Source organism: Streptomyces sp. NPDC086023, assembly GCF_044540325.1.
Taxonomy (GTDB): Bacteria; Actinomycetota; Actinomycetes; order Streptomycetales; family Streptomycetaceae; genus Streptomyces.
Genome location: NZ_JBITRX010000015.1, coordinates 109,017 through 207,632 on the forward strand (window position 1 = coordinate 109,017; position 98,616 = coordinate 207,632).

The 98,616-nt window shown below is 73.6% G+C and carries 103 protein-coding genes, 1 other RNA gene and 1 riboswitch (1 of these 105 cut by a window edge); of the genes, 48 read left to right on the forward strand and 56 right to left on the reverse strand.

Translation table 11 applies throughout. The features are described 5' to 3' along the window. The 4 genes in view from ACIF6F_RS26990 to ACIF6F_RS27005 are tightly spaced (at most 2 nt apart) and all read right to left on the reverse strand, a layout consistent with a single transcriptional unit that may run on beyond the window. Positions 1 to 64: the 5' end (the start) of a hypothetical protein gene (locus ACIF6F_RS26990; RefSeq protein ID WP_399951735.1), read on the reverse strand. It extends 200 nt beyond the left edge of the window; only the first 64 of its 264 coding nucleotides appear in the window; it begins with the start codon at positions 62 to 64; its stop codon lies beyond the left edge, outside the window. Between the two features lie 2 nt (positions 65 to 66). Further along, positions 67 to 435 carry a hypothetical protein gene (locus ACIF6F_RS26995; RefSeq protein ID WP_399951738.1) on the reverse strand — a complete coding sequence of 123 codons (369 nt, stop codon included), beginning with the start codon at positions 433 to 435 and terminating at the stop codon, positions 67 to 69. Next, positions 432 to 557, reverse strand: a complete 126-nt coding sequence (locus ACIF6F_RS27000; protein WP_399951741.1) for a hypothetical protein — start codon at positions 555 to 557, stop codon at positions 432 to 434. Before ACIF6F_RS27000 ends, ACIF6F_RS26995 begins: the two co-directional genes overlap by 4 nt. Continuing rightward, entirely contained in the window at positions 554 to 1,015 is a 462-nt protein-coding gene (locus ACIF6F_RS27005) for a hypothetical protein (RefSeq protein ID WP_399951744.1), read from the reverse strand. Before ACIF6F_RS27005 ends, ACIF6F_RS27000 begins: the two co-directional genes overlap by 4 nt. A 183-nt stretch (positions 1,016 to 1,198) precedes the next feature. Between ACIF6F_RS27005 and ACIF6F_RS27010 the strand changes: the two genes are divergently transcribed. Beyond that, positions 1,199 to 1,396: a hypothetical protein gene (locus tag ACIF6F_RS27010; RefSeq protein WP_399951747.1), complete on the forward strand. Its 198-nt coding sequence runs from the start codon at positions 1,199 to 1,201 to the stop codon at positions 1,394 to 1,396. On the opposite strand, the gene ACIF6F_RS27015 is transcribed toward ACIF6F_RS27010, so the two are convergent. The 18 genes from ACIF6F_RS27015 to ACIF6F_RS27100 form a co-directional block, all read right to left on the reverse strand. Next, positions 1,380 to 2,888, reverse strand: coding sequence for a DnaB-like helicase N-terminal domain-containing protein (locus tag ACIF6F_RS27015; RefSeq protein WP_399951751.1), 1,509 nt, complete (start codon positions 2,886 to 2,888; stop codon positions 1,380 to 1,382). The genes ACIF6F_RS27010 and ACIF6F_RS27015 overlap by 17 nt on opposite strands. Positions 2,889 to 3,198: 310 nt before the next feature. Beyond that, positions 3,199 to 4,029 (reverse strand): DUF2303 family protein, encoded by an 831-nt coding sequence (locus tag ACIF6F_RS27020; protein ID WP_399951754.1) that lies wholly within the window; start codon positions 4,027 to 4,029, stop codon positions 3,199 to 3,201. A 2-nt stretch (positions 4,030 to 4,031) separates the two neighbouring features. Next, positions 4,032 to 4,385, reverse strand: a complete 354-nt coding sequence (locus ACIF6F_RS27025) for a hypothetical protein (RefSeq protein ID WP_399951757.1) — start codon at positions 4,383 to 4,385, stop codon at positions 4,032 to 4,034. Further along, a complete protein-coding gene (locus tag ACIF6F_RS27030; RefSeq protein WP_399951759.1) occupies positions 4,382 to 4,582 on the reverse strand; it encodes a hypothetical protein in 201 nt (66 codons plus the stop codon). Before ACIF6F_RS27030 ends, ACIF6F_RS27025 begins: the two co-directional genes overlap by 4 nt. Beyond that, positions 4,579 to 5,181 carry a WhiB family transcriptional regulator gene (locus ACIF6F_RS27035; RefSeq protein ID WP_399951761.1) on the reverse strand — a complete coding sequence of 201 codons (603 nt, stop codon included), beginning with the start codon at positions 5,179 to 5,181 and terminating at the stop codon, positions 4,579 to 4,581. The genes ACIF6F_RS27030 and ACIF6F_RS27035 overlap by 4 nt, the downstream gene beginning before the upstream one ends. After that, entirely contained in the window at positions 5,178 to 5,615 is a 438-nt protein-coding gene (locus tag ACIF6F_RS27040) for a hypothetical protein (protein ID WP_399951763.1), read from the reverse strand. Before ACIF6F_RS27040 ends, ACIF6F_RS27035 begins: the two co-directional genes overlap by 4 nt. Continuing rightward, on the reverse strand, positions 5,615 to 6,211 hold the full coding sequence (locus tag ACIF6F_RS27045; protein ID WP_399951765.1) for a hypothetical protein: 597 nt from the start codon (positions 6,209 to 6,211) through the stop codon (positions 5,615 to 5,617). The genes ACIF6F_RS27040 and ACIF6F_RS27045 overlap by 1 nt, the downstream gene beginning before the upstream one ends. Further along, a complete protein-coding gene (locus tag ACIF6F_RS27050; RefSeq protein ID WP_399951767.1) occupies positions 6,208 to 6,543 on the reverse strand; it encodes a hypothetical protein in 336 nt (111 codons plus the stop codon). Before ACIF6F_RS27050 ends, ACIF6F_RS27045 begins: the two co-directional genes overlap by 4 nt. Beyond that, complete coding sequence (locus tag ACIF6F_RS27055; RefSeq protein ID WP_399951769.1) at positions 6,543 to 7,247, reverse strand: 3'-5' exonuclease; 705 nt, start codon at positions 7,245 to 7,247, stop codon at positions 6,543 to 6,545. Before ACIF6F_RS27055 ends, ACIF6F_RS27050 begins: the two co-directional genes overlap by 1 nt. Then, positions 7,244 to 8,347 carry a hypothetical protein gene (locus ACIF6F_RS27060; RefSeq protein ID WP_399951772.1) on the reverse strand — a complete coding sequence of 368 codons (1,104 nt, stop codon included), beginning with the start codon at positions 8,345 to 8,347 and terminating at the stop codon, positions 7,244 to 7,246. Before ACIF6F_RS27060 ends, ACIF6F_RS27055 begins: the two co-directional genes overlap by 4 nt. Beyond that, on the reverse strand, positions 8,347 to 9,219 hold the full coding sequence (locus ACIF6F_RS27065) for a hypothetical protein (RefSeq protein WP_399951775.1): 873 nt from the start codon (positions 9,217 to 9,219) through the stop codon (positions 8,347 to 8,349). The genes ACIF6F_RS27060 and ACIF6F_RS27065 overlap by 1 nt, the downstream gene beginning before the upstream one ends. Next, positions 9,219 to 9,467, reverse strand: a complete 249-nt coding sequence (locus ACIF6F_RS27070) for a hypothetical protein (protein WP_399951778.1) — start codon at positions 9,465 to 9,467, stop codon at positions 9,219 to 9,221. Before ACIF6F_RS27070 ends, ACIF6F_RS27065 begins: the two co-directional genes overlap by 1 nt. Further along, positions 9,464 to 9,694, reverse strand: a complete 231-nt coding sequence (locus ACIF6F_RS27075) for a hypothetical protein (protein ID WP_399951781.1) — start codon at positions 9,692 to 9,694, stop codon at positions 9,464 to 9,466. The genes ACIF6F_RS27070 and ACIF6F_RS27075 overlap by 4 nt, the downstream gene beginning before the upstream one ends. After that, positions 9,694 to 10,026: a hypothetical protein gene (locus ACIF6F_RS27080; protein ID WP_399951784.1), complete on the reverse strand. Its 333-nt coding sequence runs from the start codon at positions 10,024 to 10,026 to the stop codon at positions 9,694 to 9,696. Before ACIF6F_RS27080 ends, ACIF6F_RS27075 begins: the two co-directional genes overlap by 1 nt. Before the next feature lie 10 nt (positions 10,027 to 10,036). Beyond that, the gene (locus ACIF6F_RS27085) at positions 10,037 to 10,723 is read right to left on the reverse strand and encodes a hypothetical protein (RefSeq protein ID WP_399951787.1); all 687 of its coding nucleotides are present in this window, start codon (positions 10,721 to 10,723) and stop codon (positions 10,037 to 10,039) included. Next, complete coding sequence (locus ACIF6F_RS27090; RefSeq protein WP_399951790.1) at positions 10,720 to 10,977, reverse strand: hypothetical protein; 258 nt, start codon at positions 10,975 to 10,977, stop codon at positions 10,720 to 10,722. Before ACIF6F_RS27090 ends, ACIF6F_RS27085 begins: the two co-directional genes overlap by 4 nt. 77 nt (positions 10,978 to 11,054) lie before the next feature. Beyond that, positions 11,055 to 11,276, reverse strand: a complete 222-nt coding sequence (locus ACIF6F_RS27095) for a hypothetical protein (RefSeq protein WP_399951793.1) — start codon at positions 11,274 to 11,276, stop codon at positions 11,055 to 11,057. Further along, positions 11,260 to 11,562 carry an XRE family transcriptional regulator gene (locus tag ACIF6F_RS27100; RefSeq protein WP_399951796.1) on the reverse strand — a complete coding sequence of 101 codons (303 nt, stop codon included), beginning with the start codon at positions 11,560 to 11,562 and terminating at the stop codon, positions 11,260 to 11,262. The genes ACIF6F_RS27095 and ACIF6F_RS27100 overlap by 17 nt, the downstream gene beginning before the upstream one ends. Before the next feature lie 272 nt (positions 11,563 to 11,834). Between ACIF6F_RS27100 and ACIF6F_RS27105 the strand changes: the two genes are divergently transcribed. From ACIF6F_RS27105 to ACIF6F_RS27125, 5 genes are all read left to right on the forward strand, one after another. Next, positions 11,835 to 12,206: an XRE family transcriptional regulator gene (locus ACIF6F_RS27105; RefSeq protein ID WP_399951799.1), complete on the forward strand. Its 372-nt coding sequence runs from the start codon at positions 11,835 to 11,837 to the stop codon at positions 12,204 to 12,206. A 447-nt stretch (positions 12,207 to 12,653) separates the two neighbouring features. Continuing rightward, the gene (locus ACIF6F_RS27110) at positions 12,654 to 13,949 is read left to right on the forward strand and encodes a tyrosine-type recombinase/integrase (RefSeq protein WP_399951802.1); all 1,296 of its coding nucleotides are present in this window, start codon (positions 12,654 to 12,656) and stop codon (positions 13,947 to 13,949) included. A 355-nt stretch (positions 13,950 to 14,304) separates the two neighbouring features. Then, the gene (locus ACIF6F_RS27115) at positions 14,305 to 14,940 is read left to right on the forward strand and encodes a VOC family protein (RefSeq protein ID WP_399951805.1); all 636 of its coding nucleotides are present in this window, start codon (positions 14,305 to 14,307) and stop codon (positions 14,938 to 14,940) included. A gap of 369 nt (positions 14,941 to 15,309) precedes the next feature. Further along, on the forward strand, positions 15,310 to 15,531 hold the full coding sequence (locus ACIF6F_RS27120; protein ID WP_399951808.1) for a hypothetical protein: 222 nt from the start codon (positions 15,310 to 15,312) through the stop codon (positions 15,529 to 15,531). 168 nt (positions 15,532 to 15,699) lie between these two features. Continuing rightward, a complete protein-coding gene (locus ACIF6F_RS27125; protein ID WP_399951811.1) occupies positions 15,700 to 15,990 on the forward strand; it encodes a DUF2277 domain-containing protein in 291 nt (96 codons plus the stop codon). Positions 15,991 to 16,067: 77 nt separating this feature from the next. Here the strand turns inward: ACIF6F_RS27125 and ACIF6F_RS27130 are convergent, their stop codons facing one another. From ACIF6F_RS27130 to ACIF6F_RS27145, 4 genes are all read right to left on the reverse strand, one after another. Further along, positions 16,068 to 16,580: a hypothetical protein gene (locus ACIF6F_RS27130; RefSeq protein ID WP_399951814.1), complete on the reverse strand. Its 513-nt coding sequence runs from the start codon at positions 16,578 to 16,580 to the stop codon at positions 16,068 to 16,070. A 259-nt stretch (positions 16,581 to 16,839) separates the two neighbouring features. Beyond that, the gene (locus tag ACIF6F_RS27135; protein ID WP_399951817.1) at positions 16,840 to 17,466 is read right to left on the reverse strand and encodes a DedA family protein; all 627 of its coding nucleotides are present in this window, start codon (positions 17,464 to 17,466) and stop codon (positions 16,840 to 16,842) included. Positions 17,467 to 17,765: 299 nt separating this feature from the next. Then, positions 17,766 to 19,427, reverse strand: a complete 1,662-nt coding sequence (locus ACIF6F_RS27140; protein WP_399951820.1) for an alkaline phosphatase D family protein — start codon at positions 19,425 to 19,427, stop codon at positions 17,766 to 17,768. A 104-nt stretch (positions 19,428 to 19,531) separates the two neighbouring features. Continuing rightward, positions 19,532 to 20,173: an HNH endonuclease family protein gene (locus ACIF6F_RS27145; RefSeq protein WP_399951823.1), complete on the reverse strand. Its 642-nt coding sequence runs from the start codon at positions 20,171 to 20,173 to the stop codon at positions 19,532 to 19,534. Between the two features lie 625 nt (positions 20,174 to 20,798). Here ACIF6F_RS27145 and ACIF6F_RS27150 point away from each other — a divergent pair. The 4 genes from ACIF6F_RS27150 (at position 20,799) to ACIF6F_RS27165 (ending at position 24,590) form a co-directional block, all read left to right on the forward strand. Further along, entirely contained in the window at positions 20,799 to 21,380 is a 582-nt protein-coding gene (locus ACIF6F_RS27150) for a TMEM165/GDT1 family protein (RefSeq protein WP_399951826.1), read from the forward strand. Positions 21,381 to 21,486: 106 nt separating this feature from the next. Beyond that, positions 21,487 to 21,909 carry a helix-turn-helix domain-containing protein gene (locus tag ACIF6F_RS27155; protein WP_399951829.1) on the forward strand — a complete coding sequence of 141 codons (423 nt, stop codon included), beginning with the start codon at positions 21,487 to 21,489 and terminating at the stop codon, positions 21,907 to 21,909. A 10-nt stretch (positions 21,910 to 21,919) separates the two neighbouring features. Next, entirely contained in the window at positions 21,920 to 22,114 is a 195-nt protein-coding gene (locus tag ACIF6F_RS27160; RefSeq protein WP_399951832.1) for a VOC family protein, read from the forward strand. Positions 22,115 to 22,169: 55 nt separating this feature from the next. Then, the gene (locus ACIF6F_RS27165) at positions 22,170 to 24,590 is read left to right on the forward strand and encodes an ATP-binding cassette domain-containing protein (RefSeq protein ID WP_399951836.1); all 2,421 of its coding nucleotides are present in this window, start codon (positions 22,170 to 22,172) and stop codon (positions 24,588 to 24,590) included. A gap of 130 nt (positions 24,591 to 24,720) precedes the next feature. Here ACIF6F_RS27165 and ACIF6F_RS27170 read toward each other — a convergent pair whose 3' ends face one another. Together ACIF6F_RS27170 and ACIF6F_RS27175 are read right to left on the reverse strand one after the other, a co-directional pair. Beyond that, on the reverse strand, positions 24,721 to 25,428 hold the full coding sequence (locus tag ACIF6F_RS27170; protein WP_399951839.1) for an HAD-IA family hydrolase: 708 nt from the start codon (positions 25,426 to 25,428) through the stop codon (positions 24,721 to 24,723). A 942-nt stretch (positions 25,429 to 26,370) separates the two neighbouring features. After that, positions 26,371 to 27,402 (reverse strand): peptidoglycan-binding protein, encoded by a 1,032-nt coding sequence (locus ACIF6F_RS27175; RefSeq protein ID WP_399951842.1) that lies wholly within the window; start codon positions 27,400 to 27,402, stop codon positions 26,371 to 26,373. Between the two features lie 906 nt (positions 27,403 to 28,308). Between ACIF6F_RS27175 and ACIF6F_RS27180 the strand changes: the two genes are divergently transcribed. Further along, the gene (locus ACIF6F_RS27180) at positions 28,309 to 30,360 is read left to right on the forward strand and encodes a DHA2 family efflux MFS transporter permease subunit (RefSeq protein WP_399951845.1); all 2,052 of its coding nucleotides are present in this window, start codon (positions 28,309 to 28,311) and stop codon (positions 30,358 to 30,360) included. A 37-nt stretch (positions 30,361 to 30,397) separates the two neighbouring features. Here the strand turns inward: ACIF6F_RS27180 and ACIF6F_RS27185 are convergent, their stop codons facing one another. After that, entirely contained in the window at positions 30,398 to 30,877 is a 480-nt protein-coding gene (locus ACIF6F_RS27185) for a GNAT family N-acetyltransferase (RefSeq protein WP_399952062.1), read from the reverse strand. Between the two features lie 116 nt (positions 30,878 to 30,993). Between ACIF6F_RS27185 and ACIF6F_RS27190 the strand changes: the two genes are divergently transcribed. Next, entirely contained in the window at positions 30,994 to 31,407 is a 414-nt protein-coding gene (locus tag ACIF6F_RS27190) for a nuclear transport factor 2 family protein (RefSeq protein ID WP_399951848.1), read from the forward strand. An 83-nt stretch (positions 31,408 to 31,490) separates the two neighbouring features. Here ACIF6F_RS27190 and ACIF6F_RS27195 read toward each other — a convergent pair whose 3' ends face one another. Next, positions 31,491 to 31,868: an antibiotic biosynthesis monooxygenase family protein gene (locus ACIF6F_RS27195; RefSeq protein ID WP_399951851.1), complete on the reverse strand. Its 378-nt coding sequence runs from the start codon at positions 31,866 to 31,868 to the stop codon at positions 31,491 to 31,493. A gap of 354 nt (positions 31,869 to 32,222) precedes the next feature. Here ACIF6F_RS27195 and ACIF6F_RS27200 point away from each other — a divergent pair, with 354 nt between their 5' ends. The 4 genes from ACIF6F_RS27200 to ACIF6F_RS27215 are packed head-to-tail and all read left to right on the forward strand — an operon-like array spanning position 32,223 to position 35,811. Beyond that, positions 32,223 to 34,289 (forward strand): bifunctional glycosyltransferase 87/phosphatase PAP2 family protein, encoded by a 2,067-nt coding sequence (locus tag ACIF6F_RS27200; RefSeq protein WP_399951854.1) that lies wholly within the window; start codon positions 32,223 to 32,225, stop codon positions 34,287 to 34,289. Beyond that, positions 34,286 to 34,801 carry a hypothetical protein gene (locus ACIF6F_RS27205; RefSeq protein WP_399951856.1) on the forward strand — a complete coding sequence of 172 codons (516 nt, stop codon included), beginning with the start codon at positions 34,286 to 34,288 and terminating at the stop codon, positions 34,799 to 34,801. The genes ACIF6F_RS27200 and ACIF6F_RS27205 overlap by 4 nt, the downstream gene beginning before the upstream one ends. 45 nt (positions 34,802 to 34,846) lie before the next feature. Continuing rightward, a complete protein-coding gene (locus tag ACIF6F_RS27210; protein ID WP_399951860.1) occupies positions 34,847 to 35,434 on the forward strand; it encodes a TetR/AcrR family transcriptional regulator in 588 nt (195 codons plus the stop codon). Further along, on the forward strand, positions 35,431 to 35,811 hold the full coding sequence (locus ACIF6F_RS27215; protein ID WP_399951863.1) for a hypothetical protein: 381 nt from the start codon (positions 35,431 to 35,433) through the stop codon (positions 35,809 to 35,811). The genes ACIF6F_RS27210 and ACIF6F_RS27215 overlap by 4 nt, the downstream gene beginning before the upstream one ends. 24 nt (positions 35,812 to 35,835) lie before the next feature. Here ACIF6F_RS27215 and ACIF6F_RS27220 read toward each other — a convergent pair whose 3' ends face one another. Together ACIF6F_RS27220 and ACIF6F_RS27225 are read right to left on the reverse strand one after the other, a co-directional pair. After that, on the reverse strand, positions 35,836 to 36,537 hold the full coding sequence (locus ACIF6F_RS27220; protein ID WP_399951866.1) for a hypothetical protein: 702 nt from the start codon (positions 36,535 to 36,537) through the stop codon (positions 35,836 to 35,838). A gap of 442 nt (positions 36,538 to 36,979) precedes the next feature. Further along, entirely contained in the window at positions 36,980 to 38,221 is a 1,242-nt protein-coding gene (locus ACIF6F_RS27225) for a cytochrome P450 (RefSeq protein ID WP_399951869.1), read from the reverse strand. Between the two features lie 312 nt (positions 38,222 to 38,533). Between ACIF6F_RS27225 and ACIF6F_RS27230 the strand changes: the two genes are divergently transcribed. After that, entirely contained in the window at positions 38,534 to 39,703 is a 1,170-nt protein-coding gene (locus tag ACIF6F_RS27230) for a steroid 3-ketoacyl-CoA thiolase (protein ID WP_399951872.1), read from the forward strand. Between the two features lie 198 nt (positions 39,704 to 39,901). Here the strand turns inward: ACIF6F_RS27230 and ACIF6F_RS27235 are convergent, their stop codons facing one another. The 5 genes from ACIF6F_RS27235 to ACIF6F_RS27255 form a co-directional block, all read right to left on the reverse strand. Next, positions 39,902 to 40,306, reverse strand: coding sequence for a transglycosylase SLT domain-containing protein (locus tag ACIF6F_RS27235; protein ID WP_399951875.1), 405 nt, complete (start codon positions 40,304 to 40,306; stop codon positions 39,902 to 39,904). Positions 40,307 to 40,695: 389 nt separating this feature from the next. After that, on the reverse strand, positions 40,696 to 41,595 hold the full coding sequence (locus ACIF6F_RS27240; RefSeq protein WP_399951878.1) for an ECF transporter S component: 900 nt from the start codon (positions 41,593 to 41,595) through the stop codon (positions 40,696 to 40,698). Further along, positions 41,592 to 43,592 (reverse strand): ABC transporter ATP-binding protein, encoded by a 2,001-nt coding sequence (locus tag ACIF6F_RS27245; protein ID WP_399951884.1) that lies wholly within the window; start codon positions 43,590 to 43,592, stop codon positions 41,592 to 41,594. The genes ACIF6F_RS27240 and ACIF6F_RS27245 overlap by 4 nt, the downstream gene beginning before the upstream one ends. Continuing rightward, complete coding sequence (locus tag ACIF6F_RS27250) at positions 43,589 to 44,677, reverse strand: energy-coupling factor transporter transmembrane protein EcfT (protein WP_399951887.1); 1,089 nt, start codon at positions 44,675 to 44,677, stop codon at positions 43,589 to 43,591. The genes ACIF6F_RS27245 and ACIF6F_RS27250 overlap by 4 nt, the downstream gene beginning before the upstream one ends. A 386-nt stretch (positions 44,678 to 45,063) precedes the next feature. After that, positions 45,064 to 45,843, reverse strand: coding sequence for an SCO2322 family protein (locus tag ACIF6F_RS27255; protein ID WP_399951890.1), 780 nt, complete (start codon positions 45,841 to 45,843; stop codon positions 45,064 to 45,066). On the opposite strand from ACIF6F_RS27255, the gene ACIF6F_RS27260 reads away from it, so the two are divergent. Further along, entirely contained in the window at positions 45,842 to 47,125 is a 1,284-nt protein-coding gene (locus ACIF6F_RS27260) for an RNA-guided endonuclease InsQ/TnpB family protein (RefSeq protein WP_399951893.1), read from the forward strand. The genes ACIF6F_RS27255 and ACIF6F_RS27260 overlap by 2 nt on opposite strands. 29 nt (positions 47,126 to 47,154) lie before the next feature. Here the strand turns inward: ACIF6F_RS27260 and ACIF6F_RS27265 are convergent, their stop codons facing one another. After that, positions 47,155 to 48,402 (reverse strand): prenyltransferase/squalene oxidase repeat-containing protein, encoded by a 1,248-nt coding sequence (locus ACIF6F_RS27265; RefSeq protein WP_399951895.1) that lies wholly within the window; start codon positions 48,400 to 48,402, stop codon positions 47,155 to 47,157. 125 nt (positions 48,403 to 48,527) lie between these two features. Next, positions 48,528 to 48,599, reverse strand: a riboswitch (cobalamin riboswitch). Between the two features lie 215 nt (positions 48,600 to 48,814). Beyond that, positions 48,815 to 49,861, reverse strand: a complete 1,047-nt coding sequence (locus tag ACIF6F_RS27270; RefSeq protein WP_399951898.1) for an MBL fold metallo-hydrolase — start codon at positions 49,859 to 49,861, stop codon at positions 48,815 to 48,817. 241 nt (positions 49,862 to 50,102) lie between these two features. Between ACIF6F_RS27270 and ACIF6F_RS27275 the strand changes: the two genes are divergently transcribed. Beyond that, positions 50,103 to 51,584, forward strand: coding sequence for an aldehyde dehydrogenase (locus tag ACIF6F_RS27275; RefSeq protein ID WP_399951901.1), 1,482 nt, complete (start codon positions 50,103 to 50,105; stop codon positions 51,582 to 51,584). Continuing rightward, complete coding sequence (locus tag ACIF6F_RS27280; RefSeq protein ID WP_399951904.1) at positions 51,584 to 51,817, forward strand: ferredoxin; 234 nt, start codon at positions 51,584 to 51,586, stop codon at positions 51,815 to 51,817. Before ACIF6F_RS27275 ends, ACIF6F_RS27280 begins: the two co-directional genes overlap by 1 nt. 94 nt (positions 51,818 to 51,911) lie before the next feature. Here the strand turns inward: ACIF6F_RS27280 and ACIF6F_RS27285 are convergent, their stop codons facing one another. Continuing rightward, positions 51,912 to 52,460: a flavoprotein gene (locus ACIF6F_RS27285; protein WP_399951908.1), complete on the reverse strand. Its 549-nt coding sequence runs from the start codon at positions 52,458 to 52,460 to the stop codon at positions 51,912 to 51,914. 189 nt (positions 52,461 to 52,649) lie between these two features. Continuing rightward, on the reverse strand, positions 52,650 to 53,276 hold the full coding sequence (locus ACIF6F_RS27290; RefSeq protein ID WP_399951911.1) for a TetR family transcriptional regulator: 627 nt from the start codon (positions 53,274 to 53,276) through the stop codon (positions 52,650 to 52,652). Positions 53,277 to 53,495: 219 nt separating this feature from the next. Here ACIF6F_RS27290 and ACIF6F_RS27295 point away from each other — a divergent pair, with 219 nt between their 5' ends. From ACIF6F_RS27295 to ACIF6F_RS27305, 3 genes are read left to right on the forward strand one after another with little or no spacing between them, the layout of a single operon-like run. Continuing rightward, positions 53,496 to 54,821: a glycosyltransferase family 4 protein gene (locus ACIF6F_RS27295; protein WP_399951914.1), complete on the forward strand. Its 1,326-nt coding sequence runs from the start codon at positions 53,496 to 53,498 to the stop codon at positions 54,819 to 54,821. 43 nt (positions 54,822 to 54,864) lie between these two features. Next, the gene (locus ACIF6F_RS27300; protein WP_399951917.1) at positions 54,865 to 55,608 is read left to right on the forward strand and encodes a class I SAM-dependent methyltransferase; all 744 of its coding nucleotides are present in this window, start codon (positions 54,865 to 54,867) and stop codon (positions 55,606 to 55,608) included. Continuing rightward, on the forward strand, positions 55,605 to 56,687 hold the full coding sequence (locus ACIF6F_RS27305) for a prenyltransferase/squalene oxidase repeat-containing protein (protein WP_399951920.1): 1,083 nt from the start codon (positions 55,605 to 55,607) through the stop codon (positions 56,685 to 56,687). The genes ACIF6F_RS27300 and ACIF6F_RS27305 overlap by 4 nt, the downstream gene beginning before the upstream one ends. Before the next feature lie 67 nt (positions 56,688 to 56,754). Here the strand turns inward: ACIF6F_RS27305 and ACIF6F_RS27310 are convergent, their stop codons facing one another. Then, a complete protein-coding gene (locus ACIF6F_RS27310; protein WP_399951923.1) occupies positions 56,755 to 57,426 on the reverse strand; it encodes a response regulator in 672 nt (223 codons plus the stop codon). Beyond that, entirely contained in the window at positions 57,423 to 58,550 is a 1,128-nt protein-coding gene (locus tag ACIF6F_RS27315; protein ID WP_399951929.1) for a sensor histidine kinase, read from the reverse strand. Before ACIF6F_RS27315 ends, ACIF6F_RS27310 begins: the two co-directional genes overlap by 4 nt. Before the next feature lie 213 nt (positions 58,551 to 58,763). Here ACIF6F_RS27315 and ACIF6F_RS27320 point away from each other — a divergent pair, with 213 nt between their 5' ends. Together ACIF6F_RS27320 and ACIF6F_RS27325 are read left to right on the forward strand one after the other, a co-directional pair. Then, positions 58,764 to 59,123 carry a DUF6223 family protein gene (locus ACIF6F_RS27320; RefSeq protein WP_399951932.1) on the forward strand — a complete coding sequence of 120 codons (360 nt, stop codon included), beginning with the start codon at positions 58,764 to 58,766 and terminating at the stop codon, positions 59,121 to 59,123. Positions 59,124 to 59,169: 46 nt separating this feature from the next. Further along, a complete protein-coding gene (locus ACIF6F_RS27325; RefSeq protein ID WP_399951935.1) occupies positions 59,170 to 61,551 on the forward strand; it encodes an FUSC family protein in 2,382 nt (793 codons plus the stop codon). Positions 61,552 to 61,566: 15 nt separating this feature from the next. Here the strand turns inward: ACIF6F_RS27325 and ACIF6F_RS27330 are convergent, their stop codons facing one another. Further along, complete coding sequence (locus tag ACIF6F_RS27330; RefSeq protein WP_399951938.1) at positions 61,567 to 61,869, reverse strand: hypothetical protein; 303 nt, start codon at positions 61,867 to 61,869, stop codon at positions 61,567 to 61,569. A 227-nt stretch (positions 61,870 to 62,096) separates the two neighbouring features. Between ACIF6F_RS27330 and ACIF6F_RS27335 the strand changes: the two genes are divergently transcribed. Then, on the forward strand, positions 62,097 to 62,573 hold the full coding sequence (locus ACIF6F_RS27335; protein WP_399952065.1) for a hypothetical protein: 477 nt from the start codon (positions 62,097 to 62,099) through the stop codon (positions 62,571 to 62,573). A 21-nt stretch (positions 62,574 to 62,594) separates the two neighbouring features. On the opposite strand, the gene ACIF6F_RS27340 is transcribed toward ACIF6F_RS27335, so the two are convergent. The 4 genes from ACIF6F_RS27340 to ACIF6F_RS27355 form a co-directional block, all read right to left on the reverse strand. Further along, positions 62,595 to 63,605, reverse strand: a complete 1,011-nt coding sequence (locus ACIF6F_RS27340) for an LLM class F420-dependent oxidoreductase (protein ID WP_399951941.1) — start codon at positions 63,603 to 63,605, stop codon at positions 62,595 to 62,597. Between the two features lie 139 nt (positions 63,606 to 63,744). Beyond that, a complete protein-coding gene (locus ACIF6F_RS27345; protein ID WP_399951944.1) occupies positions 63,745 to 64,623 on the reverse strand; it encodes a hypothetical protein in 879 nt (292 codons plus the stop codon). Between the two features lie 158 nt (positions 64,624 to 64,781). Next, on the reverse strand, positions 64,782 to 65,810 hold the full coding sequence (locus tag ACIF6F_RS27350; protein WP_399951949.1) for an N-acetylmuramoyl-L-alanine amidase: 1,029 nt from the start codon (positions 65,808 to 65,810) through the stop codon (positions 64,782 to 64,784). A 108-nt stretch (positions 65,811 to 65,918) separates the two neighbouring features. Then, positions 65,919 to 66,563 carry a class I SAM-dependent methyltransferase gene (locus ACIF6F_RS27355; protein ID WP_399951952.1) on the reverse strand — a complete coding sequence of 215 codons (645 nt, stop codon included), beginning with the start codon at positions 66,561 to 66,563 and terminating at the stop codon, positions 65,919 to 65,921. 237 nt (positions 66,564 to 66,800) lie between these two features. On the opposite strand from ACIF6F_RS27355, the gene ACIF6F_RS27360 reads away from it, so the two are divergent. Together ACIF6F_RS27360 and ACIF6F_RS27365 are read left to right on the forward strand one after the other, a co-directional pair. Beyond that, complete coding sequence (locus ACIF6F_RS27360; protein WP_399951955.1) at positions 66,801 to 67,472, forward strand: DUF2461 domain-containing protein; 672 nt, start codon at positions 66,801 to 66,803, stop codon at positions 67,470 to 67,472. Between the two features lie 64 nt (positions 67,473 to 67,536). After that, the gene (locus tag ACIF6F_RS27365) at positions 67,537 to 68,220 is read left to right on the forward strand and encodes a phosphotransferase (protein WP_399951958.1); all 684 of its coding nucleotides are present in this window, start codon (positions 67,537 to 67,539) and stop codon (positions 68,218 to 68,220) included. An 18-nt stretch (positions 68,221 to 68,238) separates the two neighbouring features. Here ACIF6F_RS27365 and ACIF6F_RS27370 read toward each other — a convergent pair whose 3' ends face one another. After that, positions 68,239 to 68,667, reverse strand: coding sequence for an ATP-binding protein (locus ACIF6F_RS27370; RefSeq protein WP_399951961.1), 429 nt, complete (start codon positions 68,665 to 68,667; stop codon positions 68,239 to 68,241). A gap of 84 nt (positions 68,668 to 68,751) precedes the next feature. Here ACIF6F_RS27370 and ACIF6F_RS27375 point away from each other — a divergent pair, with 84 nt between their 5' ends. The 7 genes from ACIF6F_RS27375 to ACIF6F_RS27405 all read left to right on the forward strand — a co-directional run bounded on the left by ACIF6F_RS27375 (position 68,752) and on the right by ACIF6F_RS27405 (position 78,211). Next, entirely contained in the window at positions 68,752 to 69,591 is an 840-nt protein-coding gene (locus ACIF6F_RS27375; protein WP_399951964.1) for a Scr1 family TA system antitoxin-like transcriptional regulator, read from the forward strand. Continuing rightward, positions 69,560 to 69,820 (forward strand): DUF397 domain-containing protein, encoded by a 261-nt coding sequence (locus ACIF6F_RS27380; protein ID WP_399951967.1) that lies wholly within the window; start codon positions 69,560 to 69,562, stop codon positions 69,818 to 69,820. Before ACIF6F_RS27375 ends, ACIF6F_RS27380 begins: the two co-directional genes overlap by 32 nt. A gap of 25 nt (positions 69,821 to 69,845) precedes the next feature. After that, positions 69,846 to 71,372: a serine/threonine-protein kinase gene (locus ACIF6F_RS27385; RefSeq protein ID WP_399951972.1), complete on the forward strand. Its 1,527-nt coding sequence runs from the start codon at positions 69,846 to 69,848 to the stop codon at positions 71,370 to 71,372. After that, entirely contained in the window at positions 71,369 to 72,979 is a 1,611-nt protein-coding gene (locus ACIF6F_RS27390) for a serine/threonine-protein kinase (protein ID WP_399951975.1), read from the forward strand. Before ACIF6F_RS27385 ends, ACIF6F_RS27390 begins: the two co-directional genes overlap by 4 nt. 202 nt (positions 72,980 to 73,181) lie before the next feature. Continuing rightward, positions 73,182 to 73,685 (forward strand): hypothetical protein, encoded by a 504-nt coding sequence (locus ACIF6F_RS27395; RefSeq protein WP_399951978.1) that lies wholly within the window; start codon positions 73,182 to 73,184, stop codon positions 73,683 to 73,685. 1,175 nt (positions 73,686 to 74,860) lie between these two features. Next, positions 74,861 to 77,008, forward strand: a complete 2,148-nt coding sequence (locus ACIF6F_RS27400) for an acyl-CoA dehydrogenase (RefSeq protein WP_399951981.1) — start codon at positions 74,861 to 74,863, stop codon at positions 77,006 to 77,008. 12 nt (positions 77,009 to 77,020) lie between these two features. Then, entirely contained in the window at positions 77,021 to 78,211 is a 1,191-nt protein-coding gene (locus tag ACIF6F_RS27405) for a lipid-transfer protein (RefSeq protein WP_399951983.1), read from the forward strand. A 129-nt stretch (positions 78,212 to 78,340) separates the two neighbouring features. On the opposite strand, the gene ACIF6F_RS27410 is transcribed toward ACIF6F_RS27405, so the two are convergent. After that, positions 78,341 to 78,751 carry a DNA-binding response regulator gene (locus tag ACIF6F_RS27410; RefSeq protein ID WP_399951985.1) on the reverse strand — a complete coding sequence of 137 codons (411 nt, stop codon included), beginning with the start codon at positions 78,749 to 78,751 and terminating at the stop codon, positions 78,341 to 78,343. A 243-nt stretch (positions 78,752 to 78,994) separates the two neighbouring features. On the opposite strand from ACIF6F_RS27410, the gene ACIF6F_RS27415 reads away from it, so the two are divergent. The 3 genes from ACIF6F_RS27415 (at position 78,995) to ACIF6F_RS27425 (ending at position 81,967) form a co-directional block, all read left to right on the forward strand. Continuing rightward, positions 78,995 to 79,849 (forward strand): MaoC/PaaZ C-terminal domain-containing protein, encoded by an 855-nt coding sequence (locus ACIF6F_RS27415; RefSeq protein ID WP_399951987.1) that lies wholly within the window; start codon positions 78,995 to 78,997, stop codon positions 79,847 to 79,849. Between the two features lie 88 nt (positions 79,850 to 79,937). After that, on the forward strand, positions 79,938 to 81,014 hold the full coding sequence (locus ACIF6F_RS27420; protein ID WP_399951990.1) for a Zn-dependent alcohol dehydrogenase: 1,077 nt from the start codon (positions 79,938 to 79,940) through the stop codon (positions 81,012 to 81,014). An 11-nt stretch (positions 81,015 to 81,025) separates the two neighbouring features. Further along, positions 81,026 to 81,967 carry a 3-oxoacyl-ACP reductase gene (locus ACIF6F_RS27425; protein WP_399951993.1) on the forward strand — a complete coding sequence of 314 codons (942 nt, stop codon included), beginning with the start codon at positions 81,026 to 81,028 and terminating at the stop codon, positions 81,965 to 81,967. Positions 81,968 to 82,069: 102 nt separating this feature from the next. On the opposite strand, the gene ACIF6F_RS27430 is transcribed toward ACIF6F_RS27425, so the two are convergent. Then, positions 82,070 to 82,225 carry a hypothetical protein gene (locus ACIF6F_RS27430; protein ID WP_399951996.1) on the reverse strand — a complete coding sequence of 52 codons (156 nt, stop codon included), beginning with the start codon at positions 82,223 to 82,225 and terminating at the stop codon, positions 82,070 to 82,072. A gap of 134 nt (positions 82,226 to 82,359) precedes the next feature. Further along, positions 82,360 to 83,568, reverse strand: a complete 1,209-nt coding sequence (locus ACIF6F_RS27435) for a hypothetical protein (RefSeq protein ID WP_399951999.1) — start codon at positions 83,566 to 83,568, stop codon at positions 82,360 to 82,362. A gap of 286 nt (positions 83,569 to 83,854) precedes the next feature. On the opposite strand from ACIF6F_RS27435, the gene ACIF6F_RS27440 reads away from it, so the two are divergent. The 6 genes from ACIF6F_RS27440 (at position 83,855) to ACIF6F_RS27465 (ending at position 89,978) form a co-directional block, all read left to right on the forward strand. After that, a complete protein-coding gene (locus ACIF6F_RS27440) occupies positions 83,855 to 84,709 on the forward strand; it encodes a Nif3-like dinuclear metal center hexameric protein (RefSeq protein ID WP_399952003.1) in 855 nt (284 codons plus the stop codon). Beyond that, on the forward strand, positions 84,706 to 85,449 hold the full coding sequence (locus ACIF6F_RS27445; protein ID WP_399952068.1) for a zinc ribbon domain-containing protein: 744 nt from the start codon (positions 84,706 to 84,708) through the stop codon (positions 85,447 to 85,449). Before ACIF6F_RS27440 ends, ACIF6F_RS27445 begins: the two co-directional genes overlap by 4 nt. Then, positions 85,449 to 86,789: a bifunctional RNase H/acid phosphatase gene (locus tag ACIF6F_RS27450; RefSeq protein WP_399952006.1), complete on the forward strand. Its 1,341-nt coding sequence runs from the start codon at positions 85,449 to 85,451 to the stop codon at positions 86,787 to 86,789. Before ACIF6F_RS27445 ends, ACIF6F_RS27450 begins: the two co-directional genes overlap by 1 nt. 117 nt (positions 86,790 to 86,906) lie before the next feature. Continuing rightward, the gene (locus ACIF6F_RS27455; RefSeq protein WP_399952009.1) at positions 86,907 to 87,452 is read left to right on the forward strand and encodes a hypothetical protein; all 546 of its coding nucleotides are present in this window, start codon (positions 86,907 to 86,909) and stop codon (positions 87,450 to 87,452) included. Positions 87,453 to 87,591: 139 nt separating this feature from the next. Continuing rightward, positions 87,592 to 88,062 (forward strand): excalibur calcium-binding domain-containing protein, encoded by a 471-nt coding sequence (locus tag ACIF6F_RS27460; RefSeq protein WP_399952012.1) that lies wholly within the window; start codon positions 87,592 to 87,594, stop codon positions 88,060 to 88,062. A 167-nt stretch (positions 88,063 to 88,229) separates the two neighbouring features. Then, complete coding sequence (locus ACIF6F_RS27465) at positions 88,230 to 89,978, forward strand: hypothetical protein (RefSeq protein WP_399952015.1); 1,749 nt, start codon at positions 88,230 to 88,232, stop codon at positions 89,976 to 89,978. Positions 89,979 to 90,127: 149 nt separating this feature from the next. Here the strand turns inward: ACIF6F_RS27465 and rnpB are convergent. Beyond that, positions 90,128 to 90,531: RNase P RNA component class A (gene rnpB, locus ACIF6F_RS27470), an RNA gene on the reverse strand. Between the two features lie 77 nt (positions 90,532 to 90,608). On the opposite strand from rnpB, the gene ACIF6F_RS27475 reads away from it, so the two are divergent. Both ACIF6F_RS27475 and ACIF6F_RS27480 read left to right on the forward strand, forming a co-directional pair. Continuing rightward, positions 90,609 to 91,340, forward strand: coding sequence for a MerR family transcriptional regulator (locus tag ACIF6F_RS27475; protein WP_399952020.1), 732 nt, complete (start codon positions 90,609 to 90,611; stop codon positions 91,338 to 91,340). After that, a complete protein-coding gene (locus ACIF6F_RS27480) occupies positions 91,337 to 91,963 on the forward strand; it encodes a hypothetical protein (protein WP_399952023.1) in 627 nt (208 codons plus the stop codon). Before ACIF6F_RS27475 ends, ACIF6F_RS27480 begins: the two co-directional genes overlap by 4 nt. Positions 91,964 to 92,085: 122 nt before the next feature. Here the strand turns inward: ACIF6F_RS27480 and ACIF6F_RS27485 are convergent, their stop codons facing one another. Together ACIF6F_RS27485 and ACIF6F_RS27490 are read right to left on the reverse strand one after the other, a co-directional pair. Beyond that, positions 92,086 to 93,369 (reverse strand): serine hydrolase domain-containing protein, encoded by a 1,284-nt coding sequence (locus ACIF6F_RS27485; protein WP_399952026.1) that lies wholly within the window; start codon positions 93,367 to 93,369, stop codon positions 92,086 to 92,088. Positions 93,370 to 93,681: 312 nt separating this feature from the next. Beyond that, a complete protein-coding gene (locus ACIF6F_RS27490) occupies positions 93,682 to 95,124 on the reverse strand; it encodes an RNB domain-containing ribonuclease (protein WP_399952029.1) in 1,443 nt (480 codons plus the stop codon). Positions 95,125 to 95,386: 262 nt separating this feature from the next. On the opposite strand from ACIF6F_RS27490, the gene yaaA reads away from it, so the two are divergent. After that, positions 95,387 to 96,187 (forward strand): peroxide stress protein YaaA, encoded by an 801-nt coding sequence (gene yaaA / locus ACIF6F_RS27495; RefSeq protein WP_399952032.1) that lies wholly within the window; start codon positions 95,387 to 95,389, stop codon positions 96,185 to 96,187. A gap of 158 nt (positions 96,188 to 96,345) precedes the next feature. Then, on the forward strand, positions 96,346 to 96,972 hold the full coding sequence (eda, locus tag ACIF6F_RS27500) for a bifunctional 4-hydroxy-2-oxoglutarate aldolase/2-dehydro-3-deoxy-phosphogluconate aldolase (RefSeq protein ID WP_399952035.1): 627 nt from the start codon (positions 96,346 to 96,348) through the stop codon (positions 96,970 to 96,972). Between the two features lie 151 nt (positions 96,973 to 97,123). Here eda and ACIF6F_RS27505 read toward each other — a convergent pair whose 3' ends face one another. Continuing rightward, positions 97,124 to 97,879 (reverse strand): bifunctional DNA primase/polymerase, encoded by a 756-nt coding sequence (locus ACIF6F_RS27505; RefSeq protein WP_399952040.1) that lies wholly within the window; start codon positions 97,877 to 97,879, stop codon positions 97,124 to 97,126. Between the last annotated feature and the right edge of the window lie 737 nt (positions 97,880 to 98,616).

Genomic DNA, 98,616 nt, shown 5'->3' on the forward strand with positions numbered 1-98,616 from the left:
CCCCGACCTGCTTGAGCGTGTAGGTGACGCTGACGAGGCTCGGGGCGTCGGGCGGCTGGCTCACGGTCAGGACTCCTCGGGCGGGTTGAGGGACGTGCGGACGCACGTGGCGGCGCGGTCGACGCCCCTCTCGTAGTCGGTGACGGGTTCACCGAAGGAGGCGCGCGCGAGGGCCTCCATGGCGTCGCACATGGCGTGGACGCGTTCGATGGTGGCCTCGGCCTGCTCGGCGCGGGCGACGGCCGTCTTCCAGTCGCGGGCGTACATGTCGCGTTCGTCGTAGAGCCGGTGGAGCGCGGGGTCGGTGATCGTGTCGACGGTGTGCCGGCCGGGGGCGGAGGGCTGGAGGTACTTGCCGTCCGTCCAGTCGAGGGGGCAGAAGTGTCCGCCCGAGTGTCCGCAGGGGCATTGGAGGTTGACGATGTTCCCGGTCATCGGCGGTGCTTTCCGTGAGGGCGCCGGGCGCGGGCGCCGAGGTGGGCGAGGAGGGCGGTCACGCCGAGGCTGAGGAGGAACCAGCCGGCGGCGGCGAGGGCGGCGATGCGGAGGACGGTCACGCCGGGTCCAGCCAGACGATTTCGGTGGCTCCTCCGTGGCCGTGTACGGCCTCGGCGTCGGAGATCCGGTCCCAGGTGACGGTGGAGGGGCGTTCGCCCGTCCAGCGGACGGACGCGGTGCCGTCGGGCCAGAGGACGCCGTGGGCGACGATGCCGGTGCCGGAGACGCCGGAGACGTCGTGGTGGCGGAGGAGGTGGAAGCGGCGCGGTACGTCGGGCGGCTGCTCAGCGGCGGCGCGGGGGGCGGGGAAGGCGACGGAGCCGGGCGCGCGGGCGGCGCTTCGCTGGCCTGCGATGACCTCCTCCAGCATGGCCAACGGCACGAACACGGCGAGGTCGAGGGGTTCGCCGTTGCGCTGGCCGTGGATCCGGTGGACGACGACGGGGCCGTGGTCCGTGTCTGCGGGGTGGACGGTGAGGCGGTCGCCGTCGGGGTCGGTGAACTCGAAGCGGGACATGATCGTTCTCCTTGTGCGCGGGGCGCCGGGATCCGGATTCGCGGCGGCCGTCGGGGTGGGTGTGTTGGTGGTGTCTGGTGGTGCGACCCCCTCCCTCTACGTAGTAGAGGGGGGTCGCGTGAAGCTGTGCGTGAAGCGGGCGTGAAGCTGTGACCTGCGGTTTCTTGTTTTGCGTGAAGCTGCGTGAAGTTCGGCGTGAAGTGGTGCGTGAAGCTGGGTCGCGTGAAGCTGCGTGAAGTGCGCCGTGAAGCTGTGACCTGGGCGGTTCTTGATCGTCGTGAAGTGCGTGAAGCGTGCGTGAAGCGGAATTTCCTTGATCAACGTGAAGCGCGTGAAGCTTCGCGTGAAGCCCGGGATGTCCGTTTCAGTCGTCATCGCTGAGGACTCCCTGCTCGTTGTAGGTGGGGAAGTAGGCGACTGGGGATGTCCGGCTTGTGCCGGTCTTGCGGGCGACGGCGAGGCCTTGCTCGACGTACTGGTCGAGGCGCCGGCGGGCCTTCTCGATCTCCGAGGTGGTGGGTTTCGACTTCGGGTTGGGGTAGAGGTTCACGGCCAGGGCGGCGGGGGCGAGCCCGGAGGCCCCGGCGGCGCGCAGCAGGGCGAGTACGTCGACCTGGTGCCAGACCTCGGTACGCCCGGCGGGGTGGTCGTGGCGCAGCTTCCACGGCCCGCACTCGCCCGCGGGCTGCTTGAGGTGCCGCAGCGCGACGATGGGCTCTCCGGCGGCTCCCCAGAGGCTGACGACGGACCCGGCGCCCGCGGTGATCCAGGTGGAGCCGTACAGCTCGTCGAGGCTGGTGGGTTCCTTCCCGGAGTCCTTGCCGCCGCCCTGCTTGCGGTGGTGGTGCAGGCCGATGACCTCGACGCCCTCGACGAGGGTGCGCTGGATGGCGGTGTTGATGGCCTGCCCGCCTTCCTCGGAGGCCAGTTCGCCGGCCATGTCCTTGAGGGAGTCCAGGCACACGGCGTCGGCTCCTGCGGCCTGGCACAGGCGCAGCAGGATGCCGGGGTCCTTGATGAAGTCGGCCGGCGGCGGGCCGGGCCAGAACACAAGCCGCTCGTCGAGGAGGGCCCGGTCGTCGGGGCCGACCATGCGGCCCATGGAGCGGGCGGCCTGCTGCGGGCGGTCGGAGGCGAGGTACAGGAACTTGTTGAAGCGGCGGACGGGCAGGCCGAGGACGGGCCCGGGGTGGACGCCGACGCTGGCCAGGATGACCTGCTGGGCCACGGTGGTCTTCCCGACGCCGGACGGTCCGGCGATGAGGAGCGCCTCACCTTCGGCCCACAGCACCTGGTCGCCGTGGCCCCACAGGGCGGGGACGGTGTCGGGCCGGTCGAGGATGAAGCTGCCGCCAGGGGTGAGGCGGTCCGCGAAGGGGTTGGAGGCCGGGGCGGCGGCCTGCTTGAGGAACCCGGTGATCTGGGCGTGGAGTTCCTCGTCGTCGGCGCCGGTGAGGACCTGGGCGCGGAGGCTGATGGCGAGTTCCTCGACGCGGCGGACGCGGGCCTTGGCGCGGACGATCTCGGCGAAGTAGGTGGCGTGGCCGCCGCCGTTCTCGTTGGCGACGGTCCACAGGTAGTCGCCGTTGCCGACGAGGCGGAGCTGGCCGAGCTTCTCGATCTCGGCGCGCAGCGCGATGGGGCTGGTGGGGGCGTCGTTCTTGACCTGGTGGCCGAGGACTTCCCAGATGAGCCGGTTGGCGGGCTGTGAGAAGTCGCTGGTGGTGATGATGTCGGCGGCGTCTTCGTACTGCTTGGGGAAGAGCATGCACTGTGCGAGGAGTGCGCGTTCGGATGCGGGGTCGCCGATGGGAGCCCGGTTCAGGCCGTCGCCGTCCACCGTGGGGCGGGGGATGTGGTGGACGTTCTCCACGGGCGTGCTCCTCAGAAGAGAGTGGTGGGCTCGGCGGGCGGACAGCGGTGTTCGGTGACGTGGGGGTGTGGGCAGTTGGGCGGGTGGTGGCGGCCGGTCCACGTGAGGCGCGGTGTGGTGTGGGGGCTGGACCTAAGGCACCAGATGAGCCGGTTCGGTTCGCGTACGGCCGTCTGCTCGGCTCGGGTGAGGGGTGTGAGGTCGGCGGTGATGGTGAGGGCTGCGACGTGGCCGACGAGCTGGCGGAGGATGGGGGACCTGCAGCGCGGGCATCGGGAGTCGGCGGCGCCCGCGCTGCTGGCCCTGCTCATCAGGCCGGGGTGCCGTTCATGATCGGCTGCTCGATCTCCTCGCCGATCGCCGTCACCACGTCGGCGAACGCCTGGCGGAGGATGTCGCCGGGTCGCTCCAGCTTGTAGCCGATGCGCAGCTGCGTGTCCTGGAGCCGGTAGCGCAGGCGGGCGGTGAGCTTGTAGCCCTCGCTGCCCTCGAACGGGATCAGGCCGATGACGAACGTCTCGGGGATCGTCAGCTCCCCGCGCTGGCCGGCCTTCGCGGTCGTGGTCTCCACGAACTTGAACTGCCGCTCACCGGTGGAGAGGCGGGTGCCCGACTGGAAGTCGACCTTCGTGGCGGCCTGGATGGACTGGGCGATCTCCAGCATGTCGGCGGCCGACGGCTGCAGCAGTTCGGGGAGGTGGTCCTCCAGGAACTCGGCGAACTGCTCCTGGCCCATCAGCTTGCCGTCGTGCTGCAGCCACTGCGCCCACGCGTCGGTCTGGCGCAGGGACAGCATCAGCCGGTGCTCGGACCAGCGTGCGGCGTCGGTGGTGTGGGCGTCGAGGACGGCGGTGACGGTGAGCCGGTCGGCGTCGGCGTAGACCTCGGTGTCCATGTCGGCGTGCTTGGCGTGGTAGGTGGTGAAGCTTGCGGCGTCCCGCACGACGGTGGTGCCGGTCTTCCGGCCGGGCTGGCCGGTGTGCTCGGGCCCGGTCAGGTCCACCTTGTGGACGCCGTTGCGCGTGTTGAAGGCGTAGACCTTGCCGGGCTCCAGGGTCGCGGGTTCGGCGGCGAGGAGCGCGGTGTCGACGATGGTCTGTGCCTCGTTGGTGGTGGAGGCGAGTTCGGCGGTGTAGGCCATGGTCAGGCGTCCTTGAAGTCGCGGGCGGCGGGGGCGGTGCGGAACTCGATGGCGAGCTGGCGGGGGTCCTCGCGGACGGGGTTGCCCTCGTCGTCGAGGAAGTAGAGGGACTTGACCGGGGTGGGCTTGGGGGCCTTGAGCGCGGACTCGACGCCGATGGGCATGGGGGCGGAGTCGACGCCGTTGGCGGGCGGGTCGACGACGATGGTGATGGTGAGCTGGCCCTTCTTGCCGTGGGCGCGGACGGCGTCGAGCAGCTGGTGGAACTCGGTGGAGAGTTCCTCGGCGGTGCGGCCGTTGAGGTGGCCGGCGAGCCAGGCGGCGATGTCCGCGGTCTCCGTGCTGGGGCTGGTCATGCGGCGTGTGCTCCTTGGGTGGTGGCCGCGCAGGCGGCTCGGTGGGTGGTGCGGATGTGGGAGACGAGGCCCTTCACGCGGTCGCGGCCCTCGACGACCTCGCGGAACCCGCAGATCAGGCACTCGTACCGGGCGCGCGGCGGCCGGTGGTCCATGTCGATGAACAGGGCCGCGACCACGTGTTGGGCGCGCCTCACGCTGCGGTCTCCAGGTGCTGGAGCTTCCAGCGCAGGAGGCTGTCGGCGAGGTGCTCGGGCGCGACGCAGTGCGGCCGGGAGCAGCGGGCCTTGACGTGTCCGTCGGCGGGCCGGCCGTGTCCGATCTGGAACGCCAGCTGGCCGGGGGTGAAGATGCGTCCGCGGATGGTCACGCTGGTGCGGGGCGAGGTCCAGCGGACGTGGCCGTTGGCTTCCTGCTCGGTGCGGTCGAGGTAGGCGTCGATGTAGATCTGCTCGGCGTCCGCCCACTCCTTGTGGATGCGGGCGGTGAGATAGGCGCGGTCGTCGAGCTGCTCGCGGTTGATGTTGCGGAGCAGGCGGGTGCGCTGGGACTCGTCGAGCCTGCCCCACACGCCGGCGGCCTCGCGGTTGGTCAGGGCGTGTTGGGCGCAGGCCATGGCGACCGGGCAGGTGCTGCAGAGGGCCTTGGCGTCCTCGGTGGCGCGGATCGCGGGGAGCGCGCTGCCGACGGGGAAGAAGGTCTCCTTGTCGGGGACGCGGCGGCAGAGCGCGTTGTCGCGCCAGTCCTCGGCCCGGGCCGAGGTGTTGGGGGCGCGGCGTGTGTAGAGGGCGGTCACAGAGCACCTCCGAAGATTCCGATGTAAGCGGCCTTGTTCTTCTCGCGGGCGGGCCGGTCGTCGACGTGGTCGGGCGCCACGCACTGGGACATGCCGCAGGCGGGTCGGACGTAGCCGACGGGCTCGCGGCCGGTGCGGATGGTGAACGCGACGCGGTAGGCCGAGCGGATCCGGCCGGCGTAGCGAAGGACTGGTGTGCCCCGCGGGTCGATGTAGCCGGTCCACCTCAGGTGGCCGTCCTCCGCGGGTTCGGTGCGCGAGTGGAACAGCGCCTCGATGCTGGCGGCGGGCTTGACTCCGCTCTTGACCTTGGGCAGACGAAGTGCGGCGCGCGCGGCCGCGACCTTTTTGTGGTCGGTGTGCAGCTGCTTGGCGATGACGTGGTCGGCGAGTCCGGCGCGGAGCAGCTCGGCGACGTCGGCGCGGATCTGCATCACGCCACCTCCGCCATGGGGTGCTCGGGCCACGCGCACTTGGCCAGCGCGGCCCGGTTGCGCTCGGGCACCGGGGCGAGGGGCTGGCCGAGCCAGTCGTAGGCGGCGGCGAGCGCGGCGTAGGCGTCGGCCTGGTCGTAGCGGGCGGAGCCCTCGGTGTGGACGCCGTATCGGTCGGCCACGGCCGACCTCACCTCGCCCTTGGTCGCGTTGCCGCGGCCTGCGACGTACAACTTCAGCGAGGAGGGCGGGATGACGGCGTACGGGATGTGGTGCCGGTAGCAGTACCGGCGGACCAGGACGCGTAGGCCGGCGAGGTCTTCGGGGTTGCGCGGCCCCGCGTGCCCGAAGGAGGGGCCTTCCATGACGACCAGCTCGGCGGACCGGATGAACGAGACGACGGCATCCTCCAGGTAGGCCAGCCGGGCGTCCCCGCGGCTCTTCGTGCGGATGCGGTCGGTCCAGCCCTGCCCGGCCACGCCGGTGGAGGTGAGGGACAGGTCCAGGCCGATGACGAGGGGCCGGGGGCTGGCCCCGGCCGCGGCCGGGCGGGCGGTCAGCCCGGCCGCGGGGGTCTCGGTGACAGGGGCGGTCATCGGACGGCCCCCTTGATGACGTCGCGGCGGCGGTCCTGCCACTTGGCGCCGGCGTCGATGTCCGGGTGGTCGAGGCCGACGGCGTTGTCGGGGCGGGCCTCCAGGGATGCGGCGTACCGGCGGGCTGCGGCCAGTTCGGCCCGGTAGCCGGCGCAGGCCCGCAGCGCGCGGGCGAGGCGCTCGGCGGTGTCCTGCGCGGCGTAGAGGCGGGCGGCCTTGCGGGCGGCGTACGCGGCGGCGCGGGCGTCGGCCTTGGCCGCGTCGCGCTCGGCGGTGCGGAGTCGCAGGGCCCGGGTGAGGTCGGTGATCTTGCGGGACTTGGAGCCGAACATCAGGCGTCTCCGTTCTGCTGGTGCGGGATTACGGGCCACTCGCCGCGGACGACCGCGTTCGGGTCCTTGCGGCGGAAGTAGTCCTGGAGGCTGGCGGCCTGCTCGGCGGCCCACCGGGTCTGCTCCTCATGCAGCTCGGCCAAGGGCAGGGCGGCCACGGCCGGGTAGCAGGTGCCGATCCGCCAGGCGACCCGGCACGCGGCGATGGCGTCGGCGTCCGCCGTGTGCGCGTCGCCGAGCTTCACGTCGTAGTGCTCGCACAGGGCGGTGAGCTTGCGGGAGCCCTTGCGGTAGCGGTCGACCTGCTTGTCGAGGACGTACGGGTCGATGACGGGCCCGGCCGGGAGCGGGGTGTAGCCGTACCGGCGGGCCTCCCGGTCCAGGACGGTCAGGTCGTAGCGGGCGTTCATCGCCACGATGGGGACGCCGGCCGTCACGGCCTGCCCGAGGGCGCCGAGGAGTTCGTCTACGACCTCGACGAGCGGGGTGCCCTGTGTGTGGGCGATGCCGGTGGTGACGCCGTGGATGGCGGCGGCCTCGTCGGGGATCGTCTCGCCGTCGACGTCGGACAGCCACGTCGCGGAGGCGGTGGGCTGGCCGCCGCCGCACTGGACGATGCAGGCGGTGACGATGCGGGCGGTTTCGGGGTCGGGGCCGGTGGTCTCCAGGTCGAACCCGGTCAGGCGGCCGAGGTGCCAGGTCACGAGCGCACCGCCTTCAGCTTCCCGAGGAACTCCCGGAGCCGGGCCGCGCTCGCGGTCGACGGGTGCAGGCCCGAGTTCTGCTCGGCGAACTGCGCCTCCACCTGCTCGGTGGTCAGCCCCACCGCGCCAGCGGCCGCGATGATCTGGAACCACAGGTCGTCCACGTCGTCCTCGTCGACGAACTCGGCGTCGTGGACCTCCTCCGCGGCCGGCGCCGCAACCGTGGCGGTGGGCGTCGCCGCGGGGGTTTCCTTCAGCGCCTCGCCGCGGGCCGTGAGCGCCCCGGCCAACTGCTTGTCCATGTGGCCTGCGGCCACGGCCTGGCGGTACAGCTCGGCGACGGCCTCCGAGGACGTGGCGACGTTGGCGAGGGCGACATAGTCCGGGCGGCCACCGGTAATGGCCACCCGCTCCGGCCCGGCGGCGACGGCGGGGGCCGCGGTGATGTCCCCGGCCATGAGCGCGGCCGGCGTGATCTCCACGTCCAGCGTGGGCACCATGAACCGGGCCGGGCCCTCGTCGAGCTGGACGAGCTTCTCCTCCATGCCGAGCCAGCCCGGCACGTACCCGCCGGCCTGCGCCAGCAGTTCCGCCGCGGGCGGCAGGGTTACGGCGGCGTAGTAGCCCTTGGAGATCAGCAGCCACTGGCCGAGCGCGGGCACGTCCCGCAGCATGACGTTGACCCGGGTGGTGATCTTGCACTCGCGGTCGTCCGGGTTGCACATGCACGGCCGGTCCCGCTTGTGCTCGGTCACCCCGTCGCACCGGCGCTGGCACTTCGACCCGGCATACAGCTCGTACCACTGCGACACCGCGTTGGTGGGCGGGATCAGCACCGGCAGGCGGTTGGACGTGGAGTACACCTCGAACTCGGAGGGCCCGCCGTTCGCCGGCGTCCAAGGCTTCACCTCGCCGCCGTACAGCTTGGCGACCTCGGCGAGGATCTCCCGGGACGGGCTGGTGAAGCGGAAGCGGTTGAGCTTCTCCGGCCGCAGGATCGGGTTGCCGGTCTTCTTCGACACGCGGCCGGTGTTGACGGCGTGGCCGAGGCGGATCTCGCCGAGCTGCCGCATGCGGCGCTGGAGGTCGATGATGGGCATCAGGCGGCCCTCTCTTCGGGCAGGGTGAGGGCAGCGCCCACAACGGACTTGGACAGGACCCGCTTGAACTCGGCGACCTGCTGGACGTGCCGGAAGGCCGCGTACACGTCGTCGCCGCACAGCAGGGGGAGAGGCCGATAGCCCTCCGGCCGCAGGTGCAGCACGATCCCGGTGGAGTGCACGGACGGCATGGGGATCTGTGTGCCGTCCCGGAGCCAGGCGACCTCGGCGCGCCGGTAGGCGGACATCTGGAGTCCGGCCTCCGGGTACACGCCCTTCTCGTCCAGCTCGCCGCCGGTCTTGGTGTCACCGATGAACAGCGTGTCGGCGGCTACCTTCAGCAGGGCGGCGATGCGGTGGGACCGGAACAGGTAGTCGAGCTTCCCCGCCCACCCATCGGTGAAGTTCCCGACCGTCATCTCGGAGGCCTCGAACACGACCTCCCACTCGGCGACGAACTGGAGGAAGCCCTCCAGGTACGGCGCCATTTCCTGATCGGTGAGGAGCGCCTCGGGGAGTGGCTTGCCGAGGACGTGGGCCTCGATCAGGTCATGGACGGCACCGCCGATGTCGCCGCGCTCGTCCTTCTTGCGGATGTGGCCCTTGCGGAGGTGGTCGTACGCCATCTCCTTCTCGGCCGGCCGCAGGGAGGCGCGGACGAGCGCGGGAAGGGTGGCGAACGCGTCCGCGGCGGTGAGGTTCGCGGCCCAGAAGACCAGTTCGGGCTTGGGGTAGCCCTGGGACAGGATGGTGGTGACGCGGCGGAGCTTGGTGCCGGTGGCCGGGTCGCGGTACCAGCCCTGGGAGGGCTGGGGGATGCGGTCGGGCCCGGCGGCCGGGGCGGTGGCCCCGGCCGTCACGGTCTCGGTCATCAGGCGTCGCCCTCCGCCCGCTTGGGCTTCACACCGGCGGCCTGGTACCACTCGTGGAACTCGCCCGAGCCCATGCCGGGCTCGGAGCCGTCCACGGCGGCCTGCATGGCGGTGGCGGCGGTGAGGGCGAGGGTGGCGTGTACCTGCGCGGCGTGCAGGATGTCGCCCGGGTCGCCGCCGTTCTCGCGGAGGTGCTCGTCGAGGGCGAGCAGCTGCTCGGCCTCGCGGTAGTGCTCAGGGCCGGTCATGCCGCGCTCCTCTCGCTGTTGGTGGTCGGCAGGTAGGCGCGGCGGCCGCCGGTCTCGATCGGCACGAGCGCCCCGTCGGCGACCAGCGATCGCAGCGTCTTGCGGGCGCTGTTGCGGTGGCAGGAGAAAGGGCTCGCGGACAACTCCGTCTCGGCCCAGTGGGTGGTGTACGGACCGTCGCTGTGCTCGATGCGGTCGAGCAGCCAGGCCCGGCGGGTCTGCTCCATTAGGCGGCCCTCCGCTGCTTCGGCAGGACCACGCCGGCCACCGCGAGGAGCCGCTCGACCAACCGCGCCACGGCCGGTCCGTACAGCGGCACCCGGGACGACGCGCGGGCGACGAGCGCGGTCTCCAGCCGCTCCCGGTCGAGCTGGTCGGTGTCCCCCTCGGCGCGGGCGGGCGGGTTGGCCACGGCCTGGAGCAGGTCCCACAGCTCCGTGGACTCCGGGTCGATCAGGGCGTCGATCACGTCGGAGACCACGTGCGCGGTGAGGGCGCTCATGTCCAGCTCGGCCCCCGCGGGGATCCGGCGGACGTAGACGGGGATGGGCCCGGTCACGGGCGGCTGCTCAGACACTGGGCTTCTCCGCGGTCTCGTTGGTGATGGCGCTGCACTCGTCGTCGTGTCCGACGGGCCTGTTGCAGCCGGTGATGTGGCCGCTGGGGTGGCCGATCTCGCGGTTGCACCAGTAGTCGGGGAGGTCGCGGCCGAGGCGGTACGCGTGGGGCTCCGGGCCCTCGTGCGGCAGCTCGGCCGCCGGGGTCAGGGAGTACGCGATCGGGTCCTCGTCGACCGGCCGGTCCTCGACCCGCTCGGCCTCCAGCTCGGCCACCCGGGCCCGCAGCCGGACCAGCTCGGCGACCATGGCCGGCGCCCGCATCGACTCCCACAGGCCGATCACAGCCGCCATGCCGATCTCGAACGCGCCCGTGTCCCAGCGCCCGGGGGCGTAGCTGCTGGTCACGCAGCTCTCCGGCCACGCGGAGCAGTGGCACAACTCGTCGTGGTAGTGGTCGTTCAGCGCCCGGTTACCAGCGTCGGCCAGAGCCTCGACCTGCGCCTCGGTCAGATGCGCGGGCTGTACGTTGGTCAGCAGCCGCAGCCGCTCCAACTCGGCGGCCCCGCCCTCCGGGACGAGCATCCCGAGACCGTGCAGCGTCGCCGCGGCCTCCGATCCCATGTCCTCGCTGGACGCGGTCCACGCCCGCCACAGCAGGGACGCGGTGTGCGCGATCAGGGACTCACGGGCGCTCATGCCGCACGCTCCACCGGGTGCAGCTCGCCGACGACGCCCACGAGCTCGTTCTCGCGGGCCCAGGCCAGGCGCGGCACGGTGGTCGGGTCCATCTCGGCCGGGACGAACCGGCGGGAGCCGACCTCACCGTCCTCGGCCAGCCGCCACAGGCCGCCGCGGGCGTCCAGGAACAGCTGGGCCGGCTGGGCCAGGGGCACGGGGATCGTCTTGTCGAACATCGGTCGACCGGGGAGGTCGGTAGGCTGGGTGGTCATGGTGTTCCTCGATTCGTTGGGTTGAGGAATGCCGGGGTCGTTCCGGATGGCCGTCCGGGCGGCCCCTTCTGCGTTGGTCAGGCGGCGGCCGGCTGACGATCGGCCATCCAGCGGCGGACGGCCTCCAGGTCGAAGCGGCGGCCGCGCATCGCGGTCGGCTCGACCGGGCACCCGGCCTTGACCCACTCGTTGACCGTCCAGTTGGAGACCCCGTAGCGGGCCTGGAGCTGGGCGGTGGTCAGGAGCGGGGTGACGCCGACCGAGCGGAGGGTCTCGGCGCGTTCAGCGAGGGTCGCCATCAGGGCTGGACCTTTCTACTGTGTCGGTTGAAACTGAGGGCATGGAGAAGAGCCCCTGGAGCGGCTCGTCGAGGGCGGTGGCGATGAGCCAGGCGGTACGCAGGCGGCACTTGTCCGCTGCGAACTCGCCGCGGCCGGCCAGCTTGTGGACCGTCGCGGTGCTGATGCCCTGGCCCGCCACATCGACCGCCCTGGTGGCCTCCGCGAGCGTCGGGCCGGTCAGTCCGCGGCGCTTCATGGCGTCGCGGATTGGCTGGCCGTGGCCCTTGCGGAGCAGGTGGGTCATGTTCGCCTCATGCGGTTCGAGAGCTGTGCGGCGCGGTGAGCGCTGCCGTTGACACATTTCTACTGTGTCAGTGTCAGTGAGGTCAAGCATGTTGGCGTGAGTTTCAGTGAGGTTTAGGGCGCCCGCGCTTGGGTATCGCATGCTTGTTCTAATCGGTAGGCATATGCCAAACGCTCCGGCGCGTGACGGGGAGGTCACGCGCCGCGCTCGAACGCGCCATTGCTTCCACTTTCACTTGCAAAAGTAGAAGATCCGCATGCACTCTGTACTCCGTGGTGGAGTACGAGGGGCAGACCGGCGAGGATCTCGCGCAGTTGATCCAGAGGCTCAAAGACGCGTACGGCGTCAACGAGTCCGAGATCGCGCGCGCGATCGACGCTGCCCCGGCCACCGTCAACGCGTGGGTTCACCGCAAGCGCGGCGGCACCAAGGGCCCCCGGCGCGCGCTCCTGGAGCGCCTCGCCGCGGCCTACCCCCGCTTCACCCGTGAAGAGATCTTTGCAGCCGCCGGCCGTCGCACTCCGGGCAACCTGTCGGATGACACCGAGCGCGAGCTGACCGAGCTTTTCGCCGAACTCACTGCGGAGCAGCAGGAGTTGACGCTGATCCAGATGCGCGCCCTGCGGAACGCCAACCAGCAGTAAAAGATCTTCTTGGGGGCGTACAACCGTGCCCCATCTTCACGAGTCCAACATGAATGGACTTCTTCACTCCCTGTGAAGAAGCGGCCACTTTTTGCACGCAGAGTGGTCGCATATTCACCTAACTCGCGGTACCGTCGTTGCCTCAAAGCCACGTCCTCCCCCGCGGCTGACATCCCGTACTCCTGCCCACGGGGGGATTCAGCATGTGCATCCGCGTCCGCTTCACCTCGGCGCCCGCGAGTACCTACCGCCACTACGACGCAGCCACCCACACCATCACGCTCCCGGCAGCCCTGCCGGATCAACAGCGCCTGTGGGCCCTCCGGTTGGTCCTCTCCAAGTTGGCCGTGCAGCAGCCCGAGAAGGGTGCACGATGCCACTGCGGGGCGCGTATCCGACTCATGCCCCGCGTACCCGAACAGCGGAGGAGTGGGCAGGTGATGCGCCGTGGCGCGTAGAGCAACGAACAACCCGAGGCAGCTCCGGGAGAAGGGATGCGGCTGCAAGCTGTGCCTGGAGAAGTACCCGGCCGAGAAGTACGGCGAGCGCAAGTCGCGCCGTGACTGCCTCGGCTCGTGGCAGGCCCGCTACCGGGACCCGTCCGGCAAGCAGTGCGGCCCCGTGTTCCCGACCCAGAAGGAGGCCAGCGCACACCTGGACAAGGTCCGGACGCAGGTCCGCGAGGGCACGTACCAGGACCCGAAGCGCGGGGCCATCACGGTGGACGAGTGGTACGAGGTGTGGTGGCCCACGGTCAAGATCAAGTCGGTGACCACGAAGAACCGCAAGCTGTCCGCCTGGACCGTCCACGTGCAGCCCAAGTGGGGCAAGCGGAAGCTGAACAGCATCACGTGGATCCAGGTCCAGGACTGGATCACCAACGAGGTCAAGGGCCACGCCACCCAGAAGAAGGTTCTGGAGCTGCTGCGGCACATGATGGTGGCCGCTCTCCGGGACCGGCGCATCACCGTGAATCCCACCCTCGACATCGAGGTCGCACCGGCTCCGGCCAGGCACCCGGACGACATGATCCCGCCCACGGCCGAACAGTGCGCGCTCATCAGGCAGCACCTCACGGCCTACTACCGTCCTCTGGTCGTGTTCGCCGAGGAGACCGGCATGCGCTGGGGAGAGTACACGGGCCTGCGAGCCTGCAACGTCGACCTGGAGCGTTGCACGGTGAAGGTGAAGGAAGTTCTCGTGGACGACCGCGGCAAGATCCGCCGCAAGATGGCGCCCAAGAGCCGCGCCGGTTTCCGCACTGTTCCGCTCACCCCGGCGGCCGTCGAGGCCGTCAAGGCCATGATGGACAAGCACAAGCCGGCCATGACCGAGTCGTCCATCGAGGACGGCATGCATCCCGAGGAGCTGGTGTTCCGCGGGCCGCTCGCCGGCCGCACGCGGAAGGACAAGGAGGGCGTGCCCGTCGACCTGGACGCGGTGCTGACGCGGCCGAACTTCCGCCGGCATTGGATCCCCGCTATCAAGGCCGCTGGCCTGGCTCGCGTCGTGAAGAACGCAGAGACCGGGCGGAATGAGTTCTGGCCTCGGGTGCACGACCTTCGGCACACATTCGCGACGCGCCTCAAGGACGCGGGCGTGCCGGAGAAGGACGTGCAGGTGATCATGGGCCACGAGAGGGGCGGCAAGGTGACGTGGCTGTACCAGCACGCCGGCGCCGACCTCGTCGACGAGGTGCGCGCAGCGCTGGTCAGCGGCCGGCACCTGCGGGCGGTGTCGTAGCGGTGGATGCCACGGCGATGCCACATCGCTGCCACAAAACCCCCTCACTGACACTCGCGACGCCTCACCGAGACTCACTCTCACGGTGTTCGAGGCTCTACGCGGGGGCTCACCGAGCCTCACTGAGACTCATTGAGCCTGGTCAGGGCCTTACGGGTTCTTACAAAGCAGATGTCGGCGGTTCGAAACCGTCCGCGCCCACCAGTGCAGAGGCCCCCAGCCGAGATCGGCCGGGGGCCTCTGGCCGTGGTTCTCGACGGCCGGCGGCGTAGCGCGAACGCGTTCACGGCGGACGCGGCCGGGTGGCGGGCGTGGCGTCGGGATTTGTGCGGGGTCGTCGGGTGATGATGGCGCCGTGCGACTTGATCACGTGTCCTATGCGGTGGCCCGCGACAGCTTCGTCTCGACTGTCCAGTGGATCGGATCGGCTCTCGGCGCAGGGTTCGTGGACGGGGGCGTGCACCCGCGGTTCGGCACCCGCAATTTCATCCTCCCGCTGAGCGGCGGCACGTACGTCGAGGTCGTCACCACGCTCGACCACCCCGCCGCCGACCGCGCGCCCTTCGGCCAGGCGGTCGCGCGCCGCGCCGCCGAGGGCGGCGGCTGGCTCGGTTGGGTGGTCGGCGTCGACGACATCGCCCCGGTCGAGGCCCGCCTCGGCCGCACCGCGGCCGAGGGCCACCGTGTCCGCCCCGACGGGTTCGACCTGCGGTGGAAGCAGATCGGCCTGCTGGAGCTGATGGAGGACCCGCAACTGCCGTACTTCCTCCAGTGGCTGGTCCCCCTTGAGGAGCGCCCGAGCGCCGGACCGCGCACCTCCACCGCCATCCACGGGCTCTCCATCGCCGGCGACGCCGCCTCCATCGCCGAATTCCTCGGCGAGCCGGCCGACCACCCCCTCGACCAGATCGACGTCACCTGGGTCGAGGACGAGGAACCGGGCCTGGTCGCGGTCGAGTTCGCCACCGCCCACGGCCCGGTCACGATCTGACCAGGGCCGGGGTGCCCTCTGCTCCCCGGGTCACGTCCGTGGGGGCGGGTGCGGAAACTTCGGAGGAAGTGCTGAACGTGGTCGTCCGGCCGCGATTCCGGCATCCGGAACCGGCGGCGACGGGGTGGAGGCAGACGGCTGCGGGCGGTGACCTGCGGCCGTCGCGTTCGAGGTCAGAGCCGGGGTGCCGGAGATCCGGGCGGGGGCGCACGGCAGGTGTCGGCGGTTCGAGAGCGGCCGCGCTCACCCCGTGGGAGGCCTCCGGACAAGATCGGCTGTGGGCCTTTCGGGGTTCTGCGGGTCGCTTCCGGTGCGAGGTGACGAACGAGACTCTCCTGCGGACGCGCGCGGGGGCACATACTGGGCTGGATGACAAAGCCGGTTGTACCCAAGCGCCATTTGCCCACCAGCCCCTTCAAGGCTCCCGTCACGTCGCCGCCGGAGCAGTTCGCCGTGGGCGACCAGGTCACGCACGACGTCTACGGTCTCGGACGCGTGATCGGGATCGAGGCCGGAATCGCCGCCCTGGTCGATTTCGGCTCGGTCCGGGAGCGGATCCTGAGCCCCTACGCCAAGATGAGCAAGCTGTAGGACCGAGGTGCCGGGGCGCGGCACGTCAGCCCCTCGACGGGGTCCTACAGGAGGCGGCCGGGTTCCTCGCCGTCCGCACCTCCGCGTGCAGAGTCCCCTTGCCCGGTGCGGCGAGGGGACTTTCTGCTGGTCCGGGCGTATGTCGGTGGGGGTGGGGATACTCGGGGTATGTGTCGGAGTATCAAGACGTTGCGGCCGCCGGCCATCCCGCACGAGGCGACCGAGGACGAGATGCGGGCCGCTGCGCTCCAGTACGTGCGGAAGGTGTCGGGGTTCCGGGTGCCTGCGGCACACAACCGGGAGGTTTTCGATCGGGCCGTCGAGGCCGTGGCCGAAGCCACCCGGGAGCTGCTCGGCGGGATCGAGGTGCGGGGGAGCAAGGGTCATGCCCATGCCCAGGATCCTGACCATGCTCATGCCGCCGTCCCTGCTCATGCCCCCGCGGCTGCCGAGGGGTAGGCCCCGTTCGGGCGGGTGAGGTGCCGGGCGGGCGCGGGCCGGTGGTGCGGGTGTGGCCCGCGCGCCCCGGGGCGGCGTCAGGTGGCGGCTTCGGTGCGGCGGCGGAGGTACCAGACGCCCGCCCCCAGGGCGCCGGCCACGAGCGCGCCGCCGATGGCGATCTCGCCCGGGCTGACCCGGTCCATGCTGCCGCCCAGGCCGCCGCGGGCCGCGCCCGGCGTGACGTTCAGGGAGACCGTGGTGGTACGGCCGCCCAGGCCGTCGCACTGGAAGGTGACCGTGTGCGTGCCGGGGTTGGCGTCGCGGTGCACGGTGGCGCTGCCGAAGAGGTTCGTGGCCTCCAGGTTGCCCGGGGTGAGGTTCACCGTGCCGAAGGCGCTGGAGCGTGCGGTGCCGGTGCGGGTGCCGCAGCCCTCGACGTTGAGGCCGACGCGGCCGCCGGGTGCGACCGTGGTCGGCGACACGGAGGCCACCAGCCGGCCGCCGCTGTTGTTCGCCACGGCGCTCGGGGCGAGGGCGAAGGTGAGGGCGGTCGGCAGGACGGTGGCGGCGGTCAGGACGGTCGCGGCCGCGACGCTTTTCAGACGCATGGTGGACTCCTCTACTCCTCGGAAACGGCGCGGCCAGGCACGGATGTGACGCGGATTCGGTCGCGCATCGTGCTTCGGACGCTAGGAGTGCGGGAGCCGCACGGCGATCGCTGCCGAGTGAACGGGTGAGGAGACTCCCCCGCCCGGGCGAGCCCCTCGGCGTGTCGCGGAAAGCGCGAACCGACGGGGAAGCGGGGTGACGGGGGCGGGTGCCGGTGCGGGGGTGCCGTTGCGGGGGGTGCCGGCCGCTCCCGTGCCGCTACGGGGTCGCCGGTGTCGGGCGGCGGACCAGGTAGGCGGCCAGCGCGCCCGCCGCGAAGAGGGCTATCACCGAGACCGCCGTGCCCAGCCAGGTCGCGCCCAGCCAGTGGGCGCCGAAATAGCCCAGTGCCGCGCTGTAGCCGGCCCAGGCCAGGCCCGCCAGGGCCGACCACGGGAGGAACTTCCCGATCTCCCGCTGCGCCGCGCCCGCGCCCAGGGAGACCACCGAGCGCCCCGCCGGGGCGAAGCGGGCGATGACGACGAGGAGGCCGCCGCCCCGGCTCAGGGCCTGGCCGAGGCGTTCCTGGGCCAGCGTCAGGCGGCGGGACCGGGCGATGGCCCGGTCAAGACGGGCACCCCCGCGCCGGGCCAGCCGGTACGCCGCCAGGTCGCCCAGTACGGACGCGGCCGCCGCGCACAGCACCAGCACCACGATGTCCGGGCCGGGTGGCGGCACCGGCGCACCCGCGCCCACGGCCGCCCCGGCGGCAGCGGCCGCGGCCGCGGCGGTGATCACCAGGACCCCGCTGGGCAGCACCGGCAGGAAGACGTCGAGCAGCACGGAGACGGCCACGAGGGCGTAGATCCAGGGGCTCGCGGTCAACGGCCCCACTGTCTCAAGCAAAACGGGACTCCCCGGCTCCGGCTCTCGGTCATCGCGCTGGGCCGCGGCGTCGCGGGGGAGCGGCAGGAGCGGCTTGACAGCCATACAGCGTACGCCGGGAGTTCGTCCCCCGTACCCGCGGGGCCGCCCGCGTGTCAGATGCGCCCGGGGCCCCGGCGGAACGGCCGGATTCCGGCCACGCCGCGGTCGCGCCCCCGGCCGTTCCGCGGTAGCGCGCCCGGCCACGCCCAGGCCGCACCCCGGGCCGTGCCTCAGCCGCCCACAGCCTTCCCCGGCCCGACCCCGGTCTCGCCGCCCGCCTACGCCAGGTCCCGCTCCAGCACCGTGACCAGCCGGCCCTCCTCCGCGCCCCCGCGGACCGGCTTGCGGGCCTGGTCGAGGCGGAGCCGGGCCGAACGGCCGGACAGCGCCAGCGTCATCAGCTGGTTGCCGAACCACGGCCCGCTCGTACGCCGCCACGTCAGCGGCGGCCGCCCCGTCCGGCCGTGCCGGGCGAGCAGCCGGCCCAGCCGCCGCCCGGCCCGGCTCCAACCGAAGCGGAAGCCCATGTTCACCAGCCGGTGCACGGAGTTGTGCACCGGAGAGCAGGTCAGCTGGTACACCGCCGCCGTCGTCGATATGGCCGGCTCGGCCACGTACGCGTGGTGGACGTCCCCGGACAGCACGCACACGGTCGCCGGCGCGCGCGGGCCCGTCGCGGCCTCCTCGATCAGGTCGGTGAGCGCCGTGAAGGAGGCGGGGAAGGCCGCCCAGTGCTCCAGGTCGCTGCGCCGCCGCAGGTCCTCGCCGATCCGGGCCCACCGCGGACCGCGCTCGCCCCGGCAGAGCGCCGCGTCCCAGGCCTCCGCGTCGTGGATCAGCGGCGGCAGCAGCCAGGGCAGCGAGGCGCCGATCAGCAGGTGGTCGTACTGGCCGTGCCCGTCGAGGGCGTTCTCGCGAACCCACCGCTCCTCGTCCGGGTCGAGCATCGCCCGCGCGTCCTCGTCCAGCACGCGGGCCGCCCTGGTGTCCACCATCAGCAGCCGGGTGCGGCCGAAGTCGCGGCGGTAGCTCCAGCGCACGGAGGCCGGGTCCGCGTCGGCCGCGGCGGCGAAGGCGCGCAGCTCCTCGGTGCCGTCGGGCGTCGCCCGCACCGCGGTGTAGAGGGGGTCGGCGGCGAGTTCGGCGGGGGAGAGGTTGCCCAGGTGCTGGTAGACCCAGTACGACATGAACCCGCTGATCACCCGCTCGCGCCACCACGGCGTCGCCTGCATCTCGGCCACCCACGAGGCGCTGGTGTTCCAGTCGTCGACGAGGTCGTGGTCGTCGAAGATCAGGCAGCTGGGGACGGTCGACAGCAGCCAGCGGATCTCCGGGTCGAGCCAGGACTCGTAGTACAGCCGCGTGAACTCCTCGTAGTCCGCCACCTGCGCCCCGGGCGCGTCCCGCAGGTCGCGCCGGGCGGCGAGCCAGGCCCTGGTCTCCCGGGAGAGCTGGTCGGCGTACACCTGGTCGCCGAGCAGGAGGAGTACGTCGGGCCGCGCCTCCAGCGGCTGCGTGGCGAGCCGGGACGCCAGCGCGTCCAGCGCGTCGGGTCCGTGGGGCCCCCGCCGGTCGGCGGGCGGGGCGGCCTGGCGGCAGGAGCCGAAGGTGAACCGGACCGGCGGCGCGGGGCGGCCGGGGGCGGCCGGTACGGGCGTGGTGATGGTGCTGGGCGGGAAGGGGCTGTCGGGCAGCGGCCACACGCGGGCGCCCTCGAACAGCACCTCGTACGCGGTGGTCGTGCCCGGCGTCAGCCCGGTGACCGGCACGAGGGCGTAGTGGTGGCCGGCGATCTGGAAGGTGTGGACGGACCCGCCCGCGCCGTCCTCGCACCGCACCTCGGCGGTGCCCGGCCGGTCGGTCTCGATCCACACGGTGGCCGTGTCGCCGGTCTCCCAGCACACGTGGCGCAGCAGTGGCCCCAGGCGCAGCTCGCCCACGTAACTCCCCCTCGTCCGTCGCCCTTTGGGTAAAGGTACGACGGGGAGGGGGAGCGCGGTTCCGGATCCGGCCGTGAGACCGGCCGGGGGTCTCGGCGGCCCGGTCAGCAGCCGCTGAGGGCGTTGGTGAGCGCGGTCTTCTCGTCCGAGTCGATGGTCAGGCCCCAGTACTGCTTCACGTGCACCCACATGCGGGCGTAGGTGCAGCGGTAGGAGGACAGCGGCGGCATCCAGTCGGCCGGGTCGAGGTCGCCCTTCGCCTGGTTCACGTTGTCCGTGACCGCGATCAGCTGGGGGCGGGTGAGGTCGTTGGCGAACTGCTGTCGCTTGGAGGTGGTCCAGGAGTTCGCGCCCGAGCGCCAGGCCTCGGAGAGTGCCACGACGTGGTCGATGTCCAGGTCGGAGCCCGCGTACCAGGTGGCGCCGTCGTATGCGGAGTACCAGGAGCCGCTGGTGGCGGCACAGTTCGCGTCGGTGACGACGTTCACGCCGTCGCGCTTGAGGACGGTCTCGCGGGTGTTGCAGGTGCCCGAGACGGTGCTCCAGTGCGGGAAGAGGTCGCGGCTGTAGCCGCTGGAGGAACCTTCCGCCCTGGGCGTCACGCCGGCCAGCCAGGTGCGGGCGGCCGAGGCGCTGATGGGGGTGGGGGGCGCCGCCTGGGCGGCGGGGGCGTTGAGGAGGGCGGTGGTTGCGAGGGTGGCGGTGGCCGCGAGCACACCGAATCGACGCGCGTAGACACCGGGCATGAGGGGCTCCTTCGGGCGGGGGGAACGGCCGGTCGGCCCCTTGCGGGGGACCGCGGCCATCGTGGTGGCGCCGGGTGGACGGGGGATGGGCGCCAGGCAACAGAGTGGCGACATGTGCACGTCACAACAAGGGGTGTAACGGCCCTCTGTTGGCGTGAACTTGACGTTCCATCGAGTGGATCGCGGTGGTTTGCATGGGTTCGGCGCTGCGCGGCGTGCGCGGCGCGGGCTGCCGTGCGGCCGGGGTGTGACCGGTGTCTCCCGGCCGCCGGGACCAAAGTCCCTGCTGGGCGGCGCCCGGCGTGCCGTACCCTGGTGCGAGCAGAAGGGGAGTAGCTCTTCGCCGGACCGTCGACATACTGCTGGCCAGTTCCAGCCGGCGCCCGGAGGCAGGCTCAGCCGTCACGACCGCGCAGGCGGTACGTACGGCCCGGTCGGCCAGCGAGACCTTCGGCCGCAGTGTCCGTGTACCTACACGTGCATGCGCACGTGCGCGCGCCCAGAGCGCGGGCGCGTGGGGATGCCCGTGTGCGCGCGGGTCGCTGTCGAGCCGAAGCGACCCCCTGAAACGGCCTGGTCTCTCGGTCCGGCGGCGCCCGCCCCGACCGATCGAGGTTTCACTCCAGTGATCAGCTTCACCATCCTGGCGATCGTCTTCGGCGTCGTCTTCCTCGCCGAGCTGCCCGACAAGACCGCCCTGGCGGGCCTCATGCTGGGCACCCGCTACCGCGCCTCGTACGTGTTCGCCGGCGTCGCCGCCGCCTTCGCCGTGCACGTCGCGCTCGCCATCGCCGCGGGCAGCGTGCTGACGCTGCTGCCGCACCGGCTGGTGCAGGCCTTCGTCGGCGTGCTGTTCCTGATCGGCGCGGCGATGCTGCTGATGAAGAAGGACGAGGGGGAGGAGTCGGTCAAGGCTCCCGAGGACCAGTCCTTCTGGAAGGTGTCCGGGGCCGGATTCATGCTGATCCTGGTGGCCGAGTTCGGTGACCTGACACAGATCATGACCGCCAACCTCGCCGCCCGCTACGACGACCCGGTCTCGGTGGGCCTGGGCGCGGTGCTGGCCCTCTGGGCGGTCGCGGGCCTGGGCATCCTGGGCGGGCGCACGCTGATGAAGCGCGTGCCGCTGCGGCTGATCACGAAGATCGCGGCCTGCGTGATGGCCGCCCTGGCCGTGTTCAGCCTCTGGGAGGCTGTGGCGGGGTAGGGCCGGTGCCGGTGCCGGTGCCGGTGCCGGTGCCGGTGCGGGTGCGGGGCCGGGCGGGGGCGGGATTCGGCCACCCTCCCCGTCCCCGCCGTGCCATGGTGGTGGGGTGAGCAACCTGGAGGACCTCGTACCGCTGCGGCGGGCCCGTGACCTGATGGACCGCGAGTACGCCGAGCCGCTGGACGTGGCCGCGCTGGCGCGCGTCGCCCTCATGTCGCCGGGCCACTTCTCCCGCAGCTTCCGGGCCGCCTTCGGCGAGACGCCGTACAGCTACCTCATGACCCGCCGCATCGAGCGGGCGAAGGCCCTGCTGCGGCGTGGCGACTTGTCGGTGACGGAGGTGTGCTTCGAGGTGGGCTGTACGTCGCTGGGCTCGTTCAGCTCCCGCTTCACCGAGCTCGTCGGCGAGACCCCCAGCGCGTACCGGGCCCGGGAGCACGGCGACGACGCGGCCATCCCGGCCTGCATCGCGAAGATCCACACGCGACCGGTCAGGAACGGAGAAGCGCGGCGAGCACCCCACCCGTAGCGTGAAACGCATGGACATCAGGTTTCCCAGTGCTTCGTCGCGGGGCGTCACCCTCCGGGCCGACGACGTCGACGCCGCCTTCGAGCGCGTCCGCGCCGCGGGCGGCGAGGTGCTCCGGGAGCCGACGGACCAGCCGTACGGCGTCCGCGACTGCGCCTTCCGCGACCCCGCCGGCAACATGATCCGGCTCAGCCCGCCCCGCTGAGCCGCCCGGCCGCCGCACCATTGAACCGAACGGACGACCGACAGATGGAGACACGATGAGCAGGGCCGGGAGCAGGGCCGCCGGCAGCGGTGCACCGAAGGCGTCCGGTGGACGGGCGGCGTCCGGCGTGCACGCCGCCGACAGCCACGACCTGATCCGGGTGCACGGCGCCCGCGTGAACAACCTCAGGGACGTGAGCATCGAGATCCCGAAGCGCAGGCTCACGGTCTTCACCGGCGTCTCCGGCTCGGGCAAGAGCTCACTGGTCTTCGACACGATCGCCGCGGAGTCGCAGCGCCTGATCAACGAGACGTACAGCGCCTTCGTCCAGGGCTTCATGCCGACGCTCGCGCGGCCCGAGGTCGACGTGCTCGACGGGCTCACCACCGCGATCATCGTCGACCAGCAGCGAATGGGCTCCGACCCCCGCTCCACCGTCGGCACGGCCACCGACGCCAACGCCATGCTGCGGATCCTCTTCAGCCGGCTCGGCGTCCCGCACATCGGCCCGCCCGGCGCGTACTCCTTCAACGTCGCCTCCGTGAAGGCGAGCGGGGCGATCACCGTCGAGAAGGGCGACAGGGCGACGGTCAAGGCGACGTACTCGCGCACCGGCGGCATGTGCACGCGCTGCGAGGGCCGCGGCACGGTCTCCGACATCGACCTCACCCAGCTCTACGACGACAGCAAGTCACTCAACGAGGGCGCGCTCACCATCCCCGGCTACACCATGGACGGCTGGTACGGGCGGATCTTCAGCGGCTCCGGCTTCTTCGACATGGACAAGCCGATCCGCAGGTTCACCAAGCGGGAGCTGCACGACCTGCTCCACCGGGAGCCGACCAAGATCAAGGTCGAAGGCATCAACCTCACCTACGAGGGCCTGATCCCGAAGATCCAGAAGTCGATGCTGTCGAAGGACGTCGACGCGCTCCAGCCGCACGTCCGCGCCTTCGTCGAGCGGGCGATGACCTTCACCGTCTGTCCCGAGTGCGACGGCACCCGGCTGAGCGAGGGCCCCCGCTCCTCGATGATCGGGGGCGTCTCCATCGCCGACGCGTGCGCGATGGAGATCCGGGACCTGGCGGAATGGGTCCGCGGGCTCAAGGACGCCTCGGTGGCCCCGCTGCTGGAGGCGCTCCAGGGGACCCTCGACTCGTTCGTGGAGATCGGCCTCGGCTACCTCGCCCTCGACCGCCCGTCGGGCACGCTCTCGGGCGGCGAGGCGCAGCGGGTCAAGATGATCCGCCACCTGGGGTCCGCGCTGACCGACGTCACGTACGTCTTCGACGAGCCCACCACCGGCCTGCACCCGCACGACATCCAGCGGATGAACGACCTGCTGCTGCGCCTGCGGGACAAGGGCAACACGGTGCTGGTGGTCGAGCACAAGCCGCAGACGATCGCGATCGCCGACCACGTGGTGGACCTGGGCCCCGGCGCCGGCACGGCGGGCGGCACCGTCTGCTTCGAGGGCACGGTGGAGGGCCTGCGGGCCGGCGACACGATCACCGGACGCCACCTCGACGACCAGACCGCGCTCAAGGAGACGGTGCGCAAGCCCACCGGCAAGCTGGGCATCCGCGGCGCGGCCGCGCACAACCTGCGGGACGTCGACGTGGACGTGCCGCTCGGCGTGCTCGTCGTCGTGACCGGCGTCGCGGGCTCCGGCAAGAGCTCGCTGGTGCACGGGTCGATCCCGGCCGAGGAGGGGGTGGTGTCGGTCGACCAGACGGCGATCCGCGGCTCGCGGCGCAGCAACCCGGCCACGTACACCGGGCTGCTGGAGCCGATCCGCAAGGCCTTCGCCAAGGCCAACGGCGTGAAGCCGGCCCTGTTCAGCGCCAACTCCGCGGGCGCCTGCCCCACCTGCAACGGCGCCGGGGTCATCTACACCGACCTGGCGATGATGGCCGGGGTCGCGACCACGTGCGACGAGTGCGAGGGCAAGCGCTTCGACGCCTCGGTGCTGGAGTACCACCTGGGCGGCCGCGACATCAGCGAGGTGCTAGCGATGTCGGTGACGGAGGCGGAGGCGTTCTTCGGCGCGGGCGAGGCGCGCATCCCGGCCGCGCACCGGATCCTGGAGCGGCTCGCGGACGTGGGCCTCGGGTACGTGAGCCTGGGCCAGCCGCTGACCACGCTCTCGGGCGGTGAGCGGCAGCGGCTGAAGCTGGCCACGCACATGGCGGACAAGGGCGGCGTCTACGTGCTGGACGAGCCCACGACCGGCCTGCACCTCGCGGACGTGGAGCAGCTGCTCGGGCTGCTGGACCGGCTCGTCGACGCGGGCAAGTCGGTGATCGTCATCGAGCACCACCCCGCGGTGATGGCGCACGCCGACTGGATCATCGACCTCGGGCCGGGCGCCGGCCACGACGGCGGCCGGGTCGTCTTCGAGGGCACCCCGGCGGACCTGGTGGCCGCCCGTTCCACGCTCACGGGCGAGCACCTCGCGGCGTACGTGGGGGCGTGACGGGCTCCGGCGGCGCCGGCGTCCCCTGCCTTTGTGGTGTCGACGCGACCGGGGCGCCGGGGGCTGGTACCCCGGCGCCCCGGTTGCGTCGTGTTGTGGTCTGCGGGTCTGCGGGTCTGCGGGCCGCGGGTCAGGCGGCGTACGGGGTGACCGTGAGGCGGATGGTGCCGTCCGCCGCGGTGTCGACGCGTACGGCCGTCAGGTCGGGTACGTGCACGGTCGGCCCGTGCTCCCCGGCGCGGGGGCCGACGCCCACCACGCGCATGCCGGCCGCGCGGCCCGCGGCGATGCCGGCGCCGGAGTCCTCGAAGACCACGCAGTCCGCAGGATCGACGCCGAGTTCGGAAGCACCCTTGAGGAACCCCTCGGGGTGCGGCTTGCTGGCCTCGACGTGTTCGGCGGTCACCCGCACCTCGGGCATGGGCAGCGCGGAGGCCGCCATACGGGCGGTCGCGAGGGCCTCGTCCGCCGAGGTGACCAGGGCGTGGGGGAGCCGGCCGATGGCGGCCATGAAGGCGGGCGCGCCGTCGACCGGGACGACGCCCTCGGTGTCGGCGGTCTCGCGGGCCAGCATCACGGCGTTGTCGGCGTGGTTCTGCTCCATCGGGCGGTCCGGGAGCAGGATCGCCATGGTGGCGTAGCCCTGGCGGCCGTGGACGATCTTCATCGCCTCGTGCGGGTCCAGACCGTGTGCCACGGCCCAGTCCCGCCAGCAGCGCTCCACCACCGCGTCCGAGTTCACGATCGTGCCGTCCATGTCCAGGAGCAGGGCCTTGGCGGTCAGGACGACCGGCTCTGCGGCGGCTTCGGCTTCGGTGGCGGTGGTGCTGGCCGTCATGGGGGCGGGCTCCAGGGGAGACGGGTCCGGAGATGCGGCGGGAAGAGTACAAGCGGCTCCGTCCGCCGGTCAGGGAATACGGACGGAACCACTTTGTTCCTCCACGATACAAAACCTGTCCCCTCAACGCCAATCGCCTCCCGGCGAGGGGGCCGACCTGGGGGTTCGCCGCGGGGCGCTTCCGGCGAGGGGGCTGCTGCCCTGGGGTTCGGCGCGGGTGCCGTGCGGGGTGGTGCGGTGGGGGCGGCCTGGAGGTGCGGGGGACGCGCGGGCCCGCTGGGCGGCGCGGGGTGGCCGGGGTCCGGCCGAGGCGGCGGCGCGTGCGCGGCCACGTGCTGTCGGCGCCCGCCCGAGGCCGGCGGCGCACGTATGCCCCAGCCGCAGGGGCCTGCCCAGGGCCGGGAGGTGTGCGCGGCCGAGCGCCGGGCGCCGGGTGCCGTGCCTCGTGGGCCCGGGCGCGGAGACGGCCCAGGGGCGGGACGCGGGGGGCGGGCGTCACCGGGGTCTTGTGCCAGGCACGCGCCGGGGATGCCGGCCGCGGCACGTGCGGGGGGGGGGGCTTACGGGGCCCGGGCCTCGCGGGCGGCCGGCCGCTGGACGGTGTCGCCCAAGGTGGCCGTCGCCCGTCGCCCGTCGGGCTTCGCCGCCCGCTGCTCGCCTTTCGGCTACCCGCCAGCCCCGAGCTGCCGGGTAGCCGTTGCGACCGTGGTCAGGGGCCACCCTCGCGACGCCTACCCGCCCGCCCCACCTGGTACCTCGGCCAGGGCGGCGACCCGGGCGCCTCGGGCGCCCGTCAGGCGTGCACCCTGAGGGCGGGCCCGGCGCCTGCCCGCCCGTGGACGTGTGGTCCGTCGGCCCGTGGCCGGCCGGCAGTTCTTGTCCGCGGCGCGGCTGCCCAGCGGAGGCCGGGAGCGAGCGGGCCGGTCGGTGCTCGGGTTCGGGCTACGGCTCGTGGGTGAGGGCCTCCAGTGCGCGGCGGGAGTTGGGGCCGTACACGCCCCAGGGGTCGCCCACGACGTTGGCGGCTCGCTGGAGGCGGGCCACCGCTTCTTCCACCTTGCGGCTGTAGCGCCCGTTCGCCGGGCCCCAGTAGTACTGCCCCTCCTTCAGGCGCTGTTGGAGTTCGACGACCTCCGGGCCCTGGTCCCCCTCGCGCAGGGTGGGGGCTGTGGTGGCGGCGGGGGTGGTGGTGCCGGTGGAGGGTTTGGTGCGGGTGGGGTTGGGCGTGGGGTCCCCGGACGCGTCGGACGGGTCCCCGGTCGGGGCGGCTTCCACCGTGGCGGTGGGGGAGGTCGACTCCTCGGCTCCGTCCTCGTCCTCGTCGGATGTGGCCGAGGGGTCGGCGGAGGGGGCTTCGGGGTCGCCCGAGGGCCCGTCCGGGGCGACGGTGACGGCGGGGGCCGACAGCTTCGGGTCCGGGAGGGCGCGGTCGGCTTCGCCGTCGTCCGAGAACAGCCCGGCGGTCAGGGCGGCGACACCGACCACCGCCACCGCGGCGGCCACCATCAGGGGCAGCCCCTTGCGCCCGCCGCGGTTGCGGCCGGCTGAGGGTGCGGCGCCGAGCGTGACCGCGCGCAGCTCCGTGGTGGAGTCGTCATAGGCCGGTGCGCCGTACGGGGATCCGTGCCCGGCGAAGCCGTCCGGGCCCGGTATCGGCGCGTGGGCGTCGTGCCCGGGGCCGGGCATGCCGGAGGGCACGGGTGGCAGGACCTGCGTGGCGTACCCGTCCGCGTCGTCGTGGCCGGGCTCGGGCGCGTGGCCGGCGACCTCCGCCGTCGTCCCGAGGCGGGTCCAGGCAGCCTCGTCCGAGGCACGGGAGCCGTCCGGCCCCTGCGGGACGGAGCCACCGGGCCGGGCCGCGTCCGGGCCGCCCGGCGTCATGGCGTGCGGTGGCCAGGGGGTGGGGTCGGCGTTCGGTGCGGTTTCCGGCCGTGCCCAGACGGTGTGGGCCGCGGGCGACGCGGCGGCGGACATGGGCGTGGTGGAGCCCCGACCCCACGCGGGATCGACCTCCGCGCCTCGGAACGAGTCCCATGTGGCTTCCGCTTCCTGGGTGCCGGAGGGCCCCCAGGCGGGTCCGCTTTCCGTGTCGGCGGGGGTCCGGGCCGGGCTGGCCGCCTGGCCGCCGGACGGGCTCCACGCAGGGTCTGCTTCCGGGGTGCCGGAAGGGCCCCAGGCGGGTCCGGTTTCCGTGTGGGCGGGGGTGCGGGCGGCGCTGCCTCCTCTGCTGCCGGACGGACCCCATGCGGCCTCCGCTTCCGGGGTGCCGGACGAGCCCCAGGGGGGTCCGGGTTGTGCGTCGGTGGGCGGGCCCCACGCGGGGCTGGTTGCACCGGCGCCGGCCCCGCCCCGGCCGGGGGCGCTTTCCGGGGTGCCGCGCCGTCCCGGGGCGGGCCCGGTGTCGGAGGAGCCTGACGGACCCCATACGGGATCGGCTTCCGGGTCGATCGACGGGGTCCACCCGGATTCCGCTTCCGGGGTTCCGGACAGGCCCCCGGCGGGTTCCGATTCCGGGCTGCCGGGCGTGGGCTGGGTCCAGGCCGGGGGTGCCGGCGGCTGGGGGGTCGGGGGCCACGTCGGCGGGGGCTGGACCACGCCGAGGAGGCGGGGTGGTGTGGTGTCCGCGTCGTGGGGCGGGCGGGCGGGCCTCGTCACGTACGGGCGGATGCGGAGGGGGTCCATGCCCTTGACCGGTGCGCATGCGCAGCCACCTCTGGCAGCATCGCAAACCGGACAGCGCTCTGCGCTCACTGACGGATCCCCTCCCTGGCAACTGCCAGCGATTATGCAGACCCGGCGGGGCCCGCCCAACCGTCCGACAGGCCATAACCGGACACACCCCCCAGGATGGAGATGTGGATCTGCGCTGAGGAGGAGTCCATGGCTCAGGAAGTGGCCCCCACCCACCTGGACCCCGGCGGCGGACCCGGCGCGGAGCACACCCGGCGCAGCGTGCTCGTCGCGATCGGAGCCCTGCTGCTGGGCCTGCTGATCGCGGCGCTCGACCAGACCATCGTCTCCACCGCGCTGCCGACGATCGTCAGCGACCTCGGCGGCATGGACCACCTCTCCTGGGTCGTCACCGCCTACATGCTGGCCTCGACGGCGGCGACCCCGCTCTGGGGCAAGCTGGGCGACCAGTACGGGCGCAAGAAGCTCTTCCAGGGGGCCATCGTCCTCTTCCTGATCGGGTCGGCGCTCTGCGGGCTCGCGCAGAACATGCCGCAGCTCATCGGCTTCCGCGCCCTGCAGGGTCTGGGCGGCGGCGGACTGATCGTGCTGTCCATGGCGATCGTCGGCGACATCGTCCCGCCCCGGGAGCGCGGCAAGTACCAGGGCCTGTTCGGCGCGGTCTTCGGTGCCACGAGTGTCCTCGGCCCGCTGCTCGGCGGCCTGTTCGTGGACCACCTCAGCTGGCGCTGGGTCTTCTACATCAACCTCCCCATCGGCATCGTCGCCCTCGTCGTGATCGCGGCGGTCCTGCACATCCCGGTGCGCGCGGAGCGCCACACCATCGACTACCTCGGCACCGTCCTCATCGCCTCGGTCGCCACCTGTCTGGTGCTGGTGGCCTCCCTCGGCGACACCTGGGGCTGGGGCTCGGCCATGATCATCGGCCTGGCCGTGCTGGGTGCCGTGCTGCTGGTGGCCTTCGTCTTCGTCGAGCGCCGGGCGGCGGAGCCGGTGCTGCCCCTGAAGCTCTTCGCCATCCGCACCTTCACCCTCTGCTCGGTGATCAGCTTCATCGTCGGCTTCGCGATGTTCGGCGCGATGGTCTACCTCCCCACGTTCCTCCAGGTCGTCCAGGGCGTGTCGCCGACCATGTCCGGCGTCCACATGCTGCCGATGGTCCTCGGCATGCTGATCGCCTCCACCGCCTCCGGGCAGATCGTCAGCCGCACCGGCCGCTGGAAGGTCTTCCCCATCGCCGGCACCGGCGTGACCGCCGTCGGCCTGCTCCTCCTGCACCAGCTGGAGCGCACCACCTCCACCTGGGAGATGAGCGTCTACTTCTTCGTCTTCGGCGTGGGACTCGGACTGGTGATGCAGGTGCTGGTGCTGGTGGTGCAGAACGCCGTCAGCTACTCCGACCTCGGGGTCGCGACCTCGGGCGCCACCTTCTTCCGCTCCATCGGCGCCTCCTTCGGCGTGGCCGTCTTCGGCACGGTCTTCACCAACGGCCTCGACGACAAGCTCAACGAGAGCCTGGCCGGCGAGCCGCTGCCCCCCGGCACCGTCGGCAGCCTCGAAGCCGACCCCCGGGCCGTCTCCGCACTCCCCGCCGACCTCCAGCCCCGGGTGCTGGACGCCTATGCCACCGCCATCACCGACGTCTTCCTCTACGCCGTGCCCGTGGTCCTGGTCGCCTTCGCGGTGGCCTGGTTCCTCAAGGAGGACAAGCTCCGGACCTCGGTCACCGCCCCGGACGTCACCGAGACGCTCGCCTCCAACCCCGTGCAGCGCAGTTCCCACGAGGAGGTGGCCCGGGCCCTGTCGGTGCTGGGCACGCGCGAGGGCCGCAAGCACGTCTACGAGAAGATCACCGCCAAGGCCGGCTATGACCTGCTGCCCGCCTCCAGCTGGCTGCTGCTGCGCATCAACAAGTACGGCTCGGCCGAGCCTGCGGTGCTCGCGGAGCGCACCTCGGTCCCGCTGCACGTCATCACGGACGCGGCGCGCGAGGTCGAGGCGCGGGGGCTGGCGGTCCGCGTGGGACTGCCGCTGGTGCTCACCGACCGGGGCCGCGAGACCGCCGCACGGCTCGCCGACGCGCGGCAGCAGTCCCTCGCCGAACTGCTCGGCGACTGGTGGGGCCCGGACCGGCCCACGGACCTGGTGAAGCTGGTCGAGCAGCTCAACGTCGAGCTGTGCGGCTCCGACGCGGAGGAGCCCTACGACAGGCTCGCGCGCCGGGACCACGCGGCCCACTGAGCCGCGACCCCAGCCGGGGCGCCCCCCTCGGGGGCCGTCAGGCCAGCCGCTTCTCGAACCAGTGCTCCGCGTAGGGGCCGGAGTTGTACGCCGGTATCTCCACGTACCCGTGCTTGGCGTAGAGGCCCCGCGCCTCCACCAGGTCGTTCCGCGTGTCCAGGCGTATGCGCTCCGCGCCAAGGGACCGCGCCGCCTCCTCCAGGGCCGCCAGCAGGGCCCCGCCGCCGCCCGTGCCGCGCAGCTCGGGGCGTACGTACACCCGCGTCAGCTCGGCCGTGCCGGCGTCCAGCATCCGCAGCCCGGCGCACGCGCCCGGCCTCCCGTCGTACCGGCCGACCACGAACTCGCCGGTGGGCCGGACGAGCCCGTCGGCGGGGTCGTCGGCGAGGCCCTGGTCGAGCTCGGCGTCGGTGACGGGTCTGCCCCAGTACCGGCCGGCCACTTCCGCCAGATAGGCCCGCCGCAGCTCGGCGGCGTCGGGGGTGGCGAAGGATTCGGGGGCAACGGTCCAGTTCATCGCGTTCATGCCGCCATCATGGGCGCCCGCCCCCAGCCGCCGCGTGGAATATCCACAGGGCCGGGCGGATGATAGGAAAAACCGCCAAATCAAGGGATGGAAGGGTGTGAACCGCCATGTCGGAGCATCCGGACGCGGCCCTGGTGCGTCGCGGCTACCTGGCGTTCGCCAACGGGGACATGGACATGCTGTCCTCGCTGCTGACGGCGGACGTCGTCCACCACGTGCCCGGCAACAACCTGATCTCGGGCCACCACAAGGGCCGCGAAGCGGTTCTGGAGCTGTACCGCACACTCGGCAGGGAGACCAACGGCACGATGCAGGTGCAGGTCGAATCGGTGCTCGCCGACGGGCGCGGGCACGTGATGGCCTTCCACACCTCCCGGGCCGACCGCGGGGACCACGGCCTGGAGATCCGGCAGGGACTGTTCTTCACCATCGTGGGAGGAAAAGTCACGGACATCGACGGGTGCACCGAGGACATCGACGAGGAGAACGCCTTCTGGGGACCCCCGAAGGCCAAGTCCTGACCCTGCCCCGGCCCTGACGCGCCCCTGCGCCCCCGCCCGTCCATCGGGCGGGGGCGCAGCGGCGTGTCGGGCCGGACCGGGACTCAGCCCTGCTTCGGCGCCGCCTGCTGGACGACCTCGAACGACCACAGCGTCGACGCGGACGCGGCCGGCCTGGGGCGCTCGCCGGCACCGGCACCGGCACCCGTGCCCGCACCGCCACCCGCGCCCTCCGCGGACCCGCCCGACCCGCCCTGGTGGGCGGCCTTCATGGGGCCCTCCATCCAGGCCTGGAAGGCCGCTTCGTCACGCCAGCGCGTGTACACGAGGTAGGTGTCCGTGCCCTCGACCGGGCGCAGCAGCTCGAACCACTCGAAGCCGTCGGAGTTCTCGACGGAACCGGCGCGCGAGGCGAAGCGCTTCTCCAGGACCTCCCGCTGCTCGTCCGGCACGGTCAGCACATTGATCTTGACGATGCTCATGCCGCCCATCTTGCCGGAGGTGGCATCGGGACGCCGTGCGGAGGGGGCCCGGGGCCCGGCCGATGCTCCGTCAGGGGGACGGTGTGCACGGTCGGGTGGTGTGTGCGGACCCGTTGACCGCCCTCCCGGGACCGGCCGGGCGAAGCCCCGAAACACCGCGCACAAGGGCCCGGCACCCCCTCTGGCCGGTGCGTTCCCGGCCGCAGCGGCACCTGGGAGCACAGCCGGCGGGCGGTGTTCCGCGGGGTGGGCGAGGTGGGCGGAACGAGAAGTTCGGTCCGGTGTGTGCGGGCCCCCGCACTATCGTCGTCCGAGCATTCCCGACAAAGCACTACGGCAGGAGGCCGATGGCGCGTGGCTGACGCGGCGGACCACAACGCTGTGAACGGGCCTGCCGCGGCCGCGGCCCTCGGCGCAGACCCCCGGCTGACGGCGGCACGCGCCGTACTCTGGCTGCTCGCCGCCCTCCTGGCGGCACGTCAGGCGGCCACGGCACTCCGGCTGCCGCCCGGCCGCCGCCTCGCCGACCCGGACACCTGGATCGGCGAGAACGGCGTCCTGCACGTCTCCGGGGGCCTCTACGACGCCGTCGACGGCCCCCGCTTCACCGGCACGCCCTTCTCCGGACTCGTCCTCAGCCCCCTGACCAGCTCCGCCCAGCAGGCCCTCGGCGTCGCCTGGACCTTCGGCACCCTGCTGCTCGTCGCCGCCGTCGGCCTGGTCGCCGCCCGCTCGCTCCCCGGCCCCGTGCCCCGCCGCACGGCCCTGCTCGCGGCGCCCGTCGCCATCGCGCTGACGATGGTCTCGCTGCCCGTCCGCGGCACCTTCACCCTCGGCCAGACCAGCATCATCCCCGTCCTGCTCGTGCTCTCCGGCTGCCTGCGGGTGCCCGGCGAGCGGACCTCCGGTCTCCTCGTGGGCCTCGGCGCTGCGCTCCAGCCCGCCCTCCTCCTCTTCGTCCCGCTGCTCTGGTCCACCGGCCGCCGCACCGCGGCCCGGTCCACTGCCGTCACCTTCGCCGCCGGCTCCGCCCTCGCCTGGGCCGCACTGCCGCGCGACTCGTGGACGTACTGGGTGCACCACCTCGCCGGAACCGGCCTCGGCGACCGGGCGGACAGCCCCGCGAACCAGTCCCTGCACGGCGCGCTTCTGCGCCTGGGCCTCTCCGGCCCCCTGGAGACCGGCCTCCTCGGCCTGCTCGCCGCCGCCGTCTGCCTCCTCGGCCTGCGCCGCGCCGTCCGGTACGCCCGTGACGGGCAGCCGCTGCTGGCCGTCGCGCTCACCGGCTGCGTCGCGGTCGCCGTCTCGCCCGGGGGCTGGCAGCACCAACTGCTCTGGGTGCTGCTCGCGGCCGCAGGCAAGGTCGGCACCCGTGCTGCCGACCGGGCCGTGTGGCCGGTGACCGTGGTCCTGGTCATGACCCTGCCCAGCGACGTCCTGCTGCCCAACCTCGCGCTGCTGGCACCCGTACGGGACAACGTGCTGCTCCTCGCGGCCCTCGCCGCCGCCTGCGCGGTCCCGTTCCTGCCGCGTACGTCGCCCCACTGGCACCACCCGGTCCCCACCGCGTACGCGCCGCCCGCCCCGGCCCGGTGGTCGCGAATACCGCTGCTGCCGTTCTGGCGCCGCGTGCTCAGCCGCCCCAACCTGCTGCTCGAACTGCTGCTGATCCGGGTCGGCTACTCGCTCTACTCGCACATCCGCGCCGCGGCCCCCGACAGCCGTGCCCTCGCCGAGGGCCACGGACGCCGGATCCACTCCCTGGAGGGGTGGCTCGGCATCGACATCGAACACGCCGTCAACCACGCGGTCGTGGGCCGACCCTTGCTGAGGGGTTTCTTCGACTTCTACTACACGTCCTTCCACTTCGTGGTGCCGCTGGCGATCCTGGCGCTGCTCTACCGGCGCAGCCCGGGCGACTACCGCTGGGCACGGGCCTCCCTCGGGCTGGCCACCGTCCTGGCCCTCGCCGGGTTCTGGCTCTACCCGCTGGCGCCGCCGCGCCTGATGCCCGGGCTCGGTTTCATCGACACCGTGCACGGACCGCAGGACCTGGCCGATCCGCAGTACGGCGCCATGACCGCGATCTCCAACCAGTACGCGGCGATGCCCTCGCTGCACTTCGGCTGGGCGCTGTGGTGCGGGCTGGTGGTCTTCGCACTGGCCCGCCGGCCCTGGCAGAAGGCCCTGGGCCTGGTGCACCCGGCGGTCACGCTCTGCGCGATCGTGGCCACGGCCAACCACTGGGTCCTGGACGCCGTCGGGGGCGCGGCCGTCGTGGCCGCCGGCTTCGCCCTGGTGTACGTGCTGTCGGGCCCCCGCGGCAGCGGGACCGCGCCCGCGCCGCCGGGCGGGGACTCCCTGGCGTCCGTACCGCCCGCGCTGCGCGGGCGGCGGTCCGGTGCCAGCATCGGATCATGAGCGCACGGCGGCAGGACACGGTGGCGCGGGGTACGGCCTCCGGGGGGCCCGACCGGCGCAGGCGGGCCCTGTTCGGTGGCGGGGCCCTGGTCGTGGTGGTCGTCGGCTACTTCGTCCTGGCCGCGACCGTCCCCCGCTGGTGGGCCCACCGCATCGGCGACGCGGTGGGCGGCAGCCTCGCCACCGGCCTCCTCCTGGGTCTGGCCTTCGGGATCCTCTGCACGCTGCTGCCCCTGCTGGTGGCCTGGACCGGGCTGCGCCGCCGCAGCTCCGCGAAGGCGACCGCGGGCTGGCTGGCCCTGGCGCTGCTGCTGGCGCTGCCGAACCTCTGGACGCTCAGCGTCGTCGTCGGCAACGGCAGCGCGGCCCACGCCGGCCAGCGGACCATGGACGTGGAGGCTCCCTGGTTCCGCGGCGGCACCCTGGTCGGAGCCGTCACCTCGGTCGTGGTCTTCGCGGCCCTCGTGATCCGCGCCCGCCGCCGGCGCCCCACCGGAAAGCGCACGCGCTGAGCGGGGGGTTGTTTCCCAAACGGGTCGACCCGTATCGTAAATCGTATGAGCTCCTCTCCGTCCTCCAGAGGACGTCCCAGGGATCCCCGCTCGCACCAGGCGATCGTCGGTGCGGCCGCAGAGCTGGTGACCGAGGTCGGCTACGCCGCGACCTCGATCGGGGCGGTGGCCGCCCGTGCCGGTGTCGGCAAGGACACCGTCTACCGGAGGTGGCGGGGCAAGCCGGAACTGGTCTTCGAGGCCGTGTTCACGACCACCGACCAGGCTCCGGTCCCGGACACCGGAACGCTGACGGGGGATCTGACCGTACTGATGCAGGGCCTGGTCGACGAGTTCCAGGCACCCGCCGCGGCAGCCGCGCTTCCGGGGCTGCTCGCCGACTTCGCTGCCGATCCGGTGCTGAAGGAGCGGATCCGCAGCGACTTCCTGGCCCCGTCGAAGGAGCGGCTGCTGATCGTCTTCGAGCGCGCCGCGGCGCGCGGGGAGATCGCGGCCGACACGCCCGTGGACCTGGTCCTTGACACCCTGGCCGGAGCCGTCTTCTTCCACGTCGGCCTGGTCGGGGAACACCCCGGCCCCCAGCTGGCCGGCCGGCTGGCCGCCGTGATGGCCAAAGGAATCGAGGTCCGGTGAACGGCTGGCTTCTCGCGGCGGGCATCACCGCGTTCGGTGTGGCCGCGGTGCACATCGTCGCCGGACACCGGGACGTGGTGCGCCCGCTGCTGTCCTGCGGGCTGGCTGACGAACCCAGGCGCGTCATGCACGCCGTGTGGCACATGGTGAGCGTCGACCTGGTGCTCTCCGCGGCCGCCCTGGTCTGGCTCGCGCTCGCGGGCGACACGTCGGCGACCGGTCTGATGGCGTGGTTCGTGGCCGCGCACTTCGCCGCGTACGCGGTCGCCTTCCTGGTCGTCACGCTGTCGGCCGGCTGGTCGAAGCCGCTGCTCCGGCTGCCGCAGTGGATCCTGCTCCTGCCGATCGCGGTCCTGACGGCGGCGGGTGCCGCGTAGCGACCCCACCGGGGGCGCGGCGTCTCAGGGGGCCAGGGTGGTCTGGGGCAGGTACGCGTACGAGTGGCGCGTGTCGTGGGCGGTGTCGATCAGCGAGACCATCAGCGGGTTCGGGCCGGGGGCGGCGCCGGTCTCGGCGCGGAGGCGGTAGCGGCGTACGGAGACCGCGTCCCGGGCGAGGGGGCTGCCGCCCGCGTACATCGAGGGCGGCATGACGTCGTTCGCGATCCGCAGGTCGGCGTGGCGCCAGCTGCCGGCGGCGCGGTCCCAGCGCTCCAGGACCCAGCCGCCCGTACCGCCCGGCATGATCTCCAGCTGGAACGCGAGCAGCAGGCTCCGGTACGACCGGGTGTTGCCGTTCTTCAGGGTGACCGTGAACTCCTGCCCCGGTCCGCCCGGCTTCAGCGAGAGCTGCCCGCCGGGCGCGGACACGGACATCGAGAGGTACGTCGGCACGGGCGGCCGGGACGGGCTCTTCGACGGTGCCGGGCTGCCCGCCGACGGACGCGCCGCGGGCGTGTGCGGGGCCGAGGTGCCCGCGGCCGGAGCGGCCGGGGCGGAGGGAGCGGCGGACGCCGTGGGGGAGGCGGTGGCCTGCGGCGACGCGGCGGCCGGGGCCGAGGGGGTACGGGCCTCCGCCCCGTCCTCGGGCGCGCACCCGGTGACGCCGGGCAGCAGGACGGCGACGGCCGCCGCGGCGGCGGTGAGGGCGCGGCTCGGGCGCATCAGGCGGTTTCCCCTCGGTGGTGGCGGCCGGAACCCGCCGGACGGGCGCGGGCGGCACGGGCGCGGGCCTTTTGTTGCTCGGGGAAACCTAACCGGGCCAGGACACGGGGAAGAGGAGAGCGGGTAACGCTTTGGGTGTGCCGGAAGGGGCACCGGGGCACAGCTGCCCCGGCGCCCCTTCCGGCTGGATCGCCGCTGACGTAAGGATCGCCCCGTTCGGTCCGGACCGCCACCCGAACGGGTGCGCCCGGGTCGCGGGCCGGCGCGTGTGCCCGTACGCCGGCCCGGGTGGGCGCGTGTGCCCGTACGCCGGCCCGGGTGGGCGCGTGCGTGCGGGCGGCCGCGCGGCCGCGTGCGTACCGGCGGCCGGTCCGGGGGCGGGACGCGCGGGCGGCAGGGGCCGGGGGCGTGGGAGTGGTGGCCCCTGCCGCCGGGACCCGGGTCAGCCGTGGCTGACCTGGAGCTCCTTGATGCCGTTCAGCCACGCGGCGCGCAGCCGCCGCGGCTCGCCCGTCAGCCTGAGGTCCGGCAGGGCGTCGGCCAGGGCGTTGAAGATCAGGTCGATCTCCAGGACGGCCAGCGACTTGCCGAGACAGAAGTGCGGTCCGCCGCCCCCGAAGCCCAGGTGGGGGTTGGGGTCGCGGGTGATGTCGAAGGCCTCGGGGTTCTCGAACACCTCCGGGTCGTGGTTGGCGGAGGAGTAGAACATCCCGACGCGGTCGCCCGCCCGGATCTTCTGGCCGCCGAGCTCGGTGACCTGGGTGGCGGTGCGCTGGAAGGAGACCACCGGCGTGGCCCAGCGGACGATCTCCTCGGCCGCGGTGGACGGCCGCTCCCGCTTGTACAGCTCCCACTGGTCGGGGTGGGTGAGGAAGGCGTGCATGCCGTGGCTGATGGCGTTGCGGGTGGTCTCGTTGCCCGCGACGGCCAGCACGAGGACGAAGAAGCCGAACTCGTCCGAGCTGAGGTTGCCCTGCCCCTCGGCCGCGACGAGCTGGGTCACGATGTCCTTGGCGGGGCACTGTTTGCGGTCGGCCGACATGTTCATCGCGTAGGCGATGAGGTCCATGGCCGACTGGGCGCCGACCTCCTCGGTGATCGCGTACTCCGGGTCGTCGTACGCGATCATCCGGTTCGACCAGTCGAAGAGCTTGGAGCGGTCCTCCTGGGGAACGCCGATGAGTTCGGCGATGGCCTGGAGCGGCAGCTCGCACGCGATCTTGGTGACGAAGTCGAAACTGCCGTCGCCCGCCCCGGCCTTGGCCTCCGCCACGATCCGCCGCGCCCGCTCGCGCAGCGTGTCCTCCAGGGCGCGGATCGAGCGCGGGGTGAAGCCGCGCTGGACGATCTGGCGGACCCGGGTGTGCTCGGGCGGGTCCATGTTCAGCATGATCAGGCGCTGGGCATCTATCTGCTCGCGCCGGATGTGCTCGTTGAAGCGGATGATCGCGGTGTTCGTGGTGGAGGAGAACAACTCCGGGTGCGTGGAGACGTACTTGACGTCCGCGTGCCGGGTGACGGCCCAGTAGCCCTCGTCGTCGAAGCCGGTGATGCCGCGCGGCTGCGGGCACCACCAGACCGGTGCGGTCTGCCGCAGCTGGGCGAACTCCGGGAAGGGGACGCGGGCTTGGAGGAGGTCGGGGTCCGTGGCGTCGAAGCCTTCGGGCAGCGCGGGGCAGGGCATCGGCAACTCCAAGGTCTGACGGCCCATCAGAAGTTGGCTTGAAGGTAGTAACGAGTTCTAGAAGTGACAAGGCCTGCGGCGCGGACTGTTACCCGCGGCCGCCCTCCCCGCGCGTGCGGAAATCGTGCAGTCCCGCGCAAGACCCTTGCGGAGCCGGGGTTCCGGTCATAAGACTGCGGGGAGAACTAGAACGCGTACTAGTTCGGGGGGTTCGGGCCGTCCGCCGATTCGGGCCCGGACAGGGACGACACGACACACAGCTGCCGCGGGCCGCCGGGACGGCCCGCCCGCTGTGGAGGAGAGGACGAGCTCATGGCCGCGGAACCCGTCATCGTCGAAGCCGTACGCACGCCCATCGGCAAACGCGGAGGCGCACTCGCGAACCTCCATCCGGCCTACCTGCTGGGCGAGACCTACCGCGAGGTGCTCGCCCGCACCGGCATCCAGCCCGACTGCGTCGAGCAGATCGTCGGCGGCACGGTCACCCACGCCGGCGAGCAGTCGATGAACCCCGCGCGCAACGCCTGGCTCGCCATGGGCCTGCCGTACGAGACCGCCGCCACCACCGTGGACTGCCAGTGCGGCAGCTCACAGCAGGCCAACCACATGGTCGCCAACATGATCTCCAGCGGCGTCATGGACATCGGCATCGCCTGCGGCGTCGAGGCCATGAGCCGCGTCCCCCTCGGCTCCGGGTCCAAGCACGGCCCCGGCAAGCCCTGGCCGGACGAGTGGAACGTCGACCTCCCCAACCAGTTCGAGGCCGCCGAGCGCATCGGCCGCCACCGTGGACTGACCCGTGAGGACGTCGACCGGCTCGGCGTGCTCTCGCAGGAGCGGGCGGCCGTGGCCTGGGCCGAGGAGCGCTTCAAGCGGGAGACCTTCGCCGTCCAGGTGCCCACCACCGAGGACGAACAGCGCGCCGGACAGGGCATGTGGCGGCTGGTCGACCGCGACGAGGGGCTGCGCGACACCTCCATGGAGGCGCTGGCCCGCCTCAAGCCCGTGATGCCGACCGCCATCCACACGGCCGGCAACTCCTCGCAGATCTCCGACGGCGCCGCGGCCGTGATGTGGGCCTCGCGCAAGATGGCCCGCGCGCTCAAGCTGAAGCCGCGCGCCCGGATCGTCGCCCAGGCGCTGGTCGGCTCCGACCCGCACTTCCACCTCGACGGGCCGATCGACGCCACCCGGGCCGTGCTGGGCAAGGCCGGGATGTCGCTCAAGGACATCGACCTGGTGGAGATCAACGAGGCCTTCGCCTCCGTGGTCCTCAGCTGGGCCAAGGTCTTCGACCAGGACCTGGAGAAGGTCAACGTCAACGGCGGCGGCATCGCCCTCGGCCACCCGGTGGGCGCCACCGGGGCCCGCCTGATCACCACCGCCCTGCACGAGCTGGAGCGGCGCGACAAGGAGTTCGCGCTGGTCACCATGTGTGCGGGCGGGGCGCTGGCCACCGGGACGATCATCCAGCGGCTCTGACCGGCGGCGGCGCCGGAGCCGGGTGTGCCGGCTCCGGTGCCGGGCCGCCGGGCCGCCCGAAGCCCCTGGGGATGGGGGAAGGCCCCGGTGGCCGGCCTGGGGAGGCCGGCCACCGGGGCCTTCGTGCGTCTGCGGTCCGCCGACGCCGTGGTCTGGTGACGCCACGCTCTGCTGGTCGCCTGCCGGCTGTGCGGCGGCTTAGTACCAGTGGTTGGCCTGCCAGAAGTTCCAGGCGCCGACCGGGGAGCCGTAGCGCTCGTTCATGTAGTCCAGGCCCCACTTGATCTGGGTGGCCGGGTTGGTCTTCCAGTCAGAGCCGGCAGAGGCCATCTTCGACCCCGGCAGGGCCTGGACCAGGCCGTAGGCACCGGAGGAGGAGTTGGTGGCGGTGTAGTCCCAGCCGCTCTCGTGCTCCACGATCTTGCTGAACGCGGCGAACTGGGCCGGGTCCTTGATCATCTGCTGGGCGATCGCCTTGGGGCTCGCGGGGGCGGCCTGGGCCGGAACCGCGGCCAGGAGGGTACCGGCGGCGGTGAGGCCGATGACGGTGCCCGCGAGGGTCTTCTTGCTGGCGGCGATGCGGCGGATGACGGCGTTGGACACGGAGAACCTTCCGTAGGGAACAGGACGGTCGCAGGCATGCCGAGGACACGCGTGAGCCACTCACGTCGGATGAGGGGGTGCGCGCAGTCCGTGGTCCGCGGGGGACCCGGCTGCCTTCCGGCGGTTGTCCCCGGGGGTGAACCACCCGGGCCGCTCGGCGACTCATCCAGTTTTAGCCGGGCTGTTGCAGGGCTGCAACGACCCCCTCCTACTACGGACGGTCGGAGCCGGGGGTCGCGGCGCCGGGCCGGTCCGATCGACGTCCGTGCAGGTGGGAGGGGGCGTGGGGTGGGGGTGGGGACCTCGCTCAGGGACTACGGTCCCGGTTCGTATGTGACCTGGGTCCTGTGGGCCGCCTCACCGGTTTCGGGCCCGGATGTCGCCATCCGTCACAGTTCATGCACATTTTTTGGGGTGTCTGAGGGGCCCCCGAGTGCGGATTCGAAGGTGACCGGGGTCTCAAAGGCAGCTTTTCGAGTGGCCCGGCGCAGCGCGCGGAGCAGCGTTCCGCCCAGCGCCATGGTCAGTACGACGGTCAGCGCGGCCCGGCCGAGGTCCCAGCCCATCGACGTGGTCAGGCAGTAGGCGAGGAAGCGGACCAGGTTCTCGGGCACCGGGTCGCCGGCCTGGAAGGAGACCCCGGTGCCCATCCCCGAGATGAGCACCCAGCCCTGGAGGTTCATGACGGTGCCGTACGCGAAGGCGCCGAGGAAGCCGTACGCGGAGAGCAGCGCCAGCTCGCCCCGGCCGCGCAGCCGGTCCGGGGCCGGAAGGAGGCCGGCACCCATGGCGAACCAGCCGAGCGCCAGCATCTGGAACGGCATCCACGGCCCGACCCCGCCGGTGAGCAGGGCGGAGGCGAACATCGTGACCGCGCCCAGCACGAAGCCGAAGCCCGGGCCGAGGACGCGGCCGCTCAGCACCATCAGGAAGAACATCGGCTCCAGGCCGGCGGTACCGGCACCGAGCGGGCGCAGGGCCGCGCCGACGGCGGCCAGCACGCCGAGCATGGCCACGGCCTTCGCGTCGATGCCGTCGTCGGCGATGGTGGCGACGACGACTCCGACCAGGAGGGGCAGCAGGGCCGCGAAGAGCCAGGGGGCGTCCTGGGCGTGCGCGATGCCGGAGGCGGGGGCGGCGAGCAGGGGCCAGCCGAAGGCGGCGATGCCGATGAGGGAGACCAGGATCAGGGCCGCGGCGGCGCGGGGGCCGATGCGGATGGGGCGGGTGGCTTTGGTGCGGTTGGTGTGGTGGGTGTGGTTGTTGCGGGGGGCGGGGGTGCCGGTCATGCGGTGGGCTCCTGGGCGAGGGCCCGGGCGACCTGGGCGACCGTGAGCCAGTGGCCGGGGGCCAGGATCTTCGCCACCTGCGGGGCGAAGGCGGGCGAGGAGACCACCACCTCGGCGGTGGGCCCGTCCGCGACGACCTCGCCGCCGGCCAGGATCACCACCCGGTGGGCCAGCTCGGCGGCCAGTTCCACGTCGTGGGTGGCCAGCAGAATCGCGTGGCCTTCCGCGGCCAGGCCCCGCAGGACCTCGACGAGCCGGGCCTTGGCGGCGTAGTCCAGGCCGCGGGTCGGCTCGTCGAGCAGCAGCAGGGCCGGCCGTCCCGTGAGCACGATCGCCAGCGCGAGCGCCAGCCGCTGGCCCTCGGAGAGGTCGCGGGGGTGCGTGTCGTCCGGGACGCCGGGGAGGAGGGCGGCGACCAGTTCCCGGCAGGTGCCGGGGGCCGCCTGCGCGTCCTGGTCCGCCGCCGTGCACTCGGCGGCGACCGTGTCGGCGTACAGGAGGTCGCGCGGCTCCTGCGGTACGAGGCCGACGTGGCGCAGCATCTGGGCCGGCGGGGTGGCGGCGGGCGCGCGGCCGCCGACGGTCACCTCGCCGGTGTGGGGTTCGAGGAGGCCGACGAGCGTGGCGAGGAGGGTGGACTTGCCGGCGCCGTTGCGGCCCATGAGGGCGGTGATCTCGCCGGGGGCGAGGGTCAGGGTGATTCCGCGGAGGATCTCGGTGCGGGTTCGGCGTACCGCCAGGTTCCGGGTACGGGCGGGCTCCGCCGGGGGTTCTGGTTGCGTGCCGGTGCCCCCGCGGCGCGTTTTGGTGCCGGTTCCCGTGCCGGTGCTGGGCGTTCTGCTGCTGGGTCCGGTGCCGGGGCCGGTAGCTTCGGGGCGCCGGAACCGCTGGAGAAGTTCCCCTACCCGCCCTCCCCCTCGCTTCGCTGGGGGGACCCCCATCCCGAAACCGGGGCTCCGCCCCGGACCCCGCTCCTCAAACGCCGGAGGGGCTGGGGTTGCTGCGGTGGGTGCGGCGGGTCCCGGGTCCCGGTCGTCGTAGGTCGGAGGGGCAGGGGTTGGCGCGGTGGGTGCGGCGGGCCCTGGGTCCCGGTCGTCGTGCGTTGGAGGGGCTGGGGTTGCTGTCGGAGGGGCTGGGACTGCTGTGCCGGGCGCGGCGGGGCCCGTTTGCGGGGTCGGGAGGGCGGTCAGGCGGGACCTGAGCGGAGCGGAGCGGCGGCGGGCGTCGCGGACGGAGAGGGGGAGGGGGGACCAGGCGGCCAGGCGGCCCAGGGAGACCACCGGGGGGTGGACCGGCGAGAGGGCCATGATGTCGGCCGGCGGGCCCATGACCGGAGCACGGCCCGGGCCCGGCAGGAGGACGACCTGGTCGGCGTACTGGACCACCCGTTCCAGTCGGTGCTCGGCCATCAGGACCGTCGTGCCCAGGTCGTGCACCAGCCGCTGGAGCACGGCCAGGACCTCCTCCGCCGCGGCCGGGTCGAGTGCCGAGGTCGGTTCGTCGAGGACCAGGACCTTCGGGTGCGGGGTCAGCACCGAGCCGATCGCCACGCGCTGCTGCTGGCCGCCGGAGAGGGAGGCGAGCGGGCGGTCGCGGAGTTCGTTCAGGCCCAGCAGGTCGAGGGTCTCCTCCACGCGCCGCCGCATCACCGCGGGGGCCAGGCCGAGGGACTCCATGCCGTACGCCAGCTCGTCCTCGACCGTGTCGGTGACGAAGTGGGCCAGGGGGTCCTGGCCGACGGTGCCGACCACGTCCGCCAGCTCGCGCGGCGGATGGGTGCGGGTGTCCCGCCCCGCGACCGTGACCCGGCCGCGCAGGGTGCCGCCGGTGAAGTGCGGGACGAGCCCGGAGACGGTGCCGAGGAGCGTCGACTTGCCGACGCCGGAGGGGCCGACCAGCAGCACCAGCTCGCCCTCGGGCACGGTCAGGTCCACCCCCTGGAGGGTCGGGACGGCCGCGTCCTCATAGGTGACGGACACCTGCTCGAAGCGGATCACCGGGACTCCTCGGGGGCTGTGGACGGTACGGGGGCCACGAAGGCCGGGAGCAGGCCGATCAGCACCGCCGCCGCGGGCCACAGCGGCAGGGCCGGCGCGGTCAGCGGCACCACGCCGGGCCGCAGCGCCTCCGGGTCCCAGGACCCGGCGAGGATCATGAGGGCGGCCACCGCGGCGCCGGAACCGGCGATCAGCCAGGACCGGGCGCCCCACCGGTCGGGCCGGTAATCGGTGCGCAGGCTGCGCCGGCCGCCGAGCCGGAGCCCGGCCAGCGCGAGGACGAGGCCGGTGAGCAGGACCGGCAGCCCGTACGAAGCGCCTTCCGCGGCCAGCAGTCCGTACGTTCCGGCGCACACCCCGAGCAGGCCGCCGAGCGTGAGGACGGCGGTCAGCCGGCGCACCGCGGCCGGCACCCGGGCGGTACGGCCGTACCCCCGCGCGTCCATCGCGGCGGCCGTCGCCACCGAGCGCTCCAGGGCGCCTTCGAGCACCGGCATCCCGATCTGGAGGACGGCCTTCACCCCGCCGGTGGGGCGGCCGCGCAGGCGGCGCGCGTGGCGGAGCCGGGCCACGTCCGCGACCAGGTTGGGCGCGAAGGTCATGGCCACGACGACGGCCACGCCGGCCTCGTACAGGGCGGCCGGCAGCGACTTCAGCAGCCGCGCCGGGTTGGCCAGGGCGTTGGCGGCGCCCACGCAGATGAGGAGAGCGGCCAGCTTGGCCCCGTCGTAGAAGGCGAAGACCAGCTGCTCGGCGGTGACGCGGCCGCCGATGCGGATGCCCTGGGCCCAGCCGGGGAGCGGCAGCTCGGGGAGGGTGAGGAGGGTGTGCGTGCCGGGGATGGGGGAGCCCAGGACCACGGAGAAGACCAGCCGGATGGCGATCACGACCAGGCCGAACTTCAGGAAGGTCGCGTACGAGCGGGACCACGGGGCGTCGGTCTTGCGGGCGGCGACGACGTAGCCGGCGGTGCCGACGACCAGGCCGAGGAGGAGGGGGTTCGTGGTGCGGCTGGCGGCCGTGGCGAGGCCGAGCGCCCACAGCCACCAGGCACCGGCGTGCACGGCGTTGCTCCGGGTGGCCACGGGAGCGGTGAGCCGTCCGGCGGTTCCGGAGGCGGTGCGGGGGCGGCGGTGCGGGTGCCGGTTCGGGGTGGCGGGGGGCCTGCCGGCCCCTCGGCTGCCGCGTCCGTCCCCGGCCCCCAGGGCGCGAAACGCCCTGACCCCGCCGTCCGGTTCGACACCGGGGGCGGGGGATGCGGGCTCCGGCGCCGAGCGCGCGCCGGACCCCGGCGCGACACCCGCCGTGTCCGGGACGGCTCCCGCGAGGCGCGCGGCCGCGTCCCGAGCCGGGCCGGGTTCCGCTCCGAGGTCTGGTGCGGCCCCTTCGGGGTGCGGCTCGGCGCTGCGGCCCGGGGCGGGCCCGGGCTGCCGCGCCGCGGCCGGGGGCGGCTGAGGGGTGTCGTGCGCGCTCATCGGTTGCGGGTGCGGGACTTCCAGACGGCGGCCGCGCCCAGGGCGAGGACCGCGGCCAGGCCGATGAGGAGGTTCACGGACGTACCGGAGCCGGTGGTGCCGGTCGTACCGGAGGACGGGGCCGCAGCCGTCGGTGCGGCCGTCGGTGCGGCGGTGCCGTTCTCCTCCGGCAGCGCGATCTGCTCGCCGCAGCCCTCCCGGGGATAGCCCGAGATGGCGCAGAGCAGCGCGGCGCTGTTGTAGCGGAGCGGCTTCGCGACCGCGGCCAGCGCCTCGGCCGTCGTGGCTTCCGGCGCCACGGACGCGCAGGCGGTACGGGGCTGCGCGCGCGGCGGGGTCTCGCCCGCGGGCGCGTCGGCGGGCACGCCGAAGTCGATGACCAGGGCCACCCGCTTCTTCCCGGCCGCCGCCGGGGTGGACCCGCAGACCGCCTGGAAGTCGGCGGCGGCGCGGGGCCGCGCGGCGTCGGGGGCGTCCTTGCTCACCGCGAAGCGGAAGCCCTGGACGGAGCCGTCGCCGGGGCGGGCCGTCGACGGGCCCTGGTTCGCGTAGCTCCAGCTCCCGCCGGTGCCCTCCCAGAAGGACCAGTAGCGGTAGCCGGCGGCCACCGCGGGCCCCGCGCCGAGCAGCGTGAGAGCGGTGCCGAGCGCGAGGACCAGAGCGAGGAGCGGCGTGCGCTGTCGGCAACCCCGCCCGGTGCCGGGGGTACCGGTCGGATCGGCGGCCTGGGGCGGGGCCGGGGGAACGGCGGAGCGGCGGCCGAGTTGTCTGCGCATGGGTTGTGACCTGCGCTCTCTTTCGTTGTCAGTGGGGGTTGTTAGGTTCCTGGTCGTGACGGCAGCATTGGCTTGCGAGGGCGTGTCCGGGCATGCCCGGTACTCGTTCCGGCTGCGTGTGTCGTCCTCCGCGCGTATCGCTCTGGAAGGCGAGTGGGCGCGGTGTCGTTGGGTGTGGAACGAGTGCGTGGCGATGTCCCGCAAGGTCCACGGCCTGAACAAGACCGCAGCCGAGAAGCTCACGTGTGGTCCGGCGCAGCTGGACAAGATGCTGACCGAAGCCCGGCACTCGATGGCCTGGCTCCGCGAGGGAGCCAGTGTTCCGCAGCAGCAGATCATCCGGGACTTCGCGAAAACCCGCGCGAAGGCGCTGAAGGACATCACGGCGAAGCTGCCGATGCGGCAGCGGGCCGGGATGCCGCGCATCAAGCGCAAGCGCGAGGCCCTGCCGTCCATGAACTACACGACCCGGGGCTTCCGACTCAAGGACGGTCGGCTGCACCTGGCCGGCGGGATCGTGCTGACGGTGGTGTGGTCCCGTGACCTTCCCTCCGCGCCGTCGTCGGTGCGGGTGTACCGCGACAGCCTCGGCCACTGGTACGCCTCGTTCGTCGTCACGGTCGAGACCGAGCCGCTGCCCACCACGGGTGCCGCGATCGGCATCGACTGGGGTGTGAAGGAGACCGCGACGACCACGTCCGACTCCCACGACCTGCCGCACCCACAACACGGACGCACAGCCGCGGCCAAGCTGGCCGGTTACCACCGGATGATGGCCCGCCGTCGGACCCCCGAGAACCGGCCCGACACCAACGGCTACCGCAAGGCCCGGAAGGCGGCAGCGAGGGCGTCGAAGAAGATCGCCCGGCAGCGGCAGGACGACGCACGCAAGTGGGCCAAGCGCGTCGTCCGCGACTTCGACCACCTCGCCGTGGAGGACTTCCGTCCCCGCTTCCTGGCGAAGTCCGCCATGGCCCGCAAAGCCGCAGACGCCGCGATCAGCGCCACCAAGGCTGCTCTGGTCGAGATGGCCCGTAAGCACGGACGGACCGTGCACCTGATCCACCCCGCGCACACCACCAGGGACTGCGCACAGTGCGGAGCGAGAACCAAGCACGCACTCCCCCTCTCCGAAAGGACGTACACCTGCACGGCGTGCGGAGCGGTCTCGCCCAGAGACAAGAATTCCGCCCGCGTCATGCTTATCCGGGCTGGTCTCAACCCGGCTGGTGCTGATCTTGTAAGTGCTGCCCCCTGCCAGGGGACAGCCGAAGTGAGCTAGGAATCCCCTCCCGTCAGGGAGAGGAGGAGTCAATGCTTCTTCTTGCGGCCGCTGAGGAGGAAGCCGATGCCGATGCCGGCGACGGCGAAGGAGCCGATGACCCACCACTTCGAGCTGTCGCCGGAGGCGGAGTCCTCGTCCTTCTCCTCTTCCTTCTTCTCCGGGGCCGCGGTCGCGGCGGCGGCCTGCGGGGCCGGGCCCGTCGCGTTCAGCGCGGCGACCAGGTCGGTGCCGCCGAAGGACTTGGGGTCCTCGCCCATGGCGTGGGCGGCCAGCACCAGCGTGCCCAGGCCCGCCGGGCTGCCCTTGGCCCACTCGCCCGCGTTCTTCTCCAGCCACGCGAACGCGCCCCGCGCGGCACCCGCGTGTCCGCCGGCCGCCAGCGCGATCACGGCGTCGGCGGTGTTGCCGACGTCCGCCACCGGCTTGTCGGAGCCGGGGGTGACGGCGGTCAGGTGGCCGTCCTTCTTGAGTGCCTCGGCCAGGTAGTACGCCGCGCCCACGGCCGCCGTCGGCGCGTCCGCCGCACCCTTCGCGCCCGCCGGGCACTCGGGGACCGTCACCGGCTCGTCGGAGCCGGCCGGCGAGACGACGGCGTTCTTGCCGAGGCCCGCCAGCGCGGCGGCGGCCGTCGCGTCGGCGTTGGCGGCCAGCTTGCCGTCCTTGTCGGGCTGGTAGGCGAACGCGCCGCGGTCGGCGCCCTTCGCGGCGCAGCCGAGCTGGAAGGGGAGGAGGCCGTCGAGGGCGGAGGTGCCGGCCTTGGACTTCACGTCGCCCGGCTTCACGCCCGCCGCGGCCAGGGCGCCGATCACCACGGAGGTGGAGTTGGCGTCGCTCGGGGAGCCCGGGCTGTAGGACCAGCCGCCGTCCGCGTTCTGTACGGACTTCAGCCAGTCCACGCCCTTCTTCACCGCGGCGTCCTGGCCGCCCAGGGCCGCCAGCGCCTGCACGGCGGCGGCCGTGGCGTTGCTGTCGAGCATGGTCTTGGCGTCGCAGGCCTTGGCGGCGTCGGCGCGGAAGGAGGCGAAGGCGCCGTTCGCGCACTGCTGGCCGGTCAGCCAGGAGACGGCCCCCGGAGCGGGCTTCAGGCCCACGGTGTCCTGGGCGAGCAGCGCGAAGGACTGGCGCCACACACCGTCGTACGTCGGGTCGGTCTTGCCGTACAGGCCCTCGGGTATCGCGGGGGCGGGGCTCGGCGCGGCCAGGGCGGCGGGGGCGGCGGCCACGCAGAGCACGGCGGTGGCGGCGAGCGCGGCGGCGCTGCGGCGGACGGTCATGGCGGCGGGTGCCTCTCCTGCTGGGGAGCGGGAGGCAGGCACACGAGGGGCCGGGCTCCGGCTCCGTATACCTCGACGGTGCCGGTCACCGGGGTTCCGGTGACGCGAGCCGCGCACGTCCAGCAGGGCATTCCGGCTCGCCGCCCGGGGCGGCTCACGGTTGCGGGTCAGCGCCGGATTCGCACCGGCTTCCCCCTGCGTGGAGTGTTGACGACCCCGACACTGTACCGGCCCGGGTACGGCCGGCCGGGGGCCAACCCCGGCCCGCGCCCCTTGCCTGCACCGGCCGCGGATCGCCCCGTACCGGGCAGCGGGATCCCCGGTACCGCCCGCAGGGCCCGTGTCGCCCGGGTCCCCGTCCGTACGCCGGCGCCGGTACGTGCGTCCGCCCCGCCCCCGGCCGTGCCGCGTCTCACACCGCCCGGTACGTCACCGGGTCGCTGCCCGGCACCGCCTCGGCCCGGCCCAGTTTCACCAGCCGCCGCAGGTGGGCCTCCGCCTCCGAGACGGCGATGTTCCGCGAGCCGTAGGGGATCTCGGCCCAGGGGCGGTTCCACTCCATCCGCTCCGCCAGCCCCCACGGGGTCACCGGCTCGCCCAGCAGCTCCCACAGCCCCTGCAGCCGCTCCTCGTGGTGGGCCAGCAGCTCGCGCACCCGGGCCGGGGCGTCGGTGAAGGCGTGCTGGTGGGCCGGGAGCACCTCGGCCGGCGCCAGGCGGCCGATGCGTTCGAGGGAGTCGAGGTAGTCGCCCAGCGGGTCGGTGGCCCGGGTGTCCTCGGGGTCCTCGTAGAGGCCGATGTGCGGGGAGATGCCCGGCAGCAGGTGGTCGCCGGAGAACAGCCGGCCGTTGCCCGGCAGGTTCGCCGGGTGGCGTTCCTCCAGGTGCAGGCAGACGTGGCCGGGGGTGTGCCCGGGCGTCCAGATGGCGCGGAGCCGGCGCCCGGGCAGGGGCAGCAGCTCACCGGGCGCGATCTCGCGGTCGGGCAGGGCCGCCCGCAGCCCGGGCAGGGTGCGCATCCGGCCTGACTCCCGGGCCGCCCGCAGCGGTGCGACGTGCTCCTCGGGGGCGCCGGCAACGGTGAGCTTCACGGCCAGGTAGTCCAGCCAGACGGCCGGTTCGGCGCTGCGGGTGCGCTGGACCACCTCCGTGTCGGCGGCGTGCATGGCGATCCAGGCCCCGGAGGCCTCCCGTACGTGGCCGGAGAGGCCGTGGTGGTCGGGGTGGTGGTGGGTGATGACCACGCCGTGGACGTCGGCGACCGCGATGCCGAGGGCGTCGAGGCCCCCGACCAGGGTGTCCCAGGAGGCCGGGTCGTCCCAGCCGGTGTCGACGAGGACGGGCCCGGCGTCGGTGTCGAGGACGTGGACGAGGGTGTGGCCGAGCGGGTTGTCGGGGATGGGCACCTTGATGCCGTGGACGCCCCCGCCGTGGTCGGTCACCTGAGTCACCTGGGTCATGCCGGGCCCCCTGTCGACGTACGTTTCGAGAACTGGTTCCAGTAGTAGCCCAAGTCGACCATCGAGGGCCACTCCTGACCAGCCGTCGGATGCCGCGGGTGTTCCTTCCCCGCCGCTTCCGTCCTCGCCGTGGACTAGTGGAACTAGAACTGGTATCAGTTCTGGGGTCGAAGCCTGAAAGAGCGTCAGGGGACGGCACGCAGGCAGTCACACCAGCGCCGGGCCGCAGGAGGCATCAGCCATGACCGAGCTCGTGGAACACGGAAAGCTGTTCATCGGCGGGGAGTGGGCCGACCCGCTGGGCAGCGGGACCATCGAGGTCGTCTCGCCCCATACCGAGCAGGTCATCGGCCGCGTCCCGCACGCCTCCACCGCCGACGTGGACCGCGCGGTCGCGGTCGCCCGCAAGGCCTTCGACGAGGGCCCCTGGCCCCGCATGAGCCTCGACGAGCGGATTGCGGTCGTCACCCGCATCAAGGACGCCATAGCCGTCCGGCACGAGGAGATCGCCCGCTCCATCAGCTCCCAGAACGGCTCCCCGTACTCCTGGAGCGTCCTCGCCCAGGCCCTCGGGCCGATGATGGTCTACGACGCCGCCATCACGGTCGCCCGCGACTACCCGTACGAGGAGCGCCGCACCGGCGTGCTCGGCCCGATCCTGGTCCGCCGCGAGCCGGTGGGCGTCGTCGCGGCCGTCATCCCCTGGAACGTGCCGCAGTTCGTGGCCGCCGCCAAGCTGGCGCCCGCGCTGCTCACCGGCTCCTGCGTGATCCTCAAGCCCTCACCCGAGGCGCCCCTGGACTCCTACATCCTGGCCGACATCGTCCGCGAGGCCGGGCTGCCGGAGGGCGTCCTGTCGATCCTGCCCGCCGACCGCGAGGTCAGCGAGTACCTCGTCGGGCACCCCGGCGTCGACAAGGTCGCCTTCACCGGCTCCGTCGCGGCCGGCAAGCGGGTCATGGAGGTCGCCGCCCGCAACCTCACCCGGGTCACCCTCGAACTCGGCGGCAAGTCGGCCGCCGTGATCCTCCCGGACGCCGACCTGGAGTCCACCGTGGCCGGGATCATCCCGGCGGCCTGGATGAACAACGGCCAGGCCTGCGTGGCCCAGACCCGGATCCTCGCCCCGCGCAGCCGGTACGACGAGATCGCCGAGGCCCTCGCGGCCGCGGCCGGCGCCCTGGTGGTCGGCGACCCGCTGGACCCGGCCACGCAGCTCGGCCCGCTCGTCGCGCAGCGCCAGCAGAAGCGGTCCCTCGACTACATCAGGATCGGCCAGGACGAAGGCGCCAAGGTCCTCGCCGGCGGCGGCGTCCCGGCCGGGCAGGAGCGGGGCTGGTACGTCGAGCCGACGCTGCTCGGCAGCGTCGACAACGGCATGCGGGTGGCCCGCGAGGAGATCTTCGGCCCGGTGGTCTGCCTGCTGCCCTACGGGGACGAGGCCGAGGCGGCGAAGATCGCCAACGACTCCGACTTCGGCCTCAGCGGCAGCGTGTGGACCGCGGACGTCGAGCACGGCATCGACTTCGCGCGCCGGGTGCGGACGGGCACGTACAACGTCAACACCTTCAGCCTCGACATGATGGGCCCCTTCGGCGGCTACAAGAACAGCGGCGTGGGCCGGGAGTTCGGCCCCGAGGGCCTGGGCGAGTACCTGGAGCACAAGATGATCCACCTGCCCGCCGGGTACGCACCGCCCGCCGGCGCGGCGGGCGGTGCGTGATGGGCGACCGCTGGCACGTCGAGGTGGACCGGGGCGTCTGCATCGGCTCCGGCATGTGCGTCAACCACGCCCCGGACGGCTTCCGGCTGGACACCGCCCGCCAGTCCCACCCGGTCGCACCGGACACGGACGCCAGCGAGCCGGTCCTCACGGCGGCGGAGGGCTGCCCCGTCGAAGCGATCATGATCACCCTCCTGGAGTCGGGCGAACCGGTGTTCCCGCCGGAGGAGTGAGCCCCTCGCGCCCGCCGGTCTCCGGTGCCGGCCCCGCCCGCCGTCACCCCTTTGGCGGCGGGCGGCCTGCCGGAGCCACCGCGGCGCCCGGGCGTCAGCCGTGGACGGGCTGGACCAGCGCGTCGGCCGCGTCCAGGGCGAGCCGCCACGGGAAGTCCGGTACGTGGTCCTCGCCGGGCGGGTTGGGGTGGAAGCCGTTCTCGCCGTACAGGACGCGCACGCCCGCGTTGTGCAGGGTGGCCAGGCTCTGCTCGAACTGCGGGTGGCGGTCCAGCGCCGTGTTCACGCACGGCATCACGGCCATGGGCGTGCCCTTGCCCATCGCCTCGGCCGCCACGCCGACCACGAAGCGGTCGGTGATCCCGAGGGCCAGGGCGTTGACCGAGTTGAAGGTGGCGGGCGCGAAGAGGACCGCGTCGGGCGCGGGCCACAGATCGGGCTCGCCGGGGCGCCGGTACCGGCTGCGTACGGGGTGGCCGGTCAGCGCGGCGAGCCCCTCGATGCCCCCGGCCACCCAGTCGGCGGCCGACGGGGTCAGCCCCAGGCAGACGTCCCAGCCCCTGGCCTGGGCCTCCTCCACGACCCGGGCCACGTCGAACAGCGGCGGGGCGGCGGAACAGAACAGATACAGGGTGCGCGTCATGAGCATCAGTTGATCACACAGATGATGCGGACCCGTCAAGAGCCGAGCGGTTCCGGCCAGGCCCCCCGGCTCGGGGCCCAGCCGGGGCCGGACCCCGTCCGCAGGGGCGGCCCGGCCGCGGGCCCCGGCGCCGCAGGGCCGGAGCGCGGCCGTCAGGCACCCGGCGCCGCAGGGCCGGGAGCGCGGCCCTCAGGCACCCGGCTGCTCCGGTGCCGTGAGGTCGATCAGCCGGCAGACCGTCTCGATGTCGATCTTCACCTGGGCGATGGACGCGCGGCCCGACAGCCAGGTGATCAGCGCCGAGTGCCAGGTGTGCTCGATGACGCGGACCGCCGACAGCTGCTCCGCCGTCGGCGGCGCGTCCAGTCCCATCGCGTCCAGGATGATCGCGGTCGTCAGCCGGGAGACGGTGTCCACCTCGGGCGAGACGCTCCGGTCGGCGAAGGTCAGCGCCCGGACCATCGCGTCCGCCAGGTGCGGCTCCCGCTGGAGGGCCCGGAAGGCCCGCATCAGGGTCTCGGCGACCCGCTCCGACGCGCTCTCGCCCGCCGGGGGCCGCTTCCGCAGCGTGGTGTGCATGTGCTGGAGCTGGTCCTGCATGGTCGCCACCAGCAGGTGCACCTTGGACGGGAAGTAGCGGTACAACGTGCCCAGCGCGACGTTCGAGGACTCCGCGACCTCGCGCATCTGCACGGCGTCGAACCCGCCCCGGCTCGCCAGCTGCGCGCTCGCGTGCAGGATCCGTCGGCGACGGGCCTCCTGGCGCTCAGTCAGGGGCGGGGACGCCGCGGTGGCGGCTCTGGCTTCCGCTGTCATATGTCCCATTCCATGGCCTTCGCCGGACACGGCCCCGTGCGGCTCCGCGCCTCAGCATGTCAGGAGCGCCGGTGGTGGCGCGAATCACCTGCTCCGCCTCTTACGGTGGGGTTTCCGGCCGGTAGATTCAATGCTCCTCGACGGATCAAGTCTGAAACTTGTTCTACATTATCCGAGCGGTTACGCTCCGGCGAAAGTGCAGTGAGAAGGGGGCCGAGAGTGTCCGCTGAGGCCATGGTGACGAGCCCTTTCGCGGGTTCCGCCACTGACGGCGACCGCCCGTTGCGCATCGCACTCCTCACGTACAAGGGGAACCCGTTCTGCGGGGGACAGGGCGTCTACGTCCGCCACCTCTCGCGCGAACTGGCCCGCCTCGGACACACCGTCGAGGTCATCGGCGCCCAGCCCTATCCGGTGCTCGATCCCGAGGACGGACAGACCCTCACCGAGCTGCCCAGCCTCGACCTCTACCGCCAGCCGGACCCGTTCCGCACGCCCAAGCGCGACGAGTACCGGGACTGGATCGACGCGCTGGAGGTCGCCACCATGTGGACCGGCGGCTTCCCCGAGCCGCTGACCTTCTCGCTCCGCGCCCGCCGGCACCTGGCCGCCCGCCGCGGCGAGTTCGACGTCATCCACGACAACCAGACCCTCGGGTACGGGCTGCTCGGCGCCCTCGGCGCCCCCCTGGTGACCACCATCCACCACCCGATCACCGTCGACCGGCAGCTGGAGCTCGACGCCGCGAAGGACCGCAAGAAGCGGGCCTCCGTGCGGCGTTGGTACGCCTTCACGCGCATGCAGAAGCGGGTCGCCCGCCGGCTGCCGTCCGTGCTCACCGTCTCCGGCTCCTCCAAGCAGGAGATCGCCGACCACCTCGGCGTCCGCGGCGACCGCATCCACGTCGTGCACATCGGCGCCGACACCGAGCTGTGGTCGCCCGACGCGTCCGTCGCCGAGGTCCCGGGCCGCATCGTCACCACCTCCAGCGCCGACGTACCGCTCAAGGGCCTCGTCCACCTGATCGAGGCCCTCGCCAAGCTGCGCACCGAACGCCCCGACGCCCACCTCGTGGTCGTCGGCAAGCGCGCCGAGCGCGGGCCCGTCGCCGGCGCCATCGAGAAGTACGGGCTCCAGGACGCCGTACGGTTCGTCAAGGGCGTCACCGACGCCGAACTCGTGGACCTCGTCCGCAGCGCCGAGGTCGCCTGCGTGCCCTCCCTCTACGAGGGCTTCTCGCTGCCCGCGGCGGAGGCCATGGCCACCGGCACCCCCCTGGTCGCCACGACCGGCGGGGCCATCCCCGAGGTGGCCGGCCCGGACGGCGAGACCTGCCTGGCCGTGCCGCCCGGCGACGCGGGAGCCCTGGCGGCGGCCCTCGGCCGGCTGCTCGGCGACCCGGAGCTGCGCGCCTCGCTCGGCACCGCGGGGCGCGAGCGGGTTCTCGCCAACTTCACGTGGGCCAAGGCCGCCGAAGGCACCGTCGCCCACTACCGTGCCGCCATCGCCGCGGCCGGCGCCCGCCGCGCCACCACGACTCGCTGACGCCCAGCCCCACCCTCACACCACGCGAAAGCAGGCCGCCCCCGTGCTGACCGTCGACTTCTCCCGGTTCCCGCTCGCCGCAGGAGACCGTGTGCTCGACCTGGGCTGCGGCGCAGGCCGGCACGCCTTCGAGTGCTACCGGCGCGGCGCCCAGGTCGTCGCCCTCGACCGCAACGGCGAGGAGATCCGCGAGGTCGCCAAGTGGTTCGCCGCGATGAAGGAGGCCGGCGAGGCCCCGGCCGGCGCGACGGCCACCGCCATGGAGGGCGACGCGCTGGCGCTGCCGTTCCCCGACGAGTCCTTCGACGTCGTGATCATCTCCGAGGTCATGGAGCACATCCCCGACGACAAGGGCGTGCTCGCCGAGATGGTCCGCGTGCTCAAGCCCGGCGGCCGGATCGCCATCACCGTGCCCCGCTACGGCCCCGAGAAGATCTGCTGGGCGCTCAGCGACGCGTACCACGAGGTCGAGGGCGGCCACATCCGCATCTACAAGGCCGACGAGCTGCTCGGCAAGATGGAGGCCGCGGGCCTCAAGCCGTACGGCACCCACCACGCCCACGGCCTGCACTCGCCGTACTGGTGGCTCAAGTGCGCGTTCGGCGTGGACAACGACAAGGCGCTGCCGGTCCGCGCGTACCACAAGCTGCTGGTCTGGGACATCATGAAGAAGCCCCTCGCCACCCGCCTCGCCGAGCAGGCCCTCAACCCGGTCATCGGCAAGAGCTTCGTGGCGTACGCGACCAAGCCCCACCTCCCCGTCGACGCCGCCGGCGCGGCCAAGTGAGCACTCCCGGGCGTACCGAACACCTGGTCCTGCCGGGTGTCCTGACGGCCGAACAGGCCGCCGAGACCGTCGCGGGCATCCTCGCCGTCCAGCGCGAGGACGGCGCCATACCCTGGTTCCGCGGCCACCACCTGGACCCGTGGGACCACACCGAGGCCGCCATGGCCCTGGACGCGGCCGGCGAGCACGAGGCCGCCGCCCGCGCCTACGAGTGGCTCGCCCGGCACCAGAACGCCGACGGCTCCTGGTACGCCGCCTACGCCGACCGCCCCGAGGGCGTGGACACCGCCGAACCCCAGGACGCGGGCAAGGAGTCCAACTTCACCGCGTACGTCGCCGTCGGCGTGTGGCACCACTACCTCGCCACCGGCGACGACGCCTTCGTCGACCGCATGTGGCCCTGCGTCTACGCGGCCGTCGAGTTCGTCCTCGGGCTCCAGCAGCCCGGCGGCGAGATCGGCTGGAAGCGCGAGGCCGACGGCACCGCCGTGAACGACGCCCTGCTCACCGGCTCCTCCTCCATCCACCAGGCCCTGCGCTGCGCCCTGGCCATCGCCGAGCACCGCGAGGAGCCCCAGCCGGACTGGGAGCTCGCCGCGGGCGCCCTCGCCCACGCGATCCGCCGCCACCCCGAGCGCTTCCTCGACAAGAGCCGCTACTCGATGGACTGGTACTACCCGGTCCTCGGCGGCGCCCTGACGGGAGCCGAGGCCAGGGAGCGGATCGACGCGCGCTGGGACGAGTTCGTGGTCCCCGGCCTCGGCGTGCGCTGCGTGCTGCCGAACCCGTGGGTCACCGGCGGCGAGAGCTGCGAACTGGCCCTCGCCCTCTGGGCGACGGGTGAGTCGGACCGCGCTCTGGAGATCCTGCGCGACATCCGCCACCTGCGCGCGGAGAACGGCATGTACTGGACGGGCTACGTCTTCGAGGACCAGGCCGTCTGGCCGGTCGAGCAGACCACCTGGACGGCCGGCTCCCTGCTGCTGGCCGTCGCCGCCCTCGGCGGCGACGAGGCCACCACCGCCGTCTTCGGCGGCACCCGTTTGCCGTCGGGCCTGGCCCCGGAGTGTTGCCGGTAGCCGTCCGGCGGGACCCCGACGCCACGGCGGAGCCCCTGCCCGGGGGCTCCGCCGACTCGGCCCCCGGTCAGCCGTCTCCCGGGCTCACCAGGCCCGACTCGTACGCGGCGATGACGAGTTGGGCGCGGTCGCGGGCGTGGAGCTTCGTCATCGCACGGTTCACGTGCGTCTTCGCCGTCATCGGGGTGATCACCATGCGGGCGGCGATCTCGTCGTTCGACAGGCCCCGCGCCACCAGCTCCACCGCCTCCCGCTCGCGGTTCGTCAGCTCCGCCAGGCCCGCCGGGCCCGCCCCGGCAGGCGGCGCCGGCGGCCGGGCCACGTAGCCGTCGATCAGCTTGCGCGTGATCGACGGGGCGAGCAGCGCGTCGCCGCGCGCCGCCACCCGCACCGCGTGCAGCAGGTCGTCCGGCACGATGTCCTTCACCAGGAACCCGGCCGCACCGGCGCGCAGCGCCTCGAAGACGTACTCGTCGAAGCCGTAGTTGGTCAGGATCACCACCCGCACCCCCGCCAGGGCCGGGTCCGCGGCGATCCGCCGGGTCGTCTCGATGCCGTCCATCACCGGCATCTGCACGTCCACCAGCGCGATGTCCGGCCGGTGCTCCGCGGCCAGGGCCAGCCCCTCGCGCCCGTCGCCCGCCTCCGCCACCACCTCGATGTCCTCCTCCAGCCCGAGGAGCGCGCGGAACCCGCTGCGGATCAGCGGCTGGTCGTCCACCAGCAGTACCCGGATCACGAGGCACGCTCCACCGGCAGCTCCGCCTCCACGGTGAAGCCTCCCCCGCCGCGCGGCTCCGCCCGGAGGCTGCCGCCGAGGGCGGTGACCCGCTCCCGCATGCCGAGCAGCCCCGTGCCGGGCACCGGGGCGGCCTCCGGGGTGGCCCTGCCGTCGTCGTCCACGCGGACCGCCAGCGCGTCCGGGCGGTGGACGATGCGCACCGAGGCCGTGCCGGCCGCCGCGTGCCGGGCCACGTTGGTGAGGGACTCCTGGACGATCCGGTAGACCGTACGCTCCACCGCCGCCGGCACGTCCCGCGGCTGCCCCTCGACCGTCAGGCGCGCCTCCAGGCCGAACGTACGGGCGCCCTCCACCAGGTCCGGCACGTGTGCGAGGCCGCGCGGCGGGGCGGTGTCGTCGTCGCGCAGCGCCTCCAGCGTGGCCCGCAGCTCCCGGTTCGCCTCGCGCCCGGCCGCCTGGATCGCCAGCAGCGCCTCCGGCACCGGCTCGCCGCGCTTGCGCGCCACGTGCACCGCCACCTCGGCCTGCAGCTTCACGATCGAGATCTGGTGGGTCAGCGAGTCGTGCAGCTCCCGCGCGATGCGCAGCCGCTCCTCGTCCGCCCGCCGGCGCGCGGTCTCCTCCCGGGTGCGCTCCGCCTCCTCGGCCCGCGCCTCCGCCTGCCGCAGCGCCTCGCCGGCGGCCGCGGCCGCGATCAGCCAGGCCAGCTCCAGCGCCCCGCGGGCCCGCGCGAAGGCCTCACCCGTGCCGTGCAGGCCGGAGGCCAGGGCGGCCAGCGGCAGCGCGGCCAGCATGGCCAGGCTCGCGACGGCCGTGGCCCGCCGGTGCCCGGCCCGGACGGCCGCGTACACCGCGACCAGGAAGCCGACCACCGCCACGTCGAAGCCTGCGGCCTGGTACCCGACCCCGCACAGACCGGTGGCCGCGAGGACCGCCACCGGTGCGCGGCGGCGGGCGGCCAGGGCCAGTCCGCCGCCCGCCAGCAGCACGTAGCCGAGCAGGCCGGGGCCGTCGGCGGCATGCCCGCCGGACATCCCGGTCACCAGCAGCGCCGCCGCCACCCCGGCCGCCACGCCCCAGTCCGCGACGACGGCCGGCACCCGCACCCCACCTGTCCTCATGGCCGCACCCTAGCCCCGGGCCGCCGGGCGGCGAGTCGTGCGCGAGGACGAGGGACGGCTACCGCGGGCGCGGTACTGCCCGGGTTCCTGCCGCCGGCGCGGCAGCGGGAAGTGACCGCGCCCGTGGGACGTGCCGGGGCAGGGGCCGGCGGCACGATCGGACCGGATGCGGACCCCGCACCGGGGCCGCGACGACGTGGAGGAGGAACCGCGATGAACGCTTCGGGAGAGCTGGTGGTCGCCGTGGCCGGCGGGGCGATCGGTGATGGGCGGACCGGGGCCGTGCTGGCGGCGGTCGTGTCGCTCGCCGCGGTGGGGCTGGGCGCCGTGGCCCGGGCCAGGGGGAAGGGCCGGCTCGGGCGCGGCCCCTGGCCGGCCGGCGGTACGGCGGCCATGGCGGCCGCCCTGCTCGGAGTCGCCCTCGGCGTGCTCCACCTGGCCACGTCCACCGGCGGCTTCGGCACGGGCAACGGCCGCGCGGGCGCCATCGTGGCCATCCTCCTGGGCCTCCTGGGCGGAGCCCTCGGCCGGCGGGCCCGCACGGCCCGGCCTGCGGCGGCCGAGAGCCGCTGACCGCCGCGCGGGTGCCGGGAGGGGCGGGGCGGCGCATGCTGGTGGGGTGCGCGACCGCCAGGGGGGCCGGGTGCCGGGGCCGTACCTGGCCGCGGGGCGGCGGGCGGTGCGGGTCACGCTGGTCGCGATCTCCGGCTTCTACCTCTTCCTGTACGGCTTCGGCTGGGCCACCGCCGCCACCTACGCGCTGTTCTCCTCGGTCGCCCTGGCCGGCCTCTCCCGCATCCCCGGCACGGGCCGGCAGCGGGCCGCCGTGGTGCTGCGGGCGGTGCCGGTGTGCTGGGCGCTGGTCGTCGTGGGCACCTACCTGTCCGTGCGGACCTGGAGCGCCGTGGCCGGGATGCTGGTCATCGGCTTCGCGCTGGCCTTCGCCGCCGTCGGCGGGCCGCGCCTCGCGGGGGCCGGGCCCGGGCTCCAGCTGCTGTACATCCTGCCGTCGTTCCCGCCGTACGACCCCGGCTCCCTCGGGGAGCGGCTCATCGGCACCACCGCCGGGCTGGCCCTGCTGGTGCTGGCCGAGGCGTTCCTCGTCCCCGAGCCGCCACCGCCCTCCTACCGCGAACTGGCCGCGCGGGCCGCGGAGACCGCCGCCCGGCTCGCCCGCGAGGCTGCCGGGCCGACGGGCACGGTCCCGGCCGGCGAGGTGGCTGCCGCGCACCGGGTGACCAGGGCGCTGCGGCCCCTGGGAGTGCCGGAGGCGGATCGCCCCGCCGGGCCGGGCGTACGGGAGCGGGGCCTCGCGCACACCGGGCTCGCGGCCCGCACGCTGCTCAACCGGCTGCTCGCCCTGCCGGGCGGGGCACAGGCGCCCGGCGACGCGGAGGTGCTGGGGGCGGTGGCCCGGCTGGCCGAGCGGACCGCCGGGCTCCTGCGGGAGCCGGGGACGGACACGACCGAGGCGTACGGGGCGCTGGCCGCCGCCCGTGCCCGGCTGGCCGGGGCCGCGCCGGGCCACGCGCGGCCCGCCGTGCTGCGCCGCCAGGCCGCCGTACTGGAGGTGGCCGACGCCGCGCTGGCCGTGGGCACGGCCGCCGGGCTGGCCGTCGGGGGGCGGGCCGAGGTGCCGCAGGGGGCGGCGGGCCGGTTCTGGTACGCCGGACTGCGGGCGCCCGTGCTGTGGTGGCACCGGGTCCAGGGGCACGCCGGGCGGCGCTCGGTGTTCTTCCAGAACGCGGTGCGGCTCTCCCTCGCGCTCGCCGCGGCCCGGCTGGTCGCCGGCCTGGACACGCTGCCGCACGGCTTCTGGGCGATGCTGGCCACCCTGAGCCTGACCCGCACCACCGTGGGCGAGACCTGGAGCACGATCCGGGTGGCGCTGGCCGGCACCTTCGCCGGGGCGCTGTTCACGGCCGGGCTGCTGGTGCTGGGCGGCTCGCACACCGTCGTGTACGCGGTGGTGCTGCCGCTGTGGATGCTGTTCGCCTTCACCGTGGGGCCGGTGAAGGGCGTGGGGTGGGCGCAGGGGCTGTTCACCGTGCTGGTGGCGGTGGTCTTCGCCCAGCTGGATCCGGCGACCTGGCAGCTGGCCGAGTTCCGGGTGCTGGACGTGCTCATCGGCAGCACGATCGGTGCCGTGTTCGGCCTGCTGGCCTGGCCCCGGGGCGCGCAGACCGAGCTGCGGCTCGCGGGGGCCGGGCTGCTGCGGAGGGCGGCCGAGACCGTGGTCGCGACCAGCGCGACGGTCTCGACGGGCGGCGCCCCGCCGCCGGCGGGCGGCACCGCCACGTACCCCTCGCTGCGGCACGCCCTGGTCCTGGCCGAGTCGGCGTACGCCCAGTTCCAGAGCGAGCCGGTCCGCTTCGGCGGCGAGGCGGCCGCGGCCCGGGGGGCGGGAGCCGCCACCGCCACCGGGCCCGGTGACGGCGGGGCGGATGACGGCGGATCGGGTGACGGCGGGTCGGGTGACGGCCGGGCAGCCACTGGCGCAACGGCCGGCGGCACGGAGTCCGGCGGGTCCGCCACCGAGGGCACGGAGTCCGGCGGCGCGACGCCCGGCGGCCCCGCGACCGACGGCACGGCGGTGGGCCGGCACGACGGCCGGGGTGACGGTTCACGACGGCCGCCGACGGACTGGCAGGCCGTTCTGATGGCGGGTCACCACACCCTCTGGGGCGCGGACCGCCTCGCGCTGCCGCCCGCACCGGTGGCGCCGCTCGGTCCCGAGGCCGCCGCCGCGCTGTCCCGTCTGGGGGACCGGGTCGCCGGGCGGATGCTGCTCGTGTCGGCCCGGCTGGACCCGGACGGCGACCCGGCGGGGCCGCCCGGACCGCTCCGGGACCCGGGTTTCGCCGGGTTCTCGGCGGAGCCGCCGGACGCGGCCCGCCCGTACTACGCCACCGCCTCGTGGCTGTACGCCCTGATGGAGGACCTGGAGCGGATCACGGCTCCGGCGGGGAAGTCCGCGCCGCCGGAGCCGGAGACCTCGTGAGCGCTGAGCCGCTGGTCAGTAACGGCGGCCCAGCCAGCGGGCCAGGGTGTGGCCGACCAGGACGTACACGACGGCGGCGAGACCGTACCCCGCGACCACCCGGGCCCACTCGCGGTCGAAGGTGAACAGGTCGTACGACCAGCCGGCGAGCCAGGTGGCGGTGTCGTGCGTCCACTGCACCAGGCCGTTGGCCCGGTTGGCGCCGAGCAGGTAGAAGACGATCCACAGGACGATGACGAAGGCGAAGACGTCGGCGACGACGGCGACGATCCGTGCGGCCGTCGTGCCGGCTCCGCGGTGCGCGGTGTGTGCTGGCATGGGCCGCGTATTGCCGCAACCGCCGGGCCGAAACCCCCTCTTACGGCCGTACGCCGGGCCCGCCGGGTGGCGGGGGTGGGCCGGGCGGGTGACGCTGCCGGTGGTGCGGCACCCCCGTGCGGCGCCGGTGAGCACCGTGTGATCCCGGAGGTTGCGACGTGCCCGAATCCAGAACCGCCTCGATCCGCCGCGGTTTCGTGGCGCTGCTCCTGTCCTGCACGCTCCTGATGGGGGCGACCGCGTGCGGCGGCGACGACGAGGCGGCACCGGGGGCCTCGCCGTCGAGCTCCGTGGAGGAGCAGAAGTTCGCCAAGACCCGGTTCGTCGCGAACGCGGGTCTGGCGGCCGGGGCGACCTACCAGTGGATCATCAAGCCGTACCGCGAGGGCAAGTTCAAGGAGGGCGCGGAGGGGCGCAGGTTCGCCCTGGTCAAGGCGGGCCTGGCGGGGGCGTTCACGTACAACCGCCTCAAGGCGGCCGTGAACAACGCCAAGGCCGACCCGCTGCTGTCGAAGGCCGTCGCACCGCTCACGGCCGGCATCGAATCGCTGAAGGACCTCGGCACGAAGCTCCGCAAGGGCGAGGCCGGCGAGGCCGACATCGCCGGCTTCCAGCAGGTCATCGACGATGTGAAGTCGGCCGGCGCGAGCGCCGGCGCCGAGGTGAAGGACAAGGTCCCGAGCGCCTCGGAGCTCGGCGGCTGACGCCCGCGCCCCGCCGAGGGGTCAGGTGTTCAGGTCCGCCAGGACGCGGAGGGTGTGCGGGTCCGGGGCCGTGACGAGGAGGTCGGTGACCGGGCCCTTGCGCCACAGGTCCAGGCGCTCGGCGATCCGCTCGCGCGGGCCGACCAGCGAGATCTCGTCGGCGAAGGCGTCCGGTACGGCCAGCACCGCCTCCTCCCTGCGGCCGGCCAGGAACAGCTCCTGGATGTGCCGGGCCTCCGCCTCGTACCCCATGCGGGCCATCAGGTCGGCGTGGAAGTTGCGCGCCGCGTGGCCCATGCCCCCGATGTAGAAGCCCAGCATGGCCTTCACCGGCAGCAGCCCCTCCGCCACGTCGTCGCACACCCTGGCCCGGGCCATCGGGGCGATCATGAAGCCCTCGGGCAGGTCGGTGAGGGACGCCTGGTAGACGTCCGTGCGGGTGGGCGACCAGTAGAGCGGCAGCCAGCCGTCCGCGATGCGGGTGGTCTGGGCGATGTTCTTCGGCCCCTCCGCTCCCAGCAGGACCGGCAGGTCCGCCCGCAGCGGGTGGGTGATGGGCTTCAGGGGCTTGCCGAGGCCGGTGCCGTCCTGTCCCGTGTACGGGTGGGTGTGGAAGCGGCCGTCCAGGGCGACCGGCGCCTCCCTGCGCAGCACCTGCCGGATCACGTCCACGTACTCGCGGGTGGCGGTCAGCGGGCTGCGCGGGAAGGGCCGCCCGTACCAGCCCTCCACCACCTGCGGCCCGGACAGACCGAGCCCGAGCATCATCCGGCCCCCGGAGAGGTGGTCCAGGGTCAGGGCGTGCATCGCGGTGGCCGTGGGGGTGCGGGCCGCCATCTGCGCGATGGCCGTGCCCAGCCTGATCCGGGAGGTGTGGGCGGCGATCCAGGTCAGCGGGGTGAAGGCGTCCGACCCCCACGCCTCGGCGGTCCAGACCGAGTCGTAGCCGAGCCGCTCGGCCTCGACGGCCAGGTCGAGGTGGGCGGGGCTGGGGCCGCGCCCCCAGTAGCCGAGTGCGAGTCCGAGGCGCATGAGCTGTCCGTCCCCTCCGCGTAGCCGGTTCCGGCCCGTCCCGGTCATCTTCCTGACGGGTCGTCAGCGGACTGTAGGGCAACGGCCCCCCGCCCGGAAGGGCGGGGGGCCGTCGGCCGTAGGGGCTGCGCGCCGCGGATCAGCCGCGCTGGATGCCCGAGGTGTCCTGGAGGACGCCGCGGCGGCCGTCCTGCGTCTGCGCCACGAGCGCGGCGCCGCGCTGGTCCACGGCCAGGTACCAGGTGCCGGGGGCGAGTTCGGCGATCGGCGTCGGCGAGCCGTCCTCCGCGAACAGCGGCCGCGCGACCGGCACCGCGAACCAGAAGGCCGCGAACTCGGCCGCCGGCGCCTGCTGCTGGCCGGAACCCTGCCCCTGCCCCAGGTCCTGGGGGGCGCCGTGCTGCGCGCCGCCGTGCGGGTCGCCGGCCGGGCCCGCCTGGTGCTGCTCCGGGCCGGGCTGGCCGCCGTACGGAGCGCCCTGGCCGCCGTACGAGGGCTGGCCCGGGTATCCGTACCCGCCCTGCTGCCCCGGCTGGCCGCCGAACGGCTGGGCCGGCTGCGCCGAAGGGGCCGGCAGCAGCGCGCCCTTGAGCGCCGGGACCTGCGCGCCGAAGACGGCGACACCGGCGAGCGCCAGGTTGCCGACGAACGCGATCACCGCACCCGCACCGAGGTCCGCGTTGCCGACCAGCAGCGCCCACAGCGAGGACCACAGCGCGGCCACGGCCAGCACCGTGCCCCAGTTCTCCAGCGAGAGTCCCGCGAACTTCGGCGCGTTCGGCACCGCACGGCCCGCGACGATCAGGCCCGCTCCGATCAGCCCGGTCAGGAAGACGGCCGGGAGGACGATCCCGAGCCGGTCGGTGTCCCATGCGCTCGGCAGGTCGACCGCGGCACAGAAGCGGTCGGAAACCGCCCCGCAGTCGACGGAGTAGAAGTCGAGGAACGAGGCGATGAACAGCAGCACCGCTGCTCCGATCACCACGCCGTCGCCTCGAGTGAGGGAGCGGATGTTCACTTGGATGTCCTTCTCGGTCTCGGTCGTCTCGTGGTGCCACGGCCGCGTGTGAGCGTGCGGTCAGGTCCGGGGCGGGCGGGCACCATCGTACGGATGCCGCCCGGGCCCGGTGGCTCCCGGGTCGAGAAGGCCGGGGCTCGGACGGCTCCGTCCCAGCCCTACCCGCCGAGGAAGCCGACGATGCCGTCCGAGATGCCCTGCGCCGCCTTCTGCCGCCAGTCCTGGCTCGTCAGCAGCGCCGCGTCCTTGGCGTCACGCATGTTGCCGCATTCGATGAACACCTTGGGCCGCTTCGACAGGTTGAGGCCGCCGAGGTCGTCGCGGACCACCAGACCGGTGCCGCCGCCGACGTAGTTGGAGGGGCCGAGACCGGTGGTCCGGGCGAAGTTGCCCGCGATGCGGGTGCCGAGGTCGCGGGAGGGCCCGACGATCGCCGAGGTGTCCGCGGCCCCGCCGCTCACCCGGGCCGGCAGGATCACGTGGAAGCCGCGGTTGCCGGCCGAGACGCCGTCCGCGTGGATCGACACCACGGCGTCGGCCGCCGCCTCGTTGCCGATCCGCGCCCGCTCGTCGATGCAGGGGCCGAAGGGCCGGTCGGCGGTGTGGGTGAGGACGACCGTGGCGCCCTGGTCCTCCAGCACCTTGCGCAGCCGCTTGGCCACGTCGAGGGTGAACTCGGCTTCTTTGTAGCCGGAGTTCGTGGTGGTGCCGGTGGTGTCGCACTCCTTGCGGCCCGTGCCGATGTCGACCTTCTGGTTGATCTCGCGGGAGTGCTGGAAGTTGCCGGTGTTGTGCCCCGGGTCCACGACCACCGTCTTCCCGGCGAGCGGCCCGCGCGGGCGGGGGCTGGGGGCCCCGGTCGGCTCGCCGGGGGGCGGGGTGGGGCTGCCGGTCTCCTGCGCCGGGGTTTCGGCGGGACCGCCGGCCGCCGTCGACGGGGGCGGGGCGCTGTGCGCGTTCGGCTTGGCGTCGTTCGCGTGCGGCTGCTGCCCGGCGAGCGGGGCGGGCGTCCGCGGGGCGCCGCCGTTCCCGGCGAGTACGTTCACCAGCACCCAGCCCGCGAGGCAGGCCGGCGCCAGCGCGGCGGCGGCCACGACCAGGGTGGCGCGGCGTGCGAAGAAGGGGCGGCGGTCCGGGTCGACGGAGGACGCGGACTCCGGGGGCGGGGGGCTGTCGTCGTACGGCACGGGGCGCAGCCTAGTGCGGGGCGGGGCGGGCGCCCCCGGTCCTGCCGGGGGACGCGCCGTCAATAAGTCCGATTGTGTGACTTCTGGTCTGCTTGGTGGCGGTTCGGGTCAGATCCCCGGGCCGGTGCGGCGCAGGACGCGCAGCGAGTCCGTCACGGAGACCTCGGTGAAGGCGCCGGACTCCAGGGCCCGCAGGTAGATCCGGTACGGCGCCTGGCCGCCGTCCGCCGGGTCCGGGAACACGTCGTGGATGACGAGGGTGCCGCCCTCGGTCACGTGCGGGGCCCAGCCCTCGTAGTCGCCGGTCGCGTGCTCGTCGGTGTGTCCGCCGTCGATGAACACGAACCCGAGCGGGGTGCCCCAGACCTTCGCGATCTGCGGGGAGCGGCCCACGAGCGCGACCACGTGGTCCTCCAGGCCCGCCCGGTGCAGGGTGCGGCGGAAGGTCGGCAGCGTGTCCATGACCCCCAGCTCCGGGTCCACGACGGTCGGGTCGTGGTACTCCCAGCCCGGCTGCTGCTCCTCGCTGCCGCGGTGGTGGTCGACGGTGAGCGCGGTCAGGCCGTGCTCCCGGGCCACGTCGGCCAGCAGGATGGTCGAGCGTCCGCAGTACGTACCGACCTCAAGGAGCGGGAGGCCCAGCGTCGCGGCCTCGGCGGCCGCCTCGTACAGGGCCAGGCCCTCCCCGGCCGGCATGAAGCCCTTGGCCGCCTCGAAGGCGGCGAGGATCTCGGGCTTGGGGGCCGTGGCCATGGTGCCTCCTGGCGGGGTTCGGGGGTGCGGCTGGGCCGGGCGGGTACGGCCCCGCCCGGCCGGTGCCGCCGCGTGTGCCGTCGTGGCGGCCCATGCTGCCCTACCGCCCGGTAGGGCAGGTAGGGCGGGGTCCCGGTCGGGCTGGGTCGGCCCGGGTCGGGCCGGGGCTGCGGCGCTGGTTGCCGCGGGGCCGCGGGGCGGGCTGCGGGCCGGGCGCCGCCGGTGTGTACTGGCGGCATGGCTTCCACGGGTTCCAGGGCCCCCACGGGCAGCACGGGCACCACGCGCTTCAGCGGCTTCCCGCCGGAGGCGTTCGCCTTCTACGAAGGGCTGGCCGCCGACAACTCCAAGGAGTTCTGGGCGGCGCACAAGGAGACGTACGAGACGGCCGTCCGCGAGCCGATGCTCGCGCTCGCTGCCGAGCTCGAAGCGGAGTTCGGCCCGGCGAAGATCTTCCGCCCGTACCGCGACGTCCGCTTCTCACACGACAAGTCCCCCTACAAGACCCAGCAGGGCGCCCACACCTCCCAGGGCTTCTACGTCGCCGTCGACGCTGACGGCCTGCTCGTCGCCGCCGGACTGCACAGCCCGACCGGCGAGCAGCTCACGCGCTACCGCGCCGCCGTGGACGCCGACGCCCCGGGTAAGGAGCTGGAGGCCGTCCTCGCGAAGCTGGTGAAGGGCGGGTTCGAACTGGCGGGCGAGCGGCTCAAGACCCGGCCGCGCGGCGTCGCCGCCGACCACCCCCGCCTCGACCTCCTCCGCTACCGCAGCCTCTACGCCCACCGCGGCTGGCCCCCGGACCCGTGGGTCGGGAGCAGGGAAGCCCTCAAGCGGGTGCGCACGTCGTGGCGGGCCCTGCGGCCCTTCACCGAGTGGTGCCGGACGCACGCGGGGGCGGGGGAGTAGGCCCGCCCCCACTCGACGCAGCTCCGGCGACGCAGCTCCGGCGGCGCTCGGTTACGGTGCGCGGATGGAGACCGGGGAGTTGATCGGGACGGGGCGGACGGCGGATGTCTTCGCCCTCGGCAAGGACCGGGTGGTACGGCGCTACCGCGACGGAGAGGACGCCACCGCCGAAGCGGCCGTGATGACCTACCTGGCCGAGCACGGGTACCCGGTGCCGGCGGTGTGGCCGGGCGCGGCGGCCGGTGAGCTGGTGATGGAGCGGCTGTCGGGGCCGACGATGCGTGAGGCGCTGGTCGCGGGCACGCTCAGCGGCGAGCAGGCGGGCGGGTTGCTGGCCGATCTGCTGCTGCGGCTGCACGCCGTCCCGCCCCGGGTCGGGGCCGACCCCGCCCACCGCATCGTGCACCTGGACCTGCACCCGGAGAACGTCTTCCTCACCCCCGACGGCCCCGTGGTGATCGACTGGGCCACCGCCCAGGAGGGCCCTCCCGGCCTCGACACCGCGATGGCCGCGCTGATCCTCGCGCAGGCGGCACTCACCATGCCGGCCGCCGCCGAGGTCGCCCGGACCGTCCTCCCGGCCCTGGTGCGCCGACTCGGCGGCACCGACGGCATGCTGCTGCCCGAGGCCCGGGCCCGGCGGGCCGCCAATCCGACCCTCACCCGGGAGGAGACCGCCGCCCTCGACGAGGCGGTCGCGCTGACCCTGGCGGCCGGAGCCGACGCCCCGGCGAGCGTCCTCCGCTAGGAGACGACCCGGCCGTCTCTACTGGCGGACGCGCTTGCCGTCGCACTCGAACCACACCGTCTTGCCGGTGGGGCCGGGCTCCGACCCCCACCGGTCGGTGACGGCGTCCACGAGGCGGAGGCCGCGACCGTGCTCGGCCACCGCCTCGTCGTACGGGACGAGGGGGCGGGCGGGGCGGGGGTCCCCGTCGGAGACCTCGATGCGCAGCCCCTGCGGCCGCCGCAGGATCAGTACGGCGCAGTTCCGGTCCGGCACGTGCCGGACGACGTTGGCGACCAGCTCGGTCAGCGCCAGCTCGGCGGAGTCGGCCAGCTCGGGCAGCTCCCACCGCGTGAGGAACAGGCGCAGGATGCGGCGCATGTGACCGGCCGAGTGCTCACCGACGGTGAAGTCCATGCGGTAGTTGCCGCCGGATTCCGTCGGTGGGGCGTCAGTTGCGTGATTCATGCCACCAGCGTGTGGAGAGGTGGTTACGCTCGGCTACGGCCTGAACCGAACGCCACGCGGCGTGAGCTTGGGGGTGACCGCCTCATGGTCAACATCCGCGACCTCGATCCCAGCGCTTCGCCGCTGGACTACTACGGGTCGGAACTGCGGCGCCTGAGGGAGGACGCGGGCCTGAAGCAGGGGCAGTTGGGCTCCATCGTGTTCTGCACGGCGTCGCTGATCGGCCAGATCGAGACGGCGAAGAAGGTACCGACGCGCGACTTCTCGGAGCGGGTGGATGCCGCCTTGGGGACGGGTGGGTTCTTCTCGCGGCTGGTGGGGCTGGTGCTGCGGAGCCAGTTGCCTACTTGGTTCCAGGCGTATGCGGCGATGGAAGCGAAGGCGTCGTACATCTCCACGTTCCAGGCTCAGTTGGTTCACGGCCTGCTCCAGACCGAAGGCTACGCGCGAGCTGTGCTGGGGGCGCGAGGTGATGACGGTTTGGACGGGAACGTGGCTGCCCGCCTGGAACGCCAGCGCATCCTGGACCGCGCGAATCCGCCACTGGTCTGGATCGTGCTGAGTGAGGCGGTGCTCCATCAGGAGATCGGAGGCCGCGAAGTCATGCGATCCCAACTTGCCCACCTGTTGGCACTTCAGGGGCGAGAGTGGCTGAAGGTTCAGGTGCTGCCCTATCAAGCTGGCGCACATGCGGGACTGCCTGGTTCGTTCACGGTCCTGCGGTTCGAGGACGACCCTGATCTTGTCTACACGGAGGACTTTGTCCAGGGCCACATGACGGCTAATCCAGGGGCTATTCGCGAAGGGCATCTCCGTTACGATCACTTGCGGGCCGCCGGGCTCTCCGTGGAGGCGTCGGCGGAACTGATCGCCCGTGTAATGGAGGAGCGTTATGGGCACCAACCTGAGCCTGACGGGCGCTAGGTGGCGCAAGTCTTCGTACAGCTCCGACACCGGCGGCGAATGCGTCGAGTGCGCACCCCTCGGCGCCACCGCTTGGCGGAAGTCCACGTACAGCGGCAGCACCGGTGGCGAATGCGTAGAGGTCGCCGCGCACAGCGAACTGGTCGCCATCCGGGACTCCAAGAACCCCGAAGGCCCCGCCTTCACCGTGGGAACCGCCGCCTTCGCCGCCTTCGTCTCCAGCCTCTGACAGAGGCTGGGGGTAAAACGGGGGCATGCGACCGATAACAGGGCCCGGCCCGGCGGCAGTTGGTGCCTACCGACTGCTCGCCGAGCTGGGGCAAGGGGGGATGGGGCGGGTCCTGCTCGGGGCCGCCCCCGACGGCCGACTCGTCGCCGTCAAGCAGATCCACGCCGAGTACGCCGACGAGGACGGCTTTCGGGCCCGGTTCCGGCGGGAGGTCGACGCCTCCCGGAAGGTGTCCGGCGCCTGTACCGCGCCCGTACTCGACGCCGATCCGGACGCCGAAACGCCCTGGCTGGCCTCCGTCTTCGTGCCCGGGCCCCCGCTGAGCGACGCCCTGGACGCCTGCGGCGGGACCCTGCCCGAGGACGCCGTACGGCGACTCGCGGCCGGGCTGGCCACCGCACTCGCCGACATCCACCGCGCGGGCCTGGTGCACCGGGACCTCAAGCCGTCCAACGTGCTGCTCGCGGAGGACGGCGTACGCGTCATCGACTTCGGCATCGCGCGGGCCGTGGAGGGCGCCACGCGGATCACGCACACCGGTTCGCTCATCGGCTCGCCGTCGTTCATGGCCCCCGAGCAGGCCCTGGGGCAGGAGGTCACGCCGGCCGCCGACGTGTTCGCGCTCGGGTCCACGCTGGTTGCGGCCGCGACCGGGCGGCCGCCGTTCGCCGCCGAGTCCGTACCGCGCCTGCTGCACGAGATCGTGCACGCGGAGCCCGACCTGACCGGCGTACCGGACGGGCTGCGCGCCGTCGTCGAGCCGTGCCTCGCCAAGGACCCGGCAGCCCGGCCCACCCCGGAGGAGCTGCTCGCCCTGATCGGTCCGGTCGAGCCGACGGCCCGGCCCTGGCCCGGGGTCGTGGCGGGGCTGATCGCCGGCCAGCGGACCGAGGTGGAGCAGCTGACCGCCACCCTGCCGCTCGCCGTGGCTCCCGGAACGCCCCCGCCCCGGCGGAAGCGGATGTGGCCCCGGGCGGTGGCGGTGGCCACGGTCCTGCTCGCCCTGCACTTCGCCACCCTGGGCAGGTCGCAGGCGGAGTGGCTGTTCTACTCCGTCTTCCCGGGCGGCAAGCCGCTGTCGCGCGTCGACGACGTGTACAAGGCGCGGGCGAGGACGTGTTACGACATCCGCGAGGAGGTCAAGCTGCCGTCCGGGTACGAGGTCAAGGACTTCGACAACGTCATCCTGAACGCGGCGGAGATCGTGCACCCGGGGGAGTGCAGGTGGGAGAGGCCCAACGGCGACCTGATCTCCGTCACCTGGCAGGTGCACGAGACCTCCCCGGCCTTCGGGACGGGTGCGGAGAAGGCCGACCGGGACCACGAGGCGGACCTGGCGGAGGAGGACGGCCGGCGAAAGGCCGACCTCGACTTCGTCGACGAGGCGCAGTGGTTCTCCCCGATGGTCGACGGCTGTCGCCTGTCGCTGCGGGACGCGAACCTTCGGATGACCGTGGGGGCGAGCGGTACTGCGTACGCCGCGAAGGACGCCTGCGAGGCGGAGGTCGTGAAGGCGGCCCGGGCGGCTATCAAGATCGTGGAGAAAAGGTGAGAGAGCTCAGGGCGGCCGATCCGGTCGCTGTCGGTCCGTACCGGCTGCTCGCCGAGCTCGGGCGCGGCGGCATGGGGCGGGTGCTGCTGGGGGCAGGGCCTGACGGCCGACTGGCCGCGGTGAAGCAGGTGCACGCGCGGATCGCGTCCGACGAGGAGTTCCGGGCCCGGTTCCGGCGCGAGGTCGCCGCCTCGCGGCGGGTGTCCGGGGCCTTCACGGCCGCCGTGACCGACGCCGACACCGAGGCGGAGACGCCATGGCTGGCCTCGGTGTTCGTGACCGGCCCCTCGCTCGGCACGGTGGTCGACCGGACCGGCCCGCTGCCGGAGGAGACCGTACGGCGGATCGCCGCCGGCCTGGCCACCGCCCTGGTGGAGATCCACCGGGCGGGGCTGGTGCACCGGGACCTCAAGCCGGACAACGTGCTGCTCGCCGAGGACGGCGTACGCGTCATCGACTTCGGCATCGCCCGGGCCGCCGAGGGCGCCGGGGCCACCGAGCTGACCGAGAGCGGGGTGGTCGTCGGCTCGCCCGCCTTCATGTCGCCGGAGCAGGCCGAGGCGAGGGAGCTGACGGCGGCGAGCGACGTTTTCTCGTTCGGATCGGTGCTCGCCATGGCGGCCACCGGGCGGAGTCCGTTCGCGCGCGAGTCCACCCTCATGACGCTGTACGACCTGGTGCACGCCGAGCCGGACCTGTCGGCCGTGCCGGGCGGGCTGCGGGAGCTGGTCGCGGCCTGCCTGGCCAAGGACCCGGCCGACCGGCCGGACCCGGCGCGGGTGCTGGAGCTGCTCGGGCCGGTGGCGCCCGGGGGCGGCGGGCAGTGGCCGGACGCGGTGCGCGGGCTGATCGCCGAGCAGCAGGCGGAGGTCGACCGGGTGCTGGGGGCGCCGGAGCGGACCGTGCTCGACCTGGCGAGCCGGCCCCCGGCGGGCGGGACCGGGGCGTGGGGGGAGCCCACGGTGGCCGCCACCGCGGTCGACGCCCCCGCCGCCGGCGACGACCCCGTACGGCGCCGGATCCTGCGGCTGCTGGTGGCGGCGTCCGTGCTGGTCGTGGCGGGCCTGATCGCCGGGATCGTGTACACCCTGTGGCCCGAGGCGGAGGAAGGTCCGAAGGGCGACGTGTACGCGATCGTGCCGACCTGCGAGGAGATGGTGGACGACCTGCCGCTGCCGACGGCGGACCGGCAGGAGAAGCACGACCTCGGCAGCAAGGTCGTGAGGTCGGATTACGGCGGCTGTGTGTACGGCAGCACCGAGGACGAGGAACACGCGTACGTGAGCTGGTGGCTGTACGGCCCCGGCACGTCGGCGACCGGACCCCAGCCGAGCGCGACGGCCGGGCTCGCCCCGGGGGCGGCGGCCGCGAAGGCGGCGCTGGCGGACACCGTGAAGAAGGTCGGGGGCACGGCCGGCCCCGGACCGGGTGAGGAGTCGTACTGGGGCGCCGCATGGCGGGACACCGGCACGGGCTGCCGGCTGGACCTGCGCGACGGAAACCTGACGGTGACGATCAGGCTCAGCGAACCGGAACACCCGGCGGACAGGTGCAAGCGGGAGGCGGAAAGGATCGGGGACGCGGTGCTGTACGCGATGCCCCACTGACCGCCGGAAGCGCCTGGAACAGCCGTTCGGCTTCGCGTCGAGCCCGCCCGCCTGCCCTTGGTCCGACCGGCTGGATGCACCGGTGGTTCGTGCCGGGGTGCTCCGTGCGGCGGCGGAGCCGAGGTTATGAAGGGAATCGAACGGAATCGGAAAAAGTTCGCGATCCGGTCATTCCCGTACATCAACCAACAGGAGCCGCATAATGCGCCCCATCAGAGCAGCCCTCCTCGGCACGGCCACGCTGGCCACCCTCCTCTCCTGCACCTCCGTCGCGGTCGCCACGACGGACACCGGTTCCGCCCAGGGTGGCGACCGGGGCCGGACCATCACGGTCCTGGCCGAGGTGGCGCAGGTGACCCGCTTCCCCGTCAGCTCCACCCCCGGCGTCGTCTCGCAGGGCGACTCGGTCGTCGTCCGCTCGGACCTCTTCGACGAGGAGCACAAGAAGGTCGGCGAGACCCACGGCTCCTGCGTCACCACCCGGGGCGGCGCCGATGAGGCGGAGCAGTGCCTCGTGACCTACGTCCTCCCGGGCGGCCAGCTCACCACGCAGGGGGTGTACTTCAACTACCTCGACCAGGGTCCCTTCGACAGCGCGATCACCGGCGGCACCGGGGACTTCGCGAAGGCGCGCGGCTCGGTCCACTCCACGACGGAGTTCACGACCCCCAAGGTCGTCAGGCGCTTCACGATCACCCTCTACTGACGGACCCCGACGCCTGCCTGACCCTGGAATCGGCATGAGCGGCCTCTCGGGGAGGTGGCCGGAGGGCGGAGCCACCCGGGCCGGTCTCAGGGAACCGAACGCATCTGGGGTTGTCCGCCGACCGAGGGTTTCCGGGCCGGGGCACCCTGTCAAGGGCGCTCCGCTGCGCTCCGCGTCGCCTGCGGCGATTCCACTTCGTTCCACCCTTGACAGGGCACCCCGGCCCGGAACTAAAGACCTCGGCGGACACCCCCAGGAAAGACGCCCAGGGGGACCTCTCAGGCCAGTCGGTACCGGGTGTGTGACGCGGCAGCGAGGCCGGGCCCCCGCCCCACGGGGCGGACGCGTCAGCGTCCGTAGGCCCCCAGCCCGTCTCGGCGACTCCCGGCGGTCCATGGCTGTTCATAAGCCGCCACAGATCGCTACGCGCTCCTGCCTCACGGCGGCGGACGGCCGTCTTGGGCCGGACATAGGCCGCCAACGATCGCGTGTGCTTTTCCCGCCACGCGACGACCGACCGGTCCTGTCGCTACGAGAGCCGCCCACGGCGGCCGCGTGCTGCTCCGGCTCGGCGGCCGCCGGGCCGTCCCCGCCCGCCAGTTGCAGGAAATGGTCACTGGATCCAGGTCATCCCCGACGCCCGTCCCTTCCCACGTCCCTTCCCAGCCCACGACGGCCGTCTGTCGCCGTGAGGCAGGAGCGCGTAGCGATCGTTGGCGGCTTATGAAGGGGCACAGGCGGCCCGGAGGTCGCTGAGTCGGGCGGGGGGCCTACGGACGGTGGTGCGTCGCCCCGTGGGGCGTGGCCGGGCCCCGGTGCCGGGGGCGCGCACCTGGTACCGGAAGGCATGAGGTGTCCCCCAGGCCGTTTTCCTGGGGTTGTCCGCCGAGGTCTTTGCCTTCCGGGCCGGGGTGCCCTGTCAAGGGTGGAACGAAGTGGAATCGCCGCAGGCGACGCGACGAAGGAGCGCCCTTGACAGGGTGCCCCGGCCCGGAAACCCTCGGTCGGCGGACGGCCCCAGATACCTCCACCTCCCCGACACCGGCCCAGGTGATGCTGCCTCCGTGTCGTCCGCCCGCCTCCCTCGGGCCGGCCGCGGTGGTGCCGCACTCCGTTCACCACCCACCCTCCATCTGACCTTCCGTCAGAATGGAACGTGTTCTACTCTGCCGCGCATGGGCATCGGAATCACGCAAGAGCAGCGGGAGTTGGCCGAGGCCGTGCGCGGCTGGGTGGGGCGGAACGTGCCTCCGGAGGAGGTGCGGAAGCTGCTCGACGCGCCGCCCGGCCCGCGGGACAGACCCGCGTACTGGGACGGGCTGGCCGCCCAGGGCCTGCTCGCCCCGCACCTTGAGGGCGGCACCCTGCTCGACCTGGCCGTCGTGGTCGAGGAGGCCGCGCGCGGGGCGTTGCCCGGGCCCTTCCTGCCGAACGCGCTGGCCTCCGTACTCCTGGACCGGGCCGGGCACGCCGTACTGGCCGGGGAACTCGCCGCCGGCACCGGGATCGGGGCCGTGGCGCTGGGCGCCGGGTCCCTGACGGCCGTGGCCGTCGAGGGCGGCGGCCATCTGCTCGACGGCACCGCGCCCCCCGTCCTCGGTGCCGGCGAGGCCGATCTCGTGGTGCTGGCGGCCGAGGCCGCCCACGGCACCCTCTGGTTCGCCGTGGACGCGGCCTCCCTCGACGTGCGGGTCCACGACTCGGCGGATCCGACGCGGCCCACTGCCGAGGTGTCCGCCCACGGGGTGGAGGTTCCCGCGGGGCGGCTGCTCGCCGTGGATTCGGCCCTGGTGCGGGACCTGGCCTGCGCGCTGTTCGCCGCCGACGCCTGCGGCACGGCGGCCTGGGCGCTGCACACCGCCACCGAGTACGCCAAGGTGCGGGAGCAGTTCGGGCGCCCCATCGGGCAGTTCCAGGGGATCAAGCACCTGTGCGCGGACCTGCTCGTCCGGGTGGAGCAGGCCCGCGCGCTGGCCTGGGACGCGGCGTCCGCGGCCGGCGAGGCCGAGGCGGTGCGCGGTCTGGTGGCGGCCCTGGCCGCCGGGACCGCGCTCGACGCCGCGTACTCGTGTGCCAAGGACTGCATCCAGGTGCTCGGCGGCATCGGCTTCACCTGGGAGCACGACGCCCACCTCTTCCTGCGCAGGGCGCTGGTCGCCCGCCAGCTGCTGGGGCCCGGGGACGGGCACCGGACGCGGGCCGTGCGGCTGGCCGCCGCGGGCGCGCGGCGGGAGCTGCGGCTGGAGCTGCCGGCCGAGGCGGAGGCGTACCGGGCGGCGGCGCGCGAGGTGGTGGCGGACGTGCGGGGGCTCGACCCGGCCGCCGTACGCCGGGTGCTCGCACCCACCGGGTATGCGGCCCCGTACCTGCCCGCCCCCCACGGGCTGGGTGCCGGGCCGGTCCAGCAGCTCGCCGTGCAGCAGGAGATGCGGGAGGCGGGGGTGCGCGTGAGCGACCTCGGGATCGCCACCTGGGTCGTGCCCTCCCTGATCGCGTACGGGACGCCCGAGCAGCAGGAGCGGTTCCTGCTGCCGACGCTCCGCGGCGAGCTGTCGTGGTGCCAGCTCTTCTCCGAGCCCGGGGCCGGCTCCGACCTCGCCTCGCTGCGCACCCGGGCCGAGCGGGTCGAGGAGGGGTGGAGGGTCAACGGGCAGAAGGTGTGGACCAGCTCCGCGCACACCGCCGACTACGGCATCCTGCTCGCCCGCACCAACCCCGAGGCACCCAAGCACAAGGGGCTGAGCTACTTCGTCGTCGACATGAAGAACACCGTCGGCATCGAGATCCGTCCCCTGAAGGAGATCACCGGCGAGGCCCTCTTCAACGAGGTGTACTTCGACGACGTCCTGCTCCCGGCCGACGCGGTGGTCGGGCAGGTGGACGACGGGTGGCGGGTCGCCCGCAACACCCTCGGCAACGAACGCGTCCACATGGCCGACCAGATGGCCTTCGGCACTGGCCTGGAGGCGCTGATCTCGCGCGCCGGCGAGCTGGACGGCGCGTACCGGGCGCGGATCGGCGCGCTGGCCGCCGAGGCGCACGCCCTGGCCTGCATCGGGCTGCGCACCACCCTCCAGCAGGTGTCGGGCCTGGAGCCGGGCGCGGGTGCCTCCGTCCGCAAGCTCGTCCAGACGCCCCACCAGCAGCGGACCGCCGAGCTGGTGCTGGAGCTGCTGGGGCCGGCCGGCGCGGTGTGCGAGGGGGTGGGGGAGCGGGCGGTGCACGGGATGCTCATGTCCCGCTGCCTGACCATCGCCGGGGGCACCACCCAGGTCCAGCTGAACGTCGTCGCCGAGCGGATCCTCGGCCTCCCCAGGGACTAGGAGTCAACTTCCATGAAGGCGTACATCGTCGGCGTCGGGATGACGAAGTTCGAGAAGCCCGAGTCGCGGGACTGGCAGTACTGGGACATGGCGAAGGAGGCCGGGTCCGCGGCGCTGGCGGACGCGGGGATCGGGTACGACCGGGTGCAGCAGGTGCCCGTCGGGTACTGCTTCCAGGCCTCGACCGCCGGTCAGCGGGCCGCGTACGAGCTGGGGCTGAGCGGGGTCCCGGTCTACAACGTGAACAACAACTGCGCGACCGGCTCGACGGCGCTGATGATGGCCCGGCAGTTCGTCCAGGGCGGGATCAGTGACTGCGTGCTGGCGCTGGGCTTCGAGAAGATGAAGAAGGGCGCGCTCGGGGGCGGCGCCGACGGCGGCGACTTCAAGACCTCGCCCGTGGCACGCCACTACGGGATCATGGCGGCCGGGCACGGCTTCGAGATGTCCCCGCCGACCGCGCAGATCTTCGGCAACGCGGCGCGCGAGCACATGGACCGGTACGGGACGACCGAGGCGCAGCTCGCGGCGGTCGGCGCGAAGAACCACCGGCACTCGGCGAACAACCCCAACGCGCAGTTCCAGGACGTCTACACGGTCGAGGAGATCCTGGCCGCGAAGGAGATCCACCGGCCGCTGACCAAACTCCAGTGCTCCCCGACCTCGGACGGGGCCGCGGCGGCGCTGGTCGTCTCGGAGCGGTTCGTGGTCGAACACGGCCTGCACGACAAGGCGGTGGAGATCGCCGGCCAGGCGATGACCACGGACACGGCCGCCTCGTTCGACTCCGGCTCCTGCATCGACGTGGTCGGCAGGCCGATGACCGAGGCCGCCGCCCGGCAGGCGTACGAGCGGTCCGGGCTCGGCATCGAGGACGTGGACGTGGTCGAGCTGCACGACTGCTTCTCGGTGAACGAGCTGCTCACGTACGAGGCGCTGGGGATGTGCGGGGAGGGCAGGTCCGGGGAGCTGGTGGAGTCGGGCGCGACGACGTACGGCGGCCGGTGGGTGGTGAACCCCTCTGGCGGCCTGATCTCCAAGGGCCACCCGCTGGGCGCGACGGGGCTGGCGCAGGCGGCGGAGCTGGTCTGGCAGCTGCGGGGCGAGGCGGGGCCGCGCCAGGTGGCCGGTGCGCGGGTGGGCCTGGCCCACAACATCGGCCTCGGCGGCGCGGCGGTGGTGACGGTGCTGCGGCGGTCGTAGGGGCGTGGGCCTGACCGGGCCCCGTCGGGGAGCCCGGGCCCGGTCAGGCCCGCGGTGGGGTGGCCGAGGGCGCGCAGTCCGAAGCCGTCGGCCCCGCGGCTGACCGGCGCCGCACAGGGCGGCCGCGTACTACGCGCCCGCCGGGTCCGCCAGGGCCGGGTCGACCACCGTTTCGCCCATCGAGGCGCGGCGGACGGCCTCCGCGAGGTCCGGTACCGGGCCGTCGCGGAGGACCAGGCCCGCCGCGCCCGCGGCGAGGGCCCGGCCGGCCAGCCCCGGGTGGGCGGACGTGGCCAGGACCAGCACCCGGCACTCCGGGACCTCGGCGAGCACCGCCGAGACCGCCGACACCTCGTCCACCAGGGCCACTTCGGGGCGGCACATGATCGCGGCGGCCGCGAGGTCGTCCCCGGCGCGGACCTGGGCCACCACGTCGATGTCCGGTTCCATTCCCAGCAGGACCGCGAGGGCCCGGTCGGCCGGGGCCAGCAGCACGCGCAGCGAGCGTGCGGTACGGAAATTCCGGGGCATTTCGTCCATCAGGCCAGCGTAGGGCCGTAGCCCCGTCTCCGCTCCCCGAAGCGGGATCTGACGTGTGGTCAGGAGTCTTCACAACTCCTGGGGGGTGCGTTATACATAGGGGCCACCGGCCTAGAACGCGTTCTAGATCTGTTCCCGGATCCACGACGGGGCAGCACGCCAGGCCGGTCCGCAAGCGACCTCGGTGCGGCCGACGGTGCGGACGGCCGCACCGAGGTCTTCCAACAAAGGAGCAAGCAGCCGATGCCGATCGACGCCGCAAAGGCCCTCGCCGCCGAACCCCGCGAGAGTGAGCTCAGCTGGGACCACAAGGACGTCCAGCTGTACCACCTCGGGCTCGGCGCGGGCATCCCGGCCAACGACCCCGACGAGCTGCGCTACACCCTGGAGTCCAGGCTCCACGTCCTGCCCAGCTTCGCCACTGTCGCCGGCGCCGGGATGGCCATGCTCGGCGGCCTCGGCGCTCCCGGCATCCAGGTCAACCTGGCCGCCGTCCTGCACGGCGGACACACCATCACGCTCCACCGGCCGATCCCGGTCAAGGGCCAGGCCCGCTCCAGCTCCAAGGTCGCCGCGGTCTACGACAAGGGCAAGGCGGCCGTCATCGTGCTCCGCTCCGAGGTCGCCGACGCCGACGGTCCGCTGTGGACCAGCGACGCGTCGATCTTCGTGCGCGGGGAGGGCGGCTTCGGCGGCGACCGCGGCCCCTCCGAGCGCCTCGAACCGCCCGCGCGCGAGCCCGAGCGGACCGTGGAGCGCACGATCCGCGAGGAGCAGGCGCTGCTCTACCGCCTCTCCGGCGACTGGAACCCCCTGCACGCGGACCCCGAGTTCGCCAAGATGGCGGGCTTCGACAAGCCGATCCTCCACGGCCTGTGCTCGTACGGCATGACCCTCAAGGCCGTGGTGGACACCCTGCTCGACGGCGACGTCTCCCGCGTCCGCTCGTACCGCACCCGCTTCGCCGGGATCGTCTTCCCCGGCGAGACCCTGCGCATCCGGATGTGGCGGGAGCCCGGCCGGATCCAGGTGGCGGTGACGGCCGTCGACCGGGACGACGCGCCGGTGCTCGCCGACACGGCCGTCGAGCACGCGTAAGCCCCGTACGCGCCGGCCGAGCACGCACAACAGGCAACAGCCGTACCTCCGTACAGCCCCGCAAGCGCCAGCCAGAAGGAGCCGCACCGTGCGCGCAGCACTGCAGAGCGAGATCGGCCAGGACAAGCTCGAGGTCGTCGAGGACATGGAGGCCGTGGGCTTCGGCCCCGGCAAGGTCCGCATCAAGATCAAGGCCACCGGCCTGTGCCACTCCGACCTCTCCGCGATGAGCGGCGTACTGCCCCAGCCCGCGCCGTTCATCCCCGGCCACGAGGGCTCCGGCGTGATCACCGACATCGGCGACGGGGTCACCGGACACCAGGCCGGCGACCGGGTCCTGGTCTGCTGGCTGCCGCCGTGCGGCGTCTGCCCGGCCTGCAAGCGCGGCCAGGGCCACCTGTGCCTGGCCAGCTTCGGCAACGTCGCCACGCCCAACTTCCGCCGCGGCACCGGGGACGTCTTCGGCTTCGCCGGCACCGGCACCTTCGCCGAGGAGATGGTCGTACCGGCCTCCTGCGCCATCCCGATCCCGGACGACCTGCCGTTCGACATCGCCGCCCTGATCGGCTGCGGGGTCACCACGGGCCTCGGCGCCGCGATCAACACCGCCCAGGTGACCGCCGGGTCCTCGGTGGCCGTCGTCGGCTGCGGCGGCGTCGGCATCTCCGTGATCCAGGGCGCCAAGGTCCAGGGCGCCGCCCAGATCATCGCGGTCGACCCGGTCGAGTCGCGGCGGGAGGCGGCCCTGCGCTTCGGCGCCACCGAGGCCGTCGACCCGGCTGCCTTCGACGACGCCAAGAACCGGATCACCGCGGGCGAGGGCTTCGACTACGTCTTCGAGGTCGTCGGCAAGTCCGCCACCGCCCAGACCGCGTACCAGATGACCCGGCGCGGCGGCACCGTCTGCATCGTCGGCGCGGGCGCCCTGGACGACAACTTCCAGATCAACATGTTCTCGCTGTTCTTCGACGAGAAGCGGATCCTGCCCTCCATGTACGGCGGCGGGGACGTGCTGCGCTCCTACGAGCGGACCATCGCGCTCTGGCGGGCCGGGCGCGTGGACCTGGAGAGCCTGATCACCCACCGGGTGCAGCTGCCCGAGATCAACGACGCCCTCGACCAGATGCGCACGGGCGTGGCGCTGCGCACCTGCATCGAACTCTGAAGGGGACCTTGATGTCACTGCCACTTGAGGGCCTGTCCGCGATCGTCACGGGCGCCGGCCGGGGACTCGGGCGGGCCGAGGCGATCGAACTCGCCCGGCTCGGCGCGAGCGTGGTCGTCAACGACTTCGGCCAGCCCGGCCGCGACGGCTCGGGCGAGGCCTCGGCCGCCCCCGCCGAGGAGGTCGTCGCCGAGATCCGCGCCGCGGGCGGGCAGGCCGTGGCGCACCTCGGGGACGTGGCCGACTTCGAGCAGGCGCGCGAGCTGGTCGGGCTGGCGGTCGACACCTTCGGGAAGCTCGACGTCCTGGTCAACAACGCGGGCATCCTGCGCGACCGGATGATCTTCTCGATGTCGGAGGAGGAGTGGGACTCGGTGATCCGGGTCCACCTCAAGGGGCACTTCAACACCACGCACTTCGCCGCCGCACACTGGCGGGAGCGCTCCAAGGCGGCCGGCGGGCCGGTCTACGGGCGCATCGTCAACACCTCCTCCGAGGCCTTCCTCGGCGGCTCCGCGGGCCAGCCCAACTACGCGGCGGCCAAGGGCGGCATCGTCGGCCTGACCACGTCCACCGCGCTGGCGCTGGCGAAGTACGGGGTGACGGCGAACGCCATCTGCCCCCGCGCCCGCACCCGCATGACCGAGGACGTCTTCGCCGGCTTCGAGGTGCCGGAGGAGGGCAGGCTGGACCCGCTGGCGCCCGAGCACGTGGCGCCGCTGGTCGGGTACCTGGCCTCACCCGCCTCCGCCCGCGCCAACGGCCAGCTGTTCGTGGTCCACGGCGGCATCGTGGTGGTCATGGAGCGCCCGAAGGTGGCGGCGAAGTTCGACACCGCCAAGGAGTCCTTCTCCTTCGAGGAGCTGGACGAGCTGCTCACCCCGCACTACGCCGCCCGCCCGGCCGGCGAGACCTTCGCGGCACCGGAGGTGCTCGGCCTGAAGAAGGGGTGACCGACCGCGCTGCGGGGAGCCGGCGCCCCCACCGCACGGCAGAGGGCCCGGGAGCGGTTGCTCCCGGGCCCTCTCGTACGTGCCTGCGGCCTTGCGGCCTCGCTACGCGGCCTGCTCCTCCGCGGGAGACAGGCGGCGGTGGCGGCCGCGGGTCGGCGCCGCCGAGTCCTCGCACGCGGCGGCGCCGCCGCGGTGACGTCCGTGACCCTCGGCCCCCGCCGGACGCGCCTCGATGGTGTCGGTCATCGCTTCAGACATCTGGGAAGTCACTCCGTATCGCTCTCAACCGTCCGGCCGTGCCCCCCTGACGCGGCCATCCACCACGAATCTAATCAGACGGCAGTGACAGCCGGAGGCGCCGGATCGCCGTCCGAGCGGAAGTCGAGTGCTTCTCAACGGCCGGTCAGCGGAGCCTGTTGCAGCGGTACGGGCCGGGGCGCGGCCGGCGGTGCCGGGAGCGGGGAGGGCTGGGCCGGCACCGAGGTCGGCATCACCCTTATCTGCGGCGCCGGCTGGGGCATCGTCGCCGTCAGCACCCCGCACGGCTCGTCCCCCGTCGCGTACGGCAACCTCAGCAGCCCGTCCCGCGTCCACAGCCCCGCGCCGCCCAGCCACCCCACCGGCGCCCGCAGCTCGAACAGCCGCTTCTCGGACGGCCGCCACAGCCCCAGCCGCACGTCCCCGGCCGCCCCCGCGTACCTGTCCGCCCCCGTGCCACCGGCCGCCCCCGCGTCCCTGTCCGCCCCCGCGCCACCGGCCGCCCCCGCGTCCCCGCCCAGCCGCAGCGCCACCGCGCAGCTCTCCGGCATCAGCGCCTGCCCCGGCTGCACCGCGAACGGCACCGCCGAACTCCCCGCCGCCCGCAGGCACTCCGGGAACCGCACCGGCCGCGCGCTCCCCAGCACGCCCCACCCCAGCCGCGGTTCCCCCGGGGCGTCGGAACGGATCAGCAGCAGCCCGCTGTCCGGATCCGCCAGCAGCAGCCGGTCGTCGCTCCGCTCCGTGATCTGGAGCAGCGGCGACACCTCGCCCGCCCGGCCCAGGTCCACGGAGACGGCCTTGACCCGCCCTCCGGTCTCCCGGTCCAGGGCCAGCATCCGCCCCGCGCGGTCCAGCCACACGCCCCCCGAGCACGATCCGGCGAGCTCCGCCACCCGCTCGGGTGCCGACGTACCCCCCGCCACCCGCCAGACCGTGCTCGTCCCCCCGCCCGCCACCAGCGCGTACGCGCTCCGCCCGTCCGGTGCCGGCGGCAGCAGCGTCACCCGCTGCTCCTCCCGCGCCTCGATCCCGCCGAGCGCCAGCTCCCCCGTACGCGGCCCCGCGCTCCCCCCGGACCCCGTCGGGTAGAGCAGCGCGAACGCGTGCCGCTCGGCGACCCTGCGGTGGATCAGCACCCTCCCGTCGGTCAGCGGCAGCACCTCGCTGTCCGCCTCCTCGGGCTGGTCCAGCGGCAGCGGAACCGCGTACGGCTCCGGCCCGTCCAGCGTCCAGCGCTCGGGGAACCGGGCCTCTCCCTCACCCGCCAGCCGCGCGGCGTACGAGCCGTCGGCGGCGATCGTGAACGCGGGGCCGGCAGTCTCGGTGGCACAGACTGTCATCGGAACGTCACCTCCAGCGAGGAAGCTAGTTTTCGCACTTCCAGCCGAACAACACGACCACACCCGCTTCACACATAAGGGTGGCCACCGCACGATTCGCCTGAGGGGGACGGGGCGAATGTGCTGCGAGGGCATGCCGAGTGGCCCGAAGGGACCCCCCTCCGGGCCGCCGGAACCCCGGCGGCAGCGGTCCGCGCAGTGCCCCGCCCCTCCCGCACGCCCCGGGCCAGGCCCGGAGCCGTACGGCCAGGCCAGGCCCAGGCCGTACGGACGGTAGCCTTGGCTCGTGCCCCGTCTGTCTGAAGTCATCGCCGCGCTCGACGCCCTCTGGCCCCCCGCGCGGGCCGAGCAGTGGGACGCGGTCGGAACCGTCTGCGGCGACCCCGACGCCGAGGTCACGCGCGTGCTCTTCGCCGTGGACCCCGTCCAGGAGATCGCCGACGAGGCCGTGGAACTCGGCGCCGACCTGATCGTCACCCACCACCCGCTGTACCTGCGCGGGACCACGACGGTCTCCGCGGGCACCTTCAAGGGCAAGGTCGTGCACACGCTGATCAAGCACGACATCGCCCTGCACGTCGCCCACACCAACGCCGACACCGCCGACCCGGGCGTCTCCGACGCCCTCGCCGGCGCCCTCGACCTGCGGGTCACCGGTCCCCTCGTACCCGACCCCACCGACCCCTCCGGGCGTCGCGGCCTGGGCCGGATCTGCGAGCTGGACCACCCCCAGACGCTGGCCGAGTTCGCCGGGCGGGTCGCCGCCCGGCTGCCCGCCACCGCCCAGGGCGTGCGGGTCGCCGGGGACGCGGACGCGGTGATCCGCACCGTCGCCGTCAGCGGCGGCTCGGGCGACAGCCTCTTCGACCAGGTGCGGGCGGCCGGCGTCGACGCGTTCGTCACCGCAGACCTGCGCCACCACCCGGTGTCGGAGGCCCGCGAGACCAGTCCCCTCGCCCTCCTCGACGCCGCCCACTGGGCCACCGAATGGCCCTGGTGCGAGCAGGCCGCCGCCCAGCTCGACGCGATTTCCGACCGGCACGGCTGGGGCCTGCGCACCCACGTCTCGCACACGGTCACCGACCCCTGGACCGCCCATGCGGCGTCCACCGTTCCCACCACCACTGGAGCCCCCAACTGAACGCCGAGCCCGCCGACCAGATCCGACTCCTCGACGTCCAGGCCCTGGACGTACGGCTGTCGCAGCTCGCCCACAAGCGCAAGTCGCTGCCCGAGCACGCCGAGCTCGACTCCCTGAACAAGGACCTCACGCAGCTGCGCGACCTGCTCATCGCCGCGCAGACCGAGGAGAGCGACACCGCCCGCGAGCAGACCAAGGCGGAGCAGGACGTGGACCAGGTGCGCCAGCGTGCCGTCCGCGACCAGCAGCGCCTGGACTCCGGCGCGGTCACCTCCCCGAAGGACCTGGAGAACCTCCAGCGCGAGATCGCCTCGCTGGCCAAGCGCCAGGGCGACCTGGAGGACGTGGTCCTGGAGGTCATGGAACGCCGCGAGTCCGCGCAGGAGCGCGTCGCCGAGCTGACCGAGCGCGTGTCGTCCGTGCAGGCGAAGACCGACGACGCCACCGCGCGCCGCGACGCCGCGACCGCCGAGCTCGACGCCGAGACGACGGCCGTCACCAAGGAGCGCGAGGTCGTGGTCGGTTCCGTGCCGGCCGACCTGATCGCCCTGTACGAGAAGATCCGCGCCAAGCAGGCGGGCGTCGGTGCGGCCAAGCTGTACCAGCGCCGCTGCATGGGCTGCCAGATCGAGCTGGACATCGCCGAGGTCAACGAGGTCAAGGCCGCGCCCCGGAACCAGGTCGTGCGCCACGAGAACTGTGGCCGGATCCTGGTCCGTACGGCCGACTCGGGCATCTGATGCGCCGCCTCGTCGTCGAGGCCGACGGGGGCTCCCGGGGCAACCCGGGGCCCGCGGGCTACGGCGCCGTCGTCATCGACCCGGTCAGCGGCGAGACGCTCGCGGAGCGGGCCGAGTACATCGGCGTCGCCACGAACAACGTGGCCGAGTACAAGGGCCTGATCGCCGGCCTGACGGCCGTGCGGGAACTGGCGCCGGACGCGTCCGTGACCGTGCGGATGGACTCCAAGCTCGTCGTCGAGCAGATGTCGGGCCGCTGGAAGATCAAGCACCCGGACATGAAGCCGCTGGCCGCCGAGGCCGCGCGGATCCTGCCGGGTGCCCAGGTCGCGTACGAGTGGATCCCGCGCGAGCGGAACAAGCACGCCGACCGGCTGGCGAACGAGGCGATGGACGCCGGCAAGCGCGGCGAGCAGTGGTCGCCGTCCGCTTCCTCGGCGGCCCTGGACCGGGGCGCGGCCCGTGCGCTGGCCGTTCCGCCGCCCGCCGGGCCGCCCGGCGACGCGGCGGCGGGTGCCGCGGCGGCGCGCGCGGCGCTGGCCGGGGCTGGGGCCGGGGCCGGGGCCGCGTCCGCAGGTGCGGGCTCGGGTGTACGGGACCGGGACGCCGCCCGTGCGGCCGCCGGGACCCCCGCGGCGCTGGACACCACCGCCGTGGTGGAGGCCTCCCACGAGACGAGGCCGGCCCCGACCGCCGGCTGGGGCGCCCCGGACCTGGGGACGCCGGCGACCTTCGTCCTGCTGCGGCACGGCGAGACGGCCCTGACCCCGCAGAAGCGGTTCTCCGGCAGTGGCGGCACCGATCCGGAGCTGTCTCCGGCCGGCCTGCGGCAGGCCGAGGCGGTGGCCGCGGCCCTCGCCGCGCGGGGAACGATTCAGGCCATCATCAGTTCGCCGCTGAAGCGCTGCCGGCAGACCGCGCAGGCGGTCGCCGACCGCCTCGGACTCGACGTCCTGGTCGACGAGGGGCTGCGCGAGACGGACTTCGGCGCCTGGGAGGGGCTGACCTTCGCCGAGGTGAAGGAGCGTCACCCGGAGGACCTGGAGGCCTGGCTCGCCTCGCCGAAGGCCGCCCCGACGGGCGGCGGCGAGAGCTTCGCGGCGGTGACCCGGCGCGTCACGGCGGCCCGTGACCGGCTGCTGAGCCGCCACCAGGGCCGTACGGTGCTGCTGGTGACGCACGTCACCCCGGTCAAGACGCTGGTGCGGCTGGCCCTCGGGGCCCCGCCGGAGGCGCTGTTCCGGATGGAGCTGTCTGCCGCCTCGCTGTCGGCGGTTGCGTACTACGCGGACGGGAACGCGTCCCTCCGCCTGCTGAACGACACCTCGCACCTGCGCTGACGGAATGCGGCCACGGGCTGAACGGCAGTCCGTGGCCGGATTTCGCCCTTCCTGGGTGATCCAAAACCTGTGCACCATGCCGGGGCTCTTCACATACTCTTCACGCGAAGGATCCGTATGTCCAAGCTCCGGCTGATTGCCGTCCCCGTCCTCGCCGCCGCGATGGGCCTGGCCTCCGCGGCCACCGCGAACGCCGCCACCGCGACGATCACCAAGGCGGAGTACGACAAGATCAAGCTCGGCGTCTCCACCGCCACCATGCACGCCGCCGCGGGCCGCGGCGCCTGCAAGCTGGTGAGCAGCTCGACGGTGGGCGGCATCACGCTCAAGTCGTACGAGTGCAAGGGCAACAAGCCCTACAGCTCCGCGAACTTCAGCTTCACCAACAACAAGCTGGACCTCCGCATGCAGGTGCTGCTGGACGGCGGCACGTCCAACGGCAAGATGACCAAGGCGAAGTACCTGAAGGTCACCGTGGGCAAGACCATCACCCAGATGAAGGAGATCACCGGCACGGGCACCTGTGTCCGCACCGGCCAGAGCGAGATGAAGGGCCTCCGCACCTCGACCTACGAGTGCGAGCAGGCCAGCACCGGCGGCGCCGCGATCTTCCTCTTCGAGAACGGCAAGCTGGACATGCGCAGCCAGTACGGCCTGCGCTGACCCTCCCCGGTCGTGACACGCCGCCCTCCGGCAACCCCGGGGGCGGCACCCCGAAAAGCGGATAACCGCACCGCGCGGGGCCTGTGGTGAGTACGGTGAGCGGCCTCACGTTCCGCTCGCTGTTCCCCAGGAGCACGCCATGGCCATGCCTCCGTCCGGTCCCGGCTACCCGCAGCAGCAACCGCCCGCCGCACCCGGCGGCCTGAACAGCGGACAGAAGGCCGTCGTCGGCTGCGGCGGCGTCTTCGCGGCGGTCATCGTCCTGGCCCTCGCGGTGGGCGCCTGCTCGGCGGACGCGAAGACCGTGGTCAAACCCGTGCCCGGCCCGACCGTCACGGTCACGGCCACGGTGACGGCCCCCGCCGAACTCGCACCGGCGCCGGCGGTGACGGTCACCGTCACCGAGCCGGGGCCCACCGTCACGGTGACGGAGCAGGCCGAGGACGGCGGTGCGGGCGGGTCCCTGACGGGCGGTGGCGGCGGCGGAAGCGCGGCCTACTACCGGAACTGCGCCGCCGCACGCGCGGCGGGCGCGGCACCCGTCCGCCGCGGCGACCCGGGGTACGGGCGCCATCTGGACCGGGACGGTGACGGCGTCGCGTGCGAGTGAGGGCGCACCGGGGAGGGCGCCCACCTCCCCAGGCGCTGCGCCGCAACCGGGGTGATCTTGGATGGGCTGATCGGACGCACGGGCGCGCGGCGCGGGACGGTCCATCGGGGCGCTTACCCGATGATCGCCGCACCCAAGCGCAAGCGATCGAAAGGCGCCACCCCCTCATGTCTCTCGCCTCCCAGGCTGCCCGCCGCCAACTGGCCGCCGGAGCAGTCACGCTCGGCCTGAGCGCAGCCCTGGTCCTGCCCGCCGCCGCCCAGACCACCGCGTCCGCCTTCGGCACGGGCGGGAGGCCGGACGGCCGGGTCACCGCGAAGACGACCCAGTACGTCCGCTCCGCCCCCACCACGCACGCCATGAAGCTCGGCAGCCGCAAGAGCGGCACGCACGTGCGCCTGAAGTGCAAGGTCCGGGGCGAGACGGTCGACGGGAACGACATCTGGTACCGGCTCGCCGACATCGAGGGCTGGATGGCGGCCCGCTACGTGAAGAACCACCACCCGGTGCCGTGGTGCCCCGTCAAGCCCCCGCCGACGAAGGGCGAGAAGGGGGACAAGGGCGACCGCGGTGAGCCGGGTCCGAAGGGCGACCGGGGCGAGCCGGGTCCGGCGGGTCCGGTGGGTCCGGCGGGTCCGGCGGGTGAGAAGGGCGACCCGGGGGACACCGGCCCGGCAGGTCCGGCTGGTGAGCGCGGTGAGCAGGGAGAGGCCGGTCCGGCAGGTCCGGCTGGTCTTCAGGGTGAGCGTGGCGAGGCCGGTCCGGCAGGACCCCAGGGTCCCGCCGGTGCGGACGGGCGCGACGGCTCGCCGGGCCCGAAGGGCGACACCGGCCCGCAGGGTGAACGCGGAGCCGACGGAGCCCCCGGTCCGGCCGGTCCCAAGGGCGACCCGGGCGACACCGGCCAGGTCGGTCCTCAGGGCCCGGCAGGTGCCGACGGCCGTGACGGAGCCCCCGGGTCCAAGGGCGACACCGGACCGGCCGGCCCGGCCGGTCCGCAGGGCGACAAGGGCGACGTGGGCCAGACCGGCGCCCAAGGTGAGCGGGGCGAGCGTGGTGAGGCCGGTCCTGCGGGGCCTGAGGGTCCGGCGGGTGCGAAGGGCGATACAGGGGCCCAGGGCCCGAAGGGTGACACCGGCGCGCAGGGGCCCCAGGGCGACAAGGGCGATGTGGGCCAGACCGGTGCCCAGGGCTTGAAGGGCGACAAGGGTGACCCGGGCGAGGTGGGGCCGGCGGGTCCGCAGGGTCCGGCTGGTCCCCAGGGTGAGCGTGGTGAGGCCGGTCCGGTGGGACCTGAGGGTGCGGTGGGCGCGAAGGGTGACACGGGTGCTCAGGGTCTGAAGGGTGACCCGGGTGAGGCCGGTCCGGTTGGTCCTCAGGGCCCGGCGGGCGACAAGGGCGACACCGGCGCGCAGGGGCCCCAGGGCGACAAGGGCGACAAGGGCGATGTGGGCCAGACCGGTGCCCAGGGCGCGCAGGGTGAGCGGGGTGAGTCGGGCCCTGCCGGTCCTGCGGGTCCGAAGGGTGACGCCGGGGCTCAGGGTCCTGCGGGTCCGAAGGGTGACGCCGGGGCTCAGGGTCCTGCGGGCCCGAAGGGTGACACCGGGGCTCAGGGGCCCGCGGGCCCGAAGGGCGACACCGGGCCGGCGGGGCCGACTCGGAAGCCGGTCACGCTCGTCGGTGAGGTCCAGACCGTGTCCCGGAACACCTCGCGCAACTACGCCGGTCCCGTCTGCCCCGCCGGGACGGACGTGATCGGCGGCGGCTTCTACCAGACGGGCACCCCGTCCGACGCGAACCTGCTGACCAGCCACCCCAACACCGAGGCCAACCGGTGGGACGTGTGGCTGAAGAACCCGGTCGCCGCGGCGGACACCGGCGTACGCGTCTACACGATCTGCCAGCCCACCGGCTGACGCCGAGCCAGACGGGCCAGGCGCGGCCGGCCGAGACCTACGGTGCCCCCGTCCGCTGTCCGAGCAGCGGACGGGGGCACCGTCACGTCCGGCCCCGGTATGCAAAAACCCGCCCCGATCGGGGATTCCCCAGGTCAGTGCGGGTGTGGCAGACGAGTCGGCCTGTACGCCGGGTTCTGTCGCCCGGAGACCTCGCGGTCGCCGGGGAGACGGCCATCCATCTAGGACCGGTGTTGCCACCGGCCTCGTGCGGTCTACCCGCGGACTCGGGCGGGCAGCCCTCGATCGTCCGCGCAGGACCGGATTCCTCCGGCCCCTCTTGACCTTGCTCCGGGTGGGGTTTACCTAGCCGCCTGGGTCACCCCAGGCGCTGGTGGTCTCTTACACCACCGTTTCACCCTTACCGGGGGCCGAAGCCTCCGGCGGTCTGTTTTCTGTGGCACTGTCCCGCGGGTCACCCCGGGTGGGCGTTACCCACCACCCTGCCCTGTGGAGCCCGGACGTTCCTCGGCGGGCCCCTCGCGGGTCCCGACGCGGCCGCCCGGCCGGCTCGTCTGCCGTGCCGACCATGCTACCCGGCACCGCGGCGTCGCTTGACCTTGCCGCAGCGGCAACGTTTGTACTGGGCGCATGCGGATCGGAGAGATCGCCGCGCTGGTCGGGGTCACCACCCGGGCCATCCGGCACTACCACCACGTCGGGCTGCTGCCCGAGCCCCGGCGGCTGGCCAACGGCTACCGCGCCTACACCGTGCGGGACGGGGTGCTGCTGGCGCGCGTCCGGCGGCTGACGGAGCTGGGCCTGAGCCTGGACGAGGTGCGGGACGTGCTCGCCGACGACGCCGGCCGCGACCTGGCCGACGTACTGGAGGAGCTGGACGCCGACCTCGCCCGTCAGGAGGCCGCGTTGCGGGAACGGCGGGAGCGGCTGGCCGCGCTGCGGGAGGCGGGCGGCGATGCCGAGGCGGTCCCGCCTGCGCTGGCCGCCCTGCTGGCCAAGGCGCCGGCCACCGGCTCCCCGACGGCCGCCAAGGACCGGGAGCACCTGCTGCTGCTGGACACGGCGGGCGGCGGGGGAGCGGAGCTGTACGCCGCGCTCGGCGCGCTGGCCGCAGACCCCGCCGTACTCGGGCTGTACGAGCGGCTCGACGAGCTGGCCGACGCGCCCGCGGACGACCCGCGGATCGGCCCGCTCGCGGCGGAGCTGATCGCGGCGGTCCCGGCGGAGGTGTTCGCCGCGATCCCGGCGGAGGGGCCGGCCGTGCCCGGGTTCAAGGAGGCCCTGCTGGCCGACTTCGAGCCCGCGCAGGCGGAGGTGGTCCGGCTGGTGATGGACGGCATGATCGAGAGGGGACGGACATGAGGACGCTCAACGCCCTGTGGCTGCGGACACCCGTGTGGCTGCGGAGGCTTCTGGTGCACGAACTGCGTTCCACCCGCTCGCTGTTCCTCTGGGCGGCGCGCCGCCGGCACGGGGTGCGCGAGGGCGACCTCGCCGTCCCGTACACCTCGCCCCAGACGGCGATGATGTACGGCTTCCTCTTCGTCTCCGTCGTCGAGACCGTGGCGCTGGCCCACCTGATCCCGTGGCCCGCGGTGCACCGGGCGCTGCTGGTCCTGGACGTGTACGGGGTGGTGCTCGTCCTCGCGATGCACGCCGCCTGCGTCACCCGCCCCCACCTGGTCCGCCCGGACGGCTCGCTGCGGGTGCGGTACGGCGCGCTCTTCGACCTGGAGGTGCCCGCCGACGCGATCGCCTCGGTGCGGGTGGACCGGCGCTACCCGGAGGGGCGGCTGGTGCGGGAGGACGGGGTGGGGGTGCTGGACCTGATCGTGGGCAGCCAGACCACCGTCACCCTCGAACTCACCCGCCCCCTGCCCGTCGTACGCCCCCTCGGCGCCCGCACCGAGGCCCGCACCCTCCGCTTCCACGCCGACGCCCCGGCCGCCCTGGTGGCCAGGGTCCGGGCGGCGCTCCCGGCCTGACGGCCGCGGCAGGGTGGGCGGTGCGGGGGGTCCGGTGCAGGGGGGGCCGGTGCTCGGGGTCGGGTGCCGGGGGCCGGTGCTCGGCCCCGGTGCACCGGACCCCCGGCGCCCGAGAGCTCTTCCTACAGCGGGTGGTCGGGCGCGAGCGCGGCCGCGATCCGCTTGGCGACCACCTCGGCCTGGTTCCCCTCCGGGGTGGTCGGGGTCTGCGTGGCCGAGACCGCGATGGCCAGCCGCTCCGCGGGCAGGTAGGCCTGGATCGCCGCGTAGCCGGAGAAGGACGGGTTCTGCACGGTCCAGTCCTTGACCACGATCACGCCCATGCCGAAGTGGAAGTCGTCGGTCTGCTTCAGGCACACGTCCGCGGGGCAGGTCGCCGTGCCGCCGCCGAGGCCGACCGTGCCCGGGTTCAGCAGGGTGCGGTACGAGCGGGGCGAGATCAGCTCACCGCTGCCGATGCCCTGTGCCGAGCGCGCCAGGTCGCAGATGTGGCTGGTGATCACGGCGCCGGGCGCCGTGGTCCACGACGGGTTCCAGAAGGTGGACTCCTCGTAGAAGCCGCGGTCCGAGGTGTAGGCGTGCAGGACGGGGGAGGGGATGTCGGGCGTGAAGTTGTTACGGGTGTTCCGGAGCCCCAGCGGGCCCCAGATCCGCTCCTTCAGCAGGACGTCGATCCGGGTGCCGGTGATCTTCTGGAGGGCGTCCGTCAGCAGCACGTAGTTGGCGTGCGAGTAGCTCCAGCTGGTGCCCGGCTCGTACCAGAAGGAGTGGCTGAAGGGGAACGCGAGCAGCTCCTGCGGCGTCCACTGGCGGAACGGGTCCTTCGGCAGCTCCGCGAGGAAGGCCGGGTCGGTGACGTAGTCGTGCAGGCCGCTGGTGTTGGTGGCCAGCATCCGCAGGGTGATCTTGTCGGCCTTCGGCAGGTACGGCAGCCAGCGTTCCACGGTGTCGTCGAGCCGGAGCCTCTTCTCCTCGGCCAGCTGGAGGAGGAGCGTGCCGATGTGGGCGAAGACCACCGATCCGGCGCGGAAGTGCATGTCGGGCCGGGCCGGCACGCCCGTCATGGACTCGCCGAGGGCGTCGGTGTAGACGTCGTGCCCGTCGCTCGCGACCTTCACCTCGACGGAGTTCAGGTGCAGTTCCTCCTTGGCCAGGCGGACGACCTCCCGCACCTTCCGGCCGTCGGGTCCGAGCGGTCCCTCGGTCCGCACGCAGTCGGGACCGCCCCGGCCGCCGCCCCGCCCGTCCGCCGCGGGCGCGGCGAGGGCGGTGCTCTGGAGGGTGAGGGCGAGCAGCGCCGCGCAGATCAGGGCCCGGCGGGTGCGCGGACGGGCGCTCCGCGCCCCGGACGGGGCGGGGGACGGGGGCGTGGACGGGGCGGCGGTGGGCCGGGGGGTACGCGTCATGCCCGCACTATCCACGGACGATCGGTATCCATCGCACGAACCCACCGCAAACCGTGCCAGATGCCCCCGCACGGCCCCCGCACGGACCTCAGGCCGGAGTGCGGGGGCCGGACCTCGGGTCGGAGTGCGGGGGCCGGACCTCGGGTCGGAGTGCGGGTCGGAGTGCGGGGGTCGGACCTTGGGTGGGAGCGCCGGGGTCGGACCTTGGGTGGGAGCGCCCGGGCCGGACCTCGGGCCGGGTAGGCGGGCGGGCTGGATCTCAGGCGGGGTGGGCCGGACCTCGGGCCGGGAAGGCAGGCCCGAGGCCCGACCTCAGGCCGGAGCGAAGAGGATCTTCGCGTGGCCCGGGTCGGCCTGGGCGAGCCGGACGCGGATGCGCTCGCCCAGCGGCAGCGCCCCGTCCGCGGACTCGACGCGCCCCACCACCGCCGGGTCCTCCAGGTGCACCGTGCCCACCAGCGGCTCCCGCTCCTTCACGTCGATCACCGTCGCGTCGAAGACCTCGCCCACCCGGTCCTTGAGCAGGGCCGCCTCCACCAGGTCCACGCACTCCCGCTCCACCGTGTTGGCCAGCCGGGCGCCGTCGGCCATCTGCCGCGGCAGGGCGTCCAGCGCCGCCAGCGCCCACTCCGGCGGCTCCCGGCCCGCGCTGAACGCCAGGCACAGCTCACCCGCGTACCGGTCGGCCAGGCGGCGCAGCGGCGCGGTGCAGTGGGTGTACGGCGCGGCCACGGCGGCGTGCACCGCCGGGTCCGGCGCCGCACCGTTCCGGAACACCGTGTACCCCGCGCCCCGCAGCAGGGCCGTGCACTCCTGGAGGAACGCGGCGTGCCGGGGGCGCCGCGGGTCGAGGGAGCGGACCAGTTCGGCGTACGGGACGTGGTGCGGCCACTCGATGCCCAGCGCCTTCGCGGCCCGGCGCAGGCGGCCGACCGCACCGTCCGGGGCCATGGGAAGGGTGCGCAGGATCCCCGTACCGGCGGCCAGCATCAGCTGGGCCGCCGCCATGCCGGTCAGGAGCGAGAGCTGCGCGTTCCAGCCCTCCACGGGCAGCGGTGCCCGGTACGCCAGCTCGAAGCCGCCGTTCCGCCTGGTGATCTCCTGCTCCGGTACGTTCAGCGAGACGCCGCCCCGCTCGACCTCCAGCGCCTCCCGCAGCTGCCCGACCTCCCGCAGCAGCGCGAGCGGCTCCTCGGCGGTGCCGGCGTCCAGCGCGTGCTGCACCCCGGTGTAGTCGAGCTTGGCCCGGCTGCGCACCAGCGCCCGCCGTACCTCGCCGGCCTCCACCCGGCCCTCCCCGTCCAGGTCGTGCCGCCACACCAGCGCGGGAGCGGTGTGGTCCGGCAGCAGGCTGGCCGCCCCCTCGGACAGCACCGCCGGGTGCAGCGGCACCTTCTCGTCGGGGAAGTAGAGGGTGGTCACCCGGCGGTGTGCCTCGGCGTCCACCGTGCCGCCCGGCACGACGAAGGCGGCCACGTCGGCGATGGCGTAGTGGACGCGGTAGCCGCCGCCCGGCCGCCGCTCCACGTGCAGGGCCTGGTCCAGGTCCACGGAGTCGGGCGGGTCGATGGTGAGGAAGGGGAGGTGGGTGGCGTCCTCCGCGGGCAGCCGGGGTTCCCGCGCGGCCCGCTCCGCCTCCTCCAGGACAGCCGCCGGGAAGGCCTCCGGCACGCCCAGCTCCCTGCGCAGGTCCCGCAGGGCGTCCCGCAGCGGGGCCGCCGCTGCGCCGGTCATGTGCATCTGACGGCGTGGCATGTACCCGAGCGTAGGTGCGGGGGCCGGGACCGGCACGGCGAGCGGGGGTGGGGGTGGGGGTGGGGGTGGATGTGCGGGGGAGTGAGGGGGCGGGCGTGGGGCGGGCGTGGGGCGGCGGGTGGCAGGCGTGGGGTGGCGGGGTTGCGGGGTTGCGGTGCGGTGGTGCGGCGGGGTTGCGGTGCGGCGAGAGCTTGGCGGCGGCGCGGCTACGCTCTTCGGGGGGCCGCACCCCTCGCTCGTCCGTACCAGAAGGAGAACCGCCGTGCTCGTGCTGCTGCCGCCGTCCGAAGGAAAGGCCGCCAGTGGCTCCGGCTCGCCCCTCAAGCCCGAGGGGCTCTCCCTGCCGGGCCTGGCCGCGGCCCGCGCCGCCGTCCTCGACGAGCTGGTCGAGCTGTGCGCGGGCGACGAGCAGAAGGCCCGCGAGGTGCTCGGCCTCAGCGAGGGCCTGCGCGGCGAGGTCGCCAAGAACGCAGAGCTGCGCACCGCCGGCGCCCGCCCGGCCGGGGAGATCTACACCGGCGTGCTGTACGACGCCCTGGACCTGGCCGGTCTGGAGCCGGCCGCCCGGGCCCGCGCCGAGGCCTCGCTGGTGGTGTTCTCGGGGCTGTGGGGCGCGGTGCGGATCGGCGACCGGATCCCTTCGTACCGCTGCTCGATGGGTGTGAAGCTGCCCGGCCTCGGCGCGCTCGGTGCGTACTGGCGGACGCCGATGGCCGAGGTGATGCCGGAGGCGGCGGGCGACGGTCTGGTGCTGGACCTGCGGTCCTCTGCGTACGGGGCCGCCTGGAAGCCGAAGGGCGAGGTGGCCGGGCGGACGGCCACCGTGCGGGTGCTGCAGTCGCAGATCGTGGACGGTGTGGAGAAGCGCTCCGTGGTGAGCCACTTCAACAAGGCCACCAAGGGACGGCTGGTCCGCGACCTGCTGCGGGCCGGCGCCGCCCCCGCGGACCCGGCCGAGCTGCTCGTCGCGCTGCGGGACCTGGGGTACGTGGTCGAGGGCGAGGCCCCCGCCAAGGCGGGCAAGGCGTGGTCGCTGGACGTGGTGGTGACGGAGATCCACTGACGGAACCGGCGGGCACCGGGCCCTTCACGTCGACGCCCGTTGCGCTCTGTGCAACGGGCGTTGCGCTGTGCGTGCGTACTCGTGAGGATGGCGGCATGTCGTCATCGGTCGAGGGGTCCGGACTGGATTCCGGACGGGATTCCGTCCGGGAATTCGGATTGGGCTCCGTACTGGACCACGCACCCGTTCTCCCCGTCGTGGTGCTGGAGGACCGCACCGCCGCCGTGCCACTGGCCCGGGCGCTCGTCGCCGGCGGGCTGCCGGCGATCGAGGTGGCCCTGCGGACCCCGGCCGCGCTGGACGCGATCAGGGCGGTGGCCGCGGAGGTGCCGGAGGCGGTGGTCGGCGCGGGCACGGTGGTCGGCGCGCGGCACGCGGAGCGGGCGGTGGCGGCGGGGGCGCGGTTCCTGGTGAGCCCGGGCTGCTCGGCGGGGCTGCTGGCGGCGATGCGGGGGACGGGGGTCCCGTACCTGCCCGGGGCCGCGACGGCGTCGGAGGTGTTGGGGCTGCTGGAACAGGGCGTGACGGACCTGAAGTTCTTCCCGGCCGAGGCGGCCGGCGGCACGCGCTACCTGCGCTCGCTGGCAGGGCCGCTGCCCGCCGCGCGGTTCTGCCCGACCGGCGGCATCACGGCCGCGACGGCACCGGAGTACCTGGCGCTGCCGAACGTCGCCTGCGTGGGCGGCACCTGGCTGCTCCCGGACGGGGTGCTGGCGGCCCGGGACTGGGACCGCGTGACGGAACTGGCCCGCGCGGCGGCGGCGCTGGGCGGGCCGGCCGTGTGAGGGCGGGGGTGCCCCCTGCGGGTGAGGGTGCCGGTGGGGATGGGGGTGCCCGGGGGATGGGGGTGCCCGGGGGATGGGGTGTCTGGGGCATGGGGTGTCTGGGGCATGGGGGTGCCCGTGGGGATGGCGGTGCCCGCGGCGGCGGTGCCGCCTACCGGCTGAGCGGCCAGGCCACCGCGTGCGCGTCGTGGTCGGCCTCCGCCAGGTGCTGGGCGCAGGCGTCGGTGAGGATCTCCAGCAGGGTCAGCGGATCGGGGAGGGGGTGCTCGGGTCCGCGTACCCAGTCGACGGTCAGCTCACCGGGCAGGGCCGCCGGCGGTACGAGCACGTAGCTGCCCCGGCAGTGCCAGCGCAGGCCCGGATGCTCGTCCATGGTCTCGGGGTGGCAGTCCAGTTCGCAGGGCCACCACTCGTCCTCGTCCTCGGGAGTGCCGCGGGTGGCGGTGAAGAACAGCATCCGGCCGTGACCGCCCTCGTCCCCGGCGCCCGACTCGGCCACCGGGCCGACTTCGATGCCGGCGGCGAGCAGCCGCTCCAGCGCGGCCCGTCCGGCCTCCAGCGGTACGTCCAGGACGTCGTGGACCATGCCGGTCGCGGTGATGAAGTTGGCCGAGGGCTGGTTGCGTGCCCAGCGCTCGATCTGGGCGCGGTCGGTGGTGGACTGGGTCTGCCACGCGAAGGAGAGCGGGTGCCGGGCCGGCGTGGGACAGCCGATGCGTTCGCACGAACACCGGTAGCCGGCGGGGTGCGCGGCCGGAGCGATCGGGAGGCCTGCGGAGGCGGTGGCCAGGAGCAGGGACTCGCGCTGCCGGCCGGGGTCTTCGGCCGCGGGCTTGCGCAGACCGCGCAGCCACTGGGAAATCCTGCTCTGCTCGCCGCGTTTGACGCGGCTGGACTCAGACCCCATGTATCCCCTCACCTCACCGTTGGCCCCGGCAGACCGCTCCATCGTCCCACCATCCTGCGCCCCGGGTGACCGCACTTCCCAACCGGGGGGCGGGGGGCGGGGGCTCGGGTCGGGCCGCATTTCAGGGCAAAGGGGTTATATGTGGGTGATGTGGGGGTGGCGCGGGGGTGGTGTGGGGGTGGTGCACGGGCGGTGCGTGGGCGATGTGGGGGTGGTGCGTGGGTGGTGCGTGGGCGGTGCGTGGGTGGTGCGTGGGTGGTTGTGGCGGGGTGAGGGGTGGGTGAGAGGGGAGGGGGGCCGGCCCTTGCCGGTGAGGGCGTGCAGGCCTTGTTGGTGCGGGTGTACGGGCTCCTGGCGCCGGGCGTTCGGGCCGCCCGGAGCCGGCCCGCTGGGCTCCCGGCGCCACTCCACCCGGCGCTGGCCGGGGGTGGGGCCGTGATGCGACCGGGGCGCGCCGCGTGCTTGCCGGTGACTTTCGCCACGCGGCTGCGTTGGTGCCGCGTTGCCGCGTTGCCGCGTTGCCGCGTTGCCGCGTTGCCGCGTTGCCGCGTTGCCGCGTTGCCGCGTGCCGCACAGCAGCCCTACCGCGCCCTCGTACTGTCCCGCAGCTGTGGGCCCGCGCCCGCCGAAGCCTGCTTCGGGGGTGGGTCGTGTGGTGTGTGGGTCCCCTCGGTGCTTGACCCGTCGTGGCCTGCAGGCCCAGCGGCAGGCCCACCCCTGGGGCAAGGGGCTTCGCC

Bases quoted from the DNA above. Each gene is read 5' to 3' on its own strand.
- ACIF6F_RS27210 (WP_399951860.1), top strand. From the start codon at position 34,847: ATGAGCTCCTCTCCGTCCTCCAGAGGACGTCCCAGGGATCCCCGCTCG.
- ACIF6F_RS27400 (WP_399951981.1), top strand. From the start codon at position 74,861: ATGGGCATCGGAATCACGCAAGAGCAGCGGGAGTTGGCCGAGGCCGTG.
- ACIF6F_RS27195 (WP_399951851.1), bottom strand. From the start codon at position 31,868: ATGAGCATCGTCAAGATCAATGTGCTGACCGTGCCGGACGAGCAGCGG.
- ACIF6F_RS27120 (WP_399951808.1), top strand. From the start codon at position 15,310: ATGACAAAGCCGGTTGTACCCAAGCGCCATTTGCCCACCAGCCCCTTC.
- ACIF6F_RS27225 (WP_399951869.1), bottom strand. From the start codon at position 38,221: ATGCCCTGCCCCGCGCTGCCCGAAGGCTTCGACGCCACGGACCCCGAC.
- ACIF6F_RS27460 (WP_399952012.1), top strand. From the start codon at position 87,592: ATGGCCATGCCTCCGTCCGGTCCCGGCTACCCGCAGCAGCAACCGCCC.
- ACIF6F_RS27340 (WP_399951941.1), bottom strand. From the start codon at position 63,605: ATGCGCCTCGGACTCGCACTCGGCTACTGGGGGCGCGGCCCCAGCCCC.
- ACIF6F_RS27025 (WP_399951757.1), bottom strand. From the start codon at position 4,385: ATGACCAGCCCCAGCACGGAGACCGCGGACATCGCCGCCTGGCTCGCC.
- ACIF6F_RS27180 (WP_399951845.1), top strand. From the start codon at position 28,309: ATGGCTCAGGAAGTGGCCCCCACCCACCTGGACCCCGGCGGCGGACCC.
- ACIF6F_RS27065 (WP_399951775.1), bottom strand. From the start codon at position 9,219: ATGACCGAGACCGTGACGGCCGGGGCCACCGCCCCGGCCGCCGGGCCC.
- ACIF6F_RS27355 (WP_399951952.1), bottom strand. From the start codon at position 66,563: ATGGCCACGGCCCCCAAGCCCGAGATCCTCGCCGCCTTCGAGGCGGCC.
- ACIF6F_RS27335 (WP_399952065.1), top strand. From the start codon at position 62,097: ATGGGGGCGACCGCGTGCGGCGGCGACGACGAGGCGGCACCGGGGGCC.
- ACIF6F_RS27130 (WP_399951814.1), bottom strand. From the start codon at position 16,580: ATGCGTCTGAAAAGCGTCGCGGCCGCGACCGTCCTGACCGCCGCCACC.
- ACIF6F_RS27265 (WP_399951895.1), bottom strand. From the start codon at position 48,402: ATGACCGTCCGCCGCAGCGCCGCCGCGCTCGCCGCCACCGCCGTGCTC.
- ACIF6F_RS27145 (WP_399951823.1), bottom strand. From the start codon at position 20,173: ATGCCCGGTGTCTACGCGCGTCGATTCGGTGTGCTCGCGGCCACCGCC.
- ACIF6F_RS27175 (WP_399951842.1), bottom strand. From the start codon at position 27,402: ATGTCCGCCGCCGCGTCGCCCGCGGCCCACACCGTCTGGGCACGGCCG.
- ACIF6F_RS27315 (WP_399951929.1), bottom strand. From the start codon at position 58,550: ATGAGGACAGGTGGGGTGCGGGTGCCGGCCGTCGTCGCGGACTGGGGC.
- ACIF6F_RS27375 (WP_399951964.1), top strand. From the start codon at position 68,752: ATGGTCAACATCCGCGACCTCGATCCCAGCGCTTCGCCGCTGGACTAC.
- ACIF6F_RS27480 (WP_399952023.1), top strand. From the start codon at position 91,337: ATGAGGACGCTCAACGCCCTGTGGCTGCGGACACCCGTGTGGCTGCGG.
- ACIF6F_RS27415 (WP_399951987.1), top strand. From the start codon at position 78,995: ATGCCGATCGACGCCGCAAAGGCCCTCGCCGCCGAACCCCGCGAGAGT.
- ACIF6F_RS27190 (WP_399951848.1), top strand. From the start codon at position 30,994: ATGTCGGAGCATCCGGACGCGGCCCTGGTGCGTCGCGGCTACCTGGCG.
- ACIF6F_RS27160 (WP_399951832.1), top strand. From the start codon at position 21,920: ATGGACATCAGGTTTCCCAGTGCTTCGTCGCGGGGCGTCACCCTCCGG.
- ACIF6F_RS26995 (WP_399951738.1), bottom strand. From the start codon at position 435: ATGACCGGGAACATCGTCAACCTCCAATGCCCCTGCGGACACTCGGGC.
- ACIF6F_RS27070 (WP_399951778.1), bottom strand. From the start codon at position 9,467: ATGACCGGCCCTGAGCACTACCGCGAGGCCGAGCAGCTGCTCGCCCTC.
- ACIF6F_RS27405 (WP_399951983.1), top strand. From the start codon at position 77,021: ATGAAGGCGTACATCGTCGGCGTCGGGATGACGAAGTTCGAGAAGCCC.
- ACIF6F_RS27275 (WP_399951901.1), top strand. From the start codon at position 50,103: ATGACCGAGCTCGTGGAACACGGAAAGCTGTTCATCGGCGGGGAGTGG.
- ACIF6F_RS27475 (WP_399952020.1), top strand. From the start codon at position 90,609: ATGCGGATCGGAGAGATCGCCGCGCTGGTCGGGGTCACCACCCGGGCC.
- ACIF6F_RS27040 (WP_399951763.1), bottom strand. From the start codon at position 5,615: ATGCAGATCCGCGCCGACGTCGCCGAGCTGCTCCGCGCCGGACTCGCC.
- ACIF6F_RS27330 (WP_399951938.1), bottom strand. From the start codon at position 61,869: ATGCCAGCACACACCGCGCACCGCGGAGCCGGCACGACGGCCGCACGG.
- ACIF6F_RS27060 (WP_399951772.1), bottom strand. From the start codon at position 8,347: ATGCCCATCATCGACCTCCAGCGCCGCATGCGGCAGCTCGGCGAGATC.
- ACIF6F_RS27395 (WP_399951978.1), top strand. From the start codon at position 73,182: ATGCGCCCCATCAGAGCAGCCCTCCTCGGCACGGCCACGCTGGCCACC.
- ACIF6F_RS27220 (WP_399951866.1), bottom strand. From the start codon at position 36,537: ATGCGCCCGAGCCGCGCCCTCACCGCCGCCGCGGCGGCCGTCGCCGTC.
- ACIF6F_RS27430 (WP_399951996.1), bottom strand. From the start codon at position 82,225: ATGTCTGAAGCGATGACCGACACCATCGAGGCGCGTCCGGCGGGGGCC.
- ACIF6F_RS27090 (WP_399951790.1), bottom strand. From the start codon at position 10,977: ATGACCACCCAGCCTACCGACCTCCCCGGTCGACCGATGTTCGACAAG.
- ACIF6F_RS27320 (WP_399951932.1), top strand. From the start codon at position 58,764: ATGAACGCTTCGGGAGAGCTGGTGGTCGCCGTGGCCGGCGGGGCGATC.
- ACIF6F_RS27365 (WP_399951958.1), top strand. From the start codon at position 67,537: ATGGAGACCGGGGAGTTGATCGGGACGGGGCGGACGGCGGATGTCTTC.
- ACIF6F_RS27360 (WP_399951955.1), top strand. From the start codon at position 66,801: ATGGCTTCCACGGGTTCCAGGGCCCCCACGGGCAGCACGGGCACCACG.
- ACIF6F_RS27240 (WP_399951878.1), bottom strand. From the start codon at position 41,595: ATGACCGGCACCCCCGCCCCCCGCAACAACCACACCCACCACACCAAC.
- ACIF6F_RS27020 (WP_399951754.1), bottom strand. From the start codon at position 4,029: ATGGCCTACACCGCCGAACTCGCCTCCACCACCAACGAGGCACAGACC.
- ACIF6F_RS27085 (WP_399951787.1), bottom strand. From the start codon at position 10,723: ATGAGCGCCCGTGAGTCCCTGATCGCGCACACCGCGTCCCTGCTGTGG.
- ACIF6F_RS27005 (WP_399951744.1), bottom strand. From the start codon at position 1,015: ATGTCCCGCTTCGAGTTCACCGACCCCGACGGCGACCGCCTCACCGTC.
- ACIF6F_RS27285 (WP_399951908.1), bottom strand. From the start codon at position 52,460: ATGACGCGCACCCTGTATCTGTTCTGTTCCGCCGCCCCGCCGCTGTTC.
- ACIF6F_RS27100 (WP_399951796.1), bottom strand. From the start codon at position 11,562: ATGACCCACCTGCTCCGCAAGGGCCACGGCCAGCCAATCCGCGACGCC.
- ACIF6F_RS27170 (WP_399951839.1), bottom strand. From the start codon at position 25,428: ATGACGGCCAGCACCACCGCCACCGAAGCCGAAGCCGCCGCAGAGCCG.
- ACIF6F_RS27505 (WP_399952040.1), bottom strand. From the start codon at position 97,879: ATGGGGTCTGAGTCCAGCCGCGTCAAACGCGGCGAGCAGAGCAGGATT.
- ACIF6F_RS27185 (WP_399952062.1), bottom strand. From the start codon at position 30,877: ATGAACTGGACCGTTGCCCCCGAATCCTTCGCCACCCCCGACGCCGCC.
- ACIF6F_RS27385 (WP_399951972.1), top strand. From the start codon at position 69,846: ATGCGACCGATAACAGGGCCCGGCCCGGCGGCAGTTGGTGCCTACCGA.
- ACIF6F_RS27270 (WP_399951898.1), bottom strand. From the start codon at position 49,861: ATGACCCAGGTGACTCAGGTGACCGACCACGGCGGGGGCGTCCACGGC.
- ACIF6F_RS27165 (WP_399951836.1), top strand. From the start codon at position 22,170: ATGAGCAGGGCCGGGAGCAGGGCCGCCGGCAGCGGTGCACCGAAGGCG.
- ACIF6F_RS27370 (WP_399951961.1), bottom strand. From the start codon at position 68,667: ATGAATCACGCAACTGACGCCCCACCGACGGAATCCGGCGGCAACTAC.
- ACIF6F_RS27280 (WP_399951904.1), top strand. From the start codon at position 51,584: ATGGGCGACCGCTGGCACGTCGAGGTGGACCGGGGCGTCTGCATCGGC.
- ACIF6F_RS27380 (WP_399951967.1), top strand. From the start codon at position 69,560: ATGGGCACCAACCTGAGCCTGACGGGCGCTAGGTGGCGCAAGTCTTCG.
- ACIF6F_RS27290 (WP_399951911.1), bottom strand. From the start codon at position 53,276: ATGACAGCGGAAGCCAGAGCCGCCACCGCGGCGTCCCCGCCCCTGACT.
- ACIF6F_RS27255 (WP_399951890.1), bottom strand. From the start codon at position 45,843: ATGCGCAGACAACTCGGCCGCCGCTCCGCCGTTCCCCCGGCCCCGCCC.
- ACIF6F_RS27050 (WP_399951767.1), bottom strand. From the start codon at position 6,543: ATGTTCGGCTCCAAGTCCCGCAAGATCACCGACCTCACCCGGGCCCTG.
- ACIF6F_RS27490 (WP_399952029.1), bottom strand. From the start codon at position 95,124: ATGCCACGCCGTCAGATGCACATGACCGGCGCAGCGGCGGCCCCGCTG.
- ACIF6F_RS27045 (WP_399951765.1), bottom strand. From the start codon at position 6,211: ATGACCGCCCCTGTCACCGAGACCCCCGCGGCCGGGCTGACCGCCCGC.
- ACIF6F_RS27435 (WP_399951999.1), bottom strand. From the start codon at position 83,568: ATGACAGTCTGTGCCACCGAGACTGCCGGCCCCGCGTTCACGATCGCC.
- ACIF6F_RS27465 (WP_399952015.1), top strand. From the start codon at position 88,230: ATGTCTCTCGCCTCCCAGGCTGCCCGCCGCCAACTGGCCGCCGGAGCA.
- ACIF6F_RS27260 (WP_399951893.1), top strand. From the start codon at position 45,842: ATGGGTTGTGACCTGCGCTCTCTTTCGTTGTCAGTGGGGGTTGTTAGG.
- ACIF6F_RS27075 (WP_399951781.1), bottom strand. From the start codon at position 9,694: ATGGAGCAGACCCGCCGGGCCTGGCTGCTCGACCGCATCGAGCACAGC.
- ACIF6F_RS27095 (WP_399951793.1), bottom strand. From the start codon at position 11,276: ATGGCGACCCTCGCTGAACGCGCCGAGACCCTCCGCTCGGTCGGCGTC.
- ACIF6F_RS27455 (WP_399952009.1), top strand. From the start codon at position 86,907: ATGTCCAAGCTCCGGCTGATTGCCGTCCCCGTCCTCGCCGCCGCGATG.
- ACIF6F_RS27485 (WP_399952026.1), bottom strand. From the start codon at position 93,369: ATGACGCGTACCCCCCGGCCCACCGCCGCCCCGTCCACGCCCCCGTCC.
- ACIF6F_RS27230 (WP_399951872.1), top strand. From the start codon at position 38,534: ATGGCCGCGGAACCCGTCATCGTCGAAGCCGTACGCACGCCCATCGGC.
- ACIF6F_RS27410 (WP_399951985.1), bottom strand. From the start codon at position 78,751: ATGGACGAAATGCCCCGGAATTTCCGTACCGCACGCTCGCTGCGCGTG.
- ACIF6F_RS27205 (WP_399951856.1), top strand. From the start codon at position 34,286: ATGAGCGCACGGCGGCAGGACACGGTGGCGCGGGGTACGGCCTCCGGG.
- ACIF6F_RS27450 (WP_399952006.1), top strand. From the start codon at position 85,449: ATGCGCCGCCTCGTCGTCGAGGCCGACGGGGGCTCCCGGGGCAACCCG.
- ACIF6F_RS27125 (WP_399951811.1), top strand. From the start codon at position 15,700: ATGTGTCGGAGTATCAAGACGTTGCGGCCGCCGGCCATCCCGCACGAG.
- ACIF6F_RS27425 (WP_399951993.1), top strand. From the start codon at position 81,026: ATGTCACTGCCACTTGAGGGCCTGTCCGCGATCGTCACGGGCGCCGGC.